At 35.9% G+C, this 115,343-nt stretch carries 95 protein-coding genes, 2 tRNA genes and 3 pseudogenes (1 of these 100 running past the window's edge); 65 read left to right on the top strand and 35 right to left on the bottom strand.

The features are described from left to right. From ACFINA_RS05420 to ACFINA_RS05320, 21 genes are all read left to right on the top strand, one after another. On the top strand, positions 1-441 hold the 3' portion of the coding sequence (locus ACFINA_RS05420; RefSeq protein WP_375606921.1) for an NADH-quinone oxidoreductase subunit C. The gene continues 168 nt to the left of window position 1, outside the view; the window shows 441 of its 609 coding nt (coding positions 169-609); its start codon lies off the left edge, out of view; the stop codon is at positions 439-441. A 120-nt stretch (positions 442-561) separates the two neighbouring features. After that, positions 562-1,752, top strand: coding sequence for an NADH-quinone oxidoreductase subunit D (locus ACFINA_RS05415; RefSeq protein ID WP_375615198.1), 1,191 nt, complete (start codon positions 562-564; stop codon positions 1,750-1,752). Then, complete coding sequence (nuoE, locus tag ACFINA_RS05410) at positions 1,752-2,423, top strand: NADH-quinone oxidoreductase subunit NuoE (protein ID WP_375606833.1); 672 nt, start codon at positions 1,752-1,754, stop codon at positions 2,421-2,423. The genes ACFINA_RS05415 and nuoE overlap by 1 nt, the downstream gene beginning before the upstream one ends. 142 nt (positions 2,424-2,565) lie before the next feature. Next, positions 2,566-3,873, top strand: a complete 1,308-nt coding sequence (gene nuoF, locus ACFINA_RS05405) for an NADH-quinone oxidoreductase subunit NuoF (RefSeq protein ID WP_375606834.1) — start codon at positions 2,566-2,568, stop codon at positions 3,871-3,873. 63 nt (positions 3,874-3,936) lie between these two features. Continuing rightward, positions 3,937-6,006, top strand: coding sequence for an NADH-quinone oxidoreductase subunit NuoG (nuoG, locus tag ACFINA_RS05400; RefSeq protein WP_375606835.1), 2,070 nt, complete (start codon positions 3,937-3,939; stop codon positions 6,004-6,006). Between the two features lie 22 nt (positions 6,007-6,028). Then, complete coding sequence (nuoH, locus tag ACFINA_RS05395; protein ID WP_375606922.1) at positions 6,029-7,075, top strand: NADH-quinone oxidoreductase subunit NuoH; 1,047 nt, start codon at positions 6,029-6,031, stop codon at positions 7,073-7,075. A gap of 14 nt (positions 7,076-7,089) precedes the next feature. Beyond that, positions 7,090-7,581, top strand: a complete 492-nt coding sequence (gene nuoI, locus ACFINA_RS05390) for an NADH-quinone oxidoreductase subunit NuoI (RefSeq protein ID WP_375606836.1) — start codon at positions 7,090-7,092, stop codon at positions 7,579-7,581. A gap of 94 nt (positions 7,582-7,675) precedes the next feature. Beyond that, the gene (locus ACFINA_RS05385; protein ID WP_375615197.1) at positions 7,676-8,296 is read left to right on the top strand and encodes an NADH-quinone oxidoreductase subunit J; all 621 of its coding nucleotides are present in this window, start codon (positions 7,676-7,678) and stop codon (positions 8,294-8,296) included. A gap of 14 nt (positions 8,297-8,310) precedes the next feature. Beyond that, a complete protein-coding gene (gene nuoK / locus ACFINA_RS05380; protein ID WP_015856359.1) occupies positions 8,311-8,619 on the top strand; it encodes an NADH-quinone oxidoreductase subunit NuoK in 309 nt (102 codons plus the stop codon). Between the two features lie 6 nt (positions 8,620-8,625). Further along, the gene (nuoL, locus tag ACFINA_RS05375) at positions 8,626-10,590 is read left to right on the top strand and encodes an NADH-quinone oxidoreductase subunit L (protein ID WP_375615201.1); all 1,965 of its coding nucleotides are present in this window, start codon (positions 8,626-8,628) and stop codon (positions 10,588-10,590) included. After that, complete coding sequence (locus tag ACFINA_RS05370; RefSeq protein ID WP_375606838.1) at positions 10,590-12,059, top strand: NADH-quinone oxidoreductase subunit M; 1,470 nt, start codon at positions 10,590-10,592, stop codon at positions 12,057-12,059. Before nuoL ends, ACFINA_RS05370 begins: the two co-directional genes overlap by 1 nt. A gap of 17 nt (positions 12,060-12,076) precedes the next feature. Continuing rightward, on the top strand, positions 12,077-13,531 hold the full coding sequence (gene nuoN, locus ACFINA_RS05365; RefSeq protein WP_375615196.1) for an NADH-quinone oxidoreductase subunit NuoN: 1,455 nt from the start codon (positions 12,077-12,079) through the stop codon (positions 13,529-13,531). Between the two features lie 5 nt (positions 13,532-13,536). After that, positions 13,537-14,343: a biotin--[acetyl-CoA-carboxylase] ligase gene (locus ACFINA_RS05360; protein WP_375615195.1), complete on the top strand. Its 807-nt coding sequence runs from the start codon at positions 13,537-13,539 to the stop codon at positions 14,341-14,343. Positions 14,344-14,392: 49 nt separating this feature from the next. Further along, positions 14,393-16,069 carry a ribonuclease J gene (locus ACFINA_RS05355; protein ID WP_375615194.1) on the top strand — a complete coding sequence of 559 codons (1,677 nt, stop codon included), beginning with the start codon at positions 14,393-14,395 and terminating at the stop codon, positions 16,067-16,069. 200 nt (positions 16,070-16,269) lie between these two features. Continuing rightward, a complete protein-coding gene (gene proS / locus ACFINA_RS05350) occupies positions 16,270-17,595 on the top strand; it encodes a proline--tRNA ligase (protein ID WP_375615193.1) in 1,326 nt (441 codons plus the stop codon). An 11-nt stretch (positions 17,596-17,606) separates the two neighbouring features. Further along, positions 17,607-18,875 carry a lipoprotein-releasing ABC transporter permease subunit gene (locus ACFINA_RS05345; RefSeq protein ID WP_375606843.1) on the top strand — a complete coding sequence of 423 codons (1,269 nt, stop codon included), beginning with the start codon at positions 17,607-17,609 and terminating at the stop codon, positions 18,873-18,875. Next, positions 18,875-19,555, top strand: a complete 681-nt coding sequence (locus tag ACFINA_RS05340; protein ID WP_375606844.1) for an ABC transporter ATP-binding protein — start codon at positions 18,875-18,877, stop codon at positions 19,553-19,555. Before ACFINA_RS05345 ends, ACFINA_RS05340 begins: the two co-directional genes overlap by 1 nt. Before the next feature lie 65 nt (positions 19,556-19,620). Then, positions 19,621-19,908 (top strand): succinate dehydrogenase assembly factor 2, encoded by a 288-nt coding sequence (locus ACFINA_RS05335; RefSeq protein ID WP_375615192.1) that lies wholly within the window; start codon positions 19,621-19,623, stop codon positions 19,906-19,908. 5 nt (positions 19,909-19,913) lie between these two features. Continuing rightward, positions 19,914-23,414 carry a transcription-repair coupling factor gene (gene mfd / locus ACFINA_RS05330; RefSeq protein ID WP_375615191.1) on the top strand — a complete coding sequence of 1,167 codons (3,501 nt, stop codon included), beginning with the start codon at positions 19,914-19,916 and terminating at the stop codon, positions 23,412-23,414. Positions 23,415-23,640: 226 nt separating this feature from the next. Continuing rightward, positions 23,641-24,225, top strand: a complete 585-nt coding sequence (locus ACFINA_RS05325; RefSeq protein WP_375615190.1) for a hypothetical protein — start codon at positions 23,641-23,643, stop codon at positions 24,223-24,225. A 1,872-nt stretch (positions 24,226-26,097) separates the two neighbouring features. Beyond that, positions 26,098-26,709, top strand: coding sequence for an invasion associated locus B family protein (locus ACFINA_RS05320; protein WP_375610352.1), 612 nt, complete (start codon positions 26,098-26,100; stop codon positions 26,707-26,709). Between the two features lie 89 nt (positions 26,710-26,798). On the opposite strand, the gene ACFINA_RS05315 is transcribed toward ACFINA_RS05320, so the two are convergent. Next, positions 26,799-29,429 (bottom strand): Rne/Rng family ribonuclease, encoded by a 2,631-nt coding sequence (locus ACFINA_RS05315; protein WP_375615189.1) that lies wholly within the window; start codon positions 29,427-29,429, stop codon positions 26,799-26,801. 606 nt (positions 29,430-30,035) lie between these two features. Here ACFINA_RS05315 and ACFINA_RS05310 point away from each other — a divergent pair. The 4 genes and pseudogenes from ACFINA_RS05310 to ACFINA_RS05295 all read left to right on the top strand — a co-directional run. Next, the gene (locus ACFINA_RS05310; RefSeq protein ID WP_375606850.1) at positions 30,036-31,265 is read left to right on the top strand and encodes an N-acetylmuramoyl-L-alanine amidase; all 1,230 of its coding nucleotides are present in this window, start codon (positions 30,036-30,038) and stop codon (positions 31,263-31,265) included. Between the two features lie 170 nt (positions 31,266-31,435). Continuing rightward, positions 31,436-33,901, top strand: a complete 2,466-nt coding sequence (locus ACFINA_RS05305; RefSeq protein WP_375615188.1) for a penicillin-binding protein 1A — start codon at positions 31,436-31,438, stop codon at positions 33,899-33,901. Between the two features lie 167 nt (positions 33,902-34,068). Further along, positions 34,069-35,197, top strand: a protein-coding gene (gene prfB / locus ACFINA_RS05300) for a peptide chain release factor 2 (protein ID WP_375606852.1) whose coding sequence is annotated in 2 segments (ribosomal slippage) — positions 34,069-34,137 and positions 34,139-35,197 — 1,128 coding nt in all. Because the reading frame shifts where the segments join, the coding sequence is not laid out codon by codon here. Positions 35,198-35,659: 462 nt separating this feature from the next. Beyond that, positions 35,660-36,088: pseudogene (locus ACFINA_RS05295) on the top strand (phage integrase central domain-containing protein); the annotation flags it as partial. Positions 36,089-36,281: 193 nt separating this feature from the next. On the opposite strand, the gene ACFINA_RS05290 reads toward ACFINA_RS05295, so the two are convergent. The 3 genes from ACFINA_RS05290 to ACFINA_RS05280 form a co-directional block, all read right to left on the bottom strand. Further along, positions 36,282-36,767, bottom strand: coding sequence for a peroxiredoxin (locus tag ACFINA_RS05290; protein ID WP_375614123.1), 486 nt, complete (start codon positions 36,765-36,767; stop codon positions 36,282-36,284). A 213-nt stretch (positions 36,768-36,980) separates the two neighbouring features. Beyond that, positions 36,981-38,234 (bottom strand): tyrosine--tRNA ligase, encoded by a 1,254-nt coding sequence (gene tyrS / locus ACFINA_RS05285; protein ID WP_375606854.1) that lies wholly within the window; start codon positions 38,232-38,234, stop codon positions 36,981-36,983. 320 nt (positions 38,235-38,554) lie between these two features. Further along, a complete protein-coding gene (locus ACFINA_RS05280; protein ID WP_375606855.1) occupies positions 38,555-39,235 on the bottom strand; it encodes an alpha/beta hydrolase in 681 nt (226 codons plus the stop codon). Positions 39,236-39,395: 160 nt separating this feature from the next. On the opposite strand from ACFINA_RS05280, the gene ACFINA_RS05275 reads away from it, so the two are divergent. The 10 genes from ACFINA_RS05275 (at position 39,396) to ACFINA_RS05230 (ending at position 53,577) form a co-directional block, all read left to right on the top strand. Further along, a complete protein-coding gene (locus tag ACFINA_RS05275; RefSeq protein ID WP_375606856.1) occupies positions 39,396-40,571 on the top strand; it encodes a cysteine desulfurase family protein in 1,176 nt (391 codons plus the stop codon). A gap of 139 nt (positions 40,572-40,710) precedes the next feature. Continuing rightward, positions 40,711-42,222, top strand: a complete 1,512-nt coding sequence (sufB, locus tag ACFINA_RS05270) for a Fe-S cluster assembly protein SufB (RefSeq protein ID WP_375615187.1) — start codon at positions 40,711-40,713, stop codon at positions 42,220-42,222. A 159-nt stretch (positions 42,223-42,381) separates the two neighbouring features. After that, entirely contained in the window at positions 42,382-43,137 is a 756-nt protein-coding gene (gene sufC, locus ACFINA_RS05265; RefSeq protein WP_375606924.1) for a Fe-S cluster assembly ATPase SufC, read from the top strand. A gap of 11 nt (positions 43,138-43,148) precedes the next feature. After that, the gene (sufD, locus tag ACFINA_RS05260; RefSeq protein WP_375606858.1) at positions 43,149-44,411 is read left to right on the top strand and encodes a Fe-S cluster assembly protein SufD; all 1,263 of its coding nucleotides are present in this window, start codon (positions 43,149-43,151) and stop codon (positions 44,409-44,411) included. Positions 44,412-44,421: 10 nt separating this feature from the next. Next, positions 44,422-45,666: a cysteine desulfurase gene (locus tag ACFINA_RS05255; RefSeq protein ID WP_375606859.1), complete on the top strand. Its 1,245-nt coding sequence runs from the start codon at positions 44,422-44,424 to the stop codon at positions 45,664-45,666. Next, positions 45,659-46,060: an SUF system Fe-S cluster assembly protein gene (locus tag ACFINA_RS05250; protein ID WP_273787976.1), complete on the top strand. Its 402-nt coding sequence runs from the start codon at positions 45,659-45,661 to the stop codon at positions 46,058-46,060. The genes ACFINA_RS05255 and ACFINA_RS05250 overlap by 8 nt, the downstream gene beginning before the upstream one ends. 83 nt (positions 46,061-46,143) lie before the next feature. Further along, positions 46,144-47,784 (top strand): site-specific DNA-methyltransferase, encoded by a 1,641-nt coding sequence (locus ACFINA_RS05245; protein ID WP_375615186.1) that lies wholly within the window; start codon positions 46,144-46,146, stop codon positions 47,782-47,784. Positions 47,785-47,806: 22 nt separating this feature from the next. Further along, positions 47,807-49,447, top strand: coding sequence for a site-specific DNA-methyltransferase (locus tag ACFINA_RS05240; protein WP_375615185.1), 1,641 nt, complete (start codon positions 47,807-47,809; stop codon positions 49,445-49,447). Between the two features lie 22 nt (positions 49,448-49,469). Continuing rightward, the gene (locus ACFINA_RS05235) at positions 49,470-52,220 is read left to right on the top strand and encodes a DEAD/DEAH box helicase (protein WP_375615184.1); all 2,751 of its coding nucleotides are present in this window, start codon (positions 49,470-49,472) and stop codon (positions 52,218-52,220) included. A 424-nt stretch (positions 52,221-52,644) separates the two neighbouring features. Then, positions 52,645-53,577, top strand: coding sequence for a COG2958 family protein (locus ACFINA_RS05230; protein ID WP_375615183.1), 933 nt, complete (start codon positions 52,645-52,647; stop codon positions 53,575-53,577). A gap of 637 nt (positions 53,578-54,214) precedes the next feature. Here the strand turns inward: ACFINA_RS05230 and sodC are convergent. The 4 genes from sodC to ACFINA_RS05210 all read right to left on the bottom strand — a co-directional run bounded on the left by sodC (position 54,215) and on the right by ACFINA_RS05210 (position 57,506). Further along, on the bottom strand, positions 54,215-54,742 hold the full coding sequence (gene sodC / locus ACFINA_RS05225) for a superoxide dismutase [Cu-Zn] SodC (protein WP_375615182.1): 528 nt from the start codon (positions 54,740-54,742) through the stop codon (positions 54,215-54,217). A gap of 405 nt (positions 54,743-55,147) precedes the next feature. Next, positions 55,148-55,504 (bottom strand): hypothetical protein, encoded by a 357-nt coding sequence (locus ACFINA_RS05220; protein ID WP_375606865.1) that lies wholly within the window; start codon positions 55,502-55,504, stop codon positions 55,148-55,150. Then, positions 55,482-55,826 carry a hypothetical protein gene (locus ACFINA_RS05215; protein ID WP_375606866.1) on the bottom strand — a complete coding sequence of 115 codons (345 nt, stop codon included), beginning with the start codon at positions 55,824-55,826 and terminating at the stop codon, positions 55,482-55,484. The genes ACFINA_RS05220 and ACFINA_RS05215 overlap by 23 nt, the downstream gene beginning before the upstream one ends. A 453-nt stretch (positions 55,827-56,279) precedes the next feature. After that, positions 56,280-57,506: a UbiH/UbiF family hydroxylase gene (locus tag ACFINA_RS05210; RefSeq protein ID WP_375615181.1), complete on the bottom strand. Its 1,227-nt coding sequence runs from the start codon at positions 57,504-57,506 to the stop codon at positions 56,280-56,282. Positions 57,507-57,691: 185 nt separating this feature from the next. On the opposite strand from ACFINA_RS05210, the gene pcsA reads away from it, so the two are divergent. Genes pcsA through ACFINA_RS05195 form a run of 3 tightly spaced genes read left to right on the top strand, consistent with a single transcriptional unit; the run spans position 57,692 to position 59,987 of the window. Next, a complete protein-coding gene (pcsA, locus tag ACFINA_RS05205) occupies positions 57,692-58,504 on the top strand; it encodes a phosphatidylcholine synthase (protein ID WP_375609478.1) in 813 nt (270 codons plus the stop codon). A gap of 26 nt (positions 58,505-58,530) precedes the next feature. Next, complete coding sequence (locus ACFINA_RS05200) at positions 58,531-59,577, top strand: enoyl-CoA hydratase/isomerase family protein (protein ID WP_375609479.1); 1,047 nt, start codon at positions 58,531-58,533, stop codon at positions 59,575-59,577. Further along, positions 59,574-59,987 carry a DUF6163 family protein gene (locus ACFINA_RS05195; RefSeq protein ID WP_375606870.1) on the top strand — a complete coding sequence of 138 codons (414 nt, stop codon included), beginning with the start codon at positions 59,574-59,576 and terminating at the stop codon, positions 59,985-59,987. Before ACFINA_RS05200 ends, ACFINA_RS05195 begins: the two co-directional genes overlap by 4 nt. Before the next feature lie 289 nt (positions 59,988-60,276). Here the strand turns inward: ACFINA_RS05195 and ACFINA_RS05190 are convergent, their stop codons facing one another. The 8 genes from ACFINA_RS05190 to ACFINA_RS05155 form a co-directional block, all read right to left on the bottom strand. Continuing rightward, on the bottom strand, positions 60,277-60,636 hold the full coding sequence (locus ACFINA_RS05190) for a hypothetical protein (protein WP_375615180.1): 360 nt from the start codon (positions 60,634-60,636) through the stop codon (positions 60,277-60,279). A gap of 109 nt (positions 60,637-60,745) precedes the next feature. Beyond that, positions 60,746-61,555 (bottom strand): MBL fold metallo-hydrolase, encoded by an 810-nt coding sequence (locus ACFINA_RS05185; protein WP_375615179.1) that lies wholly within the window; start codon positions 61,553-61,555, stop codon positions 60,746-60,748. 10 nt (positions 61,556-61,565) lie between these two features. After that, on the bottom strand, positions 61,566-62,339 hold the full coding sequence (locus ACFINA_RS05180) for a TatD family hydrolase (protein ID WP_375606873.1): 774 nt from the start codon (positions 62,337-62,339) through the stop codon (positions 61,566-61,568). Continuing rightward, a complete protein-coding gene (metG, locus tag ACFINA_RS05175) occupies positions 62,329-63,888 on the bottom strand; it encodes a methionine--tRNA ligase (RefSeq protein WP_375615178.1) in 1,560 nt (519 codons plus the stop codon). Before metG ends, ACFINA_RS05180 begins: the two co-directional genes overlap by 11 nt. A 76-nt stretch (positions 63,889-63,964) precedes the next feature. Continuing rightward, positions 63,965-65,008: a DNA polymerase III subunit delta' gene (locus tag ACFINA_RS05170; protein ID WP_375606875.1), complete on the bottom strand. Its 1,044-nt coding sequence runs from the start codon at positions 65,006-65,008 to the stop codon at positions 63,965-63,967. Continuing rightward, positions 65,005-65,649 (bottom strand): dTMP kinase, encoded by a 645-nt coding sequence (tmk, locus tag ACFINA_RS05165; RefSeq protein ID WP_375606876.1) that lies wholly within the window; start codon positions 65,647-65,649, stop codon positions 65,005-65,007. Before tmk ends, ACFINA_RS05170 begins: the two co-directional genes overlap by 4 nt. 28 nt (positions 65,650-65,677) lie before the next feature. Continuing rightward, positions 65,678-66,841, bottom strand: coding sequence for a D-alanyl-D-alanine carboxypeptidase family protein (locus tag ACFINA_RS05160; protein ID WP_375615177.1), 1,164 nt, complete (start codon positions 66,839-66,841; stop codon positions 65,678-65,680). A gap of 1,085 nt (positions 66,842-67,926) precedes the next feature. Next, entirely contained in the window at positions 67,927-68,826 is a 900-nt protein-coding gene (locus ACFINA_RS05155) for a septal ring lytic transglycosylase RlpA family protein (protein ID WP_375606878.1), read from the bottom strand. A gap of 286 nt (positions 68,827-69,112) precedes the next feature. Between ACFINA_RS05155 and ACFINA_RS05150 the strand changes: the two are divergent. After that, positions 69,113-69,290, top strand: a pseudogene (locus ACFINA_RS05150) (integrase); the annotation flags it as partial. Positions 69,291-69,356: 66 nt separating this feature from the next. Here ACFINA_RS05150 and ACFINA_RS05145 read toward each other — a convergent pair. Continuing rightward, positions 69,357-69,432 (bottom strand) — tRNA-Lys (locus ACFINA_RS05145). Positions 69,433-70,672: 1,240 nt separating this feature from the next. Here ACFINA_RS05145 and lexA point away from each other — a divergent pair. Both lexA and rimO read left to right on the top strand, forming a co-directional pair. After that, positions 70,673-71,377 (top strand): transcriptional repressor LexA, encoded by a 705-nt coding sequence (lexA, locus tag ACFINA_RS05140; protein ID WP_375606879.1) that lies wholly within the window; start codon positions 70,673-70,675, stop codon positions 71,375-71,377. A gap of 498 nt (positions 71,378-71,875) precedes the next feature. Beyond that, the gene (gene rimO / locus ACFINA_RS05135) at positions 71,876-73,189 is read left to right on the top strand and encodes a 30S ribosomal protein S12 methylthiotransferase RimO (RefSeq protein ID WP_375615176.1); all 1,314 of its coding nucleotides are present in this window, start codon (positions 71,876-71,878) and stop codon (positions 73,187-73,189) included. A 955-nt stretch (positions 73,190-74,144) separates the two neighbouring features. On the opposite strand, the gene ttcA is transcribed toward rimO, so the two are convergent. The 4 genes from ttcA to ACFINA_RS05115 form a co-directional block, all read right to left on the bottom strand. After that, positions 74,145-75,020, bottom strand: a complete 876-nt coding sequence (gene ttcA, locus ACFINA_RS05130) for a tRNA 2-thiocytidine(32) synthetase TtcA (protein ID WP_375615175.1) — start codon at positions 75,018-75,020, stop codon at positions 74,145-74,147. A gap of 265 nt (positions 75,021-75,285) precedes the next feature. Further along, the gene (gene rpsD / locus ACFINA_RS05125) at positions 75,286-75,903 is read right to left on the bottom strand and encodes a 30S ribosomal protein S4 (RefSeq protein ID WP_375606882.1); all 618 of its coding nucleotides are present in this window, start codon (positions 75,901-75,903) and stop codon (positions 75,286-75,288) included. Between the two features lie 170 nt (positions 75,904-76,073). Next, positions 76,074-76,901 (bottom strand): glutamate racemase, encoded by an 828-nt coding sequence (gene murI / locus ACFINA_RS05120; protein WP_375606883.1) that lies wholly within the window; start codon positions 76,899-76,901, stop codon positions 76,074-76,076. After that, on the bottom strand, positions 76,894-77,730 hold the full coding sequence (locus ACFINA_RS05115; RefSeq protein ID WP_375606884.1) for an RNA methyltransferase: 837 nt from the start codon (positions 77,728-77,730) through the stop codon (positions 76,894-76,896). Before ACFINA_RS05115 ends, murI begins: the two co-directional genes overlap by 8 nt. Before the next feature lie 248 nt (positions 77,731-77,978). Here ACFINA_RS05115 and sfsA point away from each other — a divergent pair, with 248 nt between their 5' ends. Genes sfsA through radC form a run of 3 tightly spaced genes read left to right on the top strand, consistent with a single transcriptional unit; the run spans position 77,979 to position 80,330 of the window. Continuing rightward, a complete protein-coding gene (gene sfsA / locus ACFINA_RS05110) occupies positions 77,979-78,695 on the top strand; it encodes a DNA/RNA nuclease SfsA (protein ID WP_375606885.1) in 717 nt (238 codons plus the stop codon). Further along, entirely contained in the window at positions 78,688-79,518 is an 831-nt protein-coding gene (map, locus tag ACFINA_RS05105; protein WP_375606886.1) for a type I methionyl aminopeptidase, read from the top strand. Before sfsA ends, map begins: the two co-directional genes overlap by 8 nt. 17 nt (positions 79,519-79,535) lie before the next feature. After that, positions 79,536-80,330, top strand: coding sequence for a DNA repair protein RadC (gene radC / locus ACFINA_RS05100; RefSeq protein WP_375606887.1), 795 nt, complete (start codon positions 79,536-79,538; stop codon positions 80,328-80,330). Positions 80,331-80,375: 45 nt separating this feature from the next. Here radC and ACFINA_RS05095 read toward each other — a convergent pair whose 3' ends face one another. The 4 genes from ACFINA_RS05095 to ACFINA_RS05080 all read right to left on the bottom strand — a co-directional run bounded on the left by ACFINA_RS05095 (position 80,376) and on the right by ACFINA_RS05080 (position 83,317). After that, entirely contained in the window at positions 80,376-80,588 is a 213-nt protein-coding gene (locus ACFINA_RS05095) for a DUF3126 family protein (RefSeq protein WP_375606888.1), read from the bottom strand. A 608-nt stretch (positions 80,589-81,196) separates the two neighbouring features. After that, positions 81,197-81,970: an alpha/beta fold hydrolase gene (locus ACFINA_RS05090; RefSeq protein WP_375608351.1), complete on the bottom strand. Its 774-nt coding sequence runs from the start codon at positions 81,968-81,970 to the stop codon at positions 81,197-81,199. Beyond that, positions 81,967-82,479, bottom strand: a complete 513-nt coding sequence (locus tag ACFINA_RS05085) for a DUF192 domain-containing protein (protein WP_375614117.1) — start codon at positions 82,477-82,479, stop codon at positions 81,967-81,969. The genes ACFINA_RS05090 and ACFINA_RS05085 overlap by 4 nt, the downstream gene beginning before the upstream one ends. 262 nt (positions 82,480-82,741) lie before the next feature. After that, a complete protein-coding gene (locus ACFINA_RS05080) occupies positions 82,742-83,317 on the bottom strand; it encodes a cold-shock protein (protein WP_375606891.1) in 576 nt (191 codons plus the stop codon). A gap of 325 nt (positions 83,318-83,642) precedes the next feature. Between ACFINA_RS05080 and ACFINA_RS05075 the strand changes: the two genes are divergently transcribed. The 5 genes from ACFINA_RS05075 (at position 83,643) to ACFINA_RS05055 (ending at position 88,500) form a co-directional block, all read left to right on the top strand. Beyond that, positions 83,643-84,776 (top strand): ABC transporter substrate-binding protein, encoded by a 1,134-nt coding sequence (locus ACFINA_RS05075; protein ID WP_375606892.1) that lies wholly within the window; start codon positions 83,643-83,645, stop codon positions 84,774-84,776. A 113-nt stretch (positions 84,777-84,889) separates the two neighbouring features. Beyond that, a complete protein-coding gene (locus tag ACFINA_RS05070; RefSeq protein ID WP_375606893.1) occupies positions 84,890-85,966 on the top strand; it encodes a branched-chain amino acid ABC transporter permease in 1,077 nt (358 codons plus the stop codon). After that, positions 85,966-87,024, top strand: coding sequence for a branched-chain amino acid ABC transporter permease (locus ACFINA_RS05065; RefSeq protein WP_375606894.1), 1,059 nt, complete (start codon positions 85,966-85,968; stop codon positions 87,022-87,024). The genes ACFINA_RS05070 and ACFINA_RS05065 overlap by 1 nt, the downstream gene beginning before the upstream one ends. Beyond that, positions 87,021-87,803, top strand: coding sequence for an ABC transporter ATP-binding protein (locus ACFINA_RS05060; protein WP_375606895.1), 783 nt, complete (start codon positions 87,021-87,023; stop codon positions 87,801-87,803). The genes ACFINA_RS05065 and ACFINA_RS05060 overlap by 4 nt, the downstream gene beginning before the upstream one ends. Further along, positions 87,790-88,500, top strand: a complete 711-nt coding sequence (locus ACFINA_RS05055; protein ID WP_375606896.1) for an ABC transporter ATP-binding protein — start codon at positions 87,790-87,792, stop codon at positions 88,498-88,500. Before ACFINA_RS05060 ends, ACFINA_RS05055 begins: the two co-directional genes overlap by 14 nt. 88 nt (positions 88,501-88,588) lie before the next feature. Here the strand turns inward: ACFINA_RS05055 and gatA are convergent, their stop codons facing one another. Beyond that, a complete protein-coding gene (gene gatA / locus ACFINA_RS05050; RefSeq protein WP_375606897.1) occupies positions 88,589-90,076 on the bottom strand; it encodes an Asp-tRNA(Asn)/Glu-tRNA(Gln) amidotransferase subunit GatA in 1,488 nt (495 codons plus the stop codon). Positions 90,077-90,107: 31 nt separating this feature from the next. Next, on the bottom strand, positions 90,108-90,395 hold the full coding sequence (gene gatC / locus ACFINA_RS05045) for an Asp-tRNA(Asn)/Glu-tRNA(Gln) amidotransferase subunit GatC (RefSeq protein ID WP_375606898.1): 288 nt from the start codon (positions 90,393-90,395) through the stop codon (positions 90,108-90,110). A gap of 147 nt (positions 90,396-90,542) precedes the next feature. Between gatC and ruvX the strand changes: the two genes are divergently transcribed. Next, entirely contained in the window at positions 90,543-91,022 is a 480-nt protein-coding gene (gene ruvX / locus ACFINA_RS05040; protein ID WP_375606899.1) for a Holliday junction resolvase RuvX, read from the top strand. On the opposite strand, the gene ACFINA_RS05035 is transcribed toward ruvX, so the two are convergent. After that, positions 91,007-92,626, bottom strand: a complete 1,620-nt coding sequence (locus ACFINA_RS05035; RefSeq protein WP_375615174.1) for an acyl-CoA dehydrogenase family protein — start codon at positions 92,624-92,626, stop codon at positions 91,007-91,009. The two genes, ruvX and ACFINA_RS05035, sit on opposite strands and share 16 nt — an antisense overlap. Positions 92,627-92,751: 125 nt before the next feature. Here ACFINA_RS05035 and ACFINA_RS05030 point away from each other — a divergent pair, with 125 nt between their 5' ends. The 4 genes from ACFINA_RS05030 to dprA are packed head-to-tail and all read left to right on the top strand — an operon-like array spanning position 92,752 to position 96,848. Then, positions 92,752-93,717 (top strand): aspartate carbamoyltransferase catalytic subunit, encoded by a 966-nt coding sequence (locus ACFINA_RS05030; RefSeq protein WP_375608348.1) that lies wholly within the window; start codon positions 92,752-92,754, stop codon positions 93,715-93,717. Then, positions 93,714-95,015, top strand: a complete 1,302-nt coding sequence (locus tag ACFINA_RS05025) for a dihydroorotase (RefSeq protein ID WP_375606902.1) — start codon at positions 93,714-93,716, stop codon at positions 95,013-95,015. Before ACFINA_RS05030 ends, ACFINA_RS05025 begins: the two co-directional genes overlap by 4 nt. An 11-nt stretch (positions 95,016-95,026) precedes the next feature. Continuing rightward, the gene (gene plsY / locus ACFINA_RS05020; RefSeq protein ID WP_375606903.1) at positions 95,027-95,659 is read left to right on the top strand and encodes a glycerol-3-phosphate 1-O-acyltransferase PlsY; all 633 of its coding nucleotides are present in this window, start codon (positions 95,027-95,029) and stop codon (positions 95,657-95,659) included. Beyond that, the gene (dprA, locus tag ACFINA_RS05015) at positions 95,616-96,848 is read left to right on the top strand and encodes a DNA-processing protein DprA (RefSeq protein ID WP_375608347.1); all 1,233 of its coding nucleotides are present in this window, start codon (positions 95,616-95,618) and stop codon (positions 96,846-96,848) included. The genes plsY and dprA overlap by 44 nt, the downstream gene beginning before the upstream one ends. On the opposite strand, the gene ACFINA_RS05010 is transcribed toward dprA, so the two are convergent. After that, the gene (locus ACFINA_RS05010; protein ID WP_005773510.1) at positions 96,778-96,984 is read right to left on the bottom strand and encodes a hypothetical protein; all 207 of its coding nucleotides are present in this window, start codon (positions 96,982-96,984) and stop codon (positions 96,778-96,780) included. The two genes, dprA and ACFINA_RS05010, sit on opposite strands and share 71 nt — an antisense overlap. A gap of 264 nt (positions 96,985-97,248) precedes the next feature. Here ACFINA_RS05010 and topA point away from each other — a divergent pair, with 264 nt between their 5' ends. The 7 genes from topA to ACFINA_RS04975 all read left to right on the top strand — a co-directional run bounded on the left by topA (position 97,249) and on the right by ACFINA_RS04975 (position 105,970). Beyond that, a complete protein-coding gene (gene topA, locus ACFINA_RS05005) occupies positions 97,249-99,822 on the top strand; it encodes a type I DNA topoisomerase (protein WP_375615173.1) in 2,574 nt (857 codons plus the stop codon). 3 nt (positions 99,823-99,825) lie between these two features. Beyond that, on the top strand, positions 99,826-102,102 hold the full coding sequence (rnr, locus tag ACFINA_RS05000; RefSeq protein ID WP_375615172.1) for a ribonuclease R: 2,277 nt from the start codon (positions 99,826-99,828) through the stop codon (positions 102,100-102,102). 358 nt (positions 102,103-102,460) lie between these two features. Further along, complete coding sequence (locus ACFINA_RS04995; protein WP_375606907.1) at positions 102,461-103,633, top strand: MFS transporter; 1,173 nt, start codon at positions 102,461-102,463, stop codon at positions 103,631-103,633. 102 nt (positions 103,634-103,735) lie between these two features. Continuing rightward, entirely contained in the window at positions 103,736-103,903 is a 168-nt protein-coding gene (rpmG, locus tag ACFINA_RS04990; protein WP_004864083.1) for a 50S ribosomal protein L33, read from the top strand. A gap of 332 nt (positions 103,904-104,235) precedes the next feature. Continuing rightward, on the top strand, positions 104,236-104,799 hold the full coding sequence (locus ACFINA_RS04985; protein WP_375606908.1) for a thermonuclease family protein: 564 nt from the start codon (positions 104,236-104,238) through the stop codon (positions 104,797-104,799). Positions 104,800-104,827: 28 nt separating this feature from the next. Next, positions 104,828-105,457, top strand: coding sequence for a uracil-DNA glycosylase family protein (locus tag ACFINA_RS04980; protein WP_375610386.1), 630 nt, complete (start codon positions 104,828-104,830; stop codon positions 105,455-105,457). A 21-nt stretch (positions 105,458-105,478) separates the two neighbouring features. Then, positions 105,479-105,970 carry an Lrp/AsnC family transcriptional regulator gene (locus ACFINA_RS04975; RefSeq protein ID WP_375606910.1) on the top strand — a complete coding sequence of 164 codons (492 nt, stop codon included), beginning with the start codon at positions 105,479-105,481 and terminating at the stop codon, positions 105,968-105,970. Positions 105,971-105,998: 28 nt separating this feature from the next. On the opposite strand, the gene cobT is transcribed toward ACFINA_RS04975, so the two are convergent. From cobT to glpD, 3 genes are all read right to left on the bottom strand, one after another. Then, positions 105,999-107,006: a nicotinate-nucleotide--dimethylbenzimidazole phosphoribosyltransferase gene (gene cobT / locus ACFINA_RS04970; RefSeq protein WP_375615171.1), complete on the bottom strand. Its 1,008-nt coding sequence runs from the start codon at positions 107,004-107,006 to the stop codon at positions 105,999-106,001. 392 nt (positions 107,007-107,398) lie between these two features. Next, positions 107,399-108,379: a tRNA dihydrouridine(20/20a) synthase DusA gene (gene dusA, locus ACFINA_RS04965; protein WP_375606912.1), complete on the bottom strand. Its 981-nt coding sequence runs from the start codon at positions 108,377-108,379 to the stop codon at positions 107,399-107,401. 695 nt (positions 108,380-109,074) lie between these two features. After that, positions 109,075-110,604 (bottom strand): glycerol-3-phosphate dehydrogenase, encoded by a 1,530-nt coding sequence (gene glpD / locus ACFINA_RS04960; protein WP_375606913.1) that lies wholly within the window; start codon positions 110,602-110,604, stop codon positions 109,075-109,077. Positions 110,605-110,946: 342 nt separating this feature from the next. Here glpD and ACFINA_RS04955 point away from each other — a divergent pair, with 342 nt between their 5' ends. The 4 genes from ACFINA_RS04955 to ACFINA_RS04940 all read left to right on the top strand — a co-directional run bounded on the left by ACFINA_RS04955 (position 110,947) and on the right by ACFINA_RS04940 (position 114,214). Next, positions 110,947-111,813 (top strand): DsbA family protein, encoded by an 867-nt coding sequence (locus ACFINA_RS04955; RefSeq protein WP_375606914.1) that lies wholly within the window; start codon positions 110,947-110,949, stop codon positions 111,811-111,813. A 255-nt stretch (positions 111,814-112,068) separates the two neighbouring features. Next, positions 112,069-112,569, top strand: coding sequence for an acetyl-CoA carboxylase biotin carboxyl carrier protein (gene accB, locus ACFINA_RS04950; protein ID WP_375606915.1), 501 nt, complete (start codon positions 112,069-112,071; stop codon positions 112,567-112,569). 14 nt (positions 112,570-112,583) lie between these two features. Next, complete coding sequence (gene accC, locus ACFINA_RS04945; protein ID WP_375606916.1) at positions 112,584-113,942, top strand: acetyl-CoA carboxylase biotin carboxylase subunit; 1,359 nt, start codon at positions 112,584-112,586, stop codon at positions 113,940-113,942. Between the two features lie 196 nt (positions 113,943-114,138). After that, a tRNA-Thr gene (locus ACFINA_RS04940) sits at positions 114,139-114,214 on the top strand. A gap of 99 nt (positions 114,215-114,313) precedes the next feature. On the opposite strand, the gene ACFINA_RS04935 is transcribed toward ACFINA_RS04940, so the two are convergent. The 3 genes and pseudogenes from ACFINA_RS04935 to ACFINA_RS04925 all read right to left on the bottom strand — a co-directional run. Further along, complete coding sequence (locus ACFINA_RS04935; protein ID WP_375606917.1) at positions 114,314-114,517, bottom strand: helix-turn-helix transcriptional regulator; 204 nt, start codon at positions 114,515-114,517, stop codon at positions 114,314-114,316. Positions 114,518-114,613: 96 nt separating this feature from the next. Then, positions 114,614-115,102 carry a DUF488 family protein gene (locus ACFINA_RS04930; RefSeq protein WP_375606918.1) on the bottom strand — a complete coding sequence of 163 codons (489 nt, stop codon included), beginning with the start codon at positions 115,100-115,102 and terminating at the stop codon, positions 114,614-114,616. A 58-nt stretch (positions 115,103-115,160) separates the two neighbouring features. Continuing rightward, a pseudogene (locus ACFINA_RS04925) lies at positions 115,161-115,343 on the bottom strand (exonuclease); the annotation flags it as partial.

The following is a 115,343-nucleotide window of genomic DNA, read 5'->3' as shown; positions in this document are numbered from 1 at the left end:
CTCACAGACATTAGTGGTGTGGATTATCCTTCCCGCGATAAGCGCTTTGATGTTTCTTACCAATTATTATCCCCTCGTGAGAATTTACGCTTACGTGTAAAAGTTCGTACGGATGAAAATACTCCCGTTGCTTCAGCTTGTACGGTTTATCCTGGTGCAGAGTGGTATGAACGTGAAACGTATGATATGTATGGGATTTTATTTTCAGGACATCCGGATTTAAGACGGATTTTAACAGATTATGGTTTTGAAGGATATCCTTTACGTAAAGACTTTCCTGTGACAGGATTTGTTGAATGCCGTTATGATAATGAAGCAAAGAGGGTGATTTATGAGCCTGTTGTTTTGCGCCAAGAGATGCGTAATTTTGATTTTCTTTCTCCTTGGGAAGGAGGACAATATATTTTACCATGTGATGAAAAAGCAGACAGTAAAAAATGATATTGGTTTTGATAAGGCGTTCTATTAGAATAGCATATTTTTAAAATAATTAATGTTTTTAATATGATAGATTTTTTTAATATTTGATATGAAGTTTTTAAAAAAAGCAAGGGGTTGATTGTGGCTGAGGTCAATGTTCGAAACTTTAATATCAATTTTGGTCCGCAGCATCCTGCCGCGCATGGGGTTTTGCGCATGGTTCTGGAGCTGGACGGTGAAGTTGTTGAGCGTGTAGATCCACATATTGGGTTGTTGCATCGCGGTACTGAAAAATTAATGGAAACAAAGACTTATCTCCAAGCGGGTCCTTATCTAGATCGTTTGGATTATGTTGCTCCTATGAATCAGGAACATGCTTTTGTTCTTGCTATTGAAAAGTTATTAGATATAAAAGTTCCTAAAAGAGGGCAATTAATACGTGTTTTGTTTTCTGAAATTGGGCGTATTCTTAATCATTTGCTTAATGTAACGACACAGGCAATGGATGTTGGTGCTTTAACACCACCGCTTTGGGGATTTGAGCAACGTGAAAGATTGATGATTTTTTATGAGCGTGCCTGTGGTGCTCGTCTTCATGCAAATTATTTTCGCCCCGGTGGCGTGCATCAAGATTTACCAGAATCTTTAGTTGAGGGTATTGGTGATTTTATTGATCCATTTCTTGTTTCTCTCGGAAAACTTGATGCGCTTGTGACCCCAAATCGAATTTTTAAGCAGCGTAATGTGGATATTGGCGTTGTAAGTATTGATGAAGCTTGGGCACGCGGTTTTTCTGGGGTTATGATTCGTGGAGCTGGTATTCCATGGGATTTGCGTAAAAGTCAGCCTTATGAATGTTACGATGAAATGGAATTCGATATTCCTATAGGTAAAAATAGTGATTGTTATGATCGCTATCTTATTCGTATGGAAGAAATGCGTCAATCAGCGAAAATTATGCGTCAATGCGTAGAACGGTTACTGGGGACTGAAAAGAATGGACCAGTTTCGAGTTTGGATCGCAAAATTGTACCACCAAAGCGGAGCGAAATGAAAAGCTCAATGGAGGCACTGATTCATCACTTTAAACTCTATACGGAAGGGTTTCACACGCCCCCTGGAGAAGTGTATGTTGCTGTAGAGGCTCCAAAGGGTGAGTTTGGTGTTTATCTTGTTTCTGATGGAACCAATAAGCCTTATCGTGTCAAGTTGCGTGCTCCTGGATTTGCTCATCTCCAAGCTATGGATTTTTTAACTCGAGGCCATATGTTGGCGGATGCTACAGCTATTTTGGGTTCGATTGATATTGTTTTTGGGGAGGTTGATCGCTAATGTCCGTACGCCGTCTTGCAGATGATATCTATCAGCCCGCAGAGTTTTCTTTTACAAAAGAAAATCAAATATGGGTAAAAAATACTATAGAAAAGTATCCTGTCGGGCGTGAGCAATCAGCTGTCATTCCGTTATTAATGCGTGCGCAAGAGCAAGATGGTTGGGTGACACGTGCTGCAATTGAACATATCGCTCAAATTCTTTCTATGGCATATATCCGTGTCTTAGAAGTTGCTACTTTTTATACTCAGTTTCAGCTTAAGCCTGTTGGAACAAAAGCGCATATTCAAGTTTGTGGGACAACGCCTTGTATGTTACGTGGTTCTGATGAATTGATTAAAGTTTGTCAGAAAAAAATTCATCATGAGCCTTTTACAACCAATCAGGATGGAACATTGTCATGGGAAGAGGTGGAGTGTCTTGGTGCTTGTGTTAATGCTCCCATGGTTATGATTTTTAAAGATACTTACGAAGATCTTACAGCGGAACGCCTTGAAGAGATTATCGATGCATTTGAGGCGGGAAAGGGTCCTGAGATAGCTGTTGGTCCGCAAAATAGTCGTAAATCATCGGAGCCAATTAGTGGTTTAACATCTCTTCTTGATGATGAAGAAAAAAGTAAATCTCTCAAGGGATCAAAGAAAAAGGATAATAAGGGAATGGAATCTTAGTAAAAATTTTTTGAAAAGATATTCCATTATGTCACTCATTTATAACAACATTTGATTAAAAGTAGAAAGTTTCAAGATTTTTTTTAAATTGCATTTGAGGAAAAGCTAAAAATGCTACGGGCAATAGAAAAAAAGGTGGGGTATGCTAGCTGATAAAGATCGTATCTTCACCAATATTTATGGTTTAAAAGACAAATCATTAAAGGCTGCGATGTCGCGTGGACATTGGAATGGTCTGAAAGGGATTATTGACAAAGGTCGTGACTGGATTATTGATGAGGTGAAGGCGTCGGGTTTACGCGGTCGTGGTGGTGCTGGTTTTCCTACCGGAATGAAATGGTCTTTTATGCCAAAGCAGAGTGATGGGCGTCCTCATTATTTGGTTGTCAATGCTGATGAATCAGAGCCTGGGACATGTAAAGACCGTGATATTTTACGGCATGATCCCCATACTTTGATTGAAGGATGTGCAATCGCTACTTTTGCTATGGGAGCCAATGTTGCTTTTATTTATATTCGTGGTGAATATATTCGTGAGCGTGAAGCGCTACAGGCTGCCGTTGATGAATGTTATGATGCAGGTTTGCTTGGCAAAAAAACAAAATATGGGCATGCTTGCGATATTATCATTCATCATGGAGCCGGTGCTTATATTTGTGGTGAAGAAACGGCCCTTCTTGAAAGTCTTGAGGGAAAAAAGGGACAACCTCGGCTTAAACCACCATTTCCTGCTAATATGGGGATTTATGGCTGTCCAACAACAGTCAACAATGTAGAGTCCATTGCCGTTGTTCCAACAATTTTGCGGCGAGGAGCTTCGTGGTTTTCATCAATTGGGCGGGCGAATAATGTTGGCACAAAATTATTTATGGTTTCAGGGCATGTTAACGCCCCTTGTACATTTGAAGACGCTCTTGGTGTTTCATTCCGTGAATTAATTGAAAAACATACGGGTGGTATTCGTGGTGGATGGAATAATCTTTTAGCAGTTATTCCAGGGGGGGCTTCTTGTCCAGTCGTCCGTGGTGAGGATATGATCGATGCGATTATGGATTTTGATGGGATGCGAGATGTCGGGTCTTCTTTTGGCACAGGGGGAATGATTGTTATGGATAAATCAACCGATATTATCAAAGCAATTTGGCGTATAGCTGTTTTTTTTAAGCACGAGAGTTGTGGTCAGTGTACACCGTGTCGTGAGGGGACGGGTTGGATGATGCGTCTTTTAGGACGTATGGTTGAGGGAAGAGCGCAAAAACGCGAGATTGATCTTTTATTTGAGGTTTCTCAACAAGTTGAAGGGCATACTATCTGTGCTCTTGGCGATGCTGCAGCGTGGCCTGTACAAGGGCTGATTCGTAATTTCCGTCCAGAAATTGAACGTAGAATTGATGAATATACGCGAAATGTCGTCCAAAGAAAAAATATTGCTTTGGAAGTCGTGGGATAGAAAATTTTTTAAGGAGCAACCGAATGCAAATTTTAAGTGGATTATCCGCAGGTTGGATGGGTGATGATAAATATCAAAGTTGATGGCAAAGAGATTGAAGTTCCTGATTACTACACGCTGCTTCAGGCTGCCGAGGCAGCTGGGGCAGAAATACCACGTTTTTGTTTTCATGAATCTTTGTCAATTGCTGGAAATTGTCGCATGTGTTTGGTTGAGGTTAAGGGTGGTCCTCCAAAACCTCAGGCTTCTTGTGCTATGGGGGTTCGTGATTTACGGTTAGGACCTAACGGTGAAGCGCCTGAGATTTTTACCAATACGGAGATGGTAAAAAAAGCACGTGAAGGTGTTATGGAATTTCTTCTCATTAATCATCCTTTGGATTGTCCAGTATGTGATCAAGGGGGAGAATGTGATCTTCAAGATCAAGCAATGCTTTATGGGCGAGATTGTTCTCGTTATACAGAAAATAAACGTGCTGTAGAAGATAAATATATTGGACCTCTTGTCAAAACTGTTATGACACGGTGTATTCATTGTACACGGTGTGTTCGTTTTACAACGGAAGTAGCAGGTATTTCTGAGCTTGGTTTGATCGGTCGTGGTGAAGATGCTGAAATTACGACGTATCTTGAAAAAGCTATGACATCTGAATTACAGGGAAATGTTATTGATCTTTGTCCTGTAGGGGCTTTAACCTCAAAACCTTATGCATTTCATGCCCGTCCGTGGGAATTGGTCAAAACGGAATCGATCGATGTGATGGATGCGCTTGGTAGTGCTATCCGTATTGATAGCCGCGGTCGTGAAGTTATGCGGATTATGCCGCGCACGAATGAAGATGTAAATGAGGAATGGATCTCTGATAAAACGCGTTTTATTTGGGATGGATTACGGACTCAGCGGCTTGATAGGCCATATGTACGCAAAGATGGAAAGCTTCAACCTGTCAGTTGGACAGAAGCTTTTGCAAAAATTAAAATGGTGATCTCTAAAATTTTTCCAGAAAAAATTGGAGCCATTGCTGGAGATCTTGCTTCTGTTGAAGAAATGTACGCCCTTAAGGCATTATTGAGTTCGTTGGGCTCAACGCTCTTTGATTGTCGCCAAAGAGGGGTTGCTTTATCGCCTGAGTTTGGGCGTTCGAGTTATATTTTTAATCCTACAATTGCAGGTATTGAACAGGCTGATGCTCTGCTTATTGTGGGATCTAATCCACGTCATGAAGCGGCTGTTTTAAATGCACGCATTTTAAAGCGCCAACGAATAGGAAATTTTCCTATTGCATTAATTGGAGAGAAAGTTGATTTACGTTATCCTTATTCTTACCTTGGATCTGGAAGTGATACATTAACGACACTTATTCGGGGAGAGGATGCTTTTTTAAATGTCTTAAGAGAAGCAAAGAGGCCCCTTATTCTTATTGGAGAGGGAGCAATTTCAGGAAATGAAGGTTTACCTGTTTTAAAAAATCTTGCTAAATTAGCGGATGATATAGGTGCTCTTAGTGAGACATGGAATGGATTTGGAGTTCTTCATAATGCAGCATCAACTGTTGGAGGGTTGGATATAGGCTTTACTTCTAAGCTTGGGGTTGCCAATATTCTAAAAACCTGTGAAATTTTATTTCTACTTGGTGCTGATGAAGTAGAATTAGCTGATACAAAAGCTTTTATAGTTTATATTGGTAGCCATGGTGACAATGGTGCGCATGCTGCTGATGTTATTTTGCCTGCATCTGCTTATACTGAAAAATCAGGGCTTTATGTAAATACAGAAGGGCGTGTTCAAATGACAAATCGGGCTGGTTTTGCTCCAGGTGAAGCAAAAGAAGATTGGGCTATTTTACGTGCTTTATCGGATGTTTTAGGACAAAGGCTTCCTTTTGATTCTCTTTCTCAATTAAGACAATGTTTGTTTAATGATTATCCACATCTTTGTGCCGTTGATGATATAGTGCCTTCTGATATAAGTAATCTTAAGGTGCTTGGTTCAAAAATGGTTTCTCTAGAGAGTCAAACATTTACTTCTATGATTAAAGACTTTTATTTGACAAATCCGATAGCACGTGCTTCTGCCGTTATGGCTGAATGTTCATCTCTTGCAAAAAACCGTGTTACGCAAACTGTAGAGTAAAGGCAAAGGAAAAGGAATAATGATGTATGATTTCTTTATGACTTGGCTGTTGCCATTACTTATTATCGTTGGAAAAACACTGCTTCTTTTAGTCGTTCTTTTGATCTTAGTTGCTTATCTTCTTTACGCAGATAGAAAAATTTGGGCAGCGGTACAATTGCGTCGTGGACCAAACGTTGTTGGCCCATGGGGTTTGTTACAGTCTTTTGCAGATTTAATTAAATTTGTTGTTAAGGAGCCTATTATCCCTGCAGGTGCAAATAAGGGTGTTTTTCTTTTAGCTCCTTTTGTTTCAGCGACACTTGCTTTATCAACTTGGGCTGTTATTCCTGTCAATGAGGGCTGGGAGGTTGCAAAGATTAATGTTGGCTTGCTTTATATTTTAGCCATTTCATCTCTTGAAGTTTATGGTGTTATTATGGGGGGATGGGCATCAAATTCAAAATATCCTTTCTTAGGAGCTCTTCGTTCGGCGGCACAAATGGTTTCTTATGAAGTTTCCATTGGTTTTGTGCTTGTGAGTGTCATTTTAATAAGTGGTTCGTTAGATCTCACAACAATTGTTTTTAAACAAACGCACGGGCTTGGTACAACTCTTGGTCTTCCTTTTAACAGTTTTCTCGATTGGAATTGGTTGGTCCTTTTTCCAATGTTTATTATATTTTTTATTTCTGCGCTTGCAGAGACAAACCGTCCTCCGTTCGATTTGGTGGAAGCAGAATCTGAACTTGTTGCTGGTCATATGGTTGAATATTCTTCAACGCCTTACATGCTCTTCTTTCTAGGTGAATATGTTGCGATTGTTTTAATGTGCGCATTAACAACCATTCTATTTCTGGGCGGTTGGCTGCCTCCTTTAGATGTTTGGTGGCTTAATTGGGTTCCTGGTATCATTTGGTTTGTTTTAAAAGTCTGTTTTGTATTTTTTTGGTTTGCTATGGTTAAAGCTTTTGTTCCACGTTATCGCTATGATCAGCTCATGCGGCTTGGTTGGAAGGTTTTTCTTCCTCTCTCACTAGCAATGGTTGTGATAACTGCTTCTTTTTTAAAATTTACGGATTTCGTTTAAGAGGAGATTTTACGATGTCAGGTTTCATTCAGGCGGCAAAATCACTTCTTCTATTGGAATTCGTGAGTGCTTTTTTCTTAGCTATGCGTCAATTTTTTTCACCAAAACCCACAATTAATTATCCTTATGAAAAAGGTTTTGTATCTGGCCGTTTCCGTGGTGAGCATGCATTGCGTCGCTATCCAAATGGTGAAGAACGGTGTATTGCTTGTAAATTATGTGAAGCAATTTGCCCTGCACAAGCGATTACAATTGAAGCAGGTCCGCGACGTAATGATGGTACACGGAGAACTGTCCGTTATGATATCGATATGGTTAAGTGTATCTACTGCGGTTTTTGTCAAGAAGCGTGTCCGGTAGAAGCTATTGTTGAGGGACCAAATTTTGAATTTGCAACAGAAACACGTGAAGAACTCTATTATGATAAAGAAAAACTTTTAATGAATGGAGATCGTTGGGAGCGAGAAATTGCTCGAAATATATTGATGGATGCACCTTATCGTTAAGTGTATCATTAAATGAGGTGTCGGATAGTTTTCCGATAAATTGTAATCTGGTATGAAGTTTATACCAATTGTTTGAATAATTAAGGAGAAGCCTATGCTAACAGATCTAGCGGCGGCATTTTTCTATTTGTTTGCTTTTATTATGCTAACAAGTGCAGTTATTGTTATTACAGCACGCAATCCAGTGCATTCTGTTTTGTTTTTAATCCTCGCATTTTTTAATGCTGTGGCTTTATTTTTACTTGCAGGAGCAGAGTTTTTAGGGCTTATTCTGCTTGTTGTTTATGTTGGAGCTGTCGCTGTTTTATTTTTATTTGTCGTTATGATGCTTGATGTCGATTTTGCTGAGTTAAAGAGTGGAACTCTTCGGTATGCTCCTATTGGAGCTCTTATTGGCGTTATTATCGCTGTAGAATTGATTGTTGTTTTTGTAAGTAGCTATTTTTCTCCAGTCTTGAGAGCGCATATTACGCAACCAATGCCTGATTTAGCGCAGCGAACAAATACACAGGCATTAGGAGATATTCTCTATACGGATTATGTTTTCTATTTTCAAATTGCTGGAATAATTTTATTGGTTGCAATGATTGGTGCTATTGTTTTAACACTTCGTCATAAATTAGGAGTAAAGAGGCAATCTATTGCAGAGCAAGTTTCTAGAACGGTAGAAAGTGCCATTGAAATCAAGCAAGTTGAATCAGGAAAAGGTATTTAAGGGGGGCTATATAGATGTATATTGATATTACGCATTATCTCACAGTTTCTGCTTTGATGTTTACAATTGGTATTGCTGGAATTTTTCTCAACAGAAAAAATGTGATTATTATCTTGATGTCTATTGAGCTTATATTACTCTCAGTTAATCTTAATTTTGTTGCATTTTCAGCGTTTCTTCATGATCTCGTTGGGCAGATATTTGCTCTATTTGTCTTAACCGTAGCAGCTGCTGAAGCTGCCATTGGTTTAGCAATTCTTGTCGTTTTTTTCCGTAATCGTGGTTCCATTGCGGTTGAAGATGTTAATGTAATGAAAGGCTAACCAGTGATGTATTATACGATTGTCTTTCTTCCGCTTTTGAGTTTTCTCATTGCTGCACTAGGTGGGAAAACGATAGGAGATCGTGCGAGTGAATTGATAACATGTAGCTTTATGGTGATTGTTGCCATATTGTCGTGGGTGGCTTTTTTTAGTATTGCACTTGGTCATACTCCAGTAATTGATGTATTGGTATTACATTGGATGACTGTTGGTGACTTAAGCTTTAACTGGGCTTTACATATTGATACATTAACAGCGGTCATGCTTATTGTTGTAAACAGTGTTTCGGCATTAGTGCATATTTATTCAATTGGTTATATGCATCGTGACCCCTCAAGGTCCCGTTTTTTTGCTTATCTTTCTTTGTTTACATTTATGATGCTTATGTTGGTGACCTCCAACAATTTGATCCAAATGTTTTTTGGATGGGAAGGTGTCGGACTTGCTTCTTATCTGTTAATTGGTTTTTGGTTTCAACGCGATTCTGCTAATAAGGCTGCAATGAAAGCTTTTGTCGTCAATCGTGTTGGAGACTTTGGTTTTCTCTTAGGAATATTTAGTATTTTTGTTTTATTTCAATCGGTTGATTTTAGCTCTATTTTTGCAAAAGCTGCAAACAATAGCTTTATACAAAATATGACATTTTTAGGTTGGCAGTTTGATGGACAGATGGCAATTACCATTACATGTCTTTTATTATTTATTGGTGCGATGGGAAAATCCGCACAATTTCTTTTACATACTTGGCTTCCTGATGCAATGGAAGGGCCAACCCCTGTATCAGCACTTATTCATGCAGCAACAATGGTAACGGCTGGTGTTTTTATGGTTGCGCGTATGTCGCCAATTTTTGAACTTTCTTCAACTGCTTTGACCGTGATTATTATTGTTGGAGCAACAACGGCATTTTTTGCAGCAACTGTGGGGTTAGTGCAGAATGATATTAAGCGTGTTATTGCTTATTCTACATGTTCTCAACTTGGTTATATGTTTGTTGCATTAGGTGTTGGAGCTTATGGAGCTGCTGTCTTTCATCTTTTTACGCATGCTTTTTTTAAAGCCTTATTGTTTCTTGGGGCGGGCTCTGTCATTCATGCTGTATCTGATGAACAAGATATGCGAAAAATGGGCGGGTTACGCAAACATATAAAGGTCACCTATTGGATGATGATGGTCGGGACCATTGCATTGACCGGTGTTGGCGTTCCTGGAACACTTTTCGGGACTGCGGGTTTTTTCTCAAAAGATGCGATTATAGAGTCTGCTTTTGCATCCCATAATATTGCTTCAGGGTATGCTTTTTATCTTCTTGTTTTTGCAGCCTTATTAACAAGCTTTTATTCATGGCGGCTTATCTTTATGACGTTCCATGGAAAACCACGAGCAACTGTTGATGTTATGCATCATGTACATGAATCGCCCCCAGTGATGTTGATCCCTCTCTTTATTTTATCTATTGGAGCAATATTTGCTGGTGTTATTTTCCAACCTTATTTTTTTGGTGATTTATACGATACTTTTTGGAAGGGAGCATTGTTTACAAGCAGCCACAATCATATCCTTCATGATGCCCACCATGTTTTTAATTGGGTAAAATGGTCGCCTTTTATAGCAATGATTCTTGGGTTTATGTTGGCTTATTTATTTTATATTGCGGCTCCCTCTCTTCCCAAGAAAATGGCGCGTATTATGCCAGGAGTGTATCACTTTCTTTACCAAAAGTGGTATTTCGATCAATTATATAACTTTTTATTTGTTCGTCCTACCTTTAGAATTGGTTCTTTTCTTTGGAAAGTGGGAGACGGTAAGATTATTGATGGTCTAGGTCCCAATGGTATTGCAGCGCGTGTTGTTGATATTACAAATAGAGTTGTTCGAATGCAAACAGGCTATCTTTACCACTATGCATTTGCAATGCTTATCGGCGTTGCATTGCTCATTACATGGATGATGATCGGGGGCGTAAACTAATGACCGATTGGCCTATTCTTTCTACGGTTACATTTTTGCCGCTTGTTGGTGTTCTTCTGATTTTGTTTATCAAAGATGATAGTGAAGTAGCACGCCATAATATACGTAATGTTGCATTTTTTACAACTCTATTTGTTTTTATTATTTCTTTAATTATTTGGATAGGATTTGATTCTAGCAACCAAAATTTTCAAATGGTTGAAAAATCCAGTTGGTTAGGGGGTGGTATTAGCTATCATATGGGGGTCGATGGTATTTCTATTCTTTTTGTTGTTCTCTCGGCTTTTCTTTTGCCTTTCTGTATTTTAGCAAGTTGGGAGAATGTTAAAGAGAGATTAAAAGCCTATATGATTGCGTTTCTTCTTCTAGAAGTTGCGATTATTGGTGTTTTTTGTGCTCTTGATGCAATGCTATTCTATGTTTTTTTTGAAGGCAGCCTCATTCCAATGTTTATCATTATAGGTGTGTGGGGTGGAGCACGTCGTGTTTATGCAAGTATCAAGTTTTTCCTATACACTTTACTTGGTTCAGTGCTTATGTTGGTTGCTCTTATGGTTATGTATTGGGAGGCTGGGACACTTGATATACCAACTTTACTCAATTATCAGTTTCCTGTTCATATGCAAATATGGTTGTGGCTTGCATTTTTTGCTTCTTTCGCAGTTAAAATGCCAATGTGGCCAGTTCATACATGGCTCCCTGATGCTCACGTAGAAGCACCGACGGCGGGTTCTGTTATTTTAGCTGGTGTCTTACTTAAATTAGGTGGGTATGGTTTTCTTCGTTTTTCTTTACCAATGTTTCCTATCGCTTCAGCAGATTTTGCGCCTTTTGTTTTCACATTATCGCTTATCGCTATTATTTATACATCACTGGTTGCACTTGTTCAAAGTGACATCAAAAAACTTATTGCATATTCCTCAATAGCGCATATGGGATATGTAACGATGGGTATTTTTGCTGCGAATGAACAGGGGATACAAGGGGCTATTTATCAGATGCTATCCCATGGAATTGTTTCAGCAGCATTGTTTCTTTGTGTTGGTGTTATCTATGATCGCTTGCATACACGTGAAATTTCAGCGTTTGGTGGTTTAGTGAATAATATGCCTAAATATGCTGTTGTTTTCTTAATTTTCACCATGGCAAATGTTGGTTTGCCTGGAAGCTCAGGGTTTTTGGGTGAATTTTTAACCTTAATAGGTGTTTTTCAAGTAAATAAATTGGTTGTTGTTTTAGCAACAACAGGTGTTATCTTATCGGCAGCCTATGCTCTTTATCTTTATCGGCGTGTGATTTTTGGTTCCTTGGATAAAGAGAATTTAAAAGTATTAATAGATCTTTCTTTAAGAGAAAAATTCCTCCTTTATCCAATGGTTATTCTTACAATATTCTTTGGTATCTATCCAACGCCTATTCTTAAGGCAACGGCGTTTTCCGTAGAAACCCTCATCAATAAACTGCACTAGATAAGGGAAGAATGCACATGCAAACTGAAATAATAGCGCAATTAGTCTTAATTCTTCCAGAGCTTTTAATTGCATTAGGAGCTGTCGTGCTGCTTATGATTGGTGTTTATTCCAATACACGTGCTTCTTTAACAGTGACAGGTTTAGCCATAGCACTTCTTGTGGCAACCATTGTTATTCTTATAGTTTTTCCGGAAAATGGCTCATTTCAAACCAATGCGCTCGTTATCGATTCCTTTAGTCGTTATATGAAAATTTTAATGCTTATTGGTGCACTCTTTTCTCTTATCATGTCTGTTGGTTTTGCCAATGCACAAAAGTTTAATATATTTGAGTTTCCAGTGCTTGTTCTTTTAGCAACCCTTGGAATGATGTTTATGATTTCAGCGGGTAATATGCTGTCGCTTTATATGGGGTTAGAATTGCAATCTTTAGCTTTATATGTTTTAGCAGCGATTAATCGTAATAATGTGAAATCTTCTGAAGCCGGTATAAAATACTTTGTTTTAGGAGCATTATCTTCAGGGTTGCTTCTTTATGGTATTTCTTTGCTTTATGGTTTTACCGGTCAAATTGGTTTTCACGAAATTGCTCTTGCTTTAAAAGGCAAGAATGTACAATTAGGGGTTATTTTTGGAATTGTCTTTATTTTAGCTGGTTTGGCTTTCAAAATTTCTGCTGTTCCGTTTCATATGTGGACACCTGATGTTTATGAAGGAGCGCCCACACCGATTACAGCATTTTTTGCTGGTGCCCCTAAAGTCGCTGCAATGGCTTTAATCATCCGTATTATTGTGGTGACCTTTATTCCCCTAGGACGTGTTGATAACGTGATGCCTGCATGGCAACAAATTTTGGTGTTCATGGCAATTGCATCAATGATACTGGGTGCTTTTGCTGCAATCGGTCAGAATAATATTAAGCGCTTAATGGCTTATTCGTCGATCAGTCATATGGGTTATGCACTTGTTGGTTTATCTGCTGGAGATATGCTTGGGATAAAAAGCGTTATCCTTTATATGACTATTTATCTTGGAATGACGCTTGGTTCATTTGCCTTTATTCTTGGAATGCGCTCTCAGAATGGAAATGTTGAAAATATTTATGATCTTTCAGGGTTAGCAAAGACGAATCCGTTTATGGCTGTTGTGATGACAATACAGCTTTTTTCTTTAGCAAGCATACCTCCTATGGCTGGTTTTTTTGGAAAGTGGTATACATTTTCTGCTGCTGTCCACGCTGGACTTACGCCACTTGCTGTCGTTGGGATGATAGCGTCTGTAGTTGGGGCTTTTTACTATTTGCGAGTCATTAAAATTATGTGGTTTGATGATGCAAAAGCGCATTTTGTTGCTTTATCGAAAGAGCTTCAATTTTGTCTTGGTCTTTCTGTATTCTTTATTTTACTTTACGCGCTTTTTGGAGTTTGGTTCGCTGAGCTAGCAGAAAAAGCAGCAACAGCATTGTTTTAACGAATATGGTTTATACTTTATCAGATTTTGCACAAAAACAGGGATACACTGTTGAAGCGTACGATAGTATTGATTCAACAAATCTCATTGCGCAACGAAAAGCGCAAACTGGTCATCAAGGTAATCTTTGGATTGTTGCACAAGAACAATTACAGGGAAGAGCGAGAAGAGGGAGAACTTGGTCTAGTCCTAAAGGGAACCTTTATTCTAGTCTTTTGTTAATTGAGGATATTGTGCATCAAACTGCTGCTCAACTTGGTTTTGTTGCTGGAGTAAGTGTAGCAGAGGCAATAAAACAATTTATAAAAGATGAAAAGCAAACAAACAATATTGTGAGCTTAAAATGGCCAAACGATATTTTGCTCAGAGGTGTGAAAAGCTCTGGAATTTTGCTCGAGATTTTAAAATTGCCATCACAACAATATGCATTGGTTATTGGTATTGGAATAAATGTGAAATATAATTATGAAAACGCACTCTATCCCACTTCAAGTTTAAAGAATATTGGTTTGCATATTGAAGCAGAACAGTTATTTACGGTTCTGACGGAGTTTTTTTCTAAAAACTATCTCCTTTGGAAACAATCAGGAGGACGCAATATAATTCGCGAAAAGTGGCTTTTATACTCTGCTCATCTTGGGCAACATGTCAAAATAATCAATGATGAAAAAGTCATCGAGGGTATTTTTGATGGTCTTGATAGTGATTTTAACTGCATCATAAAACAAAATAATGGTCAAACAGCCATTATAACAGCTGGGGATGTTCATTTTGGTTCAGCTGCTTCTGCTCATGCAAATCGTATTAATTGATAAAGTTTTATTTCATCATCAGATTATCTTAATGATTTAGGAGATGTTTATGGTTGCGGCCAACGAGAATGAATTTGTTTTTTTACCTTTAGGAGGAGTAGGTGAAATAGGGATGAATCTCGCTGCTTATGGATTTGGTCCTGAAAATTTTCGTGAATGGTTGCTTGTTGATATGGGAGTTAGTTTTGCTGGACCTGAATTACCGGGAGCAGATCTTGTTTTGCCTGATATTCGTTTTCTAGAAAGTGAAAAACACAATATTCATGGTCTTGTTTTAACACATGCTCATGAAGATCATTATGGGGCCGTTCTTGATTTATGGCCAAAGTTACAGGTTCCAATTTACTGTACACCTTTTACGGCAGGATTATTGGAAAGTAAAAGGCAAGCAGATTTTGAATCTCAAAAAATTTCACTCAATATTTTTCAAGCTGGTGATTGTTTTCAGGTAGGTTCCTTTGCTGTAGAGGCTATAGCCGTTAACCATTCAATACCAGAAGCTGTCTCTTTAGCAATTACAACCTCTTTGGGGACTGTGATTCATACTGGTGATTGGAAAATCGATCATACCCCTTCACTCGGGGCTGTAACCGATGAAAAAAGATTTCGTGCTTTAGGCAAAAAAGGTATTTTAGCATTACTTTGTGATTCCACAAATGCGTGTCGGGATGGTATATCTCCATCAGAGCAGCAGGTTCAAACCAGTCTTTCTGAAATTATTTTGAAAGCTAAAGGGCGCGTTGCGATAGCAACTTTTGCTTCTAATATTGGTCGGATACGTTCTATTGCTCTTGCCGCTGAAGCTTCTGGGCGTAAGGTACTTGTCATTGGGCGTTCCCTTAAGCGAAGTATTATGGTTGCACAAGAGCTTGGTTATATGAATGGTTTAGCGCCATTTGTAACAGAAGATGATTATGGTTACATCCCGCGAAAAGATCTTGTTTTAATCGTCACAGGAAGCCAAGGTGAGCCGTGTGCTGCTTTGGCTAAACTTTCACGTGATGGAATGAGGAATATTGCACTCTCCGCTGGTGATACCGTTATTTATTCATCACGAAGTATTCCAGGAAACGAAAAATCTATTCTTGAGGTACAAAATCGTTTCATTGATTTGGGTATTGAAATTATTACGAATGAAGATGCTCTTGTTCATGTTTCAGGTCATCCCCGTCGTTCAGAACTTTTACAGATGTATGATTGGATAAAGCCACAGATACTTGTTCCTGTACATGGGGAAGCAATGCATCTTAAGACTCACGCAACTTTAGCCCGTCAAGCAGGTATTCAAACTGTTATGGATATCAGAAATGGCTATATGTTACGTCTCGCACCAAAGCCTGTAAAAGTTGTTGATCAAGTTCCTGTTGGACGTATCTATAAGGATGGTTGCCTAATTGGGGATGAAGATGAATTAGGGATTCGTGAACGCCGCAAACTCAGTTATGCTGGTCATGTTACTATTTCTCTCCATATAAATAATAAGTATGAATTATTGGGGGATATCGGTCTATCAACATTCGGGTTACCTGAAAATAATGGAAAAGGGGAGAGTTTGAAAGATATTCTTTTAGATATTGTAGAAAATACAGTTTATAACATCCCACGGCTAAAACGGAACAATAATGAACTTATTCGAGAGGCAACACGACGTGCAGTAAGAGCAGCTGTTCATGAGATTTGGCAAAAAAAACCTATCTGTACAGTTTTTTTGCATCGGTCAAAATAAAGAATTTTCCTATTACGTTATTTAAAGAGAAAAGCATTTTTATTTTATTGCTAAATAAGAAAAATAGAGAATAGAGCACAATAAATTTTGAAACAATAAGATCGTTATATTTGCAAGTATTCAGAATGCGGCTATAGATGAATGGAGGGTGTGTTAAATTGTTTCAATATGGTAGATCTGATTAGGAGTTAATTATTTCAATGCGTCTTTCTCAATATTTCCTTCCCCTGTTAAAAGAGAATCCTAAAGAAGCAGAAATTGTTTCTCATCGTTTTATGTTGCGTGCTGGGATGATTCGACAGCAAACATCAGGAATTTATTCTTGGCTTCCTTTGGGAAAAAAAGTGCTTGATAAAGTTTGTAAAATTATTCGTGAGGAGCAAGAACGCGCTGGTGCAATAGAAGTATTGATGCCTACAATTCAATCTGCTGATCTTTGGCGTGAAAGCGGTCGCTATGATGATTATGGTTTGGAAATGCTCCGCATTAAAGATCGTCAAAAACGTGATTTACTTTATGGTCCAACCAATGAAGAGATGGTAACAGATATTTTTCGCTCTTATGTTCGTTCTTATAAAGATCTTCCGCTTAATTTGTATCATATTCAATGGAAATTTCGTGATGAAATTCGTCCACGTTTTGGTGTGATGCGGGCACGAGAATTTTTAATGAAAGATGCTTATTCTTTTGATCTTGATTATGAAGGTTCTAAAACATCTTATAACCGTATGTTTGTTGCTTATTTACGCACTTTTTTTCGTCTTGGTTTAAAAGCAATTCCCATGCGTGCTGACACAGGTCCCATTGGGGGGGAGCTCAGTCATGAATTTATCATTTTGGCTGAAACGGGAGAGAGCGCTATCTTCTGTGATAGACAATTTCTTGAACTTACCGTTCCCCATAGTTCAATCGATTTCAGTGATAAAGCTGTTTTAGATGATATCGTTAAACAGTGGACATCTTTTTATGCAGCGACAGAAGAAATGCATGAGGAAGAGGAATGGGCTAAAATTTCTGATAATAATCGTCTTTCAGCGCGTGGTATTGAGGTTGGGCATATTTTCCACTTTGGTACTAAATATTCCGCTCCAATGGGAGCAAAAGTTATGGGACAAGATGGAAAAGAGCATGTGGTCTCTATGGGATCTTATGGTATTGGGCCTTCGCGTCTTGTTGCGGCCGCTATTGAGGCTTCTCATGATGAAAATGGTATTATTTGGCCAAAGTCGATGGCACCGTTCGATTTTGGGATTATCAATATGAAGCCCGATGATGAAAAATGCACACAGGCATGTGAGTTTCTCTATCAGGGATTAAAGAAGGTTGGTTTTGATCCGTTATTAGATGATAGAAATGAACGTCCTGGATCAAAATTTGCAACAATGGATTTGATTGGTTTGCCAACGCAAATCATTGTTGGTCCTAACAGCATTGCACAAAATGAAGTTGAAATTAAAGATCGCAAAACAGGTGTAAAAAAATCTCTAAAGGTTGAAGATGTACTCAGCCAACTTTCTATAATTTAATAGGAAATATTATGAAGAGGCTGAAAAACAAATGCTTTTCATCTTATGAGTGGATGATCGCTTTTCGTTATATGATTCCCAATAAAAAACATGTCGTTGCCTCTGTTATTTCAATTATTTCTCTTATTGGGATTATGTTGGGCGTATTTGCTCTGGTTGTTGTTATGGCGGTGATGAATGGCTTTCGTACAGAACTTCTCAATCGTATTCTTGGTATGAATGGACATCTTATTGTTCAAACAGTTGATTCTGGTTTTTCTGATTATAAGACTCTTATTTCTTCTTTAGAAACTACAAACGGTGTGAAGTTTGCTTTACCTGTTATTGAAGGTCAAGCGCTTGTTCAAGGTGAAGTTCAAGGTGGCTCTGGCGCGTTAGTTCGTGGTATGCGCAAACAAGATCTAGAAAAGCTTAAAACAGTCTCTCAAAACATTAAATTAGGATCGATTTCTCGGTTTGATAAAGAAGAAGGAGTTGCAATTGGAAGTGGCTTAGCAGAAAAATTAGGACTGACAGTTGGAAGAGATATTCGTATTATTACTCCAGATGGTGATGAGACTCCTTTTGGCGTTACTCCGCGCGTGAAAGCTTATAAAGTCGTTGCTATTTTTGAAGTTGGTATGTCTGAATATGATTCAATATTTATCTTTATGCCTCTTCATGAAGCACAAATGTTTTTTAATTTAGGAGATAAGGTTCAGTCTTTAGAGTTATTTCTAAATAATCCTGATGCAGTTGATCAAATAAAACCCGTTGTAGAAAAAGCAGTTGATCAACAGGTTTATTTAATTGATTGGCGTACACGCAATCAGGCTTTTTTTTCAGCTTTACAAATTGAACGAAATGTTATGTTTTTTATTCTTTCTCTGATCGTTCTTGTTGCTGCTTTAAATATTATTTCAGGGCTGATTATGCTTGTAAAAGATAAAAGTCATGATATTGCAATTTTACGCACGATGGGGGCGCAACAGAGTGCGATTTTGCGTATATTTATCATTACAGGAATGATGATTGGTTTTATTGGAACGATATTGGGGTTAGTTTTAGGTGTTATCGCGACCGCGAATATTAATCATATCCAAGATTTTATATCTTGGTTATTTAATGTTGACGTTTTTAATCCTCAACTTTATTTTTTAACAAAATTGCCTGCACAAATTGAGTGGAGACAGACCGTCTTGGTTGCTATGATGGCTTTATTTTTGTCGTTTCTTGCTGCTCTCATTCCGGCATGGCGTGCTGCTAAGCTAGATCCCGTACAAGCTTTGAGGTATGAATAATGACAGCTATTTTAGAGCTTGTAGAGATTGAAAGACGCTTTTTCGAGGGGCATAAGCCGCTCATTGTTTTAGATAAAGCGAATTTTATTCTTAATCGTGGAGAGCTTGTCGCACTTGTTGCACCATCTGGTGCTGGAAAATCAACACTTCTTCATATTGCTGGATTATTAGAAAAACCAACCGCTGGTGATGTGATGTTACGGGGTGTTTCTTGTGCAAAGCGTTCTGATAGTGAGCGAACAGCTATCAGACGAAATGATATTGGTTTTGTTTATCAATTTCATCATTTACTTCCAGAGTTTACGGCGTTAGAAAATGTCATGATACCGCAAATGATAGCAGGATTAAAAAAATCCATAGCAGAAGATCGTGCGCGTAAATTATTAACGTATCTGCGTATTTCTCATCGTGCTAACCATCGTCCCTCAGAGTTATCGGGAGGAGAACAACAACGTGTTGCTATTGCACGTGCAGTAGCAAATGGCCCTTCGGTTCTTTTGGCTGATGAACCTACAGGAAATCTTGATCCAGTAACTTCAGCTTATGTCTTTCAAGCTTTATCTATCCTTGTTCGTCAGTCTGGTCTTTCTGCTCTTATTGCAACACATAATTACGCTTTGGCTAAGCAAATGCATCGTCGAATTACACTTAAAGAACAAAAAATTATAGAACTTCCTTAAAGCAATGTATAAAATTTATACGAATAATTGAATAGTTTATATTACTTTATTCAAGGAGATTTTTTATGACAGTTTTTGCCGTTGACAAAAATCAATTAGATGCTCGTCGTCGTCGATTGATTTTTCGTGCATGGCATCGCGGTATTCGTGAAATGGATCTCATTTTTGGACATTATGTTGATGCTCATATCACTGAGATGAATGATAAAACGCTCTCTGAGCTTGAGTATATTATGTCTTTTGATGATCGTGATTTACTCACATGGATTACTGGAGAAATTTTGCCCCCCTCTGAAGTTGATAGTCCACTTTTCCGTGATATTGCCAATTATCGTACTTGCTTAAGTTATTAATCCCGATGCCTATATTTAAAAAAATTGTTATTCCCAAAAATAATTCTGTTCGTATGATTTTAGATGGCGTTACTGATGGATTTGAAGCCTTTGCGCTTGCTAAATTAAGTTCAGAAATTGCACAAGGTAAACCGCTCATCTATGTTATCCGTGACGGAACAAAAATTGCGCATTTACAACAAGTTTTAAATTTTATTGAACCCAATTTACCCGTACTTCAATTTCCTGCATGGGATTGTTTGCCTTATGATCGTGTGTCACCAGGAATTGCTGTTATGGCACGTCGACTATCAACATTGGCACACATAGCAAATTTACGGAAAGATCCACATCCTGCAATTATATTAACAACAGCAAATGCAATTATGCAAAAGTTGCCTCCTCGTGAAATGATAGAAGCTCAGCTTATTCACGCATGTGTTGGCCAACGCAATAACATGGGAAATCTTATTCAATTCCTAGAAACCAATGGTTTTGAACGCGTTACAGTTGTCCGTGATGTTGGTGAGTTTGCTGTAAGAGGAGGAATACTTGATATCTTTTCTCCGATGGATGTTGAACCTTTACGCCTTGATTTTTTTGGAGATACCCTGGAAAGTATCCGCGTATTTGATCCAGAAAGTCAAAGGACAACACGTCAAAAAACTGAACTTTTATTACAGGCAATGAGTGAGGTTGTTCTTACACCAGAACGAATCAGCCGATTTAAAAGAAATTATACCCGTACATTTGGTGTATCACAAAAAAATAACATGCTTTATGAAGCAATTGCTCAAGGACGGCGTTTTGCCGGTATGGAACATTGGCTTCCTTTTTTTTATGAAAACCTTGACACTTTTTTTGACCATTGTGGCAACCTACCGCTTGTTTTTGAGCATCTTATAGAAGAAGTTTTCATTGAGCGCTATCGCCTTATTGAAGACTATTATAATGCGCGTAAAGAGCGCGAAAATGATAAAGAAATTTCTACTTCTTATCATCCAATAGACCCTAGTCTTCTTTATTTAACGCCAGAGCGTGTTTTGGAATGTGTGCAACAATCTTCACAGCGTATTGATTTTTCACCTTTTAATATTCCACAAAGTTTGGAACAAACAGTTATTCACACCAATGTTAAACAGGGATATGATTTTGTAAAAGAGCGTAATGCGCAAGAAAAAAATGTTTTTTCAAATGTTATTGATCATATCGCCTCTTTACGCACTGCTGGCAAAAAAGTACTTTTAGCGTGTTGGAGTGAAGGGTCTCTCAATCGTTTGATACAAGTTCTTGATGAGCATGGATTGAAAAAAATAGATGTTGTAAAATCCTTGCAAACTGTCAAAGCAACACCACGAGATCATATATTAGCAGCTGTTATCATGATAGAACATGGTTTTGAGGCTGAAGATTTAGCTATTATAGCAGAGCAGGATATCCTAGGTGATCGCTTCATCAGATCACCAAAGCGGCGTAAGAATAATACAAATTTTATTTCTGAAATTTCTGCTTTAAATTCTGGTGATATTGTTGTGCATATCGACCATGGTATTGGCCAATTTGTTGGTCTTAAAACCATCACAACCACTGGAATTTTACGAGATTGCCTTGAAATTAAATATGCTGGAGGAGATCTCCTCTTTTTACCTGTTGAAAATATTGAGCTTCTCTCACGTTATGGCTCAGAAGGAACAGAGGTAACTTTAGATAAATTAGGGGGTGTTGCTTGGCAAGCACGTAAAGCGCGGCTTAAAAAACATTTATTGGAAATGGCAGGGCAATTAATCCGTATAGCTGCAGAGCGTATGACTCGTGCTGCGCCTGCTTTACTTCCACCAATTGGACCATTTGATGAGTTTGTTGCTTGCTTTCCCTATGAAGAAACGGAAGATCAAATGAATGCAATTGATGCTGTTCTGGATGATCTAGCCTCAGGCAAGCCGATGGATCGCTTGATATGCGGTGATGTTGGTTTTGGAAAAACTGAAGTAGCCATTCGAAGTGCTTTTGTTGCAGCATTAAATGGATATCAGGTTGCGGTTGTTGTACCAACAACTTTGCTTTCACGTCAACATTACAAAACATTTATTTCGCGTTTTCAAGGATTACCAGTTAAAATTGGACATGCTTCGAGGCTTGTAAAAGCGAAAGAACTTGCACGAGTAAAAAAAGGTGTTTCAGATGGTACAATCGATATTGTCATTGGAACCCATGCATTATTAAGTGGTGCAGTTAATTTTTTACGGTTAGGCCTTCTTATCATTGATGAGGAACAGCATTTTGGTGTCAAACACAAAGAGCGTTTAAAAGAGCTTAAAAGTGATATTCATGTTCTCACACTTTCAGCAACTCCCATACCACGCACTTTAGGGTTAGCTTTATCGGGTGTACGTGAACTTTCATTGATAACAACCCCCCCCATTGATAGAATGGCGGTTCGTACTTTTATTTCACCATTTGATGCACTTGTTATACGAGAGACCCTGCTTCGAGAATATTATCGTGGTGGACAAAGTTTCTATGTTTGTCCTCGTATTTCTGATCTGGCTTTTGTAGAAGAATATCTCAAAACACATGTGCCAGAACTGAAATTCGTTGTGGCTCATGGACAAATGCCGGCTGGACAACTTGATGATATCATGAATGCATTTTATGATGGGCAATATGATGTGCTACTCTCAACAACCATTATTGAATCGGGGCTTGATATTCCAACAGCCAATACTCTAATTGTGCATCGTGCTGAGATGTTTGGCCTTTCTGCCCTTTATCAGTTACGTGGTAGGGTAGGGCGTTCAAAACAACGTGCTTATGCTCTCTTTACATTTCCTGCTGGTAAAGTCTTAACAGCTGCTGCCGATCGCCGTCTTAAAGTTTTACAATCTCTTGACACCTTAGGGGCTGGTTTTCAATTAGCAAGCCATGACATGGATATCCGCGGTTCAGGCAATTTTTTAGGTGAAGAGCAATCGGGGCATATCAAAGAAGTTGGATTTGAACTCTATCAAAAAATGCTTGAAGAAGCTATTGCTGAATTAAAAGATGGAGAGCTAAATGAAGATAAGCAATGGTCTCCTCAAATTTCTCTTGGTACAACAGTGATGATACCAGAAAGTTTCGTGCCTGACTTATCATTACGTATGGGACTTTATCGTCGTTTAACAGAACTTGATGATTTAGAACAAATTGATGAATTTGCAGCGGAGTTAATTGATCGCTTTGGTCCTTTACCCATTGAGGTTCAACACCTTCTTAAAGTCTTTTATATCAAAACATTGTGTCGAAAAGCGCATGTAGAGAAATTAGATACAGGACCAAAGGGGATTGTTATACAGTTTCGTAATAACTATTTCGCAAATAGTGTTGCTCTTGTTCAGTGGGTTGGAAAACAAGGTTCGATGGCAAAAATTCGTCCAGATCAAAGTATCGCTCTTATTCGTGATTGGTCCACAGCGGATGAAAGGCTTGTTGGAGCAGCGAATATTATGACACAGCTTGTCGAAATGGCAGAACAACATTCTGTTTAAAAAATATCTTTATTATTTCAGAACTATTACTTATTTTTATATAAGAATAAAATTTAAGTTTATAATAAAGAACCATTTATATATTTATTTGGTTTTTATTATACACGTATTGATATAATTAAGAAAATAGATTAGATTGTTTAACTCCAATAAGTAGCACTTATCATATAATAAGCTAATAAGCTTTTGTAAATTTTTTAGAAAGAAAAAATTTGGTAAAGATAACATGCTTTCTTCATTACAAAAGTGTCTAACTATCGTTTTTTTATTACTCACTTTGATATATGGCGTAAAAAACGCTCACGCTGAGTTATCTTCTGATGAACAATACCAACATTTAAAAAACAAAAGAAAGAATATTAAAGAGAGCATACAATTTATTGAAGAAAGTATGTCTCATTTGAACATTTGGGAAAAAAATATTTCTAAAGCAGAGTACTATGAGCGTTTGCAGGAACGGAATAAGCTATACAAAAAACTGAAAACTCTGAAGAATGAATATTATAATCTTGGTTCGAAATTACAGGATCTAGCTGAAAAAAAACAAAAAATTATCTTTAGAATACATATAGCGAGAGAGTACGAAGTAGGGGAGTATGAAGAAAAGTTGATTAAAACAAAAGATTATTTAAAAAAAACTCAAATGTTTAATGAATGGGGAATGAATGAGAAAAGTGGAGGTGATGATGAGATAATGAAAAATTATCTCATGTTTATTATTGCTTGCAACACGTTAGCGGATATATTGCAGAGTGATATAGGTGCTATTTTGCGCAAAGATTTTGATTGGAAAGATAAAGATTTTAGTTAGGCTAAAGGCGCAAATAATTCAATAAGTCCTAGTTTAGTCAGGGATATTAAAGAATTACTAACAGATGGCTCTTATAGTTATGAAAAACAAATATTTGACGATATAAAAAATAGTCTTACAAAAGATAATTGGTTTGTTAAAAATGCACCTGAGCTTTGTAGAACGATTAAAGAAGTACATAATATAATGCTGCCAAACAAGAAAAAGAATATTATAGATCGTATGCGTTCTCATGTTAAAGAATTATTCAATTAAAAAGTATTGTTTGATTTATGTTGAATTATATTCAAAATAGAAAAATACTTAATTTTTCTTAACAGTATAATTTAGAAAATTCATAAAAAATAATGCCATAAGAATATCCAATTAAAAATTTTCTCATATAAATACAGATAAATTAAGATTATATAATAAATAATATTTAAAATATGTTAGTAAAATATATTTTAATTTTTTGTTTTTAATATTAATTTATAATAAAGTAATTTTATGTATATAAGATATTATATATTGTTATTATCATATAAGATTTAATATATATTAAATAATAAACTCATATATCTTTTTTATGTTTTCTTTTTATGCATAATTTTTTGTGTTTGTAGTTTTTTATTTTTATCTGATTAATTATTTTAATGACGATACATCTCATATCATAAATCTTGTTTCATTAATACGATAAGAGAAATATTTATAGCTCTAAGTTGTGTTATATACAGAAACAAAATGATATTTTGAATTCATTTTTTTTAAAACTTAAATCATTAACGATTTATATCTTTGATGTTCTGAAAGATGAAAAGAATTTACAATTTAGCAGCTTCTTTTATTTGAGAAATAACTTAAAATAAATTGATAAAAGCTATATTTTTATTCACGTTGTAAAGCTGAGAGATGATATTTGTACAGAGGTACAATAATGGGTGTTTAATATATGAGCATAAATTTATTATGGCTTTGGGCACGTAAGATAATTCATAGGGGGTATTTTTATTCTTTTGTTTAGTAGTTTTATCTATAAAACTAATTCCGCTTATGATGTACAAGTGGAGAAATTTTATTGATTCAATAATAAGAGAGATTCGCGCTATTAGGATCTTTCACACAATATAGAAAAAAGATAAATTATTATTATAAATTAATATGTTATTATATTTTAAGGAAGTTTATTATAAATAAAATATTTTCAGCAGTCATAGATTTTTTCTCTAAGAAAATGTGTTGTTTAATTAAGAAAAAACGCTTCTTTAGTAGCGTATTTTTAAACTAAACTGTTTAGTTAAACGCTATAGAATATAAAATTTTTTATTACAAAAGCGTATCACCATTGTTTTGTAAACAAGGGCAGAATTTTTAGACAATCAGTGGTTTAATTCATCAAATGTTTCAATAATATCATAGATGATTTTGTTTTTGTGTATCATACAAGGCACATAAGGAAAACAGTAAAATTTATCTGATATTTTGGAGCTTCATGCATTGCAACACCTGTTTCTAAGGTTCTATGAGCTTAACACGAAGAGTAATAAATGTAAAAAGTTTAATTAGTAAGTTTTTTAGAGTAGTATTAGAGTTTATTTTAATTAATATTGCAATATTGATTCGTTTGTGTAATCTTAGTTTAAATGCACAGAGGTGTTTTATGGATAGATTGCATCAAATACCAATGTGATGAAGAGGGGAAATGATATGAGTGTATAAAATTAGAATGGCTCGTCGTATTTTTTCTCTAAATTTGACTTTTTTTTTTATATTGAAGTAAAAATAGTAAAATTAATTGTTATTTCATTATAAGTTAATAAATTAAGTTGGAATTATATTGAATATTTTTTTGAAGTTACTTAAAAGCGCGTTGAAAGGATTAACTTAATCATGTCGCATAAAAATGTTTATTCTGCTGTTTCAGTATTAGTTGGAGCCGCTGCCCTTTTTCTTATAGCTGGTATTTCTGCAAATGCGCAAACTTTATCACAAGGTTGGTACAAAGTTTGCAGTAAGCAGCATGATGTTGATATTTGTAATACAATGAATACTGTATTATCGAATACGGGACAACCTTTAACGGCTTTTAATCTTGTTGAAATAAAAGGGAAGCAAAATGAAAAACGTATAGGCATTCAAGTGCCGACAGGTCGTTTTTTGCCAGAAGGTGTTCATATTAAAATTGGTGATGATTTCTCTAAAAAAATCCCTTATGTGATTTGTAATGGACCAAGTTGTATTGCCAATGATGTTTTAGATGATAAGCTTATAGCAGCTATGAAAAGTGGTACAAAAATGGTTGTAACCACAGTTAATTTCCGTGGTTCAGCTAATCCTATTGAATTTTCTCTGAATGGATTTACAGCAGCCTATACCGGTCCTGGTATGGAAGAAAAAGATTTTCAACAAGAACAAATAAAGCTGCAGCAAGCTATTCAATCAAAACAAAAAGAAATTGAAGAGCGTATGCGTGCTGAGCAAGAAAAAGCAAAACAAAAGTAATAAAACCACACCATAAAATTTGGTCAAAACGTTTTCTATAATTGTTTATTTGAACCGCCACAGTTTTCTGTGGCGGTTTTTTAAAATCCTTAATTTTTCGAAAGAATTCTGCGTTTCCACCAACCAATACGTTCAGTTTTGGAAGAATCATTAGGCGTTGATGAAATAACAACGGGTTGATTAATTGTTTCTTCAATTTGGGAAGGAGAGGTTTCGATAATTTCCTCCATCTCGATTACAGTTTCTTGCTCTAATATTTTTTGTACTTGCGTTGTCTCTTTAGAAGATGATTTTTTACGTGTTCCACGTGTTGATTTTTTACTCTTTTCAAGAGCTTTATCTTCTACCTCATGAATAGATTTGTCTGCTTTTTTTGTTTTAGTTTTACGCACCGAACTGGTTGTAGGTTTTTCTTCAAGAGATTTTTGTTCTGCAATATTTTGATCATTCTCTAAAGAAAGTTGATTTTCTATTACTTTTGAAGAACGTGTTTTACGTTTTTTAGGTTTAATACTTGTATCATTTTTTTTAGATTCACTCTGTTGTTGTATACCTAGAGCTTGTGTATTATTTTTTGTTTCTTCAAGTTCAAAAGATTTAGCAGATGAAACACGACGTTTGCGATGCGCTGCTTTAATTTCTGCTAAAGCTTGCTTAGCAAAATCTCCCACTGGTTCTGCATAAGGAACGCGAATCTGATGAAAACTATTATCTTGATTGCGTCGACCACCACGACGTCCTCGACGACGTCCTCGATGATAAGAATCATCATTCAAGGTATCTTCTTTTTTATGAACGTTGGAGAGAGAATGATCAGTAATTTCACCGTGACGATTTTTGCGCCGACGCTTTTGGTTTGTTTCAATGGGAGATGGATTTTCAATAGATTCACTCTTTATGAAAACAGAATCTTCAATTTCTTGCTTATTGTCACCTTCCAATGAAGATTGAGAAATTCTCTCTGCTATTGAGCCTTTAGAAATAACAAGATGTTGTGTTCCAATACTATCATCTGCTTCAATACTAATATTAAGTTTAAAGCGAGCTTCTAAATTAACAAGAATATTGCGTTTATGATTTAATACATAAAGCGCAGTTGCTACGGGAGTGCGCACGATAATATTATGTTGCGAATTATGAAGAAGATATTCTTCAATTGAGCGCATGACATGTAACGCAATTGATGATTCAGAACGTATAGTTCCTGTTCCTGCGCAATGTGGGCATGGCTGTGTCGTACTTTCTAAAACCGATATGCGAATACGTTGACGACTCATTTCTAAAAGGCCGAAGTGTGAAATATGACCAACTTGAATACGAGCACGATCGTTTTTTAAACAATCTTTTAATTTTTTTTCGACAAGCTTCACATTACGTTCTTCAAGCATATCGATAAAATCAATCACAATTAAACCAGCAAGGTCACGCAAGCGTAATTGACGCGCGACTTCTTCAGCAGCTTCAAGGTTAGTTTGTAAGGCTGTCTTTTCGACAGAGAATTCTTTCGTAGAGCGGCCAGAATTTACGTCAATAGCAACAAGTGCTTCTGTTTGATTAATAACAAGATAACCACCAGATTTTAAAGAAACTTGTGGTTGCAACATTTTATCAAGTTGAATTTCAATATTATTTCTTGCAAAAATGGGCGTAGGATCACGGTAAGGTTGCACAACTTTTGCATGACTTGGCATGAGCATACGCATAAAGTCTTTCGCTTCACGATATCCTTGGTCTCCAGATACAAGAATTTCACTAATGTTCTTATTGTAAAGATCTCGTATAGAACGCTTGATGAGATTGCTTTCTTCATGGACAAGGCATGGCGCCGTTGACTCGAGTGTCAAAGTGCGAATAGTATCCCATAACCGCATAAGATATTCATAATCACGTTTAATTTCAGCTTTTGTTCTATTGGCACCAGCGGTTCGTAAGATAACTCCCATACCTTTTGGAACGGCTAATTCTTTTACGATTTCTTTAAGACGCTTACGGTCTTGTACGTTCGTAATTTTTCGTGAAATACCACCACCACGTGCTGTGTTGGGCATTAGAACAGAGTAACGACCAGCTAGAGATAGATATGTTGTAAGGGCAGCACCTTTATTACCACGCTCTTCTTTGATAACTTGTACCAACAAAATTTGACGTCGTTTAATGACTTCTTGAATTTTATACTGGCGCCCTTGTTTTCTTTGATAAATCGGGAGCTCTTCACGGATGTCCTCAGCACCGACCATTTCAATCTCATCGTAAGAGATATTGGCATTTAATGCTTCTTCTGTATTATCAATTATTGTCGCTTCAGATGTGATATCATTTTCAATATCGGCTGCTATAACATTGTTTTTTTCACTTTTTTTTGTTCTTCTGGAGCGTTTTTTATTTTTAGTTGCTTCTTCCGTAAAGGTATCTATAGAATTTTCTCCTACAGCTTCTTTTTCTTCTTCTTCAAGAAGAGCAAGGCGATCAGCAATAGGAATTTGATAATAATCAGGATGAATTTCAGAAAATGTTAAAAAACCATGTCGGTTTCCACCATATTCAACAAAAGCTGCTTGGAGAGACGGTTCTACACGCGTAATACGTGCGAGATAAATATTCCCCTTGAGCTGTTTTCTATGTTCTGATTCAAAATCAAGTTCTTCAATTTTGTTGCCGTGAACAACAACAACACGTGTTTCCTCCGGATGGGAGGCATCTATAAGCATTTTGTTTGACATAAGTTAATATCCTGAAGGCGACATGCACAATTTTATTCAAACGAATGCTATAACTATTCGTAAACATAAAAGGCTGTCTGCCATAAAAGGGAGGTACCAGAAAAACAGGACGGAACACCACGTGCAAAGGCATGACTGCATTTACACCATTTCTCATCATTATTTCCATCTGTTTTTTATGACTCATATTTCTTAAAAGTCTCCGGTAAAATAATCTTTAAAACAGTTCGGATATCCGAACCAACGAATCTTAAGTAATGCAATCCTAATGTTACAACATAGAAATTTTTCATCCATAAAAAAGTCTCAACGCATAATAGACAAAAAACCCCTAAAGACAACTTAATATGAGTTGTAGATAATTTAGATGACTATTATCAGCTAGGAAGCATAAATATTCTTTTATGTTGATATCATGCGTTTGGCAAGTAACAATGTAAATTTGGCAAGTAACAATGTAAATCATGTATAATTATAATATCTTTATGACCTTAATTCCATTTTGAGGTGTTTATTTAGCTTTTATTGAAAAATAGAGATAAATTGGTGTATCGTTTTATGTAACCAAGATAAATTATTACAAAGGTAATGTAGAGTATTTTGCTTATGATAAAAGTTTTTTTTACCAAAAAGCTGAAAACAGCTTATGGGGATGTTATTGTGCTCGTCACATACTTTTTATTATCTTTTTTGCTACTCCAAACTAGTGTTCAAGCCGCAGATCCTCTGAGACTTATTAATTTTCGAACCATTGGTGATAGTGTTCATACGCGTATTATTGCGGTTTTTAATTCAAAACCAAATGTTCGTTTACAGATTTTGGACAGGCCAGCACGTTTGGTTATCAATTTACCTACAATTGACTTTTCGATGCAAAATACGCCTTTAAAGAAACGGAATACATTATCTGTTATGCTTTCAGATGTTCGTTATGCTTTCTCTGACATACAGACTTCACGCATTATTTTGACAAGTAAAACGGCTTTTGTGGTTGAAAAAAATGTCGTAAAAAAATTAAATAATGGTTTATGGCAGTTGCTGATTGATATTCGTAAAAGTACACAAGAAAAATTTGATGAGATATTAAAAAAACAGCAAAGAAGCAATTTTGATACAAAAACACAGTTAATGCCAGCATATAATTTCCGTGTTGTTCTTGATCCTGGTCATGGTGGTATTGATGGTGGTGCACGGGGTGTTACTGGAATTTTAGAAAAAGATGTGACTTTAGACTTTGCGCGTGCATTGCGAGACGAATTACAAAAGGATTCTCATATTACCGTTGCTTTAACACGAGATTCCAATATTTTTTTAAGACTAAGTGAAAGAGTTAAAAAAGCGCAAGAGTTTGATGCTGATCTTTTTATATCTATTCACGCGGATACGATTGATCTACATTCTCTTCGCGGTGCCACAGTGTATACCATATCAGACAAAGCCTCTGATGCCATTGCAAAATCTTTAGCTGAAAATGAAAATAAAGTTGATTTGCTTGATGGTTTGCCTGCAGATGAAACGCTCGAAGTTACAGATATTTTGATGGATCTTACACGACGTGAAACACATACATTTTCGGTTAATTTTGCAAATAGTGTTATTTCAAGTTTATCAAAGAATCATATTAACTTGATTAATAACCCACATCGGTACGCTAATTTTCAAGTTTTAAGAGCTTCAGATATACCCTCAGTCTTGATAGAGATAGGTTATTTATCCAATAAAGAGGACGAAAAGTTATTAAATGATCCTCATTGGAGAAAACAAATGGCAGCCTCTATTGCTCATTCTATTCGTCAATTTGCTGATTATAGGCAGAAAATGATACAGCCTCTTTAAATTTGTGAGAAAATAGAGTATCAATAGGGGCTTCTAGTGTACCCTAGTATAAATAAAAGATAGAAAACAATTTCTCTTGATCTCAATCTTGTGGTGTTATCCACTTGGTGTGTTTGAAGTATAACGTATTTTTTCTTTGATTAATTCTTAAGAAAGCGATAGCCGTTTTTATGATGATTTTTTTAAGATATCTTCTTCGTTTTTTTGTTGCTATTGGACTTTGTGGTGCAATAATGTGGGGTGTTATGACCAGTGGTCAAGCAAATGCGCTTCCTGATTATGAAGTTCTTTCACTTTATGAGCCGCCAGTAATGACCCGCGTCCATGCTTCTGATGGTCGTCTTATGGCAGAGTTTGCAACAAAACACCGTCTTTATTTGCCGATTCAATCAATACCAAAGCTTGTTATAGATGCTTTTGTTTCGGCTGAAGACAAGAATTTTTATCATCATTTTGGTTTAGATCCCGAAGGGCTTTCTCGCGCTTTGATCAATAATATTCGTAATATTGGTTCTGGAAGACGTCCAGAGGGTGCATCAACTATAACGCAACAAGTCGCTAAAAACTTCCTTTTAAGTTCAGAAACAACGTTAGAACGTAAATTTAAGGAAGCTATTTTAGCAATGCGTATTGAGAAAACTTATTCAAAAGATCATATTCTCGAGCTTTACCTCAATGAAATTTATCTGGGTCGTGGCACTTATGGTATAGCAGCAGCTTCTTTGACTTATTTTAATAAATCCGTTAATGATCTGACGCTAGAACAATGTGCTTATTTGGCTGCTCTTCCAAAAGGACCAGCAAATTATGATCCATTTAAGAATACACAACGTGCTATTGAACGGCGTAATTGGGTTATAGACCGTATGATTGCAAATGGATATGTAACGCGTGAACAAGGTGAAAAAGCGAAAGCTAAACCTTTAGGAGTGACAATACGTGGGAGTGATAGCTATGTTTTTGCGGCTGATTATTTTACTGAAGAAGTGCGGCGTCGTTTAATACATCGCTATGGGGCTAAAACACTTTATGAAGGTGGGCTTTCCATTCGTACAACGCTTGATCCGCATTTACAACTTATTGCACGACGTGCTTTGCACAATGGATTAATTAGATTTGATCATGCGCAAGGATGGCGTGGAGCTTATGCGCATATTGATGAGAAAGGTGATTGGGGGACAGAACTTGCAAATATCACAGGGCTAAGTGATGTTCCTGAATGGCGTTTAGCTGTTGTTCTTTCTACTAATCCCAACAAAGTAGAGATTGGTTTACAGCCACAGCACGAAGCTTCAGGTATATTATCCCAAAAACGGGAAATTGCTGTTTTATCTGAAGCTGATTCAAAATGGGCTCTCCATGTTGTAAAAGAAAATGGTTATCGAAAAACTGTTCAGAACTTATCTCATGTTCTGCAAGTTGGGGATGTCATTTTTGTTGAAAAACTATCCAATACAAACAACACTTATCGTTTACAACAAATTCCAAAGGTTGAAGGTGCAATTGTTGCTATGGAACCTCATACAGGGCGTGTTCTTGCTATGGTGGGAGGATTTTCTTTTGCCGAATCTGAATTCAATCGTGCAACCCAAGCTTACCGCCAACCGGGGTCTGCTTTTAAGCCTTTTGTTTATGCAGCAGCTCTTGATAACGGATATACACCAGCATCCGTTGTTTTAGATGGCCCCATAGAAGTTCGTCAATATAATGGTGAAGTTTGGCAACCCAAAAATTATGGTGGTACCTTTGCAGGACCTTCAACGTTGCGTTACGGTATTGAGCATTCTCGTAATCTTATGACAATACGGCTTGCCAATGATATGGGAATGCCTCTTGTCGCTGAATATGCAGAACGTTTTGGGGTGGTAGATAAATTGCAGCCTTATCTTCCCATGGCTTTAGGGGCTGGTGAAACAACAGTATTACGGATGGTTACAGCTTATTCCGTTATTGCCAATGGCGGACGCTCTATTAAACCTTCTCTGATAGACAGAATTCAAGATCGTTATGGGAAGACAATTTATCGTCATGATGATCGTATTTGCGAAAATTGTAATACGAATTCATGGAATAATCAAAGTGAGCCCACATTGATTGATGAGCGAGATCAAGTTCTTGACCCTATGACGGCTTATCAAATTACATCGATGATGGAAGGGGTTGTTCAGCGTGGTACTGCGGCACGTTTACGTTATCTTAATCGACATATTGCCGCTAAAACAGGAACAACCAATGACTCTAAGGATGTCTGGTTTATGGGATTTACTCCTGACATTGTCGTTGGTATTTTTGTCGGTTATGATCAACCAGCTCCGTTAGGATATAATGGAACAGGAAGTTCATTAGCTGCACCTATTTTTGGTGATTTTATGGTAGATGCTCTTAAAGGGAAGCCAGATGTTCCCTTTAAGATGCCAAAGGGTATGATTTTAATGCCAATTAATCGAAAAACAGGAATGCTTGCCGAAAGAGGAGATCAAGATGTCATTATAGAAGCATTTAAACCAGGGACTGGTCCTGCTGATATCTATCAAGTCATTGGGAGTACGAATTCTTTTCAAGAAGGTGTTCCTGCAGTAACCACTTCTCCACAAGTCAATAAAGCTCTTGAAAGTGGGACGGGTGGGCTGTATTAATCGATAAATTTTTTTGCCATGAGTTATGGTTTTTATCTATTTTTTACAATGTCGGTTCCGTAAATAGAATGATAAAACCCTACCATTTTCTGATAGCTGCTTTTAAATTTGTATAAAATGCTAAGAGACATAACCAGAAAGAGTATTAAAAAATACGGTGTTAAATTATGCGAGCAGAAATAGAAACATTAGTTGATGAAATCCAGAAAGCAATTCAATTGCTAAGGGGGCATCTTTGACTGGGATCAATCACTAAAACGTCTCGAATATCTTAATCAAAAAGCGGAAGATCCATCCTTATGGGATGATGCGCAACGAGCACAGGATATGATGCGTGAGCGTCAACGTCTTGATGATTCAATTAATGGCCTTTTATCATTTACAAAAACTCTTGAAGAATGCATTGAGCTTATCGCGATGGGCGAAGAAGAAAGTGATGTTGAAATTATCGCTGAAGCAGAAAATTCAATACGTAATCTTAAAAGTGAGATAGATAAAAAGCAAATTGATGTGCTTCTTTCAGGAGAGGCGGATCCAAATGATACCTATTTAGAAGTTCATGCTGGGGCAGGGGGAACTGAGAGCCAAGATTGGGCTTCTATGCTCTTACGCATGTATATGCGCTGGGCTGAACAGCATGCAATGAAGGTTGAAGTTTTAGAAATTCATGATGGAGAAGAAGCAGGAATAAAGTCAGCGACTATTCTTGTAAAAGGGCATAATGCTTATGGAATGTTAAAAACAGAATCAGGCGTTCATCGCTTAGTGCGGATTTCCCCGTTTGATTCGAATGCAAAGCGCCATACCTCTTTTGCAAGCATTTGGGTTTATCCGGTTATTGATGATAATATTGAGGTTGATGTTTCAGAGGCAGATGTGCGGATTGATACATATCGTGCATCAGGAGCAGGAGGGCAACATGTTAATACGACAGATTCTGCCGTTCGCATCACACATATAAAAACGGGTATTGTTGTTCAATGTCAAACAGAGCGTTCTCAACATAAAAATCGCGCTACGGCTTGGTCGATGTTGCGTGCACGGCTTTATGAAGAAGAGCTTAAAAAAAGAGAAGAAGAAACCAATGCTGCTGAATCTTCTAAAACAGAAATCGGATGGGGACATCAAATTAGATCTTATGTTCTTCAACCCTATCAGCTTGTCAAAGATTTGCGTACAGGAATTGAAAATACTGATCCACAATCTGTACTTAATGGTAACTTAGATGTATTTATAGAAGCAGCGCTTGCTCGACGCATTTATGGACAAGATAAAGAAATTGAAGATATTAATTAATTATATATCATCCTTCAAGGATGCAAATTTGTTTCTTAAGTTGTTCATTTTACTGAGGTTGTGATTTACGGTAGCTCTTGATACTTGAGAGGTTCAAAGAGGTATTCTCTTTTTTCCTTTCTTCAAGTTTTTTCTCACACGCCAATCCTGCTATATAAACGAATTGATTTATAATGATAATTCACTGTTTTGCCTATTGAATGAGAATCCCGCATATCGTAAGATTCTTTCATTTCAAACTTATTTATGTTGAATCAATCAAAATCACTACTTTCACATAACAAACGGGATGAGTGTGTGGATAAAAATTATAGAAAAAAGGACTCAAAATGGCTCTTATGAACTGTCTTAAGTACTAGGAGCGATCTCAATCATCCACGAGCTGGCAAAGTGTGTGATGGTGCCGGCTTGTTTCTTCACAAGCGTAAAGATGGGGGTGCTCAATGGATTTTTTATTATTTCATGGGAGATTTATCATTATACCATTCACGAGGTGTCGTCGTGAAATGGATTTTGGAGGCAGATGTCTCTTTAAAACAAGCTTGTGAATGTGCACCCTAATGGCGCTTCTGTTTTACGTGAGGGGCGTGATCCTATTAAAGAACGCGATAAACAAAAGCGTGAGATAATAAGCAATCTCCATTATTTAAAAGATATTGCTCTAGAGACTTTTGAAAGTCGTAAAACCGAACTAAAGAATGATGGCAAAGGTGGCAAATGGTTTTTATCTTTACGGCTTTAATTCTCCCACAATTAGGCTGTATTTCCGTTTCAGAGATTACACAAACAGAGATACACAATATCTTGCTCTTATTTGGCATACAAAAGCTGGCGTTGCTTACAAAGCTCTCATTTCGTTTCAATCGTTGTCTCAAACATGCTGCTGCACTATGACGGATGCAAGTGAATTGATTTTGATTCATTCAAAATAAGAAGAATTTACGATATTCAGGAGGATAATTTAAATGTAGAATAATCAGTTGTTCTTATAAAGCAATATATTATAAAAATTGAAACCATTGGAAAAATTAATATCAATTGGGAAGGAAAACTTTTGCTTTTTAAGATAAATCAAGCATTCTCTTTATAAGTCACCATTACGATGTAAAAGTGTTGCAGCAGCTAAAACATTCTCAGCATGTCCAGATACACTTACTTTGCGCCATTCTTCTGTTATTATTCCATGTGCATCAATTAAAAAAGTGCTCCGTTCAACACCCATATATTTGCGTCCATACATACTTTTCTCCACCCAAACACCATAAGCTTCAAGGGTCCTTTTTTCTTCATCAGAAACCAAGATAACATCAAGTTCATGTTTTACTTTAAATTTATCATGTTTTTTTACATTATCTGGAGAGATTCCAATAACAACAACACCAATTTCATCAAATTTCGTCTTTAATTTTGTAAAATCAAGCGCTTCGCTTGTGCATCCGCTGGTATCATCTTTGGGATAAAAATATAAAACAACAGTTTTTCCTTTAAAGTCAGAAAGACATACTGTCTCTCCTCCATCGCGTGGTAAATTAAAATCAGGAGCAAGAGTACCTTTCATTGAGTTTATCATTTTTTTATCTTTCTTTTTAAGCGCAAAGATCAATCACTAGCATACAGAGAAGGAATAAAGTTTCAACTCTCTAAAATAGAATTATTTTAAAGACTTTTTCGCCATCATATAAAATTATTCTGTCATAAGAATTAAATTAAAAAATGAGGGAAGAAAGCGTAAGAAAGATCAATATCATGGATATAAATATAGAATGAATGAGAAATCAATAGATTATAGCGGTTTGATCAAAATATGTTTTTTCTTTCCGAAAGAAAGTTTAATGATTCCTTCTGCTGTCACATCTTTTTCAATAATAAGGTGTGTTTCATCCTCAATAATTTGATCATTAACACGTACGCCCCCACCTTGAACGTGTCGGCGTGCCTCACTATTAGATTTAGCAAGTCCTGCTTGTACTAAAAGAGTGAGCAATCCAACACCTTTTTTTAATTTTGAGGAATTAATTTCAACAGTTGGAAGATTTTCTCCCAGAGTTTTTTCTTCAAACGTTTTGCGAGCCGTTTCTGCAGCTTCATCGGCAAGAGCGCGTCCATGCAACATTGCTGTAATTTCTGTTGCAAGAATTTTTTTTGCTTCGTTAATTTCAGTTCCTTGTAATAGAGAAAGTTTAAGAATCTCATCCATCGGTAATGGAGTATAGAGCTTTAGAAATCGTGTTACATCAGCATCTTCTGTATTGCGCCAGTATTGCCAAAATTGATAAGGTGAAAGCTTATCCGCATTCAGCCATACAGCCCCATTCAATGATTTACCCATTTTGGCACCGGAAGAGGTTGTCAGCAATGGTGATGTTAACGCATATAATTGCGGTGTTCCTAAACGATGCCCTAATTCAATTCCGTTAATAATGTTGCCCCACTGATCAGAGCCGCCCATTTGCATACGCAACCCATAACGTTTATAAAGTTCAACAAAGTCATAAGCTTGCAGAATCATATAATTAAACTCTAAGAATGACAAAGAGTGCTCACGCTCAAGTCTGAGTCTGACAGAATCAAATGACAACATACGGTTGACAGAAAAATGCTTTCCTACATCACGCAAAAATTCTAAGTAGTTTAAATTGCATAACCATTCAGCATTATTCACAATACAAGCATCGGTTTCTCGGTCACCGAATGTCAAATAGTTAGCAAATACCTTTTTAATACCATCAATATTTGCAGCAATATCATCTTGTGTCAGAAGGCGTCGCGCTTCGTCTTTGAAGGAAGGATCACCAATCAATCCGGTCCCTCCACCCATTAAAGCAATGGGGCGATGACCCGTTTTTTGTAACCAATAAAGCATCATAATCTGAAGAAGACTTCCAGCATGTAAACTCGATGCTGTTGGATCAAATCCAGTATAAGCGCTTACAGTTTCTTTTGAAAAAAGATCATCTAAGCCTTTTTCATCTGAAATTTGGTGGATAAAACCACGTTCGCTCATAATATGTAAAAAATCAGATTTAAAGGCAAACACAGATTTAATTTCCTAATTTAAGAGTGCATTTATTGTATATAACAGGCGATTATATAATAAGTTATTAATGTGTTATCTATCATAACTGACGCACACCTCACAAGAGAAAGAGACATATTGGTAGTATAAAGATAATAACACAGGTATTATTTCTTTTTTACGCTAAAAAAGAGCCTTCTTAGTAATAGAAAAAAGGTATTCTGTTACTCTCATTTCTATCCTGAAATAAAATTTAGAAAAGTTTTAATATAGACTGAAAAAATACTTTGTTATGATCAGGGACGATTTTTGCTAATTTTTTATAAATCTATCGTATTTTCCTAAGTTAGTGAAAGTACTTCAGAAGGAGGAGCGAGAAGTTCATTGGAGATATGGTTATCCAAATAGTGGGCACATCGCTCAATAAGTTCTTCATGACATCCACTGAAAAAGTGATTAGCCTCTTCCAATATTTCTTGTGTGATGATGATACCTTTTTGTGTTTTTAATTTATCGACAAGTATTTGAACATCTTTTGGAGGGGCAACTTTATCGATACCGCCATGAATGATAAGTCCAGAAGATGGACAAGGTGCAAGAAATGAAAAGTCATAAACATTAGGCTGAGGAGCAACTGAGATAAATCCCTCAATTTCCGGTCGGCGCATTAAAAGCTGCATACCAATCCATGCTCCAAATGAGTATCCTGCTACCCAACAATTTTTAGAGTCTGGATGTTGTGTTTGCACCCAATCCAGAGCAGCAGCAGCATCTGAAAGTTCTCCTATTCCATAATCAAATTCACCCTGACTACGACCAATACCACGAAAGTTAAAACGTAAAGTTGTAAAGCCACGTTGTTGGAACATATAAAAGAGGTCATAGACAATTTTATGATTCATAGTTCCACCAAATTGGGGATGAGGATGCAAAATGATCGCAATGGGTGCATTTTTTTGTTGTGAAGGTTGATAACGCCCTTCGAGCCGACCCGCAGGACCGTTAAAAATAATTTCTGGCATAAAATGCTCCTTAATGCAATAAAAGGCTCTCTTTGACCCTGGTCGACTTTTACCATAGAATCTCTTAAATAATTATTAGATATTCTTTTTTTAGTGCACTTTTCAAGAAAATTGCGCTATTTTTTTAATCAATTCATAAGATTAATGATTGCGATGTAAAATGGTTATAAAACGCCGATATTTTGATCATAACGCAACAACACCACTCAAAAAAGTGGCACGAATGGCGCTACTAGAATCTTTAGAGATATTTGGTAATCCATCATCGGTTCATAAGGAAGGGCGTGCGGCTAAAACTTTGTTGCAAAAGGCCCGTCGGCAAATCGCTGAAAATCTTAAAACAGATCCAGATCACGTGGTATTTACCTCTGGTGCGAGTGAAGCTGCAATGACTTTGTTAACACCCTTTTACAATATTGGGAAAGCAAAAGTTAAATTTTCTCATCTTTACCTTGGAGCGACTGAACATCCCTCTGTTGCAGAGGGAGGACGTTTTTCTAAAGAGTTGATAAGCGTCATTGCTGTTGATCAAGATGGGCTCATTCAACAAGATAAATTAACATCACTCTTAGCGGCTCACGATAAAACAAAAGGTTTACCTCTTGTTGCTATTCAAGCTGCAAATAGTGAAACTGGTGTTGTTCAACCATTAAAAGAAATAGCTGCTGTTGTTCGCGATTTAGGAGGCACTCTTGTTGTTGATTTGACACAATATGTAGATAAAAATTTTGTTGATATTCATCAGTTAGGAGGAGACTTTTTTATACTGTCTGCCCATAAAATTGGCGGTCCTAAAGGGATAGGTGCTTTTGTTTCATGTGGTAATCTTCTCACTCCACATCCTCTTATTGTCGGGGGAGGACAGGAAAAAGGTTTACGGGGAGGAACAGAAGCATTGCCCCTTATTGCTGCTTTTGGGGCAGCAATGGCTGATTGTTTCACGCAAGAAGAAAGAAAACAATTAATATATTTACGCAATAAATTAGAAGATGGACTACAAAAAATAAGTAAAAATGTTGAAATTTTTGGTAAAAGAGTTCAACGTTTGCCAAATACAACTTACTTTACCGTGAAAAATATAAAAGCTGAAACGATGCAAATTGCTTTTGATTTAGAAGGGTTTTCTGTATCAGCTGGTTCTGCCTGTTCTTCGGGAAAAGTAAAACAAAGCAAAGTGTTGGAGGCAATGGGGTATCATGTTCCAAATGGTGCCATTCGCATTTCGCTAGGGCGTGGTACAACTTCTGAAGATATTGATGATTTTCTGTCGTTTTTTTCTCAAATTATAAGCAGGAAAAAAGGAGAAGATTTATCATCAGAAAGTTATAAAAATTAGAATTATTTTAAAAATAAAATAAGTTTGATTGAAATTTTTGCACTTTACCTATAGCCTAGGAGATAACTTGCTTACTTTAATCTTGTAAAAAACAAGACTTTAGTTACCGGTTTTTGACGCCAAAAAATGGAGAAAATTTATGCCGGCAGTACAAGAAACGATACGCCAAGTACGTGAAATAGATGTTGACCAATATAAATATGGTTTTGAAACCAATATTGAAACCGATAAAGCTCCAAAAGGCTTAAATGAGAATATTATCAAATTTATTTCCGTTAAAAAAAATGAGCCTGAATGGATGCTAACATGGCGCTTAAAAGCTTACCGCCGTTGGCTGACAATGCAAGAGCCTCATTGGGCGCGTCTTGAATATCCTAAAATTGATTTTCAGGAGCTTTATTATTATGCTGCTCCAAAAAATCATACAGGACCAAAATCTTTGGATGAAGTGGATCCTGAGTTATTAGCAACGTACGAAAAACTTGGCATTCCTCTTAAAGAACAAGAGATTTTGGCAGGAGTAAGAAAACAGTCTGATCCCTCCACTTTTGATGACAGTATGTCTGTATCGGGGCAGGTGGCTGTTGATGCAGTCTTTGATTCTGTTTCTGTTGTAACAACATTCAAAAAAGAACTGGCACGTGCTGGTGTGATTTTTTGTTCTATTTCAGAGGCGATTATTGAACATTCTGAGCTTATTAAAGAATATTTAGGAACAGTTGTACCTATAAGTGATAATTATTATGCGGCTTTAAATGCAGCTGTCTTTACAGATGGTTCATTTGTTTATATTCCCAAAGGGGTTCGTTGTCCTATGGAGCTTTCAACTTATTTTAGGATTAATGAACGCAACACTGGCCAATTTGAACGAACATTGATTATCGCCGCTGAAGATTCCTATGTTTCTTATCTTGAAGGGTGTACAGCACCCCAACGTGATGAAAACCAACTTCATGCTGCTGTTGTTGAGCTTATTGCGCTTGAAAATGCAGAGATTAAATATTCTACAGTACAAAACTGGTATCCTGGCGATAAAGATGGAAAGGGCGGTATTTATAATTTTGTGACGAAGCGTGGAGATTGTCGAGGTGATAACTCTAAGATTTCATGGACACAAGTTGAGACCGGTTCTGCGATTACTTGGAAATATCCATCCTGTTTACTGCGCGGTGAGAACGCGCGTGGAGAATTTTATTCTATTGCTGTTGCAAACGGTCATCAACAAATTGATTCCGGTACAAAAATGATTCATTTAGGAAAAAATACATCCAGTCGTATTATTTCCAAAGGCATTTCTGCTGGTTTTTCAAATAACACGTATCGAGGACAAGTTACAGCGCATAGAAAAGCACAAAATGCGCGTAACTTTACGCAATGTGATAGTTTGTTAATCGGGAATGATTGTGGTGCGCATACAGTTCCTTATATTGAAGCAAAAAATGCAACAGCTCAGTTTGAACATGAAGCCACAACATCAAAAATTTCCGATGACCAACTTTTTTATGTTATGCAAAGAGGAATTCCTGAAGAAGAAGCTATCGCATTAATTGTAAATGGTTTTGTAAAAGAGGTCATTCAAAAACTTCCCATGGAATTTGCTGTCGAAGCGCAAAAGCTTATTGGTATTAGCCTTGAAGGTAGTGTTGGATAATTTTATTTAATGAGATAAATAGAAGACTTTATGTAACAAGGCTGTAACGGTAGCACATAATGCTAAAAATGACCTCTATGGTAATTACAAAAGTAGATGGATGCTAAGGTAAAATAATACGCATTGATATCTGAAAAACAGCCAAAACAGGATTAAATGATGTTAGAGATCAAAAATTTGCACGCCCGTATTGCTGAAACCGATACAGAAATTATTCGTGGTTTAAACTTGACAGTTCAAGACGGAGAAGTTGCCGCTATCATGGGACAAAATGGAGCCGGAAAATCAACTTTATCTTATTTGCTTGCTGGTCGTGATGATTATCAAATAACAGAAGGAGATATTCTCTATAATGGACAATCACTTTTAGAAATGGATCCAGCAGAACGTGCTGCATATGGTGTTTTTCTTGCATTTCAATATCCAATGGAAATACCAGGGGTAGCAACAATGGAATTTTTAAAAGTTGCGATGAATTCTCAACGCAAAGCGCGAGGTGACGAAGAACTTAAAATTCCTGAATTTATAAAATGTGTTAAAGAAGTTTCAGCCAAACTTGAAATAGATATGGATATGCTAAAGCGTCCATTAAATGTAGGTTTTTCAGGTGGAGAAAAAAAACGCGCTGAAATTTTACAAATGGCACTTCTTGAGCCTACACTTTGCATTTTAGATGAAACGGATTCTGGTTTAGATATTGATGCGCTAAAAATTGTTGCAGATGGTGTTAATAAACTTCGCGATTCAAAACGTTCATTTTTGGTGATTACCCATTATCAACGGCTGCTTAATTATATTATTCCTGATACGGTACATGTTCTTTATAAAGGACAAATTATCAAAAGCGGTGATAAATCCTTAGCACTTTATTTAGAGCAAAATGGGTATGCTGATCTTATTAGGGAAGCGGTTTGAGGTTATTAAATATGAATGCACAGCAAAACTTGTTAGCGGTTGAAGAAAATATACTCAGTAATTTTAATCAGTATGTAAACCACTTACCTGGTGATAAAGCTGTACAGGAAATCCGCAAGAAAACTATTGAGCAGTTTCAAACGACACGGCTTCCTTCCCGTAAAATCGAAAGTTGGCATTATACCAATCTGCGTACCTTACTGAAGTCTATTAGCAATTTTTCAAAAGTTCAAGACAATCAATTGGTTGATGCATTGCTTTCAGAAAGTGCTGTTTTCTCCATAAACAATGGAAAAACATCGATAGAGTCAAAGATAGACAATATTGCAGTAAAACGCCTTTCAGATGCATTAGAAGATAATTCTTTACAGATAAATCAAAACATTTCTGATGAAGATTTTATTGGACAGTTAAATACAGCTTTTGTTACAGATGGTTGGCTTTTTCACATCCCTGAGAATACAAAGTTAAATATCCCCATTGAGTTACAAAATATACAAATGGGGGGACAATCTCATATTTTTTCGGATATAAAAGTTGATAAAAATAGTCAAGTTATGTTTATTGAACATCAGGTTGGCAATGATAAAGATACCTTTGTCAGTTCAATATTTTCATTAAATGTTGCTGCTGATAGTGATGTTACGTGGATTCTCATTCGCAATCGTGATTTTAATTCTACACAATTTGGTCGATTTTGTGCTGTTCTTGATCAAAGAGCGAAGTTATCACTTTATGTCATTAATATAGGGAGTCAATTAAATCGCCAAGAAATCGATATTGAATTACAGGGAGAAGAATCTGACTTTCAATTACGCGTCATAAATTTATTATCAGGACAAACACATAGTGATCTTACAATGACTGTTCGTCACGTGGAAGAAAAATCAACATCAACCGAAATTATACGCAATGTGGTTACAGATAAGGCTGTTGGTGTTTTCCAAGGAATAATACGTGTTTCTCAAAAAGCGCAAAAAACAGATGCACGCATGGCTTGTAATAGCCTTATTCTTTCAGATGATGCAGAATTTAATGCAAAGCCTGAATTAGAGATTTTTGCTGATGATGTTGCATGCGGTCATGGTGCAACAGTTGCTAATATTAATCATGATTATCTTTTTTATCTCATGGCGCGCGGTATTCCATTTAAAACGGCTCGTGCACTTTTAATCAAAGGATTTATCTCTGAGCTTATTGATGACATCAAGCAAGATAATATTCAGATTATTTTGGAGAATATCATTGGTAAATGGCTTGAAAAAAATGTTTAAGGTGGAAAAAATGGAAAATAACGTACAAACATTTACTTATAATGTAGAAGAAATTCGGCGTGATTTTCCTCTTTTGCACCATCAAGTTTATGGAAAGCGATTAGCCTATCTTGATAGTGCTGCTTCTGCCCAAAAACCACAATCAGTACTCAGTGCAATGAATAATTATTATCACTATAGTTATGCTAATGTGCATAGGGGAATGTACTTTTTAGCCAATGCAGCAACGCAATCCTATGAAAATTCTCGTGAAACCGTTCGTGTTTTTCTAAATGCACAAAAAGCGGAGGAGATTGTTTTTACGAAAAATGCAACAGAAGCTATTAATACTGTTGCTTATGGTTGGGCTATGCCTAAACTCAAGGAAGGTGATGAGATTGTTCTAACGATTATGGAACATCATTCAAATATTATTCCTTGGCATTTTCTTCGGGAACAAAAAGGTGTTAAACTTATTTTTGTTCCTGTCGATGAAAATGGTGTTCTGCACATTGAAGATTTCCAAAAGTCTTTAAGCGAAAAAACGCGGCTTGTTGCTATAACGCATATGTCCAATATATTAGGAACTGTGCCTCCTGTTAAAGAGATTATTAAGCGAGCACATCAAAATTCTATTCCGGTTCTTGTTGATGGTTCTCAAGGGGCAGTACATTTAACCGTTGATGTGCAAGATCTCGATTGTGATTGGTATGTCTTTACAGGTCATAAGCTTTATGGACCTACTGGTATTGGTGTTCTGTATGGTAAAGAAGATAGATTAGAAGAAATGCGTCCTTTTCAAGGGGGAGGGGAAATGATCGAGGAGGTAACAACCGATAAGGTTTTTTATAATGCTCCTCCTTACCGTTTTGAAGCAGGCACTCCTCCTATCGTTGAATCTATTGGATTAGCAGCGGCTATTGATTATATACAAGAGAAAGGTTGTAGCACGATTCATGCCCATGAGAGGTCCCTTTTAGCTTATGCGCAGGAAAAACTTAAAATGGTTGAGTCATTGCGTATTTATGGTCATTCTCCCAATAAAGGAGCTATTATATCATTTACAATTGAAGGGATTCACGCCCATGATATCGCTATGTTTATTGATAGAAGAGGAGTTGCAATCCGCGCCGGAACTCATTGTGCTCAGCCTTTATTACAGCGCTTTGGTCTAGCATCTATTTGCCGCGTATCGTTAGCCATGTATAACACTCAAGAGGATATAGATCAATTAGTAGAAGCATTGCAAGAAACAAGGACATTTTTTAATGGCTGAATCAATTGAAGAGCGTCATTCTACAGAATCCGTTGAAACTGTAAGCGAAAATAAAAAATCTTACATATCAGCAATTCCAGCAGACGAAATTGATCGTATGACAAATGATATTATTGCTGCTCTCAAAACAGTTTATGACCCAGAGATTCCTGCTGATATTTATGAGCTAGGACTGATTTATCGTATTGATATTGAAGATGATCGTTCAGTAAAAATTGAAATGACTCTTACAGCACCGGGATGTCCTGTTGCAGGTGAAATGCCGGGGTGGGTAGAAAATGCAGTTAGTGCAGTTGAAGGGGTTTCATATGTTGAAGTCACTATGACTTTTGATCCACCATGGACACCTGATTGTATGTCAGAAGAAGCTCAAATTGCTGTCGGATGGTACTAAAAGTATTGTTAAGAGACTCTAATCTAGCCATTCATGAATAAGCTGTTTACTTTTCACAAGCGTTTAAATTTAAGGGCGATCGCATGAGTTATAATAAACAAAAATTAGAACTCACTTGGATTGGAAAAGAAAAACGCCCCAAACTGGAACCTCGTATTTTATTGGAAGATCTTGAAAAATCTTATCACGCTCCGCACCAAGTATCTACCCAAGATATTTTTGATAATAAACTCATTTTTGGTGATAATTTATTCGCGCTCAAAGCGCTGGAACAAGAATATATGGGGAAGGTAAAATGTATCTATATCGATCCGCCTTATAATACAGGCAATGTCTTTGAACATTATGAAGATGGTTTGGAGCATTCCCTATGGCTCAGTCTTATGAGAGACAGGCTAGAATTGTTACATCGTTTACTGGCGGAAGATGGAAGTATTTGGATTTCCATTGATGATGATGAACAAGCCTATCTAAAAGTGATGATGGATGAAATTTTTGGTCGCCAAAATTTCATCAACAATATTATTTGGCAAAAGAAATATGCCCCACAGAATGATACAAAGTGGCTTTCCGATAACCATGATTTTATAATGGTTTATGCCAAAGATAAAACGATTTGGCGCCCTCAATTGCTTCCTCGTTCAAACGATATGGATGCGCGCTATAAAAATCCTGATAATGATCCTCGTGGTCCTTGGAAATCGGGAGATTTATCCGTGAAAAGAGTAACACCTAAGGATATTTATGAAATCATCACACCTTCTGGACGCAAGGTAATGCCTCCTAATGGTAGAAGTTGGGCTATGAATAAAAGAAAATTCTTTGAATTATTGAATGATAATCGTATTTGGTTTGGCCCCACAGGAAGCAATGTTCCTTCTTTGAAGCGTTTTTTATCAGAAGTAAAAAATGGTATGGTTTCAATGACCATTTGGCTTTATGAGGAAGTAGGGCATAACCAAGATGCCAAAAAAGAGGTTAAAGTTTTTAATTCTAAGAATGTCTTTACAACTCCCAAACCTGAGCGGTTAATGGAACGCATTATTCAACTTGCCACCAACTCTGGTGATCTTGTCTTGGATTCCTTTGCTGGTTCTGGTACGACCGGCGCTGTTGCTCATAAAATGGGCCGCAAGTGGATTATGATTGAACTCGGTGAACATTGTCATACACACATTATTCCTCGTTTAAAACAAGTAATTGATGGAACTGATCAAGGGGGAATTTCTAAAAGTGTCAATTGGCAAGGTGGCGGTGGATTTCATTATTATCGCCTTGCACCTTCTCTGTTGCAAAAAGACCCATGGGGACAATGGGTTATTAGCCGCGAATATAATGCTGCGATGCTTTCAGAAGCTATGTGCAAACATATGGGATTTACCTATGCGCCGGATGAAAATCATTATTGGATGCAGGGATATTCAACGGAAACGGATTATATTTATGTCACAACGAGCGCCATGACCCATGAACAACTCCGTATCATGAGCGAAGAAGTGGGCTCTCATCGGACCCTGCTGATTTGTTGTACAGCCTTTGATACAAAATCATCATCCTTTGAGAATCTTACACTTACAAAAATCCCTCGTGCAATATTGGAAAAATGCGAATGGGGAAGGGATGATTATAGTTTAAATGTAGCCAATCTTGAACCAATGGTTGTGGTAAAAGAAAGCGACAAAGATAAAGATATTGCGCAACAAGAATTAGATCTATTTGGATAAATATCAACGAGGCAGGTTACGAATGAGCCGTAATAAACAAAAATTAGAACTTAACTGGATTGGAAAAGAAAAACGCCCCAAACTGGAACCTCGTATATTGTTAGAAGATCTTGAAAAATCTTATCATGCCGCGCATCAAATATCATCACAGGATATTTTTGATAATAAACTTATTTTTGGTGATAATTTACTCGCACTCAAGGCACTTGAGCAAGAATATACGGGGAAGGTAAAATGTGTCTACATAGATCCACCTTATAATACAGGCAATGCCTTTGAACATTATGAAGATGGTTTGGAGCATTCCCTATGGCTCAGCCTTATGAGAGACAGGCTAGAATTGTTACATCGTTTACTGGCGGAAGATGGAAGTATTTGGATTTCCATTGATGATGATGAACAAGCCTATCTAAAAGTGATGATGGATGAAATTTTTGGTCGCCAAAATTTCATCAACAATATTATTTGGCAAAAGAAATATGCCCCACAGAATGATACAAAGTGGCTTTCCGATAACCATGATTTTATAATGGTTTATGCCAAAGACAAAACGATTTGGCGCCCTAATTTACTTCCTCGTTCAAGCGATATGGATGCGCGCTATAAAAATCCTGATAATGATCCTCGTGGGTTATGGAAATCGGGAGATTTATCCGTGAAAAGAGTAACACCTAAGGACATTTATGAAATCATCACACCTTCTGGACGCAAGGTGAATCCTCCTGCTGGAACGAGCTGGCGTTTTAGCAAGAAAAAATTCTCTGAATTATTGAAAGATAATCGTATTTGGTTTGGCCCCACAGGAAGCAATGTTCCTTCTTTGAAGCGTTTTTTATCAGAAGTAAAGAATGGCATGGTTTCAATGACGATTTGGCCCTATACGGAAGTAGGGCACAACCAAGACGCCAAAAAAGAAGTCAAAGCCTTTAATTCTGATAATGTTTTTACAACTCCTAAACCTGAGCGATTAATGGAACGCATCATTCAACTTGCCACCACCCCTGGTGATCTTGTCTTGGATTCCTTTGCTGGTTCTGGTACGACCGGCGCTGTTGCTCATAAAATGGGCCGCAAGTGGATTATGATTGAACTTGGTGAACATTGTCATACGCACATTATTCCTCGTTTAAAACAAGTAATTGATGGAACTGATCAAGGGGGAATTTCTAAAAGTATCAATTGGCAAGGTGGCGGTGGATTTCGCTATTATCGCCTTGCACCTTCTCTGTTGCAGAAAGATCCATGGGGACAATGGATTATTAGCCGCGAATATAATGCTGCGATGCTTTCAGAAGCTATGTGCAAACATATGGGATTTACCTATGCGCCGGATGAAAATCATTATTGGATGCAGGGATATTCAACGGAAACGGATTATATTTATGTCACAACGAGCGCCATGACCCATGAACAACTCCGTATCATGAGCGAAGAAGTGGGCTCTCATCGGACCCTGCTGATTTGTTGTACAGCCTTTGATACAAAATCATCATCCTTTGAGAATCTTACACTTACAAAAATCCCCCGTGCAGTATTGGAAAAATGCGAATGGGGAAGGGATGATTATAGTTTAAATGTAGCCAATCTTGAACCAATGATTGTGGTAAAAGAAAGCGACAAAGATAAAGATATTGCGCAACAAGAATTAGATCTATTTGAATAATATATAAAAAGCGGAGTTTTTTATGAACAGTGTTGAAAAAAGGATTTCAGCTCGCTTATCGTTGCGTGATCCTCAACGTGAATCATTAAATATTTTGGTGAAAATTTTAGAAAATATAGAGCTTTCTAAAAATGCTGATTTAGTTTCGAAATTAGAAATAATAAAAAGTCTCTATCCTTCTGTACAAGATTTTGAACGAAGCTTTCCCTCTTTTTGTTTTGCCTTAGCAACGGGAGTTGGAAAAACGCGACTTATGGGAGCTTTTATTAGCTATCTTTATTTAACAGGTCGTAGCCGACATTTTTTTGTTTTAGCGCCAAACTTGACTATTTATGAAAAATTAAAACAGGATTTTAGTCCTCAAAGTCCGAAGTATGTTTTCAGTGGAATAAGTGAATTCATTGCAAATAGACCCATTATTATTACAGGTGAAGATTATGAAAGTGGTAAAGGTATTCGCGCTGATGAACACCACTATTACGGACAAAAACGTTTGTTTGAAAATCGGGATACGGCCTTTATCAATATTTTTAATATTTCTAAAATTAATACAACGGATAATAAAAAAGGCACACTAAAATCTAGTATTCCGCGAATTAAACGCTTACAAGAAACGATTGGTGAAAGTTATTTTGATTATCTCGTAAATCTTCCTGATTTAGTTTTGTTAATGGATGAAGCGCATCGTTATCGAGCGTCTGCTGGTGCAGCAGCAATTAATGAGTTAAAACCTGTTTTAGGAATAGAACTTACAGCGACACCGAAAACAATAGGTGCAAAACCTGTAGATTTTAAAAATGTTGTTTACAGTTATTCACTTGCAGAGGCTATGAGAGATGGTTTTGTAAAAGAGCCTGCTGTTGCTACACGTAAAGACTTTCATCCTCAAAATTATACATCTGAACAATTAGAACATATTAAATTACAAGATGCAATTCATGCCCATGAAAACGTGAAAGCAGATTTAATTGCCTATGCCAAAGATTATAACAAAAAATTTGTTAAGCCTTTTATTTTAGTTGTCGCTCAAGATACAAATCATGCACAGAAATTGCGTGATTTATTGGAATCAGATGATTTTTTTGCAGGAGCTTATAAGGGAAAAGTTATAGAGATTCATACAAAACAGTCAAATATAGAGGAAGATCAAAATATTCAAAAACTCATTGTGATTGAGAATCCTCATGAGCCAACAGAAATTGTTATTCACGTTAATAAATTAAAGGAGGGATGGGATGTTAGCAATCTTTATACTATCGTACCGTTGCGTGCATCGGCTTCAGAAATTTTAACAGAACAAACAATTGGGCGTGGATTGCGTTTGCCTTATGGGCATAGAACAGGCATAGAATCTATTGATCGTTTAACAATCATTGCGCATGATCGTTTTCAAGATATTATTGATCGTGCGAACGATCCGAATTCAATTATAAAAAAGCATATTGAGATTGGAACAGGGGGTGATATATCCTCTGAAAAATCGGATATAGTGACAGTTCCAAGTCAAGCAGAAGCTTTATTTATAAAAACGATAGTAACACGTCATTCCGATATAAATGGAACATCTGATTTACACGGTATCATGTTACGTAATACGGATTCACCCACATTAACCTCTGAAGAACAAGAAATTGCTGCTATCGCATGGGATATTATTAAAGAAAATGATAATTTACCAAGTTCTCAAATGCTTTGTTCTGCACCGATACAAGAAAAAATGAATAATAAAATTATGAGTATTATACCGCTAGCACAAAAGTCTCTTGTGTCAAAAGTGGTTACAATTCTGACAAAACAATTACCAGAACTGATCATAGATATTCCTAATATTGTACTCATTCCTTCGCGTGAGGTTACTTATGGTTTTTCTGATTTTGATTTGGAGAATCTAGAAAGTTTAAATTTGCAACCTGTTAGTAAAGAACTTTTAATTCGAGAATTGCGTACCCATAAAAGCATTTTTCTCACTTCTAAAGATAAATATATTAAAGAACCTCATCTTGAAAATTACATCATTCGTGGTTTTATTGATAATGATTTTATCGATTATGATAGCCATACGCCATTATTACGAAAATTGGCTTGTCAGATGGTAGAGCATTTTCAATCTTATTTACCCAATGATATAGCTGTTGAGAACGTATTAATTCACTATCAGCATAAGATTAATACTTTTATTGTTGCGCAATTAAGAGAACATCAATGGGAAACACAAAAAGATTATGAGATTAAAGTTACACGAGGTTTTACAACTTTAACACCTATCCATTATGTTTTGCCGCAAGGAACATCTCCTATTGATTTTCGTAATATTCCTGCCATTAAAAGAGACATTAAAAAACTTATATTCAGCGGCTTTAGGAAATGTTGTTACCCTTTGCAAAAGTTTGACTCAGTAGAAGGGGAATTACGATTTGCTCAAATATTAGAAGACGATGCAAAAGTATTGAAATGGATGAAACCCGCTCGAGGTTTTTTCAAGATAGAATATGATAAAGGATCAGCCTATGAACCAGATTTTGTTGTAGAAACGAAGGATGCCAAATATCTTTGTGAACCTAAAAAAGCTTCTGAAATACAAAACGCTATTGTTTTAAAAAAGAAACAAGCTGCAGTTCAATGGTGTTGTCATGCAACGCATTATGCAGCTACTTACGGTGGTAAAAAATGGTATTATGTTCTTATTCCCCATGATGCTATTAAAGCAAATAGTAGTTTTGAAGGTTTATGTGCAGAATTTACCATTTCAGAATCTATACTTGAGAGCACATAACTTTTTGCTTTAAAAAAACATAAGTTTTTTAACTGGTCGATGCGAGAAATAATCAAATGTTTGAATATTATTTTTAATTTTGTTCCCTGTTGCACCATTAATTTAAGAATATGAGCTAATTCTTAAATCATGAAATTATTATTTTTTTCTAACTAACTTAAAGTAAAAGGAAAAATTTATAGGGAAATTATACAATATTATGCTTTTTTATGGGGATTTTCAGCCCATTTATGATTTTTGATAAAATAGAAGCTTACTTTCTTTATATGAAACAAAACCTTGAATTTGTAGTCACAAATTCAGAAAAAATATTTTAATTTTATAGACAGCTTTTTTCAAAAAAAATAGACAGTTTGTTGTGTTCTCTTTTGAAATATCTGAATATAATGGAATATCCAGAAGATAAAAGTAGGCTACTTTACATATGACTTTGAATTTAACAAACACTGTTTTTAATTTTTTAAAGAAAAACCCGACAAAAAAATTTACAGCTCGAGAAATTGCTCAATGGATATTTGAGAATTATCCAGAAAAATGCCACCAAAAACAAAAGCGTTCAACCGCAATAATCACTCCCCTTAACAGTGATGCAGCTCTTATTCAGCAAATTGTCGCTGAAATAGGAGCAAAACGTCCTCAGCTACAAAAGCGTTATCCAGAAATTAAAACCACTGAAGGACGACCACGGCAGTATTATTTTACTAAACAAACAGATAGCGCTGAAATTGATGCAGTAGAGGACAATGAAGAAAGTAGAGATTCTTCTGTTAAAGAGCGTGATCTTTATCCATTAGTATCTAAATTTTTATGGTCAGAGCTTGCAGTTTACAGCAAGCGCATTAATGAGAAATGTTCTCGTAATAAACATGGTGCAGGCGGCAATAAATGGCTTTATCCGGATCTCGTAGGGATACAAGATTTAAGCAGGGAATGGAATCGTGAAATCAAAGACTGTGTTTTGCAATATTTTGATAAAAAGACGAAGCTTTGGTCTTTTGAAGTTAAAATTCTCATTAATCGTTCAAATTTACGGAAAGCATTTTTTCAAACAGTTAGCAATTCTTCATGGGCTAATTTGAGCTATTTAGTTGCGAGTGAAATTGAAGGTATTGATACATTAAAAGAGCTTCGGATGCTTTCAAGTTTGCATGGAATTGGATTTATAAGGCTTGATAAAGAAAATTCTTCCGAGAGTGAGATCATAATTCCAGCGAAAGAACGTAGTGATATTGATTGGGATACTGCTAATAGATTAGTGGTAGAAAATAAAGACTTTCTTGATTATATTAAACTCATTCGTCAATTTTATCAAACTGGTGAAATGCGTCCATTGGATTGGGATCATACGGATCCATGAGGAGTATTAAAAAAGCTCTATTGTTTAAAGGCTCTTTTTGTAGAGTGATAAAAAATTACTTTCATGGTTTTATTTGATGATTATATTTAGGTAATACATTGATTTATAATGATAATTGGTATTTTTGACTTAAATGAGAATTCTGAATATCATAGCATTCAATCATTTTAAACTATCTTATATTGGTGTTAATCAATCAAGGTTGTTTTCGTGCATCTCACGAGAGAGGCGATAGGGAAGGGGCGTGTGGAAATTCTGTTTGGAGTGTTCTATTTTGTGCAAGAGATGTGATCCCATTAGATACTAGATTTAATGATTATAATTCATTACATATTTTGTATTGTAGAAAGTAAAATTAAACTTTGTTGTTTCTGTTTAACATAACATCAAGCATTGAAAAAATTTCCTCCTTATACTGAAGTTTCTTACAGAAAATTTATTCTGCTCTTTCCTTGTTTCCGATTTCTGTTCGTTCTGATTATTATTAAGTTCTTTATTCTCTGCATTAAATATTTAAAAAGAAATATCAATTTTATAAAATATTCACATAGTTTATTTCATTTCTTGAAATGGATTTAAAAAATAAATTTCTATCATATCTTATGCTCAAGAGAGTGTGTGTAACATAATATTCTATTTATTTTTCAATAATACCGCACGCTAAACGTGCTCCACCTCCGCCAAGCGGTAATGGTTTATCTGATTGATTATCAGCTCCTAAATGAATTATTAATGAGCGCCCTTTAATTTCAGAGATTGTTTTTAATCGTGGAGCAAGAACGCTCATTACGGCATTTCCTTGCTTATCAACATAAAGTGCCGGTAAATCACCAAGATGACCATTGATATTATAGGGTCCTAAGTGTTTCCCAGTATGCTCTGGATCATAATGTCCACCCGCGCTTCCACCTATTATGCCATCTTTTGTATCACATGAAGGGTTTACATGTACATGAAAACCATGCATCCCTTCTGGTAAAGTAGATAAATTGGGTATGAAAACTAAACCGTATGTATTTTCTTCAATTTTAATGCTACCAATAGCCTTTTTGGAATTGTTATTTTCTAATTTATAAATATTTATTTGTTTTGATAGTGCTAATGCAGAATTTTTATGAATTAAAAATGCCATAAAAAACAATAATGATAATAATATTTTTTTCATAAAATACCTTTATAATTACCTTTAAATAGATTATTATCTATAAATAATAATCTATACTAATTATATCTTATATAAGTGTCTTAAATTGAACTTTAAGAAAAATAATTTACATAGAAATATTAGTTCTTATAAAGAGCAAATAAATTAAAATATGTTTATATATTTCTGAACATAATTTTTATTTTTTGATCTATAAAAAATACAGCTTTATGGATGAATAATTATATCTCACTTACATTTCTTCAAGAGATGCTTTTAAAAAATCTACTTTTTGAGATATAATAAGGAATTCTAGTAAGTTAGCTATTATTTCATTTATAATATGATGATCGTTTCATCAAAAAAAATAACATATAATTTGTTGATGATTTAATTGTTTTTCATAGAAAAAATGACGAGGAGTTTCTATTTATTATGAAATTTATAAGAGAAAGAATTATTATGATTCGTATAAATTTCCCATAAAATACAGCATATACCGACACTCCCTCCCATTCCTGATCCTATCAGTGCTCCTATTATTATTCCGGAAGAAAGTGCTACTCTTATACCCATTGCAATAATTGGACCAAATCCTGGAAGAGCAATATAACCATAAGTTGCAAGAGTTGCCGCGATAGCTCCTGATAGGCTACCATTTAAACCGCCAATAAAAGCAAATTCTTTAATAGAATGGCGGCACTTTTTTAATTTTTTTTTCTTACGGCTGTAAAAAGAAACGTTGCTGTAAATTTTAAAATCAATCATATTCTTTTCTCTCATTTTGAATGCTAACTGTTCCTGAATAGTCAACGGATACGAAAAAATGGGACTTTTTAAATTTTACCAAAGCACGCCAGATACCATTGTCATCTAAGCGTAATCGTTTAATATTCTCAAAACCATTTTGCATAAGACAATTTTTAACTTGTGAAGCAGTAAATGAGTTCTGACCTATTTTAGTGACCTTTTGAGTAGAGCTATAGGTAAAGGCTTGACAATAAGGAAGGTGGAAAACTTCACTTATTGAAGTCGTGACTATCAACGAGACACATGCAATCATTATAAAAAAAGTACTTAATTTCAAAAAATTATTTAGTGTCATCTTATTACCATTTGTTGAAACAACACTTCATTAACCTCTGTGTTACTAACAGGTTCCAAAGATGATTTTATTTTTAATATTATAATTAACAATAAAAAGTTTTGAAAATATATTGATTAAATAAAACTGTTTTTCATTTTCTTTATAGTTCTAAATTTAACAGCTATGATTTAGCAAGATATATTTATTATTTAATTTGTAGTATATAATTCAGTTTTATCTTATTTCATATCAATATACTAATATATATAATAATTATTTAATAAAAAATAAATGTATAGTTATATTAATTATACATATTATTATTACAAATAAATTAAATAAATATAATTAATTATTTTAATATAATTTGTTACTTCTTAGAAAGAACAAAAATATTTTTTTACATCAGTAATAGATATGATTAAAAATGCAATTTATTATTTTTTATTTTACGTTATTATCCATTATTGCTTAGTAGAGTTGTTTAGATGATTTTGTTGGAAATATTTGCATAATTTCCTTGAATCCATAACCGGGATACATTCCTTCGCGCATAAATAAATTACGTAATGGCGGGAAACTATGTAACAAACCAAGCCCAATGCTTCGTATGATATGAACAGGCAACATATGAGAAAGTAGAGCAGAGTTCAGTGTATGAACAGCTCCACTTCGGATTAATATATCTGGTTTGCGGCATTTGTTATAATGTGCAACAATCATTTCAGTGTTAGAGTTGGATATTTTATTGGGTAAAATATCAATTAAAGTTTGGACATCACGCAATCCTAAATTCAATCCCTGTGCTCCAATAGGGGGGAAAACATGAGCGGCTTCACCGACTAAAATTGTTCGGTTAGCAGCAAAATGATGAGAAAGAAGTCCGAAAAGCGGCCATGCTTGAATTGATGTTTCTAAGCTTAGCTTTCCAAGCATTGATTGCATTTTGTTTTCGATCATTTTTGCAATTGTTTTTGGTTCTATATTCAATAATTCTTCAGCAAGGGAAGGATGAACAACCCATACAAGACTAGATCTTCGTCCTGGTAGTGGAACCTGTGTAAATGGACCGTGTTCTGTATGAAATTCAGTTGATGTATTTTGATGAGAAAACTCATGAGAAAAGTTGAGAACAAGTGCTTTTTGTGGATAATTCCACTGTTTGACACTTATCCCTGCTGCGGCACGTGTAAGAGAGTGACGCCCATCGGCTGCAACAACAAGTGGTGTTTGAATGACTCTACAATCAGCAAGAGTAATACATACATGGTTTTTTGTATGATGAACAGATTTGGCTGCAGAAACAAATCTTGTAATATTAGGCGTATGTGTAACAGCATCGACTAAAGCACTGTTTAATTTTACATTAGGTATATTATAGCCAAAAGCTTTTTCACCAATTTCAGCAGAAGAAAAATGTACCGTAGGAGCATGCACAATTCTAGAAGTTATATCTATAATTCTCATGGACGATAAAGCAGCTGCATGTTTTTGAAGATTATCCCAAATATTGAGTTTTTGAAGCATGCGTATTGCAGGCATCATAAGAGCAGTTGTTCGTAACTCATCTGTATGAGCAGGGGGCCCAACAAGAAAAACAGAAAGCCCCTCATGTGCAAGACTCAGCGCAGCTAACATTCCGACAGGACCTGCACCAATAACAGCAATATCTCTATGCTCGTTTTTTTCAAAGATCACAACTGTTTGAACCTTTCTCCATTGAGAAAATATTTTAACATTTCCAAATGATCACTCTCTTTTTATTATATGAAGCTCTTCTATTATTATAGTATGTAATAAATAATGCGATATAAAAAAGTAACCTTTTTATGATTTTTTAAAATGTTGAGTTATATCATCGGTAAAAAATGGCGTATTGATAGATGATTGAAGACTTTAAAAACGAGGATAAGAAAACCTTGAAACGTAAACTAACAAAGAAAATCAAAACAAATGCTAAATTATTACGCCATAAAAAAGTAACAATGCCACAAGCAAAGGCCTTTTCCGTTCATTTACTAACAGCTTCGGGATCATTTTTAGCGTTTCTTTCTCTTATATCAGCCTCTCAAAAAGAATGGACAGCTATGTTCTGTTGGCTTGGGCTTGCCCTTCTCGTTGATGGTATAGATGGACCAATTGCACGCAAACTTGATGTTAAATACGTTCTTCCAACATGGTCTGGAGAGCTGTTAGATAATATTATTGATTACGTGACTTATGTCTTAATTCCTGCCTTTGCACTCTATCAAAGTGGTTTTATGGGGGTAGGGTTATCATTTTCATTGAGTGCAATCATTGTTATTTCATCTGCTATTTATTATGCAGATACTAGTATGAAAACCAAAGAAAACTTTTTTAAAGGATTTCCTGTTGTTTGGAATATGATGATTTTTACGCTTTTTGTCGTCAGGCCAGGAGAGTGGATTACTTTTATCATTATTGTTTTATCGGCGATTATATCTTTTTTACCAATTTATTTTATTCATCCAGTAAGAGTCCTTCGTTTACGTAGAGTTAATTTTCCCATTTTTCTCTTATGGTGTGTTTTTGGTGTTTCTGCCTTCTTTTATCAACTAGAGGCTCCGTATTGGGTTAAAATAGGAATTTCGGTGACAGGAATTTATATATATTGTATTGGTGCAATCATGCAAATATTTCCTCAACTTGGGGGGGGGAATATAAAAAAACAATGAAATAGTTGTTTTTAAAAGGGTGTAAGATGCAAATTGACTTTGGAGCAGGTGATGATATTTCTTTTACGAAAGAAGGATGTGCTGGTATTATAAAGCTCACGCGTCCTTCAGCATTAAACGCTCTTAATCAACGAATGGTTTCAGCTTTAAGAAAAGCTCTCAGAACATGGGAAACAGATGACAATGTTTCTTGTGTCTTAATTGAAGGGGAGGGTCGTGCTTTTTGTGCTGGTGGAGATGTTGTGGAAATCCATCATATGGGGAAAAGTGCCTCTGCTTGTCAATACTTTAGGGATGAATATAGCTTAAATGCTTATATCAAACATTTTTCAAAACCCTACATTTCTTTCTTAAACGGTATTTGGATGGGGGGAGGGGTAGGTATTTCTCTCTATGGTTCGCATCGAATTGTTACAGAAAATACAGTTTTTGCTATGCCAGAAGGTGCGATTGGGTTTTTCCCAGATGTAGGTGCAAGTTTTTTCTTACCATCTCTTCCCAATCATTTTGGCATCTATCTTGCATTAACGGGCGCACGCATAAAGTGGGGAGATTGCTTAAATTTAGGATTAGCAACACATGCAGTTTCTGAAATTGAATTCGATAGGGTTAGAAAAGCTGTTATTGAGCAAGGAGATCCCACTTTAGCTTTAAACCAGCGAGCAATTACAAAAGATTATGAAACGAGTCATGAGATACGTTGTATTATTAACAGTTGTTTTAGTGCCCACAGCTTAGAAGAATGTCTTGAGTTGCTACATAAAAAAAGCAATGAAGATGTTTTATTTGCTAAAGAATGTTATGATATTTTGCAGTCACGTTCTCCGACAAGTTTAAAAGTTATTTGGAAACAAATGAAACAAAATTCATCTCAAACGTTGGAAGACTGTATGAAAATTGAAAACCGCATAGCGCATCATATGATTTATTCACATGATTTTTATGAAGGTATACGTGCTATGTTAATCGATAAGGATAAAAGACCTCAATGGCAGCCAGATAAACTTTCAAATGTGACAGATGAAATGGTAGATTCTTACTTCCAACCTGTTGAACAAGAGTTATTATTGTGAAAAATAATTCACACAAACAGATTTCAAAAATCAATTTAATCTATAACTGTTACTTACGGTTTTTGGCACTTATTTGCTTAGTTCTAGGTATTTTTTATTGGATACGCCTTGTGGGGGTCTTTCCAGGTGTTTTATGGCGTTTTGACCTTATGCCTTGGCAGTGGCAATTTGCATCAGCTATATTGGCTATTCTCTATCCTATTGCTTTAATTGGTCTTTGGATGTATTCACTATGGGGCATTATTTTATGGTGTGTTGCCGCATTGATTGAAACAATAGCAATATATTATTCCGATTTTATTTATCAGCCTTTTGTACCATTGTTTCATGGAATATTATTTTTAGCTTTTATTATCTTACAAATTATGATGATTTTTTTAAAAAGAGTAAAAAATAAAAAACCATTATGAAAAGTCATCAAAAAGTTTTTTAAGTAATAAGTAAAAGATATTCACCTCAATTATCAAACTTCTATTCTTATATATTAAAATACGCCCTTTCTAAAAAGTTCCATAATATATATTATGCGATAACATGATACAGAAGATAAATCCTTTATCCCAAAAGAAAACCCTACTTTAAAACATCATCATATTTATATCATACAATTTACTTTTAAAATAAAATTTGGTCTTTAAAGTATATTCCTTAAAGACCAAAAATAGTGATAATAAAATTACATATAATAAATAAAAAAAATTACTGTACTATTTTACAACGTTTTATACGTGCAAGATCACTTAAAACAGCATTACGATTATTTAAAGCCGAAATTTCATTGCTTTCACTGGATTTAGGATCCATAAAAAACAGAGCAGGTAAAAATACAACACCTGCCGCTGCTAAAGCTACATTTTTATTTCTTGCTGTAGAACGCTCTCTAATTGTATCATTAATCTGTCGTTTATTAGCAAAAAACTCCCGTTGAATATCGGTGCAACTCATTGATCCATCATGTAATGTTGTCGTTGCAATATTTTTTTCTAAACGCCCCCCACATGCTGTTAAGGAAACTGCTAAAACGGCAATACATACACCCCGCTTAAAATTCTTATACATAAAAACCTCATTTTAAACATAAAAAAGTGACATTTATGTCAAAAATAAAACAAAATAAAGGATAATCTTCAAAAAACTTTATTTAACGTAAAATATTGTATGAATAAACTTATGCAGTTGTTTCGAAAGTAAGGCCCTGATACGCAGGTTTTACAGAGGATGGAACGTAATTTACGACTGCATTATAATCCAGCGATCTATCCATATGTGTGAGTATTGCTTGTTTTGGCTTTAAATATTTTATCCATTGTAATGCTTGATCAACAGAAAAATGACTTGGGTGAGATTTAAATTGAAGGGCTTCAATGATGAGAACATCCAAACCCATTAATTTTGATAATGTTTTTTCAGGAAACTCACTAACATCTGTACAATAGGCAACATTTCCGATACGGAAACCTAAAGAATGAATATTTCCATGGTGTTGTAAATGCGTATTAACGCTTATTGCTCCACCCTCCCCTTGAATAATAAATTGGCTATCTTCATTGATAAGATGCTCTTTTAAAATAGGAGAATAAGATGAATCTTTTGGTGTTTGAAAACAATATCCGAAAGCATTTTTGAGGTGTTCTAGTGTAAATCTGTCAGCATAGATATCTATTAAACATTTTTGTGCAAGTGCATAGCTGCGTAAATCATCAATACCGTGGATATGATCTGCATGAGAATGCGTGTAAAGAGCAGCATCAAGATGGTTCACATGCGCTTCAATCATTTGTGAGCGAAAATCCGGCCCCGTATCAATAACGATTGTTGTTTTTTTTCCTGATGGTTTAATGCGTTCAACTAATAAAGAACTTCTGTAGCGTTTATTTTTAGGATTATTCGGATCACATATTCCCCAATCACCATTAGGTCTTGGCACTCCTGGAGAAGGCCCACACCCTAATATTGTAAATCGGTATTGATCACACATAGCTTTTGCCTTATTTCATTTTGCTAAATAAACGAAAAGCATTACGGGTTGTTATTTGAGCTGTTTCTTCAATGCTTAAACCAATTGTTTCAGCCAAAACAGCTGCTGTATAGCATACAAAAGATGGTTCATTTGTTTTTCCCCGATGAGGGGTAGGTGCTAAAAATGGTGCATCTGTTTCCACCAACAAATGTTCATGGGGCACAATTTTTGCTATTTCACGGATTTCAAGAGCGTTTTTAAAAGTAAGAATACCTGAAAAAGAAATATAACCACCAAGCTCAATTCCAGCACGAGCAAGTTGCATTCCAGATGAATAACAGTGAAGGATAAAGGGAAAAGCTCCTTCTTTTATCTGTTTGCGCAATATTTTTTCCATATCGATATCGGCATTGCGTGAATGGATAACAAGAGGAATCTGTGTTTCTCTAGAAGCGATGATATGTTCTTGAAAAACTTTCTTTTGTTCTTCTGGTGTAGAGTAATCATAATGATAATCAAGCCCCCCTTCCCCAAACGCAACAATTTTAGGATGATTCGAGAGCTGTATAAGCTCTTCCGCTGTAATATTTTGTTCTTCATGCGCATGATTGGGGTGTGTTCCAACGGAACAAAAGACTTGATCATAGCTTTGCGCAATAGCTAACAGCTTATCTAACTTATGAACATGGGTTGAAATTGTTATCATACGTTTAACGTTAGCATCTAAAGCCCGTTGGATAACATTATCCAAATCTTGTGAAAAATCTTCAAAATCAAGATGACAATGTGTATCAATCAACATGATGAGTATCTTCTTTCTTCAAGATATAACGAGGAAAAATTGGTTCTGGTGGTGGAAGATCAAGTCCTTCTTGAATTTTCGCATGGCTTATATGATACAACAACCGATCATCTTCAGCAATCGCAAGGCTATCAAGAAGTTTTGCTGCTGATTGAGGTATGAAAGGCAAAAGCATTATTCCTATTCGCCGCAAGATTTCTACAGTTATATAAAGAACTGTAGAAAACCGATCTCGATCATTTTTACGTAAACTCCAAGGTTGTTCGTTGGCAAAATAGCGATTGGCATCTGCTACAATTGAAAAAATAGCTGAAAGGGCTAAATGCATACTATGAGAAGACATTGCTTGATGTACAGTTTCCAGCACCTGAAGAGATTGTTCTAAAAGCTGTTTATCTTGAACTAAGAATGAAGTTGGTTTTGGGACTTGTGCATTACAATTTTTGGCAATCATAGATAAAGAGCGCTGTGCCAAATTACCAAGATCATTAGCAAGATCAGCATTAATACGGTTCACTAAACTCTCATGGCTATAACTACCATCTTGTCCAAATGGCACTTCACGGAGAAGAAAATAACGGACCTGATCAAGACCGTAATGATCAACCATTTCAAAAGGATCAACGACATTTCCAATAGATTTTGACATTTTTGCACCACGATTAAGTAAAAAACCATGTGCAAAAATATTCTTAGGCAAGTCAATTCCAGCAGACATTAAAAATGCTGGCCAATAGACTGCATGGAAACGAATAATATCCTTACCAATAATATGCGTATTTGCAGGCCAAAAATCACGTTTTGTTGAATTTTCATTGAAAAAACCAATTGCTGATAGATAATTTGTAAGTGCATCAACCCAAACATACATTACGTGCTTTGGATTATCAGGAACAGCAACGCCCCAATTAAAACTTGTGCGTGAAATAGAGATATCTTTTAAACCCGATTTGATAAAACTTATAATTTCATTTCGCCGCTCAAGTGGAGCAATAAAATCAGGATGTTTTTCATAATATTCAAGAAGAGCCTTTTCATAACGAGAAAGCCTAAAAAAATAACTTTCTTCTTCATTCCATTCAACTGGAGAGCCTAATTCCTTCTCGCGACGGATATTGTCTTGTCCAACTTCCGTATCTTTCTCTTCATAATAGGCTTCTTGGCGAACCGAATACCACCCCGTATAACGGCCGAGATAAATATCACCATTTGCTTCCATCTTTTTCCAAATTTCTTGACACGCTTGATAATGGCGTTCTTCTGTCGTACGGATAAAATCATCATTAGAACAATTTAATACTGCAAGCATTTTTTGAAATACCGCACTATTACGATCTGCAAGTTGCTGAGGTGTCATGCCTAATGCAGCTGCGGTTTGTTGCATCTTGAGACCATGCTCATCTGTACCAGAAAGAAAAAATACATTTTTCCCGTTTAACCGTTGAAAGCGGGCTAAAACATCGCTTGCAATGGCACTATAAGCATGTCCAATATGTGGAGCACCATTAGGATAAAAAATGGGAGTTGTTATGTAATATGTGTCACGCATGTCATACTCGTTGTAAAACGCTATAAATAGAAGATATTATGACATAACGTTTGTTCATCGCATTGTCACGGAAAAACTAATTCTCATGAATGATCTTATGAACTTTAAAAAGTAAGTTAATAACAAACTGCTTTTTATCGAGATTAAACAGTTGTATTTCCTCTATTTCTTGATGAATCTCCTGCCATTTTCCCGCATATTTTTTTGAGAGAAATAAGTCTCCCTTTTCAACGAGCATAATAGCTTTTTTTTGAATTTTATTAAGAATTTCATCACAAAATTGTTGAAATTGGAATGTAGAAGAAGCAGATGAAAATGTTTGTGCAAGAGTATGTACAATCGTTGCGTTACAAACAGGTTTCTCTAGGAGAGCATCAATTGTTTTAATAATTTCAAGACCGCCATGGCAAATAAGTAAAGCGGCTTTTCGAGGGCTTCCTTTAGATTTTTTAATAATCATTTCAATTGTTTTTTCATCAGGTAAATCCTGATCGGCGAAAATATGTATAATAACTTTTTTCATTTCATCGTTATTCAACGGACGAAAAGAAATTTTTTGACACCGTGAATGGATTGTTGGAAGCAATTTTCCTGAAGAATGTGCGATAATAACAAATAACGTTTTTGTAGGTGGTTCTTCAAGTATTTTGAGAATTGCATTTGCTGCATTTCTATTCATATCATCTGCGGAATCAATAATAACAATACGCCATCCATTATCTTGCGATGTTCGACTTAAAAAATGCATAATATCACGGATATCATCAACGAGTATTCCTGTTTTAAACTTTTGCGTTTTCACATCAAATCGACGTGAAATATACAAAAGACCAGGGTGACTTCCTTGTGTAATTTGGCGCCATGGGGTAGAATAAGGATCGGGTTTCAGGAAAGAACTCTGTTGAAAACTTAAAATATTCCAAGCAAGATGAAAGGCTAATGTAGCCTTTCCAATCCCATATTCTCCTTCAAATAATAATGCATGATGCAAACGCTCTTCTTTAAGCATTTGTGTCAAAAAATGACGAACATCCTCATGACCAAAGAGAACATTGTTCTGGGATGGTGATAAAATTGTATCAATATCATCATATTGGCGTAAGGTATTTACATTACTCATGAAAGCTGCTCCAACAATACCTGATGACAAATATTTTTTATTTGATGAGCAATGGCTTCCACTGAGCCAGTGGCATCAATGACTCGAAATCTATGGGGTTCCCGTTTGGCCAATTGAAGAAAAGCCTGACGCCTTTGTTCTTGAATTTCCAACTGATCTTTTTCAAAATAATCAATTTTTTCTGTTTTTTTTCTTCGCAAATTTGCACGCTTCATACCACACATTGCTGGCATATCTAATAAAAATGTTAAATGAGGCAAAATACCATTGAGCGCAATACACTCTAAAACAGAAAGAAGAGAAGAACTGACGGTATCATTGAGGCCTTGATAAACGCGTGTAGAATCAATAAAGCGGTCACATAAAACGATTTTACCTTTTTGCAAAGAAGGTGCGATAACCTCAGTAACATGGTCGACACGTGCCGCTGTAAACAAAACAGCTTCAATCAATGGTCCATATTGTTGTATCTTCCCTGACAATAAAATATGTCGGATTGCTTCTGCTCCTGCCGTTCCTCCTGGTTCTCGTGTTGTAACAACATCATAACCTTTGTGAGAGAGATACTCAGCAAGCAAAGAAATCTGTACTGTTTTTCCTACTCCCTCCCCTCCTTCGAATGTAATAAAATAACCTGACACGTATGACCTTAACCTTATTAGCGCGTAACTATAAATATTTCCGTAACCATCCAATTGTGATTTCATAGAATGCATTTTTTACTTTTGCAAAGAAACTTCCTTCCTGAACATTCATTCCGGCAAAAACTGGTTTTTCCAGAAGAACCTTTTTATCTTCTAAAATTTGAATAACGCCAACTGATTGCCCAGAAACGATGGGGGCTTTCAATGGACCATGATATTTAATTTTTGCTTTAACATTTACTTTTTTTTCATTCGAAAGCATAAAACTTATTGGTGTTTTAACAATGAGTGGAACAAAATTTTGCTTACCACCATAAACAGGAGCACGACCAACCGTTTCTTCTCTTGTGAAAATCGTTTTGAGATCAAATGCCGTCATTCCCCATTGAAGAATGCGTTCTATTTCTTTTGTATATTTTTTTCTATCTTGCAAACCATTGATTGCTAAAAAAAGACGTTGATGATTTTTAGAAATGGTGGCAACCATTGAAAAACCTTCTTTTTTACTGTAGCCAAAACCAAATCCTTCTACACCAATTTCCTTAGAAATAAGAGGGGTTTTGTTACGTTGAAAAATATTATTCCACGTAAAATGAGGTTCACGATAAAGTGCATAATAATCTGGATATTCCTGAGTAATGTAACGTGCTAATATAATCATATCACGCACTGTTACAAATTGTCCCTCTTCGGGAAGCCCTGTTGCATTAACAAAATGACTCTGAGATAATCCAATCATTTTAGCGCGCTGATTCATCAACTTTGCGAAATGAGCTTCATCTCCTGATATGCCTTCAGCAAGAATAATAGCAGCATCATTTCCATTGACAATAATTAAACCACGCAACAGATCATAAACACTGATTTCTGTTTTTATCTTTGCAAACATAGTGGTTGTACCAGAAGGTGCTCCACCCTTGCGCCAAGCATTTTCACTGACCTTAAATTTCTGCGTACTTTTTAATAATCCTTTTTTTAATTGATGAAATACAACTTCTGCTGTCATCAATTTTACTAATGAAGCAGGGAAAAAAGGAATAGCACTTTGTTTTTCATAGAGTACTGTCTCTGTATCATCATCGAGTAATAACAATTGGGATGCGGGAGTTTGAAAATCTTGCGCTCTCCCCCATGTATCAAATGCCAATACTCCCCATAATATTAATAAGATCCTTAATACTGTATACATAGCCGCTCCTCCCATCTAAAAATCAGCATAAAGAATTTACTATATAGGAAAAAACTTTTTGATTGCTGCAAATTGAGGAATTATTTACAACTCACAAAAAGATTTTATTTTCATTTAGCTTTAGAAAAAAATAATATGACACGCTTTTTATCTTCCATGTAGGTTCAGTTTAATTTTAAAGTATGAGAGACAAAATATTTTTTCCTATTTTTATTGATAGTATTTTGATTTGTTATGATAAATTATAATCTTTTAACGTGGATTTGATTCAAAATACTGTAAGATTCTCTCATCCCCTCCTCTCATATTAAATTCAATAAAATCACTTGCTTACGCGTCATAAGCAGGGTTCGTATATGGATAAAAATTATTAAAAAAGAGAGTAAAATACTTCTTATCAACCTCTCAAGTGTTAAGAATTATCGCACAAAACATTGGGGCTTGCAAAGTCTATGACGTTGCCGGTTTATATCTTCATAAGTGTGAAGATGGTGATATCTAAAGGCGTTACAGTTATGCCATTCACAGGCGCTGTCGTAAAATAGGCTTGTAGCGTGTTGAAATATATCTCTTTTAAATAAGTCCATGAATTGGCAATGTAAGTGTATTTTGTTTGAGACGCTCTGTTTTTCGTGAGGGAACTTACTCCATTAAAGAACATGATAAACAAAAGCATGAGATAATGCATAATCTTTTCATAGGATATTACCGTAGATACTTTAGAAAGATGCAAGGCCGAATCAAAAGAAAATATTTTTTTACTTGTTAAGCTTTTTATTCTTCTCAAATCGATTGTACAGTTGTTTTAGAGATTACACAAACAGACTGACACAATAATCTACCTTCATCTAGCAAAAGCTATTACAGCAAGAAAAGTACACGCTTTATTAAGCAAGCAATATCATAAAACGACGAAAATACTAGCAATGGAGTGGAAAGGCCCGTACTGAATTTATAATAATAGCACCCAACCACGCTTTTTGAAAAGGACAACGCGCCTTAAGATGAAACCCCTACACTAAATCCGTAAGTTCTTATCTTTTTTACTAGAAAATTATATTGATAAAAAATCAACGCATTTTTTCTTAAAACAGTTGTAGCCAATTGACCTTTGTTTTTTTGTTTAGCTTATTTATAGAAGCAACTTGATCGAATGGCATCGGCTTATCAACCATGATAGGACCAATTTCCGGCAATTTAACTGCAACAGTTTTATTACGTTGTTCCTGTTCAACAGCAGCTGCTTTAGCTAATTCTTTTTTGTTCCCTATATTGCGCTGCTCTTTTAACAAAACAGTTTCTCTTTTTTTCGAAACATTCTCCGACGCTAATGAATATGACACGGCGTTTCCTGGAGTATAAGAGGCCATTAAATATGCACCATCATAATAGCCAATGGGTGCTTCAGCGATATATTCCACCTTAACATCTGCTACTCCCTTATCGACATAACCAAGTATTGTCGCAGCTTGCCTTGATAAATCAATGATTCTGTCTTTCATAAAAGGTCCGCGATCATTCACTCTAACAACGATTGAAGATCCATTTCTCAAATTAGTAACACGAGCATAGCTAGGTAAAGGCATTGTAGGATGAGCGGCAGTCAAAAGATTCATGTCATAAATTTCACCATTAGCTGTTAATCGTCCATGAAAGTCTGAACCATACCATGATGCCTCACCAACACGTTTATAAGTTGGATCATTTTGAGGATAATACCACTTTCCTTTTATTTGATAAGGTTTACCAACAATCGCTCGTCCACGCTTTTTTTCTTCCGATTGATTTTTCTTATTGGAGACTTGTTGAGGTAGTACAGAAGTGTTTACGTTAATTGGTTTATTATGATAGGAATCTTTTATTGAAAAATTCATAGTTTGGCTTGCGCAACAAGATACCAGTGACTGAGAAATGACAATCATAGAAAACAATTGAAGTGTTGGTTTAATCATAAAAGTAATTTTCTTTTTTCTATTTGAAGGCATCTATTCAGTCCACTTATTTCTGTTAAGTAATACTGTAAAAACCACATCACGCTTTTTGTACGCAACGGAAGAATTTACGTTTTTTAATGATTCCCCTCGCGTATATACCACTCTTAAATTGGCTTCTTTTACCAAGAAATTAACGTATTGTTAACTTTTTTATGGTTTTCATACGAAATAAATGTACTATAGTAGATGTTAAAAAGATTAAAAGTTAAATAAATCAACATCTTATAGAAAATTCATTTCATAATATTAAAGTGTGAATAAGTGGTGATTTTAGCAACTGTTTTGCGAATCATGTAATGTATTGAGTATTAAAAAACCACCTATGGATTGAGAAAATTAGAAACTACATGTGCTGCCAACGCAGGTACAACCCTATCCGTAAGCTTAAAGCTCTTTTTTGTTGGGAAGGAGACAGCATAGCATCGCTCTATTCCAAAACAGCTGATAGAAAATGACAGACTATAGAATCAAAACAAAAAAGATTCTTAAATTTTTTATAGCCTATTGATATTACTTAAATTTGGTGAGCGCGCAGGGATTCGAACCCTGGACCTACTGATTAAAAGTCAGTTGCTCTACCAGCTGAGCTACGCGCTCCCACACAAGCTATCTAGTTTGCATACTATGTAGTTTGCAGAAAGTGAAGGGAACATACGGTTGACTTTCCATTTGGTCAACACCTTTTGGAAAAAATATTATTATTTTCTGCAGTTATCAATAATTTTCCGTTTTCGCTCCTTTACTTCATCATTGTATAAGTACTTTTTAATCTTCTTTTTGAAGTTTCAATAAAGGAAAAATTTCACTGCAAAATATTGCATAGATTCGAAGCGTTAAAATTATGAGAAATCCCCCCTTCCCCTCACATGGGTTGTTGAGCATAATGGGTAGAGAAGAAAAATACCTTTTATTATAATATTATTTTTATATTTTAGTGTTCAATTTTCAAATATGAATACAGATTTATAAGATAATATATTGATTTATAATAATTTATCATTTTTTACTTGAGTGAAAATTCTCAAATACTGTAAATTTTTCTCATTTCAAATCTTTTTTATATTGAAACAATAAAAAGCATTTGCTCGACCAATAAAAGTGAGGGAATAAAACTATATAAAAAAAGAAATGAAAATGATACTTATGCCTTCTTTCAATAACTAAAAATTATCGAAACATTAAGGGGATAGCAAAATAGTATGATAGTGTTAGCACGTTTGATATAAAAATGCGGCAATCCAATAGATTTTATATTATTCATCACAAAATCTTGATGAAAGCAAGCACATTGAGAGATACTTTTTTAAACAAATGTACCAATGAGCGACAATAGCATTCTAGAGAGATGACTTTTATTCATGCACAATGGCTATATAATGAAAGCCAATTTATTCTATAAAATAAAGCAGACATAATAATGCAAAATGATTCTCGACACACCTTGAGTGATCAGTTCTATTATTGACAATAATGTTTTCTAATTCACTTTTTATATCAGAAATTACAAGATACGTATATATATTTTTAAAAGAGAAAGATACCACTGATCATAAACTTTAGTGTCGAATAATTCAGTTTATTTCAGAGCTATAAAATATTTTTATATATGATGTAATATTAATGTATTTATATAATATATAAATAATATTTTAATAATGTTATTAAATAAATAATTTTAATATTTATAATATATTAAATATAAATAAACATATTAAATTCACTTATAAGATCAAAAATAAAGCAAATAATTTTGATTTAGCGAAAAAAACTTGCATAATTATTATGTATACACGTATTTTTACTTTATTCCTTTTTATTATTTTGATTGGAACATTGAATGCTGACATGTAAACAATATGAGTTACTCTTGTTTATTCACAATCATATAAAAGAAACAGGAGTTTCTCCTTCTTTTGAAGAAATGAAAAATGCATTAGAACTTTCTTCAAAGTCTGGTATTCATAAGCTTATTATAGCTTTAGAACAAAGAGGTTTTATACGTCGTTTGCCCAATCGTGCGCGTGCAATGGAGGTGATTCGACTCCCTGAGAAAATAACATTTAACCTTTCTTTAGCACGTAAGATTTCTCCCAGTATGATAGAAAAAAATAAAAGAGAAATATCAAAAAACTTGAGTAATTTTGAAGTAGAAGAAAAAAAAAATACCACCATTCCCATTATGGGACGCATTTCTGCGAGCGTTCCTGCTTCTGCTATACTGCAACAAACAAGCACACTTTCTCTTCCACACGATATGGTTAATACAGGTGAGCACTATGCACTAGAAGTTAAAGATAATTCTATGGTGGAGGCTGGTATCCTTGATAAAGATACGATCATTGTGAAACGCCAAAATACAGCAATATCAGGTGAAATTATTGTCGCGTTTATTGATAAAAAAGAGGCAACATTAAAACGTTATCGACGCAAAGGAGCCTCTATTGCATTAGAAGCTGCGAATCCTCACTATGAAGTACGTACATACAAATCCGAGCGTGTAGAGATACAAGGCAAGCTTACTGGACTTATTCGTAAATATTAAATAACAATAATATTAAATAATAATCGCATTTTATATTACGCTATACATACGCCAATAAAATACAGTAAAAAAAACCGTTGGACATTTTTAATATTGTGCCACAAGAAATTGATTTTCTTCTCACTCCTCAAAAGACATCCTCCCCCAATCTGATCTGAGAATAATTCAGATTCTTGTTGAATGAATTCTTTTTTCCCTTCCCTTTTACGCGCTTCACTTACGCAAGGCTTGATAAGTAAGCTTAGAAATATTCATTACACGCTCTAAAGTACTGAATGTTTTAAGGAGTTTGCTTTATATCATCGCTCTTAACGATGGTATTTTACAGTATAATAAGATAAAATCATATGCATGCATAAAATTACGTAAAATATTGTAGAAAAAAATCAAATAAATTTGTAACAAATTGTATTGCATATGTATAAAAATAAAGAACATTTTTTCTTTTTAAGCCAATAAAAGAGTCATTCAATTGTTCATAGTCATTATAGGATTATTATGGTCGCACCTCGTATTAGTTTTGTCTCTCTCGGATGCCCAAAAGCACTCGTAGATTCTGAGCGAATTATTACACGCCTTCGCTCTGAAGGGTATGAGATTTCACGTCAACATCAAGGAGCTGATGTCGTTATTGTGAATACCTGTGGTTTTCTTGACTCGGCAAGGAGAGAATCATTAGCCAATATTGATGAAGCTCTTAAAAAAAATGGAAAAGTTATTGTAACAGGGTGTCTTGGTGCTGATCCTGATGCTATTCGCCAAACATATCCTAATGTATTGGCTATTACAAAACCGCAAGCTTATGAAAGCGTTATAGAAGCTGTTCATACAGCAATTCCCCCTGTTCATGATCCTTTTCTTGATTTAGTTCCTCCCCAAGGTATTCGTTTAACTCCTCGCCATTATGCCTACTTAAAGATTTCTGAAGGATGCTCTAATCGGTGTAGTTTTTGTATCATACCTACTTTGCGTGGTGATCTCACTTCACGTCCCATCAGCGATGTTCTTCGTGAAGCTGAAAAACTCGTGCAAGCGGGTGTAAAAGAACTTTTGGTTATTTCACAAGATACGAGTGCTTATGGTGTTGATCTTAAATATCTCGAAAATTCTTGGAAAGATCGTACAATCAAAACCAAATTCTTTGATCTTTGTCGCGAACTAGGCGATATGGGTATTTGGGTACGTATGCATTACGTTTATCCTTATCCCCATGTTGATGAAGTTATCGAACTTATGGCTGCAAAAAAAATTCTTCCTTATCTGGATATACCTTTTCAGCATGCATCACCGACTGTTTTGCGTCATATGAAGCGTCCCGCACTTATGGAAAAAACAAACTGTAGAATTGAAAAATGGCGAAAAATATGTCCAGATCTTACTTTGCGATCAACATTTATCGTTGGTTTTCCTGGTGAAACGAATGAAGATTTTAATATACTTCTAGAATGGCTAGAAGAAGCAAAAATTGAACGCGCTGGGTGCTTTAAATATGAAGAAGTAAAAGGAGCTGCCGCAAATGATTTGGGATTAAAAAATATTCCTGAAGAGGTGAAAGAAAACCGCTGGCATCGTTTTATGGCAAAACAACAACAAATTTCTACACATCTTTTAAAGAAAAAAATTGGAAAAAGACTCCGAGTACTTATCGATGAAAGTCAAGGAAAAGTTGCCAAAGGACGTAGTCAATACGATGCTCCAGAAATAGATGGTGTTGTCCATATATCATCACGGCGTCCACTGCGTGTTGGTGAATTTGTCACTGTTAAAATCGAACAATCGGATGCCTATGACCTTTATGGCATAGCCGTTTAACAATTGAACGCTTTCTAGTCTCTAAATGACGAAGATTCCTATCAAAGTCGATTTATAAAAAAGTGACTTCTCACAATGAGCCGTGTTCGAAGTGTGTAATGCACTTCATGAGAAATTACAGGAAATCCCTGCCCTGAATACTCGCTATACATTCTAAAAAGTAATATCAGATTTATATATTTTCTTAGTGCTCCACCCTAAATGATAGGGTTTTATAGCACAACAGGATAAAATAAAATCCCTAAAGATTGCCCCATATTTAATTAATAAAAGAATAAACTGATAATCATGCTATTTTCCCGTTTTCAAATTTCAACAGTCATTGGTTTATGAAAGAAGTTTTTTTTTCAATTGTGTTTTATACACACAAAAATACCACTTGTGATATGCAAGGAAATGTTTATGGATGTAATATAAGAGAATTTGAAATAAAATAATCTTATAGTTAAATTGCAAAACAATAAATTATCGTATTGTCTATGCTGCTGAGGAAGATATGGAAAAATTTTCTCAAGCAGTGCAATTTCCGATTATTATTTATAAAGCAATATATTGATTTATAATGATAATTCACAGTTTTGTATGTTGAATGATAGTCCAGAATATCGTAAGATTATTTCATTTTAGACCTGTTTATATTGAATCAATAAAAATCATTCGTTTGCACGTTACAAGCGGGATGAATGTGTGGACAAAAATTGTTAAAGAAAGGAGCTTTTATGAATCGTCTTAAGTGCTAAGGGCTGTCGCAACATCTACGAGCTGGTAAAATGAGTGATGGTGCCCAGCTTACTCCTTCATAAACGTAAAGATGGGAGTGCTTAATGGATTTTACAATAATATCCTTCATGGACGCCGTCGTGAAATGGTCTTGGGTGCTCTTTGAGAGATGTCTCTTTAAGGAAGCGCTTTATTTCAAAATCTTTAAACTTATTTTTAGAGCATCTAATTTTTATTAACACGCTTTAAAGTTAAAGAATTTCTTATCAAGCAAATGACTTGGACGTACATTTGTTAAAGCGCGAATCATCGTATCTTTACGTCCTGGCATTTGTCTTTCTATATTTTTCAGCATTTCTTTCATTGCATTACGTTGTAAACCATCTTGACTACCGCAAAGATTACAAGGAATAATCGGAAATTGCATTGCTTGAGAAAATTTTTCCATATCTTCTTCAGCAGCATAGACAAGAGGACGTAATACAAAAAGATCACCTTCATCATTTTTAAGTTTTCCAGGCATAGCGGCTAATCGACCACCATGAAACAAATTCATGAAAAACGTTTCCAAAACATCATCACGATGATGACCTAAAACTAATGCAGAACAGCCCTCCTCACGTGCAATGCGATAGAGATTTCCTCGTCGTAAACGAGAACAAAGGGAACAATATGTCTGCGTCTTTGCCAATTTATCTGTAACAATGGAATAAGTATCCTGATATTCAATACGATAGGGAATTTTATAAGAACTTAAAAAGTCTGGAAGAATATGTTTCGGGAATCCTGGTTGTCCTTGATCAAGATTACAAGCAAGAATTTCAATGGGTAAAAGACCACGCCATTTTAAGTCTAAAAGAAGCGCTAATAAACCATAAGAGTCTTTTCCACCCGATAAAGCGACAAGCCATTTTTTTCCCGTAGAGAGCATAGAAAAATCATCCAAAGCCTGCCGCATATGACGCAAAAGCCGTTTGCGCAATTTATTAAATTCTACGCTGGAAGGAGCAACCCGAAATATTGGATGACATTCATCTGCTTCTCTTTCCAAAAGATCATCTCTCTCTTCGTTTTCTTTTATTGCCTGATATTCAACTGAAACATCATTCATAATACCATATCCTGCACAAGTAATAGCTCGTTTTGCAAAGACAGAAACAAATATAAAGTAAACTTACATTTATGTTTTTTGAATTTATAAAATTAGATACATAAAAAAGAAATGGAACTATATAAGTTTATCGCTCTAAAACATAGCAATAAACTTAATATAGAACCATTCACAAAAAACACTTGTTAACTTCAAAGATTATAAAAAACACACTATTTTGAAGTTATAATCACAGAAAGAGGAAAACATGTTTCCTCATAAAAAATTATCGAGAATAAAATTCAACAACCAAATTAGGTTCCATTTGCACAGCATAAGGAACATCTGCAAAAGCAGGAATACGTGTAAAGGTTGCTTTCATCTGTTTATGATCAGCTTCAATATAATCAGGGACATCACGTTCTGCCAATTGTACTGCTTCTAAAACTAAAACAAGTTGTTTTGATTTTTCCCGAACCTCAATAACATCACCAGGCTTACAACGATAAGATTGAATATTTGTACGCCGCCCATTTACGTTAACATGACCGTGGTTGATAAATTGACGAGAAGCAAAAATTGTAGGTACAAATTTTGCGCGATAGACGACAGCATCCAAACGTGACTCTAACAGACCGATAAGATTTTCACCAGTATCCCCCCGTCGACGAGCGGCTTCTTCATAAGTTTTATGAAATTGCTTTTCTGAAATATCTCCATAAAACCCTTTCAGCTTTTGTTTAGCGCGCAACTGCACCCCATAGTCAGAAAGTTTTCCTTTACGACGCTGTCCATGCTGACCTGGACCATAATCACGACGATTGACGGGAGATTTTGGACGACCCCAAATATTTTCTCCCATACGACGGTCAATTTTATACTTTGTTGTTTCGCGTTTACTCATCGCATTTCCTTTAAAATAAAACACGAGATCTTAAGACCCCAAGGAAACGCGCCCTCCTCTGCCTTTAAATACTAAAGACTGACAGAATACCTTAACATATCAATATGCAAAGTTATCCACGGGACACGTCAATTAATGCCATTTTCTTGAAAGAAAAAGCTGGAACAATTTTATTGATCTCGTATCCCAAAGTCAACTCTTTTCATGAGTTTTAAGCCAAATCCTTTTAATAAACGCTCCGTTGAAGAAGTGACCTTTTTTGATGTTAGCAACACAAAATCTTGATATTTCTTTACAGGTTGCTGCTGTATTTTTTCCGACAATGGCAATAATGATCTGGTATGTTTAGCGATAGCCTTTGCTGGATCAATCCATTTAACGGACCATAAAGCTTGTTCACGAAAGAAGCTAATCAAAAAAGGATAATGTGTGCAGGCTAAAACAATAATATCAGTATATTTGCCATTTTTTTCCACAAAACATGGAAGGATTTCTTTCTTTATCTCTTTCGAATCGATAGATTTTCCCCGTAAATAATTTTCAGCAAATCCAGCAAGCTTTTCACTTCCCACAAGCTGAACATGACACTGTCCAGCAAAAGAGTTGATTAATTCATTTGTATAAGCACGTTTAACTGTTCCAGGGGTTGCTAATACGGAAATAAAACCAGATTTCGTCTGTTCAGCAGCTAATTTAATTGCAGGAACCGTTCCTACAAAAGGAACATGAGGAAAATTTTGTCGTAAATCTGCCATCATCAGTGTAGAAACAGTATTGCAAGCAATGACACATAAGGCGGGATTATAACGTGTTAAAAGATTTGTAAAAATCTTTAAAATATGGTCTTTCAAAACATTTTCTTCCCAATTGCCATAAGGGAATCCCGCATCATCAGCCACATAAATAAATTGCCTTTCAGGGATAAGAACACGCACTTCCCTTAAGACAGTTAAACCACCAATACCACTATCAAAAAAAAGAACAGGCTGTTCATCCATCAGTTTTCACACTTGTTTGTAATTTTTTACGGTCGCGCTCTTTAGGTGCTCCACTCCCCCTTGGATATTGTGGTGAAAAATAATCCAGTGAAGATATAACGCCCCGCAATAAACGAACCTCAGGTTCACTAAAGTTAGCACGCGTAAAAACAGAGCGTAAATTTGCAAGCATCACTTCTTTGCGTTCTGGGGGTCTAAAATATCCACGAATATCCAAAGCCTCTTCTAACTGAGATAAAAAACCATGAAATATTGTTTTATTTGCAGGTTCCATCTCTGCGGCACGAAATGCCGTATCGCTGACATTCTCTAGACCTGTTTTCATCCATTCGTAAGACATTAAAAGAACCGCTTGCGCAATATTGAGAGATGCAAAAGCAGGATTAACTGGAAAAGTGATGATTTCATCAACAAGACTGATTTCATCATTTTCTAGTCCCCATCTCTCTCTTCCAAAGACAATACCTGTCTTATGTCCGATACTTTCACGCTGACGTAATACGCTTGCTGCTTCGACAGCACTTTTTACAGTTTTAAATCCACATCTTTCACGCGCTGTTGTGGCAAAAACATAGTGTAAATCTGCAATTGAATCACGCAATGTATCAAAAATCACAGCGTTGTTAATGACATGATCAGCTTTACTTGCAGCAGCTCTAGCTTTTTCATTTGGAAACATTTCTCGAGGATTGACTAATCGAAGCTTAGAAAGCCCAAAATTTGCCATTGCCCTTGCGACCATACCAATATTTTCAGGAAGCTGCGGTTCAACTAAAATAATAACGGGACCATTTGTTAAATTTTCACGATTCTTATTCGTTCCTGCCATCAATACTCCCTAATTGCACTTACTTATGCTCCATTCGCTGTTTTTTTAAAAGCAATCTTCTTCAAAGTACACCAATGCTTGTTAATAATAAATTTTAAAAGCCATTCAAAGTAGACTATGGAGTTTATACAATTTATATAAGATATCGTAACATTTTTTACATTAATTTTATCTTGTTTAGTAGGTGACAACTCCTACCCGTCATAATCTCAGTTGAATTATGAAATCATAAATCCTAAAAAAGGAATATGTATTTTATTCCCAAACTTTTTCCTGCAAAGCTTATCCGTCGTTATAAACGTTTTCTTGCGGATGTTAAACAAGATGATCAACATGTTTTCACCGTGTCGGTCCCTAATACAGGATCAATGCTTGGATTAACAGCTTCCAACTCCAATATTTGGCTTTCATATCATAACAACAGCAAGCGAAAATATGCCTATCAATTAGAAATTGTTGAAGCCGATAATACTTTGGTTGGCATTAATACCACTTTACCCAATAAACTTGCACTAGAAGCAATTCAAAACGGATTACTACCAGAATTAAGTGGGTATAAAACAATCTTAAAAGAACAACGCTATGGGATACAATCACGAATTGACTTTCTTTTACGTGATGACATTCTTCCTGATTGTTACCTAGAAGTTAAAAATGTTCATTTTATTCGTCAAAAAGGATTAGCAGAATTTCCTGATACAGAAACAAAACGTGGTGCACGTCACCTTGAAGAACTTATAGGGGTTGTACAACAAGGAAAACGAGCAGCTATGCTTTATATTATTCAACGAGAAGATTGCTCAGCTTTTACAATTTGTCATGATCTTGATCCACTCTATGGACGTAAGTTTGATTTAGCATTAAAATCAGGAGTAGAATGTTATGCTGTAAAGTGTCATGTAAGTGTAGAAGGCATTTTTCCGATTCAGAGAGTGAAAATAGAAAACAGAAGAAACAATGACTGAGTATATTGAATATAATGAAATACCTTTAAAATTTAATGGGAAAATCCGCATTTTTGATGATTATGCTTTTGCTAAAATGCGTGAAGTTGGTCGTATTGCTGCAGAATGCCTTGATGCGCTTACGGATATTATTAAGCCAGGTGTTACTACGCAAGAAATAGATGATTTTGTATTCATTTTTGGTGCTAAGCGAGGAGCTCTTCCTGCTGATTTAAATTATCATGGATACAGCCATTCATGCTGTACATCCATCAATCACGTTGTTTGTCATGGTATTCCCAATAAAAGACCCTTGCAAGAAGGCGATATTGTGAATGTTGATGTAACCTTTATCCTTGATGGTTGGCATGGAGATTCAAGTCGAATGTATCCTGTTGGAAAAATCAGACGTGCTGCAGAACGCCTTTTACAAATAACCTATGAAAGTCTTATGAAAGGAATTGCTGTTGTTAAGCCTGGAGCAACCACAGGTGATATTGGTGCTGCTATTCAACAGTATGCAGAATCTGAACGGTGCTCAATTGTGAGAGATTTTTGCGGACATGGTATCGGTCAGCTTTTTCATGATGCACCCAATATCCTCCATTATGGAAACCCTGGAGAAGGAGTCGAATTAAAACAAGGTATGATGTTTACAATTGAGCCTATGATTAACCTTGGTAAGCCACAAGTTAAGATTTTATCTGATGGTTGGACTGCCGTTACCCGCGACCGCTCTTTGACAGCACAATATGAACATACAATTGGTGTCACAAATGAGGGGTGTGAAATATTTACACAATCTCCTAAAAATATTTTTTATATTCCCAATTCGTATACCTAATGCACTGTAGAGATGTTATGGCTAAAAAATTAAATCAAAAGGAAGATATTCAAAGTAATCACTTTGCATTAACATCAAGTTTTCCACTCATCCCAGTATCTGAAAGAAAAAGTAAAGAGCCTGAGAAAAACACACAGCTTCATAAACATTATCAAGGACATCGTGAACGTCTTCGGAAACGCTATTTAAAGTCAAAAGGAAATGCAATTGAAGATTATGAATATCTTGAATTATTGCTTTTTCGCACAATCCCCCGCGCAAATACAAAACCCATAGCTAAAAATTTGATAGCACGTTTTGGTTCATTAGCTGATGTATTGGGAGCTGATATTCACCGACTTCAAGAAGTTCAAGGATGTGGTCCCGCAACTGCAATTGATTTAAAAATTATCTCAGATGTTGCTGGACGTCTTGCTCGTGCACAATTATTTAAACGCGATATTTTTTCATCATGGGATAAAGTGTTAGCTTATTGTAAAGCTGTTATGGCTCACGAAACCCGTGAACAATTTCGTATTTTATTTCTTGATAAGAAAAACGGCTTACTTGCTGATGAGGTGCAACAAACTGGAACTATTGATCATACCCCTGTGTATCCTCGTGAAGTTATTTCTCGAGCTTTAGAGTTATCCGCATCAGGATTGATTTTAGTCCACAATCACCCTTCTGGCGATTCCACACCATCTGACGCAGATATAACAATGACATACAGATTAAAAGACGCAGCAAATGCATTAGGCATTACTATCCACGATCACCTTATTATCGCACGAAATAACCACACGAGCTTTAAAGCATTAAAGCTTATATAAACCTTATAGGATGAAAAAAGGCTTCATTCAACAATGAATAACGAATCAATTTTCTAAATCAATATCTAATATAGCCATTGAAAAATTATAGGACAGCTCATCTTCATCTTCATCTCGATAAATAATACCTAAAAACTCATCTCCCATATAAACCTCACAAGAATCATCTTTCTTAGGCCGTGCTTTGACGTGCAATGCTGAGTTTTGGAATATATTTTTTAAATAATTATTAAGTTTTTTTATTTCATCAGCATTCACTATACTCTCCTATTTTTTGAGACAATTAAAACAATTGCGTGTCATGCAAATAAGACACACCTATGATTCTATAAAGTTAGTAAAAAAGCTTAATCTGAATATTCACTTAATATTACATATATTTACACTGCTTTTTATACATTCATAAAAAACTTCTACAAAAGGAATCCTCATTATTAAATATACCCGTATAAATTAAAAAACGGCAGAAAATTGTATATTTTTAATAATTTTACTTTATTTCTAATTTTAGCATCTGCATTTACAGATTCCTATTCGGGAGAAAAATTGATCAACCATTTATAGTTTTATTCCTTCTATAAAAAATTCAAAGAACAAAACTTTTTTATTTAAAGCTACAGTTTTTAGCAAAAAACATTATTATATCATTAAAAAATAATTCTTTTTAACGACTTTTTAAAGTAGATATTGTCTAACCTTAGAAGAATTACATCTCTAAAAAATATACAAAATAAGCTAATAAGAGTTCATTTTTCTCTCCATTTTTATAAGAATTCATTTCATAATGGGAAATTTTTAAATAAGCTTTCAGTTTATATAGAAGAATATTAGGTATTTTTGTAAATACTAAAACCTATGAAGAATGCTTATTTTATAGGATAACGAGAAAGAAAATCGATAACTCCTTTTTTATAAACTTTATCGCCTACAGCAAGCATATGATCACGACCAGGAATTGATAAAGCTTCACCATAAGGCAACAAGGCTGCTAATGGCTCTGCAGCGCCACCAATTTCATCTAATGAACCAACGGCAACAAGTGCAGGTTGTTCGATTTTGTAAATTTCAGATGCCGTTAACTCCTGTTTTGATGTGATAATACAAGCAGCCAGAGCACGTCTATCGCTTTTCGTTTGATCAGCAAATTTACGGAACATTAAACCGCGCGTATTGGTAATGGTAGAAATATCTTCCGCTAAAAGAGCTTCAGCCACAGGCTCCCAATTTCCTGCTCCCGTTACCATACCAATACCTAAACCACCAAAAATAACGCTGTTCACATATGTTGGATGCAAAAGAGCCATAAAAGCACTAATACGAGCTCCCATAGAATATCCCATAACATGGGCTTTAGATAACTCTAAATGCTGTAGTAACTTTATCGCATCACCAGCCATAGCTTGAGGTGTATAAAAAGCAGGATCATAACTTTTAACTGAATCTCCGTGACCGCGATTATCAAGAGCAATAACACGATATCCTGCTTCCGTGAGAATACGAAACCAACCTGTCGCATACCAATTCACCCGTGCAGAAGATCCAAAACCATGGATCAACAAAACAGGAGCGCCTTGCCCTTCTTCTCGATAAGCAAATCGCAAACCATCATATTCAAAAAAACGAATATCTTCAGCGGTCATTTTTTATTGCACTTTCCACAAAGTACAGGATGAATAACACGTTGCCCTTTTTGTATCTGTTTTTCAGAAACTTCACCAGCATTAATTTCAAGTGCAAAAGCTGCAGGAACTCCTGAGGAAATAGTGTTTGTTGAAAATGGAGAAGTATTTTCAATAATCGATACAATAATTCCCTCAGAGTTTAAAAAAATCATATCTAAAGGTAAAGGTGTATTTGCCATCCACATAAAAAACTTCTGCTCATCTCCCGATAGATAACCTTTTTGCTGCTTAAAGAGCATTGCACGATCGCGTGGAAAATCAGTCCGATACATTAAACCAGCTGCTGCTTGAGATGGTGTAAAAGCAAGCTCTACCTTATAATAAATCGCACCTTGCTTTGTATGTATTTCTAAAGGAATTGGATGAACGGGAATCTCTATGGGCTTCTTTGCTAAAACAACATGCACGTTTAACATAAAAAGTATCGCCAATAAAATGATATGCTCTTTTTTAAAAGGCTTTAACATTCTTGTTTCCACCACAGAAAAATTTCAAACTTTGTTTCTAAAATAAAAAGTGCTAAAAAATCAAAAAAAAAGAGAGCTGTTTCATTGTTTTTCTCTATTTTTTCTCAACACAATAGGCGCAATTTTTCCATTTGGTTTATCGATTCACGAGAGTCATATTTTCTTGAAATATATTTACCTCTCTAGCTTTTTATGCAATAATCACCTTTAAAAAACACAGAAAACATACTGATTTTACTAGTGAAATTCAATGCACAATAATTTAATGCGTAGAAAAAGGAATACCTATATCTGGATAAATTTCTGCTGTCATTAAACCTTTTTCCCCTTTTCCAAAACGCACAAGAACAACTTGGCCCGAACGAAGCTCTGCTAAACCAAAACGACGCAACGTCTCCATATGAATAAAAATATCTTCTGTTCCTTGTCCACGGCTAAGAAAACCGAAACCTTTATCACGATTAAACCATTTAACAATTGCACGTTCTAGGCCACTTTCTGGAGTCACAACAACATGGGTACGGGCTGGAACTTCTGATGGGTGAACAGCTGAAGAACAATCTATGGATTTCACCTGAACGCACTTTAATCCTCGTTCAGTTTTTTCCACAGCACAAATAACTTTAGCTCCTTCCATCGCTGTTTGAAAACCATCCCGTCGCATTACTGTAACATGCAATAATATATCGGGAAAATGAGGTAAATCAGGTACAATAAATCCATACCCCTTACTACCATCAAACCACTTAATGACACCACTTATTTCAATAATCTCTCCACAAGCACCTATACTCTCCTCAGATAGGGAACAATCCTTTAATGCATCCTTACTCGTCATAATAACGTGATCCTGTAGCTTTTATAAATTGTACGATATTGATTCTCTAAGTTTAAGTAAACATTGCTCTTGTACCAACACGCAAGTCCCAAGATAAGATTTCCCCATATTGTCGTATCTTCTATGTTAACATCAGAGAATATCAACATGAATATTTATAAAACTATTTGATTGTACGCTTTATATATCTTACAAAGAATGCCCTACAAAAGAGATCATATAAAAGGTTTTTTTACATAATGATATTTTCATTAATGTGTAACTTGCATGATGAAGAAGTTCAATATAAGGTGCAAAAACGACAATTCAATTAAGGAAAATGCGCATGCAATTGAAAAAAATCCTTACAACAATCACAGCATTCATGGCATTTACAGCAAATGTGTATGCAAGTGAACCTATCAAAATTGGTGTTTATCTTCCATTAAGTGGTCAAAATGCATTTGGAGGTCAGCTTGAAATTAGAGGTATAGAATTAGCCCATAAAAAAGTTCCAGAAATTTTAGGCCGTAAAGTGGAACTTGTTATTATTGATAATAAGTCTGATAAAGTAGAAGCAGCTAATGCTGTTATGCGTTTAACAGCAAGTGAAAAAGTGAGTGGAATCATTGGCAGCTATGGCTCTTCGCTTTCGTTGGCAGGTGGTGAAATATCTGAAAAAGCAAAGACTCCAACCATTGCAACGTCCTCAACGAGTCCCCTTGTTACACAGGGTAAAAAATATTACTTTCGCGCTTGCTTTATTGATTCCTATCAAGGAGTAGGAATCGCAACTTATGTAAGCCAAACTTTACACGCAAAAAAAGCTGCTATCCTCAAAGATATTTCAAACGATTATGCTATTGGTCTTGCAAGTTATTTTACACGTGCTTTCAAAAAATTAGGTGGTGAAGTTATCTCAAATTTAAACTATAATTCCGGAGATCAGGATTTTTCAGCTGTTCTTACGCAAATTATTGCACAAAAACCTGATATTTTATTCATTCCATCTTATTTTTCTGAAGGTGCTATCATCATGAAACAAGCACGAGAATTAGGAGCGAAGTTTCAAATTATGGGTGGAGATGCTATGGATAATCCAGAAACCATTACGATTGCAGGAAAAGCGGCAGAAGGTTTCTTACATACAACACTTCCCTATAGTGAGGATATGCCAAATATGTCAGTAGCTGCGCAAGAATTCACAAAAGAATGGAGAGAAGCTTACCCTGACAAAGAGCCAAATATCAATTCTGTTTTAGGGTACACGAGTTATATGATGTTTATGAAGGCTATTGAAAATGCAGGTAGCGCTGATCGTGAAAAAATTACTATCGCACTTAGCAAATTAAAAGATTTTCCAACCCCCTTTGGTGATATGTCCATGGATGAAAATCATAATCCTAAAATTCCTATTGGTATCATTAAAATACAGGATGGAAAACGTGTTTATTTAGAAGAAGTTAAACCTGCTTTTTAATTAAGAAGTTTTACTAATGAAAATACAAGAATTGGTTGAGGAGCTTTTCTCAACCAAAAACTTAAAGGTTTCTTGTTGACTTATGTAAATTAACAAATGTGGAAGGATGAGAGATGAGCACTGAAATGTTCATCCAGTATTTTTTTAATGCACTGGCATTGGGATCTCTTTATGGACTTATCGCTATTGGTTATACTATGGTCTACGGTATACTGAGACTCATTAATTTTGCTCACGGTGATATTTTTATGCTGGGAGCATATTTTGTTTTCTTTTCCACAATTGGCTTTATGCCTGCTTGGGCAGCCCTTCTTCTTTTGTTCCTCGCTGCTCTTGTTTATTATTCGGTCTTTGTAGGGTTTAAAAGGCGTCCTCCAATTTATTGGATTGCTGTTTTTTTAATTCTTGCTTTAGGGTTTGTTTATTACTTTAAAATTTCTCCACAGGATTTCACTCCGATTTGGGTTTTAGCGCTTTGTTTTTCCATTTTTATTACAAGTGCAGTGGGTGTTACTGTTGATCAACTTGCCTATAAACCTCTACGCCATGCTCCACGTATCTCGGCATTGATCGGTGCGATCGGTGTTTCTTTTTTTATTGAAAATCTTGCTACTGTACTCTTTAGTGGTATTCCGAAAGGTGTAAAACAACCAGATTTTCTTGTAACACCATTTTTATGGCATCTAGGATCAGACGCAGATGGTATCATTAGAATTGCTCCTATGTCTCTGATTGTTCCCGTTGTGTCATTAATTCTTATTGTATTACTGTTATGGATTATCCATAAAACGAAACCGGGTCTTGCTATGCGTGCAATCTCCCATGATATTGAAACGACGCGTTTGATGGGTGTATCTGTTAATAAAGTCATTGCATTTACATTTGGAATAGGCTCAGCACTTGCCGCTATATCAGGCATTATGTGGTCTTTGCGCTATCCTCAAATTCAGCCTTATATGGGCGTTCTTCCTGGTCTCAAAGCATTTATCGCTGCTGTTATCGGAGGGATTGGTTCGATACCAGGAGCAATGTTGGGAGGATTGTTATTAGGGTTTATTGAAATTATGATTATCGCATTTTTCCCCGCGCTATCTGGATATCGAGATGCCTTCGCTTTCATTTTATTGATTCTGATTTTATTGATATTGCCCACAGGATTAATGGGTAAAAAAAGTCAGGAGAAAATCTAATGGCAAAGTCAGTGACAACTATTTTATCGTGTATAAGTGTTTTAGTTCTCATAGGTTTTTTATTTTATGCTGATAGCCATTTTAATGACTATACGCTTCGTATCATAAATCTGATTGCTATTAATGCGATACTGGCAATTTCGCTTAATTTGATTTATGGTTTTACAGGTATGTTTTCTCTTGGACATGCTGGCTTTATGGCTATTGGTGCTTATGTCTGCGCAATTTTACTGCTTTCTCCTGAACAAAAAGAGATGATGTGGATTCTTGAGCCTATCGCTGAACCATTGTATCATCTGCAATTACCTTTTTTCATTGCTGTTGTTGTAAGTGGTTTGTGTGCCGCAGTTGTAGGTTTATTGATTGCTTTGCCAATATTGCGTCTTGGTGGTGATTATCTTGGAATTGCAACATTGGGTTTTGCAGAAATTATCCGCATTGTCATTACAAATGCAACATCGCTCACAAATGGCTCTTTAGGAATCAAAGGAATACCTCAAAATGCAACATTATGGTGGAACTATGGTTGGCTAGCATTCACAGTTCTCTTTATTGTTCTCTTACTGCGAAGCAATACTGGTAATGTATTACGTGCTATTCGTGATGATGAAATAGCTGCGAAAACTATGGGAATTAACGCTTTTTTCTACCGTAGTTTTTCTTTTACTGTTGGAGCGTTTTTTGCAGGTATAGGTGGAGCATTAATGGCTGCTCTTATTTCAACCATTGATCCCAAAATGTTTAATTTTCTTCTCACTTTTAATATTTTGATGATTGTTGTTGCTGGTGGTTTGGGTTCAATTACAGGGAGTATTATTGGTAGCATTGTTATTACAGTTATGCTTGAATGGCTTCGTATTATTGAAAGTCCATTTGACTTAGGTTTTATACATATTCCAGAAACACCAGGACTTCGTATGGTTGTTTTTTCTCTTTTATTGCTGGTAATTATCTTGTTTTGGAGAAAAGGCTTGATGGGACAACGTGAATTCTCATGGAATGGAATTTATAGCTTTCTGATACGCAAAAAACTTTCTAATACTGAGGGAAATCTATGAACGACACCATCCTTTCACTCAACGAGATCGTCATGCGTTTTGGCGGATTAGTTGCTGTAAATAATATTAATATGGCAATTAAACGAGGAAGTATTACTGGATTAATTGGTCCCAATGGTGCTGGAAAAACAACAGTTTTCAATATGATTTCGGGATTTTATGCCCCTACGAGCGGTATCATTCTTTTTGATGAGCAAAAAATTTCTGGAGCACCTCCTTATATTATCTGCAGACGCCATATCGCCCGAACATTTCAAAATATTCGTCTTTTTTCAGGGTTAACGGTTTTGCAAAATGTTATGGTGGGGGCGCATGTTCGACAAAAATATCCTTGGTTTTCTTCAGCTCTATTTTTTTCAAAAGCAATGAAAGAAAAAAAAGAAATTTATAAAAACTCCATGGAGCTTCTTGAACGGCTACAACTTGATCACCTTGCCAATCAATCGGCAACAGCTTTACCTTATGGTGTGCAGCGACGTCTAGAAATTGCACGTGCGTTAGCCACAAAGCCCAAATTGCTTCTTCTTGATGAACCTGTTGCTGGCATGAATCCACAAGAAAGCGAAGATCTTAAAGAATTTATAACAAAAGTGCAAAAAGACTTTGATCTTACAATTCTTCTTATCGAGCATGATATGAAAGTGGTTATGGGACTTTGCCAACATATTTTAGTCATGGAACATGGCTGTTGCATTGCCAATGGTACACCAGATGAAATTCGTAATAACCCTAAAGTTATTGAAGCTTATCTTGGCGGAGATGTGTATGGATATTCTTAAAATAAAAAATCTTCACGTTCATTATGGTGCCATTAAAGCTGTCCAAGATCTTTCTATGTCCATAAAAAAAGGAAGTATTGTCACTTTAATTGGCGCCAATGGTGCAGGAAAAAGCAGTATTGTACGTTCTATTACAGGACTTAATCGCTCTGTGTATGGGGAAATTACCTATAATGGCAAATCAATTATTAAAAAGTCACCAGAAGAGATTTTGCGTTTAGGGATTGCTCTCAGTCCTGAAGGGCGTCGTATTATGCCTCATCTCACTGTTTTAGAGAATCTCCATCTAGGTGCTTATATCCGTCATGATAAACAGGGAATTTCTCGTGATATTGAATGGATATTTGATCTTTTTCCGCGCCTACGTGAAAGATCAAAACAGTTGGGAGGAACAATGTCAGGTGGGGAACAACAAATGGTTGCTGTAGGCCGCGCACTCATGAGCAATCCTGATATGGTCATATTAGATGAACCGTCGTTGGGATTAGCGCCCCTTCTCGTTCGGGAGATTTTTTCAATTATCCGAAAAATTAATGATATGGGAAAAACTGTTCTTCTTATTGAGCAAAATGCATTTGCTGCACTTTCCATAGCTGACTATGCTTATATTTTAGAGGTAGGGCATATTTTATTTCACGGTGAAGGTAAAGCTATGCTTTCTGATCCACGTGTTAAAGAAGCCTATCTTGGTGGATAAAGGCTACAAATTAAGAAAATAAAGTTCTCCCCTCCTCCTTTTAAAAAAGCATCTCTCTATTTAATGAGAAATGCTTTTTTGTGCTTAACTATGATATCCACCATTTTTCTGCACAGTATACTCCTGCTGCTTGTTCAATAATGTGCGCTATCTGAAAAATAACTTCCTCAGAAAAAGGTTTACCAATCAATTGCAGTCCTAACGGTAAACCATTTGATGACAGACCAGCAGGAACAGAAATTCCTGGTAAACCAGCCATATTAACTGGTACCGTAAAAATATCATTAAGATACATTGCGACAGCATCATTTTTTATTTTTTCATCAGCAATACCAAAAGCAGGTGTTGGTGTTGCTGGTGTCAAAATAGCATCAATGCCTGAAGCAAAACATTGGTCAAAATCACGCTTTACGAGTGTTCTTACTTTTTGAGCTCTTAAATAACAGGCATCATAATACCCAGATGAAAGAACATAAGTTCCAACCAGAATGCGCCGTTTGACTTCATCTCCAAAACCAACAGAACGCGTATTTTCATACATCTCAATGATGTCTTTTCCAGGCATGCGCAAACCAAAACGCACACCATCATAACGCGCTAAATTAGAAGAGGCTTCTGCAGGAGCGATAATGTAATAAGAAGGTAGAGCATATTTTGTATGGGGCAAAGAAATATCTTTAATCTCAGCACCTGCTTCTTTTAACCAATTTATTCCTTTTTGCCAAAGCTCAATAATTTCTGGAGACATTCCATCTACATGATATTCTTTTGGAATACCGATTTTCATTCCTTTGATTGATTGACCAAGATAACTTTCATAATCAGGAACTGGTAAATTGACGGAAGTAGAATCTTTTTCATCAAAAGAGGCCATTGATCTTAGTAAAATAGCACAATCACGAACATCTCTAGCAACAGGTCCAGCTTGATCAAGAGATGAAGCAAACGCAACAACGCCCCATCGCGAACAACGTCCATAAGTTGGCTTTATTCCTACAGTTCCAGTAAAAGCTGCGGGTTGACGTATTGAGCCACCTGTATCGGTTGCTGTTGCACCAGCACAAATTTGTGCCGCAACAGCGGCCGCAGAACCACCTGAAGAACCACCTGGTACGAGTTTTTCATTCGAGCCTTTTTTTCTCCATGGATTAATAACGGGACCATAATATGATGTCTCGTTGGATGAGCCCATAGCAAACTCATCCATATTAAGTTTTCCTAACATCACAGCACCATCTTGCCATAAATTAGCCGTGACAGTTGATTCATAGTGCGGTTTAAAACCATCAAGGATATTTGAACAGGCTTGAGTATGAACACCATAGGTTGCAAAAAGATCTTTAATCCCCAAGGGAATTCCTTCCAAAAGCCCTTCCTGCCCTCTCGCTAAGCGACTGTCTGATTCAGCAGCCATTTTCATTGCCTGTTCTGCTGTTATTGTTACATAAGCATTCAAAATTGGATTAGCTGATTCTATTGCTTGTAAATAAGCTTCCGTTAATTCTGTTGCTTTGAGATTTTTCTTTATTAAAGCATCACGAGCTTGCGCAATTGTGAGAGTTGTTAAATCAGTCATATTGGTTCTCAAATTTCAAAAATATAAAAAGTTACTCAACAATTTTTGAGACAAGAAAAAAATTTTCTTCTGTAACAGGGGCATTGGCTACAATATCTGCTGCTTTATCGCCATCTGTAACACTATCTTCACGCATTCGTAGAGTCATCGGCATCACAGAAGTTAATGGCTCAACTCCACTGACATCAACTTCATTCAATTGCTCTACAAAACCTAAAATAGCATTGAATTTTTTTGTCACAGGTTCTATCTCATCATCGTGGAGAGCAATCCTTGCTAAATGTGCTATCCGCTTGACTGTCTCTTGATCAACAGACATACTCTTTACGCCTTTCTGCTTTTTTGTTTATTTATTGATCTTTATTCTGGCTATACAAGGCTGCACTTGTAAGTGCAAGAATATTAGATAACATGAATAAAGAATATAACTATAGATCTGAAACATTAAAAAACGTATTATACCTTTATGACTGTTATTAATATAGATGAAGTTATAACACATCTTTTGCCTAGACAAACGATAGCAGGCTTAGATTTAGGGACAAAAACGATCGGAATTGCGATTTCTGATAGGGGGTTGATTGTCTCAAATCCGCGTCCTGTATTACAGCGAAAAAAATTTACAGAAGATGCTTACACACTTATTAAAATTTTTGACCGTGAAAATGTAGGTGTTATTATCATTGGTTTACCTCTTAACATGAATGGAAGCAGTGGCTCTCGTGTTCAAGCAACCAGAGCTTTTGTGAGCAATATGAAAGCTTATACAAAAATTCCATTTGTTTTTTGGGACGAACGTTTATCAACAATTGCTGCAGAACGGTCTCTTTTAGAAATGAATGTATCGCGCGCTAAAAGAGTAAGCCGTATTGATTCGGCAGCCGCCGCTTTTATATTGCAAGGTGCTCTCAATAGAATTCAAAACTTTCATCATATGGAAGGATAGAGGACATTGAGCAAATGCCCTGCATTATATCGCGCAATGAGCATCCCGTAAGAAGATCTCCATTGTCCCCCAAGGCGGCTTTCCATATAGGCATTCGCAACATGTTCTATGTCCGTAGAACGTAATGCTGCTGCTGCTGCTGCATAAGCTACTTGTTCAACAAAAAATCTTCCTGCACCTTCATTTGCTGATGCCATATCACCTGCTGATTTAATAATTTCAATTGCTCGGGGTCCCGCTGGTCCAATATCAAGAGCAATTTTTTCCAACAATTTCTGAAACAATCCCGGTGCTTTTTCACCAATAAGAATGGCATCCTTTACCAATTGATTAGCAGAACTATTTCTCACAATTCGCGCAGGCCCATTATGCAACATTTGTGATAATGGATTATTCTCTATAAAACTTTCAATACCAAGTTGTGCAATAATTTCACCAATAATAGGCACAACCAATTGACTTACATGATAAGCAATAATAGGTGTCATAATGCGGGCAAAAGCTGCTTCAGAACGGTCATTTGCTGCATTGTCAAATGCTCTTGCTAAACGCAAAACCAATGCTTGTGAGGCAGCTATATCTAATGCAATATCTGCAAAAATACGTTCTGTCAGTGGAGGTAAAGGCTGATTGGGCATTTTTTTCCGGAAAAAATCCATACCAAATTGAAGAGCCGCTCGTAAAACACCTGCCGATATGACAGATTGATCGAAACGCATCATCGTCTCGATATCTTTAATAACTTTAAGCCCTTCTCCAGCATTTCCCAAAAGCCAGCCATAACTGCCTTGGAAGTCGACAACCCCCTCTGGTGTTAAAAGTTCTCCAGAACGCTGAATTAAATGACGAATCGATATAGATCCATTTAATGCGCCATTTTCTTGTATGCGTGGAATAAAAAAACAACTTAAATGACCATCTAAATCTGCACTAACAAGATATCCGTCAGCGGTAGGATTAATAACGTTGGTTTTTACAACATTTAAACGATATAGATCACGTTCCATACTTTCATCGAAAGAAATTTTCTTAACACTTGGAAAATTGAAAGCGTATTTTTCAATATCGTCAAATGCACAAGTTAGAGAAGCAGCCTTTTTATTATGAATAGGCTTTGATGAGGAATCATATTGGCGTGATAAAAGGACATGTTGCCATTTTTTGAAGAGCTCAATATCACTAATTAAAACAGCAATAGCTGCACTCGTTATGATAACTTCATTCAAATGTCCTGTTTCTAAACCAGCAGATAAAGCTAAACGAATCGCACGCGCTTGATAGCGTACTCCATTTTCTGAGCTCGTATTTTCCCAAAGCGAGGTAACCAAACCTGCTTGTCTAGAATATTGTTGAAGAGCTTGATAGGAAGAATGGATCTCTAATCTTTCTGTTGGTTGCCCCCATTCATCATTATAGCATAGTAAAGGCTTATAATGATTCGCTAAGCAAGAAAGTTTCCATGCTTCTCGACTCGCGGCAAAATCCCCTATTTCTTCAAAACTTGCTAACAAAAACTTAGGCAAAGTAGAAGCAATACGAAACATAAGCGTATCGCTAAGAAATGTATTTTTTCGACGAGTATTTTGCGCAGATACAGCACTCATAGGTATATTCCTACATTCAAATCATTCATATCATAGACTATTTGTCTTTTTAGAGTTAAGAAACATTTATCATATTCAAACAAATGCTTGTTTAACCTGTTTAGAGAGAGATAAAGAAGAATGCTATGATGCAAGATAATTTTTTTCCACTTTTCCCTCATCAACATCTTTTAGCTATTAAAGATCTAAGTGTACAAGATCTTAATACATTGCTTGATCGTGCAGAAGCAAATGTTATCCTTTCTAACAAAATTGATAAAATAAAATCTACTTTGCATGGACGGACTCAAATTAATCTCTTTTTTGAAGCCTCTACGCGAACACAATCTTCTTTTGAATTAGCGGGTAAAAGGCTAGGTGCACACGTGATGAGTCTTGCGATCGGCAACTCATCTGTAAAAAAAGGAGAAACATTACTTGATACAGCTATAACTCTCAATGCGATGAAGCCAGATATACTGGTTTTTCGCCATAACAGTGCAGGAGCGGCAGCTTTATTAGCACAAAAAGTTGATTGTTGTGTTATTAATGCAGGTGATGGTGCTCATGAACATCCAACCCAAGCTTTATTAGATGCTCTAACCATTAAAAGGACAAAAGGTCGTATTGAAGGATTAACTGTTGCGATTTGCGGAGATATCTTACACTCACGTGTTGCCCGTTCCAATATCCTGTGTCTCAATGCTTTGGGTGCTCGTGTTCGTGCTGTTGCTCCTTCAACACTCTTACCCGCAGAAATCGCTCATATGAGTGTTGAGGTTTTTAACACGATGAAAGAAGGTCTTAAAAATGCTGACGTTATCATGATGTTGCGCTTACAGCATGAACGGATGACAGGATCTTTTATTCCTTCTACGCGTGAATATTTCCATTATTTTGGCTTACATAAAGAAAATTTAGCCTATGCCAAAAATGATTCTATTATTCTGCACCCTGGACCAATAAACCGTGGTGTGGAGATTGCATCCGATATAGCAGATGGACCACAAAGTATGATTCATACACAAGTAGAAATGGGAATTGCAGTGCGTATGGCTGTCATGGAGGCTCTATTAGATTCACGCGCAAAGATCAGTGGAGAAAAAAAATGATAAAACCAGTTGTTTTTCAAAATGCTCGTATTATTGATCCTTCGCGCGCAATCGATGAAATTGGTACAGTTATTATTGAAAATGGACGAATTATAGCCGCTGGAAAAGAGGCTCTGAATCAAGGATTTCCTGAAGAAGCAGAAGTTATTAACGCACAAAACAAAGCAATTCTCCCTGGACTTGTTGATGCGCGCGTTTTTGTTGGAGAATTAGGGAATGAACATTGTGAAACAATTGCATCAGCAAGTCAAGCGGCCGCAGCAGGTGGTATTACTTCCTTTTTGATGATGCCAGACACGCACCCAGTCATTGATAATATTGCTCTGATTAAATTTATTACGCATACAGCACAGGAAATGTCATCGGTCAATATTTATCCTGTTGCTGCCATCACACAAGGTTTCAATGGACAAGAAATAACTGAATTTGGTTTGCTCAAGGATGCAGGGGCTGTTGCTTTTAGTGAAGGAAAAAAAACACTTCAAAATTCATCTGTTATGCGACGGGCAATGAGTTATGCACGCGATTTTGATGTTCCATTGATGCATGAAACGCAAGATAAAGATCTTACAGGGCAAGGTGTGATGAATGAAGGACTGCTTGCCAGTTGGCTTGGTCTTTCTGGCATCCCACGCGAAGCAGAAGTTATCCCACTTGAAAGAGATCTGCGATTAGCAGTATTAACGCAAACACGCTATCATGCTGCTCAAATATCGACAGCACTCTCTGCTGATGCACTTCGTTTAGGTAAAAAACGCAGTGAGAAAATTTCAGCGGGTGTATCTATTAATCATTTATCTTTCAATGAAAATGACATTGGTGAATATCGCACCTCTTTTCGCTTAATGCCCCCATTGCGTACAGAAGAAGACCGTATAGCAATGATTGAAGCAATAAAGGATGGGACTATAGATGTTGTTGTCTCTTCTCATGATCCTCAGAGTATTGACAAAAAACATTTACCATTTAATGACGCGGCAGTTGGCGCTATTGGTATGGAGACCTTATTGAGCGCAGCTTTACGCCTCTATCATGATGAGAGCTTATCTCTTCTACGGATAACGGAACTTTTGTCAACGGCGCCTGCAAAGCTCTTTGGACTCAATGCAGGAACACTCAAAAAAGGTACTCATGCAGACCTTATTGTGGTTGATCTTGAAGAACCATGGGTTGTTTCAAAAGAGAAGCTCTATTCACATTCAAAAAATACCCCTTTTGAGAATGCACGTTTTCAAGGACGCGTGCTCCAGACTTTTGTGAAAGGGAAAAACGTTTTTAAACTTGATCAACAAACTTAATGAGATTCTTAATGAATGAAGCAGAAATATTTTTTCAGTTCACTCCATGGTTTATTTTCCTCATATCTTATCTCATTGGCTCGATTCCATTTGGGCTTCTTTTTACGAAATTGTTCAAATTTGGTGATATAAGAACAATCGGTTCCGGCAATATTGGAGCAACAAATGTTTTACGAACAGGAAATAAAAAGCTTGCTGCTCTAACACTTCTTTGTGATATGTTAAAAGGAACTATCGTTGTTTTCGTTACAAAATTTTTTAGTGATCCGCTAGACAATAGTATTCTTATTTCTCTAGCAGGCTTTTTTGTTTTCTTAGGACATCTTTTCCCCGTATGGCTTAAATTTAAAGGCGGCAAAGGTGTTGCTACCTATCTAGGGGTGTGCTTAGGAATCTATTGGCCTGCAGCAATTATTTTTATTATTGTATGGAGTGCGATTTTTCTTCTCATGCGTTATTCTTCATTATCTGCGCTTATTGCTGTTACGATCACACCGGTATTTGTTTTTTATTTTTCCGCTTCTTATTTCTGTTGTATGCTGATTATGATGAGCATATTTGTTTTCATAAAACATTATGCAAATATCGGTAGATTATTAATTGGGGAAGAAAATAAGATTGGTACGAAAAACGGAGATAAATAAAGGAATCCTGCTTACTGATCGTCAACGTCTAAGCTGGTTACGGTTATTGCGCAGTGAAAATATTGGAGCTGTTAGTTTTCGCAATCTCATTGATCATTATAAAACAGCAGAAAATGCTCTGGCAGCGCTGTCAGAGCTTAGTAGAAAAGGTGGTGGTTCTGTATCTATTAAAATAGCAAGCTTAGAAGATGCAGAAAAAGAAATGCAAGAAGCTGAAAGATTAGATGTCCGGTTTATCGGTATAGGAGAACCAGATTATCCAGCTTTTCTTAAGGTTACAGAAGCTCCTCCGCCGCTTATTGCTATCAAAGGTAATGTTGCAATTTTTCAAAAAACTTCTATTGGAATTATAGGTTCTCGAAATGCTTCAGCTGCGGGAAAAAAGCTTACGGCTCAATTTGCGCGTTTTCTCGGAGAAGCAGACTTTGTAACAATTTCTGGGCTTGCTCGTGGAATTGATAGTGTTGCGCATCAAGCAAGTTTAAAAACAGGAACTGTTGCAGTCATGGCTGGAGGAATTGATCATATCTATCCTCCTGAAAATAAAAAGTTGCATGAAGATATTATTGCCAACGGTGGAGCCATCATCAGCGAAATGCCCATTTCTTGGCAGCCGCGTGCTATCGATTTTCCAAGAAGAAACCGTATTATTGCAGCTTTGTCACTTGGTCTCTTGGTTGTAGAGGCAGCTCTGCGCTCAGGGTCCTTAATTACCGCACGTCAAGCAGCTGAAATGGGACGGTTAATTTTTGCCATTCCCGGTTCTCCACTTGATCCAAGATCTGTTGGTACCAACAATCTTATCAAAGACGGAGCTCTACTCACCACACATCCTTCTGACATCATAGAAACACTTACGCCATTAATTTCACCGCTTCCAAATTCCCAACTCAATTTTTTTGAGGAACCATCCTCTTTACAACTTGAAAAGGAGAATTTTAATTTAGCAGATAAAAAAAACAACAGCCTCTCTTTAGCAGATGATGATGCAGCACGCGCAGCAGTTCTCTCCGCTCTTTCAACAACGCCAATCGATTTAGACACACTCAGTATCCACTCAGGTGTTTCACTCCCAGCTCTCTACCTCTTGTTGGTAGAACTCGACCTTGCTGGAAAGCTTATTCGACACTCTGGTGGTTGTGTGTCATTGTCGAATCTTGATCTTCCCCAAGAGCCTCAGCACTATTAATAATGCTTTGCCCTTCTTTGGCAACCATATCCAAAAGCAATGCTAAAAGCGGACTGTGCGCCTGACGCGCCATCTGATTCATTTGCTTTGACATGTCTGTAATATATTGGATAACTTTTAAATGATTTATAAACATAATCCTCTATCCTTGAGCATTTCCCCTCCTACCTCTCAATAGACGTTATCTTAGTATTTCGCCGTATGTTTTTGTAATAACAGTGGAAAATAAATCGTGTAATTCTATATAGGGTGTACTCTAATAATGACAATCATAAGTTGTACAATATTCATGTTTTTTATATGGCTAATATTTTTTTATGTGCTCTTAAGCAATTGGCATTAGCTATTCGCGTGAAAGGCGTTTATAAAAAAATTTTTATTTCAATATTTGGATAAAATTATGAATATCGTTATCGTTGAATCTCCAGCAAAAGCAAAAACAATTAATAAATATCTTGGGTCTCAATACAAAGTTGTCGCATCATTTGGACATGTTCGTGATTTGCCTGCAAAAGATGGTTCTGTTTTACCGGATCAAGATTTTTCTATGAAATGGGATATAGATTCTGCTGCCGCTAAACGTTTAAATGAAATAGCAAAAGCCGTTAAAGAAGCCGATAGCCTTATATTAGCAACAGACCCTGATCGTGAAGGGGAAGCTATTTCATGGCATATTCTGGATGTTCTCCGTCAAAAAAAAGTTTTAAAAGATAAACCTATTAAAAGAGTTGTCTTCAATGCCATCACCAAAAAGTCTGTGCTTGATGCTATGAACAATCCACGTGATATTGATACATCGCTTGTAGATGCTTATCTTGCGCGTCGTGCTCTTGATTATCTCGTTGGTTTTACACTTTCACCTGTTTTATGGCGTAAACTTCCTGGTGCGCGTTCAGCAGGACGCGTTCAATCGGTTGCTTTGCGTATTATTTGTGATCGTGAATCAGAAATAGAACATTTTATCAAAGAAGATTATTGGTCCATTACAACACAGTTAAAAACCATCCGAAATGATGGTTTCCAAGCAAGATTGACAATGTTTAATCAAAGAAAAATAGGCAAGCTTGATATTCAATCTCAAGAACAAGCAGACCAAATTCGCTTTATGTTGGAGCAAGCCCAATACCATACACTCAGTGTTGAAGCAAAACCTACAAAGAGAAATCCTTTTCCTCCATTTACAACCTCCACACTACAACAAGCAGCTTCTTCAAAATTAGGATTTTCAGCTTCTCGCACTATGCAAATTGCCCAAAAACTTTATGAAGGCATTGAAATTAACGGTGAAACGGCAGGGCTTATTACTTATATGCGTACCGATGGTGTGCAAATAGCACCTGAGGCTATTGATTCAGCAAGAAAAGTTATTCATGAAACTTTCGGAAAAGACTATATTCCTGAAAAGCCACGTTTTTATTCAACAAAGGCAAAAAATGCACAGGAAGCACACGAAGCGATCCGTCCAACAGATTTTCAACGCAATCCTAGTCAAGTCCGTAATTTTCTCGATAGCGATCAAGCAAAGCTCTATGAGCTAATATGGAAGCGTGCTATTGCCAGCCAAATGCGCTCTGCTGAAATTGAACGTACAACTGTTGAAATTGAAGCACTACAAGGAGAAAACCATGCAAATCTACGAGCAACAGGATCTGTTATTCGCTTTGATGGCTTTATTTCCGTCTACACGGATCAACGAGACGAAGAAAATAATGAAGAAAATGAATCAACACGTTTACCACAAATAAACACTGGTGAAGCACTGACAAAAGAAAAAGTTGAATCTATACAACATACCACAGAGCCCCCTTCTCGTTATTCTGAAGCTTCATTAATTAAAAAGCTTGAGGAGTTAGGAATTGGTCGTCCTTCAACTTATGCATCCACATTGGCGACATTGTGTGACCGTGGATATATTGTCATTGATAAACGAAAGCTTATTCCCGATGCTAAGGGACGTATTGTTACAGCCTTTCTTGAAAATTTTTTTAATCGCTATGTAGAATATGGTTTCACAGCAGATCTTGAAGAAAAGCTGGATCTTATCTCTGATGGCAAACTTTCTTGGAAAGACGTATTGCGAGATTTTTGGGATGGATTTAATGCATCTATTATCAATATCCAAGAACTCCGTATAACTAATGTTCTTGATGCTTTAAATGTAACATTAGCACCTCTCGCTTTTCCTGAACGCGAAGATGGAAGTGATGTACGTTCCTGTCCTCTTTGTAAAAATGGTCAATTATCATTAAAACTTGGGCGTTATGGTGCTTTTGTTGGCTGTTCCAATTATCCCGAATGTAAATACACACGCCAACTTGGTACAGATACTGGAGAAGAGAATGAAGCTATACGCAATGATGAACCTGTTATACTTGGTATTGATCCTGAAACAGGAAAAGAGATTTCTCTTCGTAATGGCCGCTTTGGTCCCTATATTCAACTTGGTGAAAGCAAAGAAGTTAAGCGTGCAGGACTACCAAAAGAATGGCAGGCAGAAAATGTAACCCTTGATAAAGCCTTGGCTTTACTATCCCTTCCCCGTGAAATTGGCATTCATCCTGAAACCGGAAAAACAATCACGGCTACGATTGGACGATATGGTCCCTATCTTAGCCATAACGGAAAATCTGCGCGCCTTCTTCATGCAGATGAAGTTTTTGATATTGGTATCAATCGCGCTGTTACAGTATTAGCAGAACAACAAGAAAACAAAACCAGGCAAAGCAGAACAACACCTGAAGCATTGGCAACATTAGGAGAGCATCCCGAAGGAGGAACCATTACCGTGCGCAACGGGCGTTATGGTCCTTATGTCAATTGGGGTAAAGTTAATGCAACATTGCCAAAAGATAAAGATCCCATTAGTGTAACACTTCCAGAGGCACTAGAACTTATATCGGCTAAAGCATCGAGTAAAAAAACAACTTCAAAAAGAGCTTCTTCTAAAACAAAAGCAAAAATAAAAGAGATATAAATTTTGGCTAAAGGTGAAAAAAACATAAAATATCTCTCTTCATTCAAGGGGAAAACTTTTCCCAATAAGGAAGCAATTCTTTCCTTTATAATTGAGAATCCTAACCACTCAAGTAAACGAGAAATCGCCAAAGCTTTTAACTTAAAAGGTGATTCTCGTATTTTGCTTAGAGATATGTTACGTGAGTTGAAGGATCAAAATCTTATATCTAAACACCGCAAAAGAGCAATAAACAAAGGAAAATTACCTCCTGTTACTTTAGTAAAAATTAGCGGACGTGATAAAGATGGAAGTTTTATTGCACAACCTCTTGAATGGGAAGATTCTCCAAAGCCCAATATTGAAATACACTCTTTTCATCACATAAAAGGAAGTAATATTGGTGTTGGAGATCATATTCTTGTAAAAGTTTTTCGAAATAAAAATTCTGAAAGCTCAAGCCATCCTTATACGGGACGAATTATTCGTAAAATTGATGTATCTCCCAAAAGCGCATTTGCTATTGTACGAAAATTGGAAAATAATCAATGGCGCCTTGATCCTATAGACCGCAAAACCAATGAACTTATTGTTGAAATGTCTCCAGAAATGAAGATTGAAACGGGTGATCTCGTTGAAGTCGAAATAAAAAAAAATACTGGTTACGGATTAAAGAGCGCAAAAATAAAGAATGTTTTAGGGCACATTAAGAGTGAGAAAACACTCTCAATGATAGCGCTTCTTTCGAAAGGAATTCCTTATATTTTTCCTGAAAGTGTTCTTGAGCAAGCCAAACATATCAAAGCTGCCAATATGGATAATCGTGAAGATTGGCGACAATTACCCTTTATTACAATTGATCCACCAGATGCAAAAGACCATGATGATGCAGTTTATGCAACCAAGGATAAGGATCCAGCAAACAATGATGGTTGGATTATTATTGTAGCCATCGCAGATGTTTCTTACTATATCAAAACAGGAAGTGCTTTAGATAAAGAAGCATTGAAACGCGGAAATTCTGTTTATTTTCCCGATACTGTTGTGCCAATGCTGCCTGAACGCCTTTCTCATGATTTATGTTCTCTACGTGAAGGAAAAGAACGGCCAGCTTTAGCAGTTCGTATGATTTTTGATGCAAACGGTAATAAACGAAAACATAGTTTTCATCGTATTATGATGCGGGTAAGAGCCAAACTTTCTTATCAAGAAGTACAATTGGCAATTGAAGGTAATATAAATGAAAAAATAGCCCCTCTTTTTGAGAGCATTTTGCACCCCTTATGGGAAGCCTATGCATGCCTTAAAGCTGCGCGAAATCTTCGACAACCACTAGAATTAGAAATTGCAGAAAAAAAGATTATTCTTGATCAAAATGGATGCATAAAAGATGTTGTGAGTGAAACACAATTAGAAGCACATCGTTTGATTGAAGAGTTTATGATACAAGCAAATATTGCAGCTTCTGAAACCTTAAAAGAACATCATCAGCCCCTCATCTACCGTATTCATGAGAAACCCTCTCTTGCCAAGCAAGAAATACTTCGGAGCTTTCTTCAAAGTTTGGGGATACCACTTTCCCGCGGAAGCGAACTTACCTCAGCGCGCCTTAATAGAATTTTAGAAAAGGTCGCTCATACTCAACAACAAGAACTAGTCAATCAAGTTATTTTGCGTTCACAATCACAAGCAGAGTACAACCCTAAAAATAGTGGCCATTTTGGTTTGAACTTGCAGAACTATACACATTTTACATCACCAATCCGTCGTTATGCTGATCTCATTATTCATCGAGCACTCATTAAAGCTCTCAAATTAGGAAATGATCAATTAACAGAGACACAAGAACAAAATCTTGCAGAAATTGCTACGCAAATTTCTTTATATGAGCGCCGTGCGATGGTAGCTGAAAGAGAAACGATTGATCGGCTTGTTGCTCACTATTTAACGAATAAAATCGGTCGTATTTTTACAGGTCGCATTTCCGGAGTTATAAAAGCAGGTCTTTTTATCTCACTTGATAAACTCAATACAGATGGTTTTGTCCATATTTCTACACTTAAAAATGATTATTATCATTTTGATGAAGCACAACATGTTCTTGTAGGACAGCGTAGCCATAAAGGCTATCAACTCAGTGATGTTGTAGAAGTAAAACTTATAACGGTACAACCTTTTGCTGGCGCTTTATGCTTTGAACTCTTAACAAAACCTCGTCCAATAAAATTTTCACCAACATCCTACCATAAAAACAAATTAAAAAAACAAAAATATACTTTTTATGGGAAAAGAAAAAATTAATTAAAAATAAAAAGTAAAAAACATTTTTATAATTTTCGTTGTATTATTTTTTATTTTAAAGTCTAAAAATCTTTATTAAAAATAATTAAACCTCTTGTTTCTCTCTTTAAAAGCATATAAATAATAATGACTTAAAGCTAAGAAAAGACCTATAATATGTAGTATTTATATTATTTTTATGTTTTATTTAGTATATAAAGGTATGTGATTTATTTTATAAATATAGTAATTTTATAAAAATCTTGCAGGTTTTTTATACTTAATAGGTGAGAAAATCTGCAAAAGAGAGCTTGAGCTTTTTTCATTTCAGCACACCTTTTTATTATTCGAATAAACAAAAGTATCTTAAGTCATTCTTATGAAAAAAAAAGCTTTTGACTCTCAAAATAATTCTTTGCGTGCCATTATTGCAGCTATTGCAACCATTGGTACCGTTGGAACAGCATTGGGAATGGGAACACAACTTGTCTCTTTTCTTATGGCAGAAAAAGGACTTTCCAACAGTACAATCGGCTATAGTGGAACTGTTGGTGGAATCGCCACAATTATTGCAGCTATTTTTACGTCTCGAATCGCCTTATGCTTAGGAATTTCTCAAACAATATTGCTTATGATGGCTATAGGATCTTTAAGTTTTTTAGGATTCTATTTTTTCGACCCCTTATGGGTTTGGTTCATTTTAAGGTTTATATTACATTTCACTATGACAGTTATGTTTATCCTGTCAGAGTTTTGGATCAACAGTTGTGCTCCCCCTAAAAAACGTAGCTTGGTTCTTTCCATTTATGCTATTGTTTTAGGATTAGGGTTTGCGGTAGGTCCAACGTTGCTAGCAAAAGTGGGAACACAAGGCTTTATTCCTTTTGCTGTTGGCTATAGCCTTATTATACTTGCTGTTATCCCAATTCTTGCGGCTTGGAAATTAAGTCCAGAATTTCAAAAAAGCCAATATACGCCATTTTTTCGTTATCTTTTTTATGTTCCAAGTGCCATGATGGCAGTGTTTGTTTACGGTGCTATTCAAATGGGTGCATTAACTCTTATAACACCCTTTACTTTATCCATTGGCTATAATGAGCATGAAGCAGCACACTTTATGGCAACGCTTGCACTTGGGAATGTTTTGCTCTTAATTCCTATCAGCATTATAAGCGACTATGCCAAAGATCGACGTTATCCCCTAATAAGTTGTGCTATCCTAGGTCTTGTGGGAACTTTTATGGTACCATGGATCACTCAATATCCATGGGTTCTAATGCTTGATCTGTTCCTTCTTGGTGGTGTATCAGCAAGCCTTTATACAATTGCTCTGGCACATCTAGGAGCACGTCTTAAGGGCCAAGAACTTGCTGCTGCTAATTCTGCCTTTATTTTTTGCTATGGAATTGGTATGCTCATCGGGCCAACCTTTATTGGAAAATCCATGGATATTTTTAATCCTTTTGGTTTTTCAATAGCTATGGCTGTTTTTTTCGGTTTATATGTCATTTTGGTATTTATCCAACTGATGAGAAAATTAATCAGCTCTTGACTTTTTTGAGAACATCCGTAGTGTTGCCGGAAAATCTGATGATGTCGGAAATAAGTTTTGAAAGCAATAATATTTTTTCAGTATAAATAGGGTATTTACATTATGGCTAAAGCAGCAACCATTAAGATCAAGCTTTTATCAACTGCAGATACTGGTTTTTTCTATGTAACAAAGAAAAACAGCCGCACAATGACAGATAAAATGAGCAAGCGTAAATATGATCCAGTTGTAAAAAAGCACGTTGAATTTAAAGAAACAAAAATTAAATAAATAAAATTATTATTGAATTGATAGATTTTATACTCCAAAAGAAATGTGGGAGTATTGCTCTTCAAAGTTATTTTTTGAGGGGTGTTTTTTTATTTCCTTAAGTTTAAAAAGTTTACTTTAAACTTTGTACGTTTTGTACGGATTTGGATTAAGTTGATTTATTATTTAAGTTGCTTACATATATTCTGCATGAGTATTTGATTATTGTGATATCTAACGAAAATTTTGTCATTAAAACGAGACATTGTTTCGTCATATGAATAAAGCTTCTCGGATGAATTATAAACAATACTAAAATAGAGTTATAGTAATGTTAGCAGTTTCTTTATTTCATGAAAAAATCTTTTTCTCATTTTAATCTAAGAATCTTTAATCTAAAAGTTATCGGTTTCAGTATTTTTGTCGCTGCCAGCATTCTTATCATTATGTCAACTTACTTTAAGAAAACTCAGCAGTTGCCTCAAAAAGAAAAATTTTCTTCTCAAAACTCTGTTAAAGGAAATGCTTTAATCATTGATGGCGATACCATTATGATTTCTTCAATTAAGATTCGACTAGCTGGAATTGATGCTCCTGAACTCCACCAATTTTGTGGAAAAAAGGAAGCACGCTACCCTTGTGGGCTTGAGGCAAAGAAATATTTAGAACAATTATTAAAAAATCAAACTGTTATATGTCACTGGCAAAAAACAGATAAATATCGCCGTATTCTTGCAACATGTAAAACAAAACAAGTTAGCAATATCAACGCAACACTTGTACAGAATGGTTGGGCTGTAAATTATTATGAATACCCCAAAGAAGAGCAAGAAGCGAGAAGGAAAAAGAAAGGAATATGGGCATCAAGTTTTCAACGACCAAAAGAATGGCGCAAAGCAAATCCTCGCACAGAATAAGAAAAATATTTTTTAATTTTATTTACTAATGAAACAATGTAGCCCAATTATCAAACTTGAAAAAGAGATCTATTCCTGTCGTGTTTGCGTCCAACAACCCCATTATTTTCCTCCTCTTCCTCATGAACCAAACCCTGTCGTTTATTTATCCGATACTGCTTCGATTGCAATTGCAGGCCAAGCACCAGGATTGCGTGTTCATGAAACTTCTATCCCTTTTAATGATCGTTCGGGCGAAAGATTGCGTAATTGGCTGGGTGTTACAAAAGAAGAATTTTATAATAAATCTCTCTTCGCTATTGTTCCTATGGGATTTTGTTTTCCAGGTTATGACAAAAATAAAGCTGATTTACCACCAAGATGTGAATGTCGAGAAATATGGCATGAAAAGATATTTCAGGCAATGCCTCAAATAAAGCTTGTTCTTGCCATTGGTCGTTATGCGCAAAAGTGGCACATTACAGAATTAAAACATAAAACCGTTTCTGCAACTGTTGGTGATTGGAGAAATATTCTTTCCATTCCTCAACCTCGAGGCTATAATGTTATGCCTTTGCCTCATCCGTCATGGCGAAATACTTCTTGGTTACAGAAAAATCCATGGTTTAACGATGAGCTTATTGTATATCTGCGTCGTTTAGTGCGTAAATTTTTATAAATTAAGATATTGAGAAGAAATATGGATCGTCTTGACCGAAAAATTTTACATCTTTTGCAAGAAAATGCGACACTTTCTGTTGCTGATATTGCTAAAAAAGTGGGACTTTCGACCACTCCTTGCTGGCGTAGGATTCAAAAACTTGAAGAAGATGGCGTCATTCAACGTCGTGTTGCTGTTCTTTCTCCAGAAAAAGTAAACGCACACGTCACTGTTTTTGTGTCTATTCGCACAAATACACATAGTCATGAATGGTTTAAGCGTTTTTCACAAATTGTGCAGGAGTTCCGTGAAGTTATTGAATTTTACCGAATGAGTGGAGATATTGACTATTTATTGCGTGTTGTTGTTCCCAATATTGAAGCTTATGATCTTTTTTATAAAAAATTAATTTCTAAAATTGATATCCGTGATGTCTCATCTTCTTTCGCAATGGAACAGATTAAATATACAACGGAGCTTCCGCTGAATTATATTAAATTACATGAAAAGGTAAATGAACATAACTCTTAAGCGTTTTTTATATCCGTCTCATCATCTTTTAAGTGTTCAAACTTTCTTGTTCCAAAACCGCCATTTGTGCATGAGTTAAAACAGCAGCTTTGACAATTCCAGCTGCTATAGCTGCTCCTGTTCCTTCACCAAGACGCATTCCAAAATCTAGAAGTGGTTCTTTGCCAATTTTTTGTAAAAGTTTACGATGGACTTTTTCAGAAGAAACATGTCCAACGAGAGTATGATCAAGAGCTTTTGGATGCATTTTATAAAGGACCGCTGCCGCTGCTGTTGCCACAAAACCATCTAAAATAACGGGTATCTTTTCCATTCTTGCCGCCAAAATAGCACCAACCATAGCAGCAATTTCACGTCCTCCTAAGCGACGCATTATCTCAAAAGGATCATTTAAATGCTCCTTATGCAAGGAAACTGCTGCCTTAACCGCTGCTATTTTACGCTGATAAAAATCACCCTCCGATTCCATATCATGTCCTGTCCACTCTTCAACGTCTCCACCAAACAATGCTAAACATAAAGCTGAAGCTATTGTTGTGTTTCCAATTCCCATTTCACCAATACATAAAAGATCTGTTCCACCAGCAATGGATTCCATTCCAAATGCCATTGTAGCAGCTGCACTTCTCTCGTCCATTGCAGCATCCTTGGTAATATTCATTGTTGGATATTCCAATGCTAAATCAAAAATTTTTAATCCCAGATCATAAGCGATACAAATTTGGTTGATAGCAGCACCGCCAGATGCAAAATTTTGTACCATTTTTTGTGTCATAGATTGTGGAAATGGTGTAATATTCTCCTCTACAATACCATGGTTTCCAGAAAAAATAGCAACCAAAGGTCGCGTTACTATAGGTTTTTCTGTACCTCTCCACCCCGCGTACCAAACAGCAATATCTCCTAGTTTTCCCAATGTTCCTTGCTCTTTTGTTAAGTTTTTTTGCCGTTTTTTTGCCAAAATTATAGAAAACTCATCAGCAACAGGTAAATTTGTAAACAAAGCACGAAAATCATCAAATGGACTAGCGATCATAAGGATACCTTTTAAAATCTACAATGTTTATGAAAATCACGTCATATATACAGGATATGAATAATTTATTGTTTTTTTAACAGTGCTTTAAAAATGTTAAATACTATGAAAGCAATAATTTCTACATTCTATTTTTTACCCCAATAACAAACGTGCAAGATTCAAAATGTTATTAATATCTTATGACTACCTTTACAGTGATACCCTTAAACTATTTTTTATTTAATAGGCATAATCAGCATGCCGTTTAATATATAAATTCTAACATTCTTATTCATAATAAAAGTTATAAACTTTCAAAAACTTATAAAATTAAAGGGATCAAAATTATCGCAAAGAAATCAAAACGCAAAGGATCTCAACTTCAATATATGTTAATTGTCTGACTGTTATTAAATGAGAGCATAAAAAGCTTCTTTTAAAGTACATATATCTGCGTTTGGTTTTATCGCATCATTTGATAGTATTTGCCGCCATCGACGTGCCCCACCCCGCCCATGAAATAAACCAATCATGTGACGCGTCACATGAGAAAGCCGTCCCCCCGATGCAATATGTCGAGCTGCATAATCACACATAACCTCAATAAGATCACTCTCACTTAGACTATTCTGCGACTCACCATAGAGTTCAAAATCAATATGTTTTAACAAAGTTGGATCATGATAAACTTGGCGACCAACCATGACAGCATCACAGAAAGTTAAGTGTTCTTTGATCTCATCAATCGATTTAATTCCACCATTTATCCCAATAAATTTATGAGGATATTGACGTTTTAATTTGTAAACCCTTTCATAATTAAGGGGCGGAATATTGCGATTTTCTTTCGGACTCAATCCTTGTAGCCATGCCTTGCGTGCATGGATCCAGAGCGCATCACATCCAGCATTCCAAACTTGATTAGCCAAAAGATCTAATGCTAATTCTTCATCTTGTTCGTCCACTCCAATCCGACATTTGACAGTTACAGGTATAGTAACCTCTTGTTTCATTGCTTCTACGGCATTTGCCACAATGTCTGGATGTAGCATCAAACAAGCTCCAAAGACACCTGCTTGAACACGATTTGATGGACAACCAACATTGAGATTTATTTCGTTATAGCCAAAATCCTCAGCAATTCGTGCAGCTTCTGCTAACTTTTTCGGATCTGCCCCCCCTAATTGTAATGCAACTGGACGTTCTTTGTCGCTAAAAGCCAACAATTGTTCACGAACACCATGAATGACAGCATCTGCTACCATCATTTCCGTATAAAGGAGAGCTTTTTTCGTTAAAAGACGATAAAAAAACCTGCAATGTCGGTCTGTCCAGTCCAACATTGGTGCTACTGCAAATTTTATAGGCGATGGAAGGTTGTAAAATATCATGAGGGTATTACTCTCATGTCCCTATAGCCCTCTCTTTATACATAGAAAAATACTTACTTTTAGTTTACGGAAAATTTTATTCTCTTATACTATCATGAGTATAATAACAGCTCATTATTTTCAATTGATATCAAGGTTTACTACAATCAATCATGCCAAAACACAATATCGCATTTCTCATAGATTAGTGTTCAGGTATATAAACATGAAAAAAGAAGATTTTTACTATAATATAAAAAACTCATTTATAAGTTCTTCTTACGCTCTTCAAGTCTCTCCCCTTACATGATTTAGTACAGCGTTTAAGATAATAAATGCTAAACTAACACATTATACAATTTTTCATGATCGATTTAATTTTCTTTAGATTTTTTAACTCATTGTGCAAATAAACGCTAAAGAAAGTAGCTTTATCTTCTCCTAAAGAAGAAAAAACCTTATTTCATACGAATCTAATTATAAATCATTTTTTATCAATGAGTTCTTTTTGGTAATATTCTTAGATTTCACTTTATAAAATAGACAAATTTCATCTTAAATATTCTATCTAATTTTGCCATTTTGTGATTCTTGCAAAAAAAAACTAAAATCAGGGTATAGACAGCCATTGCCTTTTTAATATCTATAACTGATATCAGTATCTCTTGAAGGAAAATATTTACAATATTGCAGATAAAATCTGTAAAATGAAATGATCATAAACGTTGTTCAATCTCTTGTTGGCTTTGCATATAGGAAGAAAGAGTATCAACCTCTTGTTCATTAAATAGGAGCCCCAGTTTTGAACGACGCCATAACACATCTTCACATACTTTAGCCCATTCTTTTTCCATCAACCATTTTACTTCTACTTCATAAAGCCCATGTCCAAAATTTTTTCCTTTATTTGCCTTACCATGTGCAAAGATCAGCAATGCTTCTGTACCGTAGGAGCGTGCAAGCCTGCGATGTGTAAAAACATCTAAATCTGGCATTAAAAGAGCAATCCTATTTTCGATTGTATCTAATTTGTTATAGGGGAAATCTCCCCCTGGAAGTACTGCCTTAGCCGTCCATGATGCTCCCTTTTTACCAAGTGCTTTTTCAACAAATTTCATCGCATCTTCAGCTAACTTACGATAAGTTGTAATCTTTCCACCATAAAGATTAAGTATCTTTGGTGTCGTTCCTGTTCCCATTTCTTTTAAAACATAATCGCGCGTAATTTCTTGTGCTTTTGAAGCTCCATCATCATAGAGTGGACGAACTCCAGAGTAAGACCAGACAATCGTTTCAGGTAATACTGGTTGTATGAAATATTCACTGGCTGCTGCACAAATATAATCAATTTCTTTATCAGTAATATGAACGTCAGCCGGATCTCCTTGATAATTACAATCTGTTGTTCCAAGCAAGGTAAACTCTTCTTGATATGGAATAGCAAATATAATACGCCCATCACCATTTTGAAAAATATAAGCACGATCATGAGTATAAAGTTTGGGAACCAAAATATGAGAACCTCTAACAAGCCGTATTGGCGTATGTTCTTTACAGTCTAATACGCTTTCCAAAACATGATCAATCCAAGGTCCTGTCATATTCGCAACATAAGAAGCAGTGACATTATATTCTTTACCGCTTAACTTGTCTTGAAGAAAGATACGCCATTTTTTGTCTTCTCTTTTTAAAGATAGAACTTTTGTCCGTACTTTTATATCAGCTCCCCACTTTTCTGCATCACGAGCATTGGCAATGACTAAACGCGCATCATCTACTCTTGCATCAGAATATTCAAAACCTCTCTGATATTCTTTTTTCAGTGTAGAGCAAAACTTTTTTGAAAAATTAATCGTTTTACTGCGCCACAATTTCTGATTCCAGTTCCCTAAATAATCATAAATAAAAAGTCCAAAACGCAATATCCAAGCAGGACGCAATTCTTTATGATAAGGAAGAAGAAAACGTAAAGGACGTACAATATGTGGAGCTATACGTAAAATGATCTCGCGTTCTTTGAGTGCTTCACGAACAAGTTTGAACTCATAATGTTCAAGATAACGAAGACCACCGTGAATAAGTTTTGTTGATGCACTTGAAGTCCCTGATGCAAGATCTTTCATTTCAGCTAATCCTACTTTAAAACCGCGTCCAGCTGCATCTCTTGCCAATCCACACCCGTTTATCCCTCCCCCAATGATAAACAGTTCATAATGTGTTGTGGTTTTCATAATTTCACTTTTCATTATTTAATTTTGTTTCTCAGTCCTCAATAAAGCAACAGGAAAAAATAATACAAGTGTTCTTCATTGTATTATCAACGTACTTATTTCCTAAAATAAACACGCACAAAAAGCTTTTTATACCCTTATACATCAAAACAACATTTGACAAATTAAAGAGAGGATTTTTTATCCTGTAGGCAATATAATCTTTGCAAATGTACATCATATGAAAGCTTTTTAGAGAAAAATTAATGTTTTTTATCATTTGAGAATACATACTATAGCTAAATGCTTTATTGCACATAGAGAACGCTTTTCATATAGTTTACTCAATGACACAATAGAAAATGTAAAGGTATACAGATGACTCATCAACCTGAAAACTCGAAAATAACACTTGTTTCAAAAATTTTAGTCCCAGTTATGTTGAGTATTTTAACCTTTTTACCTTCTTTATCAAACGCAACATCACAGCAGACAGTAACCAATCATTTAAGCTTAGAAAAACTTAAAGCACAACTTTTAGAAGATTCTAGCTTTTTATCTAAGCTTAAAGAAAAAATGACACCGCATACTGATTCTCAGCATATTCAACAAATTGTTAGAGAGTATCTTCTTACTCATCCAGAAGTTTTGATTGAAATGCAGCTTATCCTTCAAGATAAGCTGGAAAAACAAAATGAAGACGAAAGTCAAAGCTCAATTATTCATTTATTAGAAAAGGAAATTTTTCACTCTCCTCATGACGCTGTTTTGGGGAATCCAAATGGTAAAAAAGTACTTGTTGATTTTTTTGATTACAATTGCAGATTTTGTAAAAGTGCCTATTCAGATATAGAAGACTTGATAAAAGAATATCCAGATCTACGGGTTATTATCAAGGATTTACCGATTTTGGGATCTGATTCTATGGCGGCTCATACCGTTGCTTACGCATTTCGAAAACAATTTCCAGAAAAATATCCTCAGTTTCATAAAAAGCTTTTAATGCATCAAGGGCGCGCAAATGAAGCTAAAGCTATAAAAATAGCTGTTTCATTAGGAGCAGATGAAAAAAAACTCCGTAATGCAATAAAAGACCCTAATCTGCAAAAAGCTTTTAAAGAAAATATTCACATTGCCTCTACACTTCATATTACGGGAACACCTTCTTATATCATTGGTAATAAAATATTCATCGGCGCAGCCAGACAAGACATTCTAAAACAAGCGATAGATAATACACAGTAAATACCCTATTCTATACCTGATTAGTTTTAGGAAGAATACTGTAAATGAGGTAATTTTATGCTTTCTCTTTTTTGACAACAGGCTTATAAATGCAATTTTGCGTAAAGCAGATACGAGTTTAAAATTGCAAAATATAATGAATTTAAAGGAAATAAATATCTTTAAAGCTTCAAAAGATATCATCCCTAATCTAGAGATATTCTGTCATAAAACGAAATAATGACGATCTTCATTGATCAAGGAGTTAGAAATAAAATGGCAACAAAAAAAATGGATTTGGCAAAATATACCGCAATTGATACGAACATTATTCGTGATCTTGCTGAAATTTTGAATGATACAAATTTAACGAACATTGAAGTTGAACAAGGGGAGCTTCGTATTTGTGTCTCACGCCAAAATACCTCAACTTCTTCCGAGCAAGCGATCTATGCTCCTGTTTCTACTCCTACTTTTTCTGTAACATCTTCTCCAGTTCCAACAGCTGAATCTCCTATACACTCTATCCAAGAAGATAAATCAAAAAACACAATAACCTCTCCAATGGTTGGAACAGCCTATCTTGCACCTTCACCAGGCGCACAACCTTTTGTAGAAGTAGGACAAAATGTTTCTGAAGGGGAGACATTACTTATTATTGAAGCCATGAAAACAATGAATCAAATTTCATCACCGCGCTCCGGTACGGTAACCACTGTTCTTGTCAAAGATGGTCAACCTGTTGAATTTGGTGAACCACTTATTATTGTTGAATAAAGCGAGGGGCAACCATGATTCGAAAAATCCTCATTGCTAATCGAGGAGAAATTGCTCTTCGCGTTTTACGTGCATGTAAAGAACTTGGCATAAAAACCGTGGCTGTTCACTCTACCGCTGATGCAGATGCAATGCATGTTCGTCTTGCTGACGAAAGTGTTTGTATTGGCCCTCCTCCTGCTCGCGATTCTTATTTGAGTATTCAGCAAATTATTGCTGCTTGTGAAATTACAGGAGCGGATGCTGTTCATCCAGGTTATGGCTTTCTTTCTGAAAATGCAAAATTTGCAGATGTTCTAGAAGCCCATGATATTACATTCATCGGTCCAACAGCTACTCATATCCGAATCATGGGCGATAAAATCGAAGCAAAGAAAACCGCCAAAAAACTTGGTATTCCTGTAGTTCCAGGTTCAGATGGAGCAGTCACTGAAGAATCAGATGCTTTACGCACTGCTCGTGAAATTGGTTATCCGGTTATTATAAAAGCTTCTGCCGGTGGTGGCGGACGTGGTATGAAAGTCGTTCATTCTGAACAAGAATTTTCTATAGCTCTCAAGACAACGCGTTCAGAAGCGAAAGCTGCTTTTGGTGATGACGCTGTTTACATAGAAAAATATTTAGAAAAACCCCGTCATATTGAAATTCAAGTCATAGGTGATGGTGCGGGAAATGCTATTCATTTAGGAGAACGCGATTGTTCACTTCAACGACGACATCAAAAAGTATGGGAAGAAGCTACGTCACCTGCACTTAATGAAACTGAACGGAAAAAAATTGGAAGTATTGTTGCAAATGCTTGTGCCCAACTTGGATATCGTGGAGCGGGTACTATTGAATTTCTTTATGAAAATGGCGAATTTTATTTTATTGAAATGAATACACGTTTACAAGTCGAGCATCCTGTAACTGAAGCAATTACAGGTATAGATTTAGTCCACGAACAAATCCATATTGCATCAGGCTGTAAACTTTCAGTGACACAAGATGAAGTCTGTTTTTCTGGTCATGCCATTGAATGCCGTATTAATGCAGAAGATCCCATTAATTTTACGCCATCACCTGGAACCATTACACATTTTCATACACCTGGAGGTTTAGGGATTCGTGTTGATTCAGGCGCTTATTCAGGTTATCGTATTCCTCCTTACTATGATAGCATGATTGGAAAGCTGATTGTTCATGGACGTACCCGTTTAGAATGTATGATGCGCTTACGGCGTGCTTTAGATGAATTTGTCGTCGATGGGATAAAAACTACACTACCTCTTTTTCGCGATCTTATTAATAATCAAGATGTTGCTGATGGTAATTATAATATTCACTGGCTAGAAAATTACCTTGCTCATCAATCAAAGTCTTCAGATTCGTAATTCGATAGCAAAACGGTGCATTCTTATAAAAGATTCTATAAGATATCAACATAAGGATAGTTCCAACCTTGCTGTAAAAAGTGGAAAAAAGGAAATAAATTGGTTATTTTTTATATAGTTTTCTTTTAATATGCATAAAATTTAATAATTTTCTGTTTTCCTTTTTGTTAGTTTGTGCTAACTCCTACATGGTTACGCCCTTATAGCTCAGTTGGTAGAGCACCTGATTTGTAATCAGGGGGTCGGGAGTTCGAGTCTCTCTGGGGGCACCATTTTATTTCTTAAATATATTGAAATATATAGATTTTTTCTTTAAATAGCTATTTTCAGACCACCTTTTAGACCACCTTCTACAGTTTATATAATTTTACCTAATTTGTTCTTATTTGCTCCGTATTTTTCTTTGGAGTAAAAGCTAGGATCTCTTTTTTTCTCCATCTCACTGCTCTCCCTAGCTTATATGGCTCCGGAAACAACCCCTGAAGCACCCAATTGCGAATCGTTGTGGTTGATACACTAAAAAGCTGTGCACACTCACGTGTCGTTACATATCTATCTCCATCATCAAATATCATCTCATTACCTTTCTCTTTTTTATATTAATTAAATGGGTGGGAGTGCTGGAAGGCATGTGAAGCACTCCAACTTTTAAAAATTTGCAAGTTTATTTTTTAGATGTGCTTAATTTCATATTTCCAATCAGGCAATTGAGTAAGAGCTAATGCGAGTTGTCCTCTATGACACATGCATACATTGGCTTCAAAACAGGTGATTGCAACGCGCTTTTTGTTTAAAAAAATTTGATATAATTTGTTTATTGCACAAAAATTATTCTTGAGAGTTGTATTTTGATAATTTTTAAAAAGGCGGTCATAATCTTTTTGTGTTTTCAAATTTCTTCGTTTTTCAGAAGCAATTCCAAGTTCAGGCATATGCATATATTCAATATCAATATTGCTTACAGCTTTTTCTAATTGTCTTTTTGAAAATCCGTGTTTTCTACTTATTGGATTTTTACGAACATCACATAAAGTTTTGATATTGTTTTCTATGAGACAACTAAGATAATCCTCAAGGGACTTACCTTCATAGCCAATGGTAAAAAAACAAAATTCCTCATCTTTAGCAGGCTGTATGATAATATGTTTAGTGTTACACACGTTTAATTTCCTTGGTAAATGGGTGGGAGTGCTGGGAGGAGAGAGCACCCCCATAGGTTTAAGCAGCTTTTGCCAAAATCTTTTGCATCTCTTGTTCTATTTCTGCTAAAAAGACTTCGACCGCTTGATTAATCTGTTCAATGTGTTTCTCATCACGGAGGACACGTTTGATTTTCATTCTCAAACCAGTAGATTTGCCTACAAAGTTTGGATTATAGCTCATGAAATCACACCATTTGCG

It is taken from the genome of Bartonella sp. AC10YNML (genome assembly GCF_042196825.1).
Classification (GTDB): Bacteria; Pseudomonadota; Alphaproteobacteria; order Rhizobiales; family Rhizobiaceae; genus Bartonella.
Note: the sequence above shows the minus strand (reverse complement) of the source record. Positions and strands in the feature narration are given on the sequence as shown.

What these genes read in the sequence shown, in the direction of transcription:
- ACFINA_RS05185 (WP_375615179.1), bottom strand. Translation starts at nt 61,555, where the DNA reads ATGTGTGATCAATACCGATTTACAATATTAGGGTGTGGGCCTTCTCCA.
- ACFINA_RS05325 (WP_375615190.1), top strand. Translation starts at nt 23,641, where the DNA reads ATGCTTTCTTCATTACAAAAGTGTCTAACTATCGTTTTTTTATTACTC.
- sufD (WP_375606858.1), top strand. Translation starts at nt 43,149, where the DNA reads ATGAATGCACAGCAAAACTTGTTAGCGGTTGAAGAAAATATACTCAGT.
- ACFINA_RS05090 (WP_375608351.1), bottom strand. Translation starts at nt 81,970, where the DNA reads ATGACCGCTGAAGATATTCGTTTTTTTGAATATGATGGTTTGCGATTT.
- ACFINA_RS05070 (WP_375606893.1), top strand. Translation starts at nt 84,890, where the DNA reads ATGAGCACTGAAATGTTCATCCAGTATTTTTTTAATGCACTGGCATTG.
- ACFINA_RS05115 (WP_375606884.1), bottom strand. Translation starts at nt 77,730, where the DNA reads ATGGCAGGAACGAATAAGAATCGTGAAAATTTAACAAATGGTCCCGTT.
- nuoG (WP_375606835.1), top strand. Translation starts at nt 3,937, where the DNA reads ATGATAAATATCAAAGTTGATGGCAAAGAGATTGAAGTTCCTGATTAC.
- ACFINA_RS05305 (WP_375615188.1), top strand. Translation starts at nt 31,436, where the DNA reads ATGATGATTTTTTTAAGATATCTTCTTCGTTTTTTTGTTGCTATTGGA.
- ACFINA_RS05310 (WP_375606850.1), top strand. Translation starts at nt 30,036, where the DNA reads ATGATAAAAGTTTTTTTTACCAAAAAGCTGAAAACAGCTTATGGGGAT.
- ACFINA_RS04935 (WP_375606917.1), bottom strand. Translation starts at nt 114,517, where the DNA reads ATGATATTTGATGATGGAGATAGATATGTAACGACACGTGAGTGTGCA.
- ACFINA_RS05215 (WP_375606866.1), bottom strand. Translation starts at nt 55,826, where the DNA reads ATGACACTAAATAATTTTTTGAAATTAAGTACTTTTTTTATAATGATT.
- gatC (WP_375606898.1), bottom strand. Translation starts at nt 90,395, where the DNA reads ATGTCTGTTGATCAAGAGACAGTCAAGCGGATAGCACATTTAGCAAGG.
- ACFINA_RS05360 (WP_375615195.1), top strand. Translation starts at nt 13,537, where the DNA reads ATGGTTTATACTTTATCAGATTTTGCACAAAAACAGGGATACACTGTT.
- ACFINA_RS05155 (WP_375606878.1), bottom strand. Translation starts at nt 68,826, where the DNA reads ATGCCTTCAAATAGAAAAAAGAAAATTACTTTTATGATTAAACCAACA.
- sfsA (WP_375606885.1), top strand. Translation starts at nt 77,979, where the DNA reads ATGTATTTTATTCCCAAACTTTTTCCTGCAAAGCTTATCCGTCGTTAT.
- nuoK (WP_015856359.1), top strand. Translation starts at nt 8,311, where the DNA reads ATGTATATTGATATTACGCATTATCTCACAGTTTCTGCTTTGATGTTT.
- dusA (WP_375606912.1), bottom strand. Translation starts at nt 108,379, where the DNA reads ATGATATTTTACAACCTTCCATCGCCTATAAAATTTGCAGTAGCACCA.
- rimO (WP_375615176.1), top strand. Translation starts at nt 71,876, where the DNA reads ATGGTCGCACCTCGTATTAGTTTTGTCTCTCTCGGATGCCCAAAAGCA.
- ACFINA_RS05335 (WP_375615192.1), top strand. Translation starts at nt 19,621, where the DNA reads ATGACAGTTTTTGCCGTTGACAAAAATCAATTAGATGCTCGTCGTCGT.
- ACFINA_RS05240 (WP_375615185.1), top strand. Translation starts at nt 47,807, where the DNA reads ATGAGCCGTAATAAACAAAAATTAGAACTTAACTGGATTGGAAAAGAA.
- ACFINA_RS05030 (WP_375608348.1), top strand. Translation starts at nt 92,752, where the DNA reads ATGATGCAAGATAATTTTTTTCCACTTTTCCCTCATCAACATCTTTTA.
- accB (WP_375606915.1), top strand. Translation starts at nt 112,069, where the DNA reads ATGGCAACAAAAAAAATGGATTTGGCAAAATATACCGCAATTGATACG.
- ACFINA_RS05055 (WP_375606896.1), top strand. Translation starts at nt 87,790, where the DNA reads ATGGATATTCTTAAAATAAAAAATCTTCACGTTCATTATGGTGCCATT.
- ACFINA_RS05255 (WP_375606859.1), top strand. Translation starts at nt 44,422, where the DNA reads ATGGAAAATAACGTACAAACATTTACTTATAATGTAGAAGAAATTCGG.
- ACFINA_RS05080 (WP_375606891.1), bottom strand. Translation starts at nt 83,317, where the DNA reads ATGACGAGTAAGGATGCATTAAAGGATTGTTCCCTATCTGAGGAGAGT.
- murI (WP_375606883.1), bottom strand. Translation starts at nt 76,901, where the DNA reads ATGGATGAACAGCCTGTTCTTTTTTTTGATAGTGGTATTGGTGGTTTA.
- ACFINA_RS04975 (WP_375606910.1), top strand. Translation starts at nt 105,479, where the DNA reads ATGGATCGTCTTGACCGAAAAATTTTACATCTTTTGCAAGAAAATGCG.
- ruvX (WP_375606899.1), top strand. Translation starts at nt 90,543, where the DNA reads ATGACTGTTATTAATATAGATGAAGTTATAACACATCTTTTGCCTAGA.
- ACFINA_RS05065 (WP_375606894.1), top strand. Translation starts at nt 85,966, where the DNA reads ATGGCAAAGTCAGTGACAACTATTTTATCGTGTATAAGTGTTTTAGTT.
- nuoL (WP_375615201.1), top strand. Translation starts at nt 8,626, where the DNA reads ATGTATTATACGATTGTCTTTCTTCCGCTTTTGAGTTTTCTCATTGCT.
- ACFINA_RS05370 (WP_375606838.1), top strand. Translation starts at nt 10,590, where the DNA reads ATGACCGATTGGCCTATTCTTTCTACGGTTACATTTTTGCCGCTTGTT.
- ACFINA_RS05200 (WP_375609479.1), top strand. Translation starts at nt 58,531, where the DNA reads ATGCAAATTGACTTTGGAGCAGGTGATGATATTTCTTTTACGAAAGAA.
- sufB (WP_375615187.1), top strand. Translation starts at nt 40,711, where the DNA reads ATGCCGGCAGTACAAGAAACGATACGCCAAGTACGTGAAATAGATGTT.
- ACFINA_RS05025 (WP_375606902.1), top strand. Translation starts at nt 93,714, where the DNA reads ATGATAAAACCAGTTGTTTTTCAAAATGCTCGTATTATTGATCCTTCG.
- ACFINA_RS05290 (WP_375614123.1), bottom strand. Translation starts at nt 36,767, where the DNA reads ATGATAAACTCAATGAAAGGTACTCTTGCTCCTGATTTTAATTTACCA.
- nuoE (WP_375606833.1), top strand. Translation starts at nt 1,752, where the DNA reads ATGTCCGTACGCCGTCTTGCAGATGATATCTATCAGCCCGCAGAGTTT.
- ACFINA_RS05275 (WP_375606856.1), top strand. Translation starts at nt 39,396, where the DNA reads ATGGTTATAAAACGCCGATATTTTGATCATAACGCAACAACACCACTC.
- sufC (WP_375606924.1), top strand. Translation starts at nt 42,382, where the DNA reads ATGTTAGAGATCAAAAATTTGCACGCCCGTATTGCTGAAACCGATACA.
- ACFINA_RS04955 (WP_375606914.1), top strand. Translation starts at nt 110,947, where the DNA reads ATGACTCATCAACCTGAAAACTCGAAAATAACACTTGTTTCAAAAATT.
- ACFINA_RS05060 (WP_375606895.1), top strand. Translation starts at nt 87,021, where the DNA reads ATGAACGACACCATCCTTTCACTCAACGAGATCGTCATGCGTTTTGGC.
- ACFINA_RS05245 (WP_375615186.1), top strand. Translation starts at nt 46,144, where the DNA reads ATGAGTTATAATAAACAAAAATTAGAACTCACTTGGATTGGAAAAGAA.
- ACFINA_RS05385 (WP_375615197.1), top strand. Translation starts at nt 7,676, where the DNA reads ATGCTAACAGATCTAGCGGCGGCATTTTTCTATTTGTTTGCTTTTATT.
- mfd (WP_375615191.1), top strand. Translation starts at nt 19,914, where the DNA reads ATGCCTATATTTAAAAAAATTGTTATTCCCAAAAATAATTCTGTTCGT.
- ACFINA_RS04995 (WP_375606907.1), top strand. Translation starts at nt 102,461, where the DNA reads ATGAAAAAAAAAGCTTTTGACTCTCAAAATAATTCTTTGCGTGCCATT.
- cobT (WP_375615171.1), bottom strand. Translation starts at nt 107,006, where the DNA reads ATGATCGCTAGTCCATTTGATGATTTTCGTGCTTTGTTTACAAATTTA.
- ACFINA_RS05035 (WP_375615174.1), bottom strand. Translation starts at nt 92,626, where the DNA reads ATGAGTGCTGTATCTGCGCAAAATACTCGTCGAAAAAATACATTTCTT.
- topA (WP_375615173.1), top strand. Translation starts at nt 97,249, where the DNA reads ATGAATATCGTTATCGTTGAATCTCCAGCAAAAGCAAAAACAATTAAT.
- proS (WP_375615193.1), top strand. Translation starts at nt 16,270, where the DNA reads ATGCGTCTTTCTCAATATTTCCTTCCCCTGTTAAAAGAGAATCCTAAA.
- ACFINA_RS05320 (WP_375610352.1), top strand. Translation starts at nt 26,098, where the DNA reads ATGTCGCATAAAAATGTTTATTCTGCTGTTTCAGTATTAGTTGGAGCC.
- ACFINA_RS05180 (WP_375606873.1), bottom strand. Translation starts at nt 62,339, where the DNA reads ATGTTGATTGATACACATTGTCATCTTGATTTTGAAGATTTTTCACAA.
- ACFINA_RS05160 (WP_375615177.1), bottom strand. Translation starts at nt 66,841, where the DNA reads ATGTATACAGTATTAAGGATCTTATTAATATTATGGGGAGTATTGGCA.
- sodC (WP_375615182.1), bottom strand. Translation starts at nt 54,742, where the DNA reads ATGAAAAAAATATTATTATCATTATTGTTTTTTATGGCATTTTTAATT.
- ACFINA_RS05170 (WP_375606875.1), bottom strand. Translation starts at nt 65,008, where the DNA reads ATGAGTAATGTAAATACCTTACGCCAATATGATGATATTGATACAATT.
- rpsD (WP_375606882.1), bottom strand. Translation starts at nt 75,903, where the DNA reads ATGAGTAAACGCGAAACAACAAAGTATAAAATTGACCGTCGTATGGGA.
- ACFINA_RS04985 (WP_375606908.1), top strand. Translation starts at nt 104,236, where the DNA reads ATGAAAAAATCTTTTTCTCATTTTAATCTAAGAATCTTTAATCTAAAA.
- rpmG (WP_004864083.1), top strand. Translation starts at nt 103,736, where the DNA reads ATGGCTAAAGCAGCAACCATTAAGATCAAGCTTTTATCAACTGCAGAT.
- radC (WP_375606887.1), top strand. Translation starts at nt 79,536, where the DNA reads ATGGCTAAAAAATTAAATCAAAAGGAAGATATTCAAAGTAATCACTTT.
- glpD (WP_375606913.1), bottom strand. Translation starts at nt 110,604, where the DNA reads ATGAAAAGTGAAATTATGAAAACCACAACACATTATGAACTGTTTATC.
- nuoF (WP_375606834.1), top strand. Translation starts at nt 2,566, where the DNA reads ATGCTAGCTGATAAAGATCGTATCTTCACCAATATTTATGGTTTAAAA.
- gatA (WP_375606897.1), bottom strand. Translation starts at nt 90,076, where the DNA reads ATGACTGATTTAACAACTCTCACAATTGCGCAAGCTCGTGATGCTTTA.
- ACFINA_RS05085 (WP_375614117.1), bottom strand. Translation starts at nt 82,479, where the DNA reads ATGTTAAAGCCTTTTAAAAAAGAGCATATCATTTTATTGGCGATACTT.
- metG (WP_375615178.1), bottom strand. Translation starts at nt 63,888, where the DNA reads ATGCGTGACACATATTACATAACAACTCCCATTTTTTATCCTAATGGT.
- ACFINA_RS05220 (WP_375606865.1), bottom strand. Translation starts at nt 55,504, where the DNA reads ATGAGAGAAAAGAATATGATTGATTTTAAAATTTACAGCAACGTTTCT.
- nuoN (WP_375615196.1), top strand. Translation starts at nt 12,077, where the DNA reads ATGCAAACTGAAATAATAGCGCAATTAGTCTTAATTCTTCCAGAGCTT.
- ACFINA_RS05190 (WP_375615180.1), bottom strand. Translation starts at nt 60,636, where the DNA reads ATGTATAAGAATTTTAAGCGGGGTGTATGTATTGCCGTTTTAGCAGTT.
- ACFINA_RS05010 (WP_005773510.1), bottom strand. Translation starts at nt 96,984, where the DNA reads ATGTTTATAAATCATTTAAAAGTTATCCAATATATTACAGACATGTCA.
- ACFINA_RS05315 (WP_375615189.1), bottom strand. Translation starts at nt 29,429, where the DNA reads ATGTCAAACAAAATGCTTATAGATGCCTCCCATCCGGAGGAAACACGT.
- accC (WP_375606916.1), top strand. Translation starts at nt 112,584, where the DNA reads ATGATTCGAAAAATCCTCATTGCTAATCGAGGAGAAATTGCTCTTCGC.
- ACFINA_RS05280 (WP_375606855.1), bottom strand. Translation starts at nt 39,235, where the DNA reads ATGCCAGAAATTATTTTTAACGGTCCTGCGGGTCGGCTCGAAGGGCGT.
- ACFINA_RS05250 (WP_273787976.1), top strand. Translation starts at nt 45,659, where the DNA reads ATGGCTGAATCAATTGAAGAGCGTCATTCTACAGAATCCGTTGAAACT.
- nuoI (WP_375606836.1), top strand. Translation starts at nt 7,090, where the DNA reads ATGTCAGGTTTCATTCAGGCGGCAAAATCACTTCTTCTATTGGAATTC.
- ACFINA_RS05230 (WP_375615183.1), top strand. Translation starts at nt 52,645, where the DNA reads ATGACTTTGAATTTAACAAACACTGTTTTTAATTTTTTAAAGAAAAAC.
- ACFINA_RS05345 (WP_375606843.1), top strand. Translation starts at nt 17,607, where the DNA reads ATGAAGAGGCTGAAAAACAAATGCTTTTCATCTTATGAGTGGATGATC.
- plsY (WP_375606903.1), top strand. Translation starts at nt 95,027, where the DNA reads ATGAATGAAGCAGAAATATTTTTTCAGTTCACTCCATGGTTTATTTTC.
- nuoH (WP_375606922.1), top strand. Translation starts at nt 6,029, where the DNA reads ATGTATGATTTCTTTATGACTTGGCTGTTGCCATTACTTATTATCGTT.
- ACFINA_RS05340 (WP_375606844.1), top strand. Translation starts at nt 18,875, where the DNA reads ATGACAGCTATTTTAGAGCTTGTAGAGATTGAAAGACGCTTTTTCGAG.
- ACFINA_RS04980 (WP_375610386.1), top strand. Translation starts at nt 104,828, where the DNA reads ATGAAACAATGTAGCCCAATTATCAAACTTGAAAAAGAGATCTATTCC.
- ttcA (WP_375615175.1), bottom strand. Translation starts at nt 75,020, where the DNA reads ATGAATGATGTTTCAGTTGAATATCAGGCAATAAAAGAAAACGAAGAG.
- ACFINA_RS05355 (WP_375615194.1), top strand. Translation starts at nt 14,393, where the DNA reads ATGGTTGCGGCCAACGAGAATGAATTTGTTTTTTTACCTTTAGGAGGA.
- ACFINA_RS05235 (WP_375615184.1), top strand. Translation starts at nt 49,470, where the DNA reads ATGAACAGTGTTGAAAAAAGGATTTCAGCTCGCTTATCGTTGCGTGAT.
- lexA (WP_375606879.1), top strand. Translation starts at nt 70,673, where the DNA reads ATGCTGACATGTAAACAATATGAGTTACTCTTGTTTATTCACAATCAT.
- map (WP_375606886.1), top strand. Translation starts at nt 78,688, where the DNA reads ATGACTGAGTATATTGAATATAATGAAATACCTTTAAAATTTAATGGG.
- ACFINA_RS05075 (WP_375606892.1), top strand. Translation starts at nt 83,643, where the DNA reads ATGCAATTGAAAAAAATCCTTACAACAATCACAGCATTCATGGCATTT.
- pcsA (WP_375609478.1), top strand. Translation starts at nt 57,692, where the DNA reads ATGATTGAAGACTTTAAAAACGAGGATAAGAAAACCTTGAAACGTAAA.